Raw genomic sequence first — 115,343 nt, 5'->3', positions numbered from 1 at the left:
CGAGCGTGTTGACCGAAAGCTGAAACGCGTTACCCTGCGGCACGGGAGGCTGCCCCACGATGCCCGCGGCTACCTCTATGTTCTGCTCGCGGAGCGACTGTATGACGTCGTTCACCGTGAGCCCCAGCGAATAGAGCTTCTCCGGGTCGAGCCATATCCTCATCGAGTATTCCCTGGCGCCGAATACGGTGACGCTGCCGACGCCCTGGATACGCGTGAGAACGTCGTACACGTTTATGAGTGCATAGTTACTGACGTAGAGCTGGTCGTAAGTGTCGTCCGGCGAAACGAGGTGAACGACGAGCAGCATGTCGGGCGAGCTCTTCCTCACCGTGACGCCTATACGCCTCACCTCTTCGGGAAGCCTGGGCTCCGCAACCGACACCCTGTTCTCGACGAGGACCTGCGCCTTGTCGATGTCCGTTCCGAGAGCGAATGTGATGGTGAGCTGCATCGCGCCGTCGCTGGTAGACTGCGACGACATGTAGAGCATGTCCTCGACGCCGTTTATCTCCTGCTCGAGCGGCGTCGCGACCGTCTCGGCGATAGTCTCCGGGTTGGCCCCGGGGTATGACGCGCGCACGACCACCGTCGGCGGCGTGACCTCCGGATACTGGCTTACGGGGAGTGTGAAATACGCGATCAGACCGACGATTACGATAAGTATGGATAGGACCGTCGCGAAGATCGGCCTGTCTACAAAAAACCGGGAGAACATTAATTACCCTCCAGTGCTTCCTTTGGGGCTGCCGGACGCGATACCGGGCGTGAGAAAATTATCGTTCTTGACCACGAGGGCTTGCTCGACAGGGCTTACGACCGCCCCCGGGGCGACCCTCTGTAAGCCCTTTACGATGATCTTGTCTTCGGGCTTCACCCCGCTCCTTATAACCCTGAAGCCGTTGATCTTGGGCCCGAGCTCGACCTGCCTGTATTCGACGGTATTCTCGGGGTTGACCACGAGGACGAACTTCTGCGACTGGTCGCTGCCTATGGCCTCGTCGGGGAGGAGAATAGTCTCGTAAGGAGCGCTTCCGACTATCTTTATCTTCGCGAAGAGCCCCGGCGTCAGAATATCGCCCGGGTTCTCGAACACGCCTCTCCCCCTGATGGTGCCCGTCTGGGTGTCGATCCTGTTATCGAGAAAATCGACGTAGCCCTTGTGCGGGAACCCGGTCTCGTCCGCGAGCTCCAGGTAGGCCGGGCTCTCGCTCTGGCGCGATTCGGGGCGAAGCCCCTCTTTTTCGAGACGGTTGTACCTGAGGAACGACTGCTCGTCGGCCTCGAAGTAGCAATAAATCGGGTCGAGCGAGACAATCGTCGTAAGGAGCGTGCCGCCCGTCCCGCCGTTAATGAGGTTCCCCTCGGTTACGTATTTTCTGCTTATGAGTCCTGTTATCGGCGCCCTTACCTGCGTGAACTCGACGTTCAGCTTCGCGGCGTCGACGGCGGCCTCGGCCTGCTGCACCGTGGCCTCGGCGACCTTCTCGTCAGACGCCCTCGTATCGGCCTCTTCGACGGAGATGGCCTTTGCGCTGAGAAGGTTCTTCGCACGCGCGAGATCGTTCTGTGCCAAAGAGAGCCTCGCCTTGGCCAGCTTGAGCTCCGCCTCGGCCCTGTCGAGCTCGGCCTGGTACGGCCTCGGGTCGATGACGAAGAGGAGGTCCCCCTCCTTCACGATCTGGCCGTCCTTGAAGTGAATCGACTGCAGGTAGCCGCTCACGCGGGCCCTCACGTCGACCGAATCGACCGCTTCGAGACGCCCCGTGTACTCGTCCCACTCCATGACCTCCCTGACAAGGGGCTTGCTCACCGTGACCTCCGGAGGAGGCGGCGCGGCAGGTTTCTGGCCCTTGCAGGCCGCGAGCAAAACACCCGTGGCGGCGAGAGCTATTATGAATACAGCTGTCCTTTGAAATGTACTCATTTTATCTGGCTATCCTCGCATCGTGATTTGACGCAGACACTTATCGACTGTCTTTCAGCATTTCCGGGCAACCCTGGCGGCATGAAAGTAAGTGCTTACTTACACGTTACCCGCCGGGCCTGATGGTGTCAATGCGGACATATTTTTTTATCTCCCGGCGGCCCGCGGGCTCGATCGATGAGGCCGGGTGCGCCCCGTCGCCGGCTTCCGCTCCTTTAATTTTTACCCTATTCAATGCAGACATACAAAGTTCGATGCGAAGTTTCAAAAAAAGATTCGCATTTGCTCACAAAATGCGAAATTCCTGAAATGAATGGGAAACTTTCCGGACAGCGCACCACCCGCGGCGGGCCACGCCCGCTGGAATTCGAAGTGGCAGCGCTCGGCTAGGACCACCCGACGCGCTTCCGGTGGTCTTGGCAACTATCGCGCTATGCCGAAAAAGACACTACGTGTCCCCGGCCCGGCGGCTCGCAGCCGCACGCAATCGAAGTAGCGGCGCATTTCTATTACCACCTTTCGCACTTCAGTTGCAAAAATCCATGAAGGTACTTCGTCGTAAATCACACTTCGTGTGTACTACTTTTCATCAAGGAAAAGTAGAGAACCCCTTCTCCATACCTACCAGCCACCACCGTACGTCCCCCGCAAGGCCGCCAACCCCGCACAGCCTCCACCAGCTTTTGTAGTTGCAGTTAGTCCCTTGCTTTTGCCTTTAAAGGGTTCGTAAAAGCAGTGAACTCGAATTTGATTGAAGAGCACCACTATACCCTCATCCCAATCCATAATATTGCAAGCTGCATAAGCAGCGCAGCAATACCCCTCCGGACCATGGGCACAAAAAAAGGGAAGACCTTTCGGCCTTCCCCCGAAGAATATAATTATTACTCTATTCCAAATGTCGTAACAATCCGGGTACCGCTACTGCCCCTTCCCGTTACGGCGCAATTATCTCGCACTCACCCGAGAAGTCTATAAACTCGAGATCGCCTACGATAAGGTTGTTCAGGTCGAGCCTCCGGCCGCTGTTGTGCCTTACCGCTTCGCCCGAAGCGTCCACGGTAACGATTTCGTCGTCCACTTCCGTATCGGCCTCGAACACCTCTGCCCGGTTATCGCCCACTACGTCGGCCACGAGAAGAAATCCGTCGGCCGGATCGTCGATGTCCGAAATATCTATAAGCGCCGTCACTCCGTCCGATGTGACAGACATTACAATGCCGTCGTCCTCGTCGACGAAGTCGTAGAATTCACCGCCGAAATCCCTGGTGAGACGCGGCATCTCGCAAGCCCCCGGCGGAAGATTGTTGTTGTTATCGCTACAGCCCCCGATGCTTCCCACTACAACGAACAAAAACAAAACCGGCAAAGCTATAAGTCTGGTTAAATTCATCGAACGCCTCCTTTAAAAAAGTTTTTTGTATAACCCGCCCCGGACAATTGTTGCCGACACCCCAATTATAGTGCATCGGATATCTCGATGTAAACATTAATTTTATTAATCTGTAGTTTTTATAACTACACCCACGGCGTCATAACCGCCTGGAAGCCGTACGCGGATGTATTCCGTCCGCCCCCGATCCGAAGATGAGCTAAGTCTTTTTCCCCATATATATCCCCTGCCTAATACCCCGGTATTGGAAATCATTTCAACCTTCGTCCAATAGAGCCGCCTCCGAAAGAGATATACGATTCCTGCATATACAAAAGACCTCCCGGAGGACGGCCTCCGGAAGGTTCCCAAAGGGGCGCAACCGGCACGTAAATCCGCGCTCCGTTTTCCTCTGATAGTACATCACGGCCCCGGCCGCAGCGGACGCAGATGAAGCGCGTCCGCAAACGCGGGGACTCCGGGTTATCGAGGCATCTAAGGGGGACCGCTACGGGTGCGTCCGCAAGGGAGAAAACGGGAGAAGCAATTGAAAACGAAACATTTTAACGGCGCCGGCTCGGCCCGGCTTTATTTACTGGTCATCGCTGCCCTGGCATGTCTCATACTGCTTTTGATCGCCTCCTGCGGAGGAGGAGGAAGCGAGAGCGAGACCGGCACCAGGGGCGGTCAGGCCGCGGCCTCGATTACGCCGCTCGGCATTGAATTCCGTCACATGGACTACTACACGCCCGACGAGCTGACGGACGCCGTCCGCACCGTCGACGACTATTACGGGCTCGTAGTCAACTGCGTCATCGAGAACCATCCCGACCTCGAGGAAGAGGTGCTTTCGCTCGAACCCTCGGACATCAGCGTAGTCGTCGTCACGCCGACGCTTTACGACCAGCAAAAGGGCAAGGAAGGGTTTCCGTGCAAGTACCACGAAACCGGCTGCAGCGGGAGCTACAACCTCGGCGGCTCGATAAACGTCACCCCTGCGCTCGACGCCCTGGGGCAGGAAATGGCTCACTGGATGAACTACATGCTCCTCGGCGATACGAGCGACGACGACCCCGGCGATTTCTCGGTCCTCTGCAACATCAAATCCATCTGCCACCTCTACTCCGAGACGAGAAATCTCAGGGCGTGCAGGACGGAAGAGTAGCAGCGATAACGCGTTCACCACGGCAACCGGAAGCCGTCTGATCCCCCCTCTCCCCTCAAATAAGGGGAGAGGGGCAGGGGTGCATTCAGCCCGTCACTTCCATGGCGCGCAACAATCGCGACAATCTTCTTTTAATCCGTCATTCCGAGCGAGCGAGGAATCACCACACTACTGTCATTTCTGTGAGCAGATTAAAAGACTGGATTCCCTATACAAGCATTAGGGAATGACAAGAAGTGAGCTTTGCTCTCTTCATAATATTGCAAGCTGCTCAAAAGCAGCGCAGCAATACCCCTCCGGGCCGGCGGGCCACGCCCGCAGGATATCGAAGTGGCAGCGCTCTGCCCTTGACACCTGCCGCGCTTCAGGTGATCTCGGCACCTCCCGCGCTATGCCGAAAACGACACTACGTGTCCACGCCTCGCGTGTCGGAATCCGACGTAGCCGACTTGGAAATTCATAGCACCGCCCGGTCGTCTGTTCCAATTAATCACCAGCCTTGCCCCGCCGAAGACATCGAGTGGATGAGCGTTAAAAATCCGACTCCCATATTCTCCCCTCTCCCCTTGGGGAACGAATGCGAGCAAGCGAGCATTCGGACGCCCCCGGCCGACTGCACGAAAGTTTGTCTATTGCAGCTCGAAAGTATCCGAAATCAAAATAGGGATTAAGGGTGAGGGGGTACCTTACAAATTAATCAGAGAAACAGGATTTTGCGAAGGAACGATGATTTTGCACGCCACGCGTGCAGGATATCGAAGTAGCAGCGCATGGCTATTACCATCCGACGCACTTCAGGTGGTTTCGGCATCATCAGCGCTATGCCGAAAAAAGACACTACGTGTCCGGCCCGGCGGACTGTGTCCGCTGACATTCGAAGTAGCAGCGTCGTTGCCATTATCATCAGACGCGCTTCACGTGGTTTCAGCAACTTCGGTGCTACGTCGAGAAACACACTACGTGTGCCCCTCCTCTTCCCTCCACCTGCTCCCCAGCGCATACATAAGCCCGATCAAAAATGCGAAGTAAACCGCGTTCGAAGGTATGTGGAGGTTAAAGTCGGCGATACTGTGAACGAGTATCGAAAATACTCCCGCCGCCGCGCCGAGGAATATGAAGAACCTTCCGTAGTCCCCGCCCTCCGAAAGCCCGACGAGCGTCCGGAGCGACCACAGCGCGAACAGCGCGAGCGCCGTCATTATCGCGGCGAACCCGGCAATCCCCGTCTCGGCCAGTATCTGGAGATAATCGTTGTGCGAATGCAGGTACACGAGCGGCGCGTCCGCGGCGTGCTTGTAGAGCGGGAACGCATACCCGAACGTCCCGAGCCCTGTCCCAAAGACGGGGAAATCCCTGACCATGCCGAGAACGTCCCACCACAGGAGCGTCCTCGACGGAAGGCTTTCTTCGAGGCGCGCATACCTCTCCGCCACAGGGTAAAGCCCAGCGAACAGAGCGAATACGAGCGCCACCGCCAGCACGGCGTAGAGCGCCCACTTCACGTTGAGTCCCTTTCCCGCGAGCCTCGCCGAGGCCGCCGAGAAGAACGCCAGCGCCGCCACCGCGCACAGTATCCCCATACGGGAGCGCGAAAAAAGGACGGCGAGGAAGATTACGCCCAGCACGAATAAAAGAAGCGCCTGCTTCTGGAAGCTCCCCGACGAAACGAGCCTTTTAACGAGGCCGCCCCGGACGGAAACCCTGCCCCCGCCTATAGCGAGCACGCACCCGAGCGCGAGCGGAAAAGTCATTTCGAGATATCCCGCAAAGTGATTCCTGTTCACGAAAGTCCCGCTCGCGTCCTCCCTTCCCGCAGAGGCGAGGTATTGATATATCCCGAGCGAGGCTTCGAAGAATAAAAGCGCAAAGAGAGGCACGAGCACGAACGTGAGCCGCCTCTTCGTGACGACGGTCCTCGACACCGCTATCCCGAACACGAGACACGCGAGCAGAAAAAGTATCCTCTTCACCGTCGCCCAGGGGTAGAGGCTAAGTGTGTGGAAGTCCCCTCCCCCCGCGAATCCGAACCCCGCGAGCGTCTCACCGGCCCTGTCCCAGACGGCCGCCGCCGCGGGCGACAAAACGCCGAGCAGCCATTCCGGGAGCGGGATAACCTGAAAAATGCATACGCCGACGAAAACGAGGAACGGAATATAGGGCCTTGCGTCCGCGAAAGGCGCTTCGGATTCGAATCCGTATTTAATAAGGAGGGCCAGGAACGTCGAAAAGGAAAGGAGCTCTATGGCCATCACCGGCAAGGGCCGGACGCTCCCTATCGGCAGCGGCGAAAGTACGAGCACGGCCGCCACGACGGTCAGGATAAAAATATCGGCGGCCCCCGAAAGGGAGACCGCCCTCGCCCCCTCGCCGCTTCTCCGGGCCCCCGCGACGCTCAAGACGCGCGGCCCCCGGCTGTAAAAATTGCCCTGTAAACAGTGGTAGAAACGAGCATTTCAGCGCTATCCTCCGCGCCCCTTCTCTATTCTGCAATTATAACGGCTATTAAATATTTTCATACCTGAAACTTCCCCGCGCGCGCGATGCCGCATTTCCGAGCCGAAAAAATTTCGCTTGACTCGGATTCCATTTCGATTACCATTGAAATAAAACTACACCTAAGACGAAAGGGTGAAACATCCGAAAGGGTGCGGATCAAAGCCGGAGACCTAAAAGTCTGATGCTCATGGTCGAAAGCTGCCGAAGTTAGGTTAGTCAAGCTTGATTATCCGGCATTGCTTACGGGGAGAGGGGGCGCCTACTCGTCTCAGGCTCGCATGGAGGTGTTTCATGAGGAGTCGAAGCTTAAGAGTATCTGCCTGTATATACTTCGCTATAGTCCTGTGCGTTTTCACTGCCGGGCCCGTTTCGGCGGACACCCTGCTCGGAAACGTCACGATCGTCGGCGCAAGCGGCAAGAAGGAAGTATTTCCGGTCGTATCCGGGGATAAAATCTCCTACCCGGATAGAGCTCTCATAAGAATCACCGGCGGCACCTTCGTCGCCGAGAAAGGCTCGAAGCTGAGCGTCGCCGAAGATGGACAGCTCCTTAATCTCAGAATCGACAGCGGCACCGTCCACTTCAGGATTCAGCCCGAAAAGGCCGTCATATCCTTCGTAACCAGGGACGGCACCCTGTCCACGCCCGAGGTGCTGAAAGCCTCGCAGTCCTTCATCGAAGGCACCGTCATGGTGACGCCCGACGGCACGGTTGTCGAGCTCTCGGACGGCCAGCTGGCTCTCGCGACGGCCGAAGGGCCCGTGACCGTCGAGCCCGGCGAAAGGGTTCGCGTGGTCGCACAGTCGGTAGTGGACGATAACGCCCTGGCCCAGTCCGATCCGCAGGCTCCACCGCCGCCTCCGGCCTCCGACGTGGAATATTCCACCGAAGGCTACGAGTCCGAAGCCGAGACCCCGCCGGTAGAGGGTTCTTCCTCGATGGCAGGGCCTGTCATATTCGGTACTGTTGCTGCGGGCGCGATAGCGGGCGCCGCGATAGCTGCCTCCACGAGTGACGATGGCGGTGGCGGCGGCGGCGACGGCGTCGGCAGCCCATTTGAATAAGTAGGGGCTAAAGCGAATCAAAGAGTACAGAGTCAAAGTTTATTTGAACCGGGTACCCGGCCGGTAACGGCCGGGTACCGCAAAAAGAGGCCAGTCTTCTCTCAAGGGATGCATGGGGGATCTTGAAAAAGTTGCAAGGGGATATCGGAATAGTAATCGTCGCTCACGTGCTGTTGCTCGAAAGGTATGGAGACAGGTATGCCGAAGTATGCTGCTATAACGATCCTTCTCGTCTTCGCCGTCTCTTGCGGAATGAGGCAAACCCCCGAGGCCGGAATATACGGCTCGGCGCGTCAGGCTGACGGCGGCGCGTCCGGAAACCTGAACAAAAAGCTGTTCAGCGAAGCCGCGTCGAAGGATGCCTCCGCTTCCGGGAGCGTAGACCACTCCAACTACACCATAGGCCCGTCCGACCTTCTCGAAATCAAGGCGATGGAGTCGGAGAAATTCGGGACCACCGAAAGGGTGGACGCCGAGGGGAATATCAAGCTGCCGCTCCTCAACGAAGTCGCCGTCGGCGGCCTCACGCCCGTCGAGGCCGAGGTCAGGATAGAAACCCTCCTCAAGGAAAAGGGCTACATAAGAGACCCGCACGTCAACGTCTACATAACCGAGCATCAGAGCAAAAGGGTCTCCGTCCTCGGTTTCGTGAACGAGCCGGGCAACTACGAAATAATAGGCGAGATGACGCTCCTCGACGCGCTTGCGATGGCAAAGGGGCTCGCCCCCGACGCCGGCACGCTCGTATACGTCACGCGTAAAAACGCCGGCAGGGAAGATAACGTGATCGTCGATCTGGACGACATGCTTAAACGCAAGGGAACCACCGGCGAGATCAACTTCGCCCTCACCCCGGGCGACAAGGTCTACGTCCCCGAGGCGTCTAACGTCTACGTCGACGGCGCGGTCCAAACCCCCGGCTCCTATCCCATAAACGAAGGCGAGACGACGGTAAGCCAGGCCATAATCATGGCCGGCGGCCTCGTGAGCTACGCCAACTCGGGCGACATCAGCCTCGTCCGCGACCTCGGCGACGGCAGGAAAGAGGTCGTCAAGCTCGACATGGACGACATAAACCAGGGCAATGCGGAAGATCCGATACTCGGCGAAAAGGACGCTATAGTGGTTGGCGCGAGCGGCATAAAGAGCTTTTTCTACGGGCTCAACTTCAACGTATTCGGATTCGGCGGCGTGGGCTATAACCCGCCGGCCAGATAAACGGCGGAACGAAAAAGGTGCTGAATGGAAGACGATAGATATAACGAGCTGCCGAACGGAAAGGGCAGAGAGCTCAAGGAAAGGCCCGAGCCGGGGCTTCCCGCCGAGCCGCAGACGACGATCTACACACATATGCGGCCCGACGACGAGATGGGCATACACGAATACCTCGACGTCATACTCAGGCGCAAGTGGATCGTCATATCGTCCCTCGTCGTAGCGGTGGTGACGGTCCTCGTCGCGTCGCTCGTAATGACCCCGATGTATCAGGCCGACATCACGCTCGAAATAGCCCCGGACAACCCGCGCATCACGACGTTCGAGGAAGTGGTCGAGCTCGACGCGCCTCAGGCGGAATTCTACGAAACGCAGTACAAGCTCATAAAGAGCAAATCCCTCGCCGAGGAAGTGATAAAAAAACTGAGCCTCTCCGAGAACCCCGAGTTCTCCCCGGAAAAGAGCGAGAAACAGTCTCTCATATCGCGCGCTTTCAGCGGCATGTTCGAAAAACGCGGGAAAAAGAGCCCTGCCAGGGCCGCCGCCGAAAAGAAAAAAGAGCACCAGAAGCTAATAGACGAATTCCTCTCCCGCGTGAACATAAACCCCGACAGGAAATCCCGGCTGGTCAAGGTGAGCTTCACGAGCCGCGATCCCGAATTCGCGGCAACGGTTGCAAACACCCTGGGCGATCAGTACATAGAATGGCTCCTCGACAGGAGGCTCGACGCGACGAAGTCGGCGAGGAAGTTCCTCGAAAAGCAGCTCTCCCAGGTCAAGGCCAGGCTCGAAAGGGCCGAGGAAGACCTCAACGAATTCGCGAAGAAGGAAGACATCATCTCGCTCGACGCGAATATGAACCTGACGTATAAACAGCTTTCCGAGCTCAACGGCGCCCTCACCGCGGCCGAGAACGAAAGGCTCGCCAAGCAGGCGTTTTACGAAGACGTGATAGAGGGCAAATACGAATACCTGCCCCAGGTCCTGAACGACCCCTCGATACAGGAGCTGAGCGAAGAGTACACGAGGGTCAAGGCCGAATACGACAACATGAGCGTCGTCTACGGCCCCAACTATCCCGACCTGAAACAGCTCGGCGCCCAGGTCGCCAGCATGAAGAAAGAGATAGACAAGCGCATAACGGGCATCGCCGAGAGCATAAAGAAGGACTATCTCGCCGCGGTCCGGAAAGAGGACATCATGAAGGAAAGGACGTCCGAGCAGAACGCGCGCGCCTCGGCGCTCAACGAAAAGGCGATCCAGTACAAGATACTCGACCGCGAGGTCGAAACGAACAAAACCATATACCAGAACCTCCTCCAGAGGGTGAAAGAGACGGAGGTCACGTCCGGGATAAAGGCGACCAACATCCAGATAGTCGACTACGCCGCCGCGCCGCTCCTGCCTTCCAGCCCGAACATACCGCTCAACCTCGCCCTCGCCGTAATCGCGGGGCTTTTGGGAGGAGTGTTCCTAGCATTCGTAACGGACCACTTCGACAGCACGATAAAGGACGAGGAAGAGCTCAAGCACCGCTTCCCGATCCCGTTCCTGGGCGCCATTCCGGTGGTATCCGGCTCGGAGGCGTCGGGGCTCGAAAAGGTGGTCCACACGAACCCGCTTTCCATAGTGTCGGAAGCTTTCAGGGTCATTCGTACGTCTGTCCTCTTCTCGTCGCCCGACCACCAGCCGCGCTCGCTCCTCCTTACGAGCAGCCAGCCGCTCGAAGGCAAGACGACCTGCTCGTCGAACCTCGCAATAGCCTTCACGCAGTCGGGATACAAGGTCGTCCTCGTCGACGCCGACATGCGCCGCCCGCGCCTGACGCGCGTCTGGAGAACGGCGGCGTCCAACGGCGCGGGACTCAGCACGTATCTCATAGGTAAATATTCGCTCGACGACTCCATCATGCCGACGGAAGTCGACGGCCTCAACATCATATACTCGGGGCCCATTCCCCCAAATCCTTCCGAGCTTCTCGGCTCGAACAAAATGCGCGAGCTCGTAGACACGCTCATGGAGCGCTTCGACATAGTCCTCGTCGACGGCCCTCCCGTGCTCGGTTTCGCCGATTCGCTGCTCGCGGCGCGCGCCGTGGATGGCGTCCTCGTCGTCGCCGGGATGGGCATCACGCAGCGTAAAACGCTCCAGATGACGCTCGAGGAGCTCGGGAAGGTGCACGGCAAGATCACCGGCGCGATAGTGAACAGGCTCGAAACGGCGTCGAGCAGATACAGGTACAACTACCAGTACCACGCGGAGAAAAATGCGAAAACGCTTAAGATATCTAAGCCAGACAGCGATGCTCTCGGTGCTTAGCGCCGGGGCCTGCGTCCTCGCAGTCGTAACGGGAGTATCCGCCATGTACTCGTTTTCGGAAAACCCGGAGCTGCTCGAAAGGAGCGTCGAGATCGACGGCCGGAACTCGGACGCCGTGTACAGGCTGGCCCGCCTCCGCCATCTCGAAATGACGGAGGGCGAAGACAAAACCGAAGCGCTCTACTTCGAATCGCTCTCGGGGAATCCGCTCATGGCCGTCTCGTGGCTCGGCCTCTCGGAGCTCTACATCGACTCCGGCAGGGAAGCCGACTCCGAAAAGGCGCTCCGCATGGCGCAGGGGATGATGCCGTCCTCGCCCGGCCTTCTCTGGGAATCCTCCATGCTCGCTTTCAGGCTCGGCGACAACGACCTCGCGCTCGACAACCTCCGCGTGGTGGCCGAGGCCGACCCCACCAAAAGAAAGCGCGTCTTCGACATAAGCTGGCGGGTAGTGAAGGACCATGAGACGATTCTCGAAAGGGCCGTCTCGGACGAAGTCCTTCCCTCCTACCTCGGCTATCTCATACAGACGGACAGGCAGGGCGCGACATATCCCGTGTGGGAGAGGCTGGGCCGAAACGGCGGCGCGGGCGACGAAACGGCCCTCGCCTACGCGGACTACCTGCTCGTCAAGGGCGACACGCAAACGGCGCGCGAGGTATGGGCCGGGCTCTATCCCGGGGAGGACGTCTCGGCGCTCGTATGGAACGGCGGGTTCGAGTACGACACGGTGGGCCGGGGATTCGACTGGAAGATAAACCGGTCGGACGGCGTCGACGCCGATTACGACTACAGGAAAAAGACCGAGGGGCAAAGGTCCCTCCACGTAAAATTCTCGGGCGAGAAGAACGTCGACTGGAAGGGCGTCTCCCAGACGGTCGCCGTAAAGCCCGGCTCGCGCTACGCCCTCACGTGGGAGGCGGCGTCCTCGGACATAACGACGCGCAGCGGCGTCACGGTAGAGGTCTACTGCCGGGGCTTTAAAGCAGAGTCGGAGCCTTACACGGGCTCTGCCGACTGGGAAAGGCAGGGGCTCGAATTCGACGCCCCCGCGGATTGCCCCACGGTAACGATAGGCCTCAGGCGCGAGAAGAGCAGGCGCCTCGACAACCTCATCTCCGGCGAGTTCTGGCTCGACGACGTCCGGATGACCAAAACCGGGAACGGGAGGCCGACCGATGCCTGAGAACACGATACAGAACGCGGCTCCAGGAGAGAACGGGGGAAACAGCGCGGCGGCGTCTGAAGAAAGAAACTGGTACGCCGTCCACACGCGATCGAGGCACGAAAAGAGAGCGGCGTGGGACCTCGACGAAAGAAACGTCGAGGCGTTCCTGCCATTGAGAGAAACCCTCTGCAAATGGAAAGACCGGAAGAAGCGGATACAGATGCCGCTCTTTCCGGGCTATCTTTTCGTCCGCATCGATCCGCGCGACAGCCTCGACGTGCTGGGCGCGAAGGGGGTTGTGCGCATACTCGGGAGCAGCGGCGTGCCCGTGCCCGTGCCCGAGGAAGAAATAGACGCCGCCCGGAAGCTCGTAAGGTCGGGTATTCCGTGCGCGCCCTTCCCCTACGATTTCGAGGGAAGGGAGGCGGTCATAACCGGGGGCCCTCTCGAAGGTCTCAGGGGAAGGATCGAGTCGCAAAGGGGCGGCTTCAGGCTGATATTGTCGGTCCATCTCATAAGGAGCGCGGTATCCGTCGAAGTAGGCGCCGGAGACGTCGAGCTGCTCTAGCGGCCCCGGCGTCCCGACATCGAAAGCCGTCGTTTCGCCCCTTATGTAAGTGAGAGGGCGAAGCTGTATATCCGGTATATACGTTATATTAATTAAACAATCTTTTACCCGCCGCGCCGGGGGCGTTCCGCTCCCCGCCGGCTTCCACTTCAAATCCGCAGTACGAATCCACAGCAAACAACCACAGGAGGTAATGCATCATGCGCGTATTCATTGCAGGAGTGGACGGCTATCTCGGATGGCCGCTCGCGATGTATCTCACGAAAAGGGGCCACACCGTGGCCGGCGCCGACAACTACATGCGAAGGGACTGGGTACAGGAAATGAGCTCGCAGTCGGCCTCGCCGATATCCCGCATGACCGACAGGCTCGAGGCCTTCAGGGACAGCTTCGACCAGAACCTGCGCTTCTTCAAGGGCGACCTCACGAACTACAACTTCGTCGAGAACGCCTTTAGGAGCTTCAAGCCCGACGCCGTGGTCCACCTGGGCGAAATGCCCTCGGCGCCCTACAGCATGATAGACGTCGAGCACACGACGTGGACGCAGATAAACAACATCGTCGGCACGCTCAACATCCTCTACGCCATGCGCGACATCTGCCCCGAGTCCCACCTCGTGAAGCTCGGCACCATGGGCGAGTACGGCACGCCCAACGTAGACATCCCCGAGGGCTTTTTCGAGATCGAGTACAGGGGCCGCAAGGACAGGCTCCCCTTCCCCCGCCAGGCCGGGAGCTGGTACCACCAGTCGAAGGTCCACGATTCGAACAACGTCATGTTCGCGTGCAGGATATGGGGGCTCCGCTCGACGGACATCATGCAGGGCGTGGTGTTCGGAACGCGTATAGACGAGATGGGCGACGACCAGCGCCTGCTCACACGCTTCGACTTCGACCAGTGCTTCGGAACGGCGATAAACCGCTTCTGCTGCCAGGCCGTCATAGGCGAGCCGATAACGCCCTTCGGAAAGGGCGGTCAGCGGAGAGGATTCCTCCCGCTCCGGGACTCCATGCAGTGCCTGACGATCGCGGTCGAAAACCCGCCGGAAAAAGGCGAGTACAGGGTCTTCAACCAGTTCCAGGAGGTCTACGGCATAACGGAGCTCGCCGAAATGGTGCACAGGGTCGCGGACTCCCTCGGGATAAAATCCGAGATCCGGCCCGTCGAGAACCCCAGGAAGGAAATGGAAGAGCATTACTACAACCCCGACCACCAGCACCTGTTCGACCTCGGGTACAAACCCGCGACGGACGTCGAATCCGAAATCGCCGTGATGCTGAACGATCTCAGGAGCTGGCACGACCGCATCGAGGCGCGCCGCGAGGTGCTCATACCCGACGTCAGATGGGACGGCCGGAGGGAAAAGGTCTCCTATATCGACGCTGCCGACAAACGTGGAAAGATACGGGCCGTCTGACATGCCCACCACGCAGCAAGATAAAAAGAGTGTCCTCGTCACGGGGGGCTGCGGCTTCATAGGCGTAAACCTCGCCGCACGCCTCCTCGGAACGGGGCGCTTCGCCGTAACCGTCCTCGACAACATGTCTACGGGGAGCGCCGCAGATCTCGAAGCGGCGCTGTTGGAGCATGGCCTCGACAACCCGGAAGTAACGGTCGTCGAAGGCGACGTTAGAGACCTGGCCCGGTGCGAGGAAGCGTGCCGGGGCATGAATGCAGTCGTCCACCTCGCCGCACAGGCGGGCGTCCCGCAATCGATAGACGACCCGTTCGGCGACGCCGGCGTGAACGTCCTGGGCACGCTCAACATGCTCGAAGCCGCCCGCAGGGCCGGAGCCGGAATGTTCGTATTCGCATCGTCGAACGCCCCGCTCGGTGCGGCACCTCCCCCGTCGAGGGAAGACACCGCGCCGCGCCCGCTATCGCCCTACGGCGCCGCCAAGCTCGCGGGCGAGGGCTACTGCTCGGCGTACCACGCATCGTACGGTCTTCAGACGGTGGTCCTCAGGTTCTCGAACGCCTACGGGCCGTGGAGCCTTCACAAATCCAGCGTCGTCGCGCGCTTCATAAAGGACGGCCTCTCGACCGGGCGTTTGACGGTCTACGGCGACGGCAGCCAGACGCGTGACCTCGTCCACGCGGACGATATCACGCGCGCGATAGAGCTCACGCTGGATTCGGGCCCCGAAGAAACGGCCGGAGGAATATTCCAGCTCGGCACGGGCGTCGAAACGGTGGTGCTCCAGGTCGCGGCCATAGTGGCAGACCTCGTCGGGAAAGGCATAAGGATCGACTTCGCCCCCGCCCGTCCGGGCGAGGCGTCACGGAGCTTCTCGTATATCGGCAAGGCGCGGGCGCTCCTCGGATACGCCCCTGCCGTCACGCTCCGGGAAGGCATATCCGAAACGCTCGAATGGTTCAGGGCACACGGTGGCCCGGCCCTCGCACGAAGGCCGCCCGCCACGGTAATAGTGCGCGACGGAAAACGGCGCGGCCGGCCCAGGAAGCAGGGCTGAGGAACACACATACATGAGGGACACGCATACATGAAGCTCTTTTCACTCACACTGCCATACATTCTGCTCGTGACGTTTTACACAGCGCCGCTTAACGATTTCGGGACACGCAGGCTCGGAGCCCTCGACGGCTCCCCGTACGACGGCGTCGCGGTTCCCCTCGTCAGGGCCTACGACACGAAGCGGTATAAGTACGAGGATTTCAAAGGGGCCGTGGCGAAGCTCAAGGGCGCCGACGGAACGGCCGTATGGCCCTGGGTCTTTTTCAACAGGTTCGTGGGCTACGAAGAGGGAGGCAGGGCGGGCTCGCCGGAATCGAAACACGTCTATTTCAGCTCGATCAGGGGCATGGACCTCTACGACGAATGGGGGGCGCTCGGGGACTTCTACGACATGTGGAAGACTTCGCTGAGAATAGCCAGGGACCTGGGCTCTCCGGGTATCGTCGCCGACCCCGAAACCTATAACAACTACGACGCGTACAAGGTGTCGTACGTCGCCGAAAAAACTGGAAAAACGAAAGAGGAAGTGAAGGAGAGGCTAAGGGAGATAGGGCGTGAGCTCGGCAGGATAGCCGACGAAACCTATCCGGGCGCCACTATATGGTTCCTCTTCACCGGTCTCGGCAATCCCATGAAAACGCTCAACCCGTTCGACGAAGACGATTACAGGACCGTCACTTACATAATAGAGGGGATGCTCTCCCACGCCGCGAAGAACGGGTCCGCGCTCACAGTGGTGAGCGGCGGGGAGGTCTCGCTCGGCTATTGCAGCAGGTCGCTCGAGGCCCTGAAATCGAAGGTCGCATCCAGGCGCAAGAGCTTCGGGAAATCCCTGGCCGCGTATCCCAACCTGAAGCTCGGCGGCACTATAGCTCCCTGGAACGATTCCGGGGCCAGGACCGGATGGATGAGGACGGGGGATTGCGGGAAATCGGAGCTCAGGACGGCGGTGGATTTCAAGCCTTTAATCAAACAGCTTGCCGCCAGCTACGGCTACGTATGGATATACGCGGCTAAAGCCGCGGGCTACAACCCCTACCGGGACGGTGAGGCCGGGGCCTGGAACAGAGAAGTGGCGGGAACGGACAAATGACCACGCTCGGGCTCAAACAGACCGCGGGCGACGGATACGCGAAAACCGTAACCCGCAGGCTCGCGTCCAACTTCGGATGGTCCGTCGTAAGCGAGGCCGTCGGAAGGGGCGCGTTCTTCATATCCAACATTTACCTGGCGAGGACCCTCGGGGTTTCCGATTTCGGCCTGTTTACGCTCGCGCAAACCATAACGCTGTATTTCTGGCTCGCGGTCGATCTCGGCACGAATATGTACGGCATAAGGGAGATCGCGAAGCGCAAGGACGCGGCCGAAGGAATAATAAACCCCCTCCTGACGCTCAGGATAACGGCGGGCCTTACGGTATTCGCCGTATACACAGCATCTCTCCTGTTTATAGACATGCCGGCCTCGAACAGGGTCATCTTCGGGGCCGCGGGCCTCTACCTCATAAGCTACTCCTTTTACACCGACTGGGTGCTGAAGGGGTTGGAAAAATTCAGGTTCATCGTCTGGGGCAACCTGATTTCCTCGTTAATGTTTCTGGCCTTCGTATTCCTTTTCGTCCGCGGCCCGGGGGGCACGGTCACGGCGGCTCTCGTCTGGGCGCTCTCGTACCTGGCGGGCGGGGCCGCGCTTCTCTTTATCTTGTTCTCGAAGCTCGGCATCAGGTACAGGCCCGACTTCGACCTCGGGGTGTGGGCGTCTCACATCAGGGAATCCATACACTTCACGTTCTCGGGAACCCTCATGGCGCTCTACCAGTACCTGCCCATACTGCTCATAAGCCTGTATTTCGGCAGCTACGAGGTGGGGCTGTTCTCGGCGCCCTACAGGATAGTGATAACCGCCTGCAGCGCCGGGTTCCTGATACCCATGTCGTTCTACCCCGTCTTTTCCGAGCTCTTCCACCGCGACCGGGCGCAGTTTCACAGCACGCATTCGAAGCTCCAGCTCATAATGCTCTCGCTCGGCATCCCGGCGGCCGTAATCGGGGCGCTCTTCCCGGCCGAGATAACGGGGCTTCTGCTCGGCAGCGCCTATTCCGGAAGCGCGGGGATATTCAAGGTCATCGTCTGGCTCGTCCCCCTTTATTTCCTCAGGTTCACATACGGGACGCTCCTGCTCGCCACCGGGTACCAGCGGCACCACAACCTGGCGTCGCTCATAGGCGTCGTATTCATGCTCGGTCTCGGCATCGTCCTCATCCCGCGCGGGCAGGCCATGGGGGGGTCCTGGGCGCTCGTAGCCGCCGAGGCCGCGATGGTGGGGACGATGATGCTCGTATCGCGGTACACGTTTAAAAAGAGATGAAATTCATTTTGCACGAGGTAAAGGAGCCGTAAAAGATGTACGCACGAACCGCCCTGTCGGGCGAGAAATCCTTATCGGTGATAATGCCCGTAACCGTCTGCACGATGCTGGCGTTATCCGTAGTCATAGTATTCGCCCCCGATATTGCGATCATGACCGTGTGGTTCCTGCTCTGGGCCGGGGCCCTGTGCGTATTCATGGCGGGGCTGCCCGCGGCGGAGAGGCGCTTTCTGACCGTCTACGTCATGGCGGGCCTCGCGGTCCGCATCATGGCCGCCGTAGCGTTCAGGCTCTCGAACGCCGACACGGGCGGCCTTATAACGCCCGACGAGTTCTATTATTACGATTACTCCAAAGAGATAGCCGACTTCTGGAAGTCGGGCGTCTTTCTGAGCCTGAACGAAATCCACGGTTTAACCTCCACAAGGAACTACGGCTTTCACCTCTACGACGCACTCCACTTCCTCCTTCTCGAAGACAAGCTCGTTCCCGTAATCTCGAACATATTCCTGGACATATTCACCTCGCTCCTGATTTTCAGGTTCGCGCTCAACAACTTCGGCAGGAAGCTGGCGAATGTTTCCTTTTTTATACTCATCTTCAACCCGTACCTGATTTACTGGTCCACGTTCAACCTGAAGGACACGCTTCTCACCTTTCTGACGGCTCTTCTCGTCTACACGGTCGGCAAGGCCAGAAAAAGCATGCTTTCGATGGCACTGCTCGTAGCAATCCTCGTATTGTTCGCGACCATACGGTTCTATATGACGTTCATGTTCGTAATCCTGCTGGGCGGATTCGTCCTTCTGAACAGCGAATACAAGATTAAATACAAGCTCTTTATCGGGGCCACGGCAGTCGCTTCGATCCTCATACTCTACCTCTACACCCCGCTCGACAACACGTTCGATGAGCTGATGTCGGACGGAGTGGGAGAGACGGTGCACGCATATTCCACTAGGTCGTTCGACATAGCCCAGGACCTCGATTATTCCACACAGCACATCAAGGGCTACGGGCCGAAATCACTCCTCATCTCCACCTTCCACGCGCTTTTAGCCCCGAGCCCGTTTAACTGGGAAGGCGGCGGGAAATACCTGTTCCCCGGGACGATATTCTGGTACCTGCTCCTGCCCTACTACTTCGTGGGGACACTCATATTCATCAAGTCCCGCTACATGAGGTTCAAATACCTGCTGCTGTGGCTGTTTCCGATGTTCATGATCACGGTAATGATTTTTATGCCGGCCATCAACGAGCCCAGGCACAGGCTGGTGATCTTCCCCTACGCCGCGGTACTGGCGAGCGTGGGGATATTCCACAAATACCGTTACAAAAAAGCGATTGTCCTGACCACCTATCTCGTTATCGTTTGCGTGCTCATCGGAAGAGAGCTCATGACCTGAGCGCTCCGGCCGGCGGGACCGGCCGCGAAATAAAAACGCCGAAATAAAAATGTACGGAAGGTTTATCCAATGGAAAAAATGAAACTGCTGGTCGTCAACGACGCGAAGATCTACAAACACGGGGGGGAGTATTTCGCAAACGACACTTTCCCGATTTTCATGAAAGAGCTTTCCGGGCATTGCCGCACTGTCACGATGTGCTCGCCCGTCGTGGAAGCGTCTTCGGAGGATGCCGGGAAATTCAGGAAATTCCTGTCCGACGGGGATCCGGCCATGGAGTGCGCGGCTTCGTTCCCGCACGACTCCTTCGTAGACTACTTCAGGAAGCTCCACAAGGCGGTGTTCATGATCCCCGAATTCGCGGGGCTCGTAAAAAGAAGCGACGCTGCGCTCCTTCGTACGAACGGCCTGAACATTTTCTTCATAGCGGCCATATGCAGGTATTACAGGAAGCCGGTATTTACCTACGTCGTCGGATACCCCGAGCACATACTCAAAACAGGGTCGAAATACAGGAACCGCCTGTATCCGCTGATGTCGTTTCTGGGCCGGATGCATACGTTGTGCCTCAAACGGCTGATCGGAAGGGCCAGCGCGAATTTTTTCGTGAGCGAATACCTCATGAGCGAGCTCGGTGACGGGAAAGACAACGGGCACGTGATTTATACGAACCTTATCAGGCGCGGCGACATAACCTTCGTAAATAAAGAGCCGGCGGGAGAAACGACCCGGATCGTCTACGTAGGCAGGCTGGTCCACGAAAAGGGGCTCGATCATCTCATTCGCGCGATACGGCTCCTCATCGACGCCGGCATGGCCGCCGAGCTGCACGTAGTCGGGGCCGGGCCCGAGAAAGCGAGGCTGGAAAAGCTCTCCGGTGAATTGGGCATAGAGCCCCATTGCCGGTTCCTGGGGCAGGTCTCCTACGGAGACGAGCTGAACGGCATTTATCAGGGCGGCGACATCTTCGTGCTCCCTTCCCTGTCCGAGGGAATGGGAAAGGTCCTGCTCGAAGCGATGGCGAACGGCCTGCCCGTGGTGGCGTCCGACGTGGGAGGGATACCCTACCTGATCGAGAACATGAAAAACGGCGTGCTCGTCCCCCCCGGAAACCCCGAAGCCATAGCCCGCGCCGTAAGGACGATCGCCGAAAACGACGACCTGAGAAAAGACCTCGTCCGGAACGGATACACCTTCGTCGAAAACCATACGGCCGAGAAGGAAACCGAAAAATTAGCCGGCCTCATGCGCAGGTACGCCCGCGGGACGGGCACGGTCCGCACGGGCGGCGTAAGAGACAAGCTTCTAAAGCAATGAGCCGGGCCGTCGTTATGGCCCGGGTCTTTCGGGATAAACATACGATATGACAACCCTATACATGTTCAACCAGTACGCCTCGTACCCCGGAGTGCCCGGGAGCACCAGGCACTACAACCTCGCCCGCGAGCTCGTGAGGCAGGGCATCGGCGTCTACATCTTCTCGTCCAACTTCAGCCACATGCTGAAGAGCCGGATAAGGGACGTTGACGGGCCGTACACGATCGAAACGGTGGACGGCGTGAATTACGTCCGCATGAACACTTTCGGATACTTTCACAACGACTGGCGGCGCGTCCTCAACATGGCCGACTACGCCCGGAAGAGCTACGCCATAGCGCGCGGCCTCTCGCGGAAGGGAATCGTCCCCGACGTCGTCATGGGCACCGTCGCGCACCCCTTCTCCGTCGGCTCGGCATACGCCACCGCCAGGAGGCTCGGCGCGCGATTCTTCATCGACATCGGCGACCTCTGGCCCGAGGTGTTCGTAACGTCCGGCAAGATGACCGAGCGGCATCCCGTCTACATCACGGTCGGAAAAACGATGACCTGGTTTTACGGCAAGGCCGAGAAGATAATTTGCCTCACGGACGAAGCGCGGAACTATTTCAAAAGCCGCGGATACGAAGACAAAACCATCCTCCTGCCACCCGGAATCAGGCTCGACGGCACTCCGCCGTCCATGCCTGCCCCCGCCTCCGGGGGAACGTTCCGGGTGGTTTACGCGGGGTCGTTCCAGCCCATTTATCCCCTCGACACCGTCATAAAGGCCGCGCGGATACTGAAAGACAGGGGCCGGGACGACGTCAGGTTCACGCTCGTCGGCGGCGGCGTCCGGACTGACAGCCTGAAGTCCCTCGCGGGCGACATCGGCGCCGACAACGTCGAATTCATACCGCCCATGCCCAAGGGCGAGCTCCTGGAATTCCTGAAAACCGCATCCGCATTCGTGCTCATAGAAAAGAAGGCGAGCTACGGCTTTCCGAACAAGATAATCGACTACCTCTCCTCCGGCGCGCCGATAATCTACGCCTCGCCCGTACGCCACGCGATACTCGAAAGCGGCTCGTGCGTCGAGGCCCCCCACGACGATCCCGAAGGGATGGCGGACGCAATCTCACGCGTGGCCTCGATGAGCTGCGAAGAACGAAACGAAATGGTCGCGTGCGGCACGCGGTTCCTCAAAGAAAATCACGACATAGAGCTCCTCGCCGGAAGGCTCGTCGAGCACATCCGGCGGCCGGCTCGGGCGGACGCGATACAAACATCAGCCGCGCTCCGCCGGGAGGTTCCAAAATGATCAGGAAAGCGTTACCCGACGATCTGGGCGACATCGTCACGATACACATGAGCGGCTTCGACGGCTTTTTCCTGAGCTCGCTCGGACCATCCTTTTTAAGGACGTTCTACACGGATTTCCTCACGGACGAGAACGGGTGCTGCCTCGTCGACGTCGAGGACGGGAGGACGGTCGGATTCGCCGTCGGCGTCATCGACCCGTCCTCCTACTTCAGGCGGACGTTCAGGAAAAGATGGCCGCGGCTGGTCCTCGGCTCGCTCGGCCGCGTTGTGAAGAACCCCGCCGTGCTCGCGAAGCTCGCGAGGCGCGCGCTTACGTACCCCTCGTCCTCTTCCCACGGCGGCAGCGATTCGGCGCTGCTTTCGTCGATCGCGGTACTGCCGGAATTCCACAACAGGAAGATCGGCGAGCAGCTCCTGGACGCCTTTCTCGAAGAATCCGCGAGGATGGGAGCGGGCGAAGTCGTCCTCACGACCGACAGGCACAGGAACGAGAAGGTAATTAACTTTTACAAGAAAATGGGGTTCGGCGTAAAGCGCGTCTTCACGTCCTACGAGGGGCGCTACATGTACGAGCTCGCGCTCGACCTCGGCAGGCGCGCCGTCCAGTAACCACCGCAGGCCGCGTTTTAAACCGACCGAAAATTCAGCTTACCGAAGGAGGAGCCGCGTTCATGAGCAGGGCTCAAACGAAGCATAAAACGATGGAAATACCGTTCCACCGCCCGTACATCACCGAGGACGAGATATCCGAGGTCCTCGACACCGTGAGATCGGGCTGGCTCACCATGGGCCCCCGGACTGTGAGATTCGAAAACGAATTCTCGGCCTACACCGGGGCGTCGCACTCGGTCGCCGTAAGCTCCGGCACGGCGGCGCTCCACCTGGCGCTGAGAGCCGCCGGGCTCGAGGCAGGCGACGAAGTTATAGTCCCGGCGATGACCTTCACCGCCACGGCCGAGGTCGTCTGCTACTTCGGTGGTCGGCCCGTGCTGGTAGACGTCGAAAGGGAAACGGGCAACATGAGCGTCGAGGCCGCCGAGCGCGCCCTGACGCCCAGGACCCGTGCGATAATCCCTGTCCACTACGGCGGCCAGCCGTGCGACATGGACGGCGTCATGAGCCTCGCGCAGAGCCGTAACCTCCGCGTCATAGAAGACGCCGCCCACTCCCTCCCAGCCTCGTTCGGCGGGAAGCAGGTCGGCGCCATAGGCGACATGACGTGCTTCAGCTTCTACGCGACTAAGCCGCTCGCCGCCGGCGAGGGAGGCATGGTCACGACCGAAAACGAAGAGTGGGCAGACAGGATACGCGTCCTCCGGCTCCACGGCATTTCGAAGGACGCGTGGAAGAGATACTCCCGCGGCGGCTCCTGGTTCTATGAAGTGATAGAGCCCGGATACAAGTACAACATGACGGACATCCAGGCCGCCCTTGCGCTGGCGCAGCTCGCAAAGCTGGACGCCATGACCCGGCGGAGGAAGGAAATATGCGAGAGGTATTCGGACGCTGTTTCAGGCTCCCCAGGCCTCTCGACGACCACGCTCGTCCCCGGCCGCGAAACGTCGTATCACCTCTTCCCCCTCCTCGTCGACCCCGACGCCCACACGATAGACCGCGCGCGTTTCATAGAGGAGCTCTCCGCCAGGGGAATCGGTACGAGCGTTCACTTCATACCGCTTCACATGCACCCGTTCTACAGGAACGAATTCGGATACTCCCCGGGCGACTTCCCCGGGGCCGAATGGCTCTACGAGCGCATCGTCTCGCTCCCCGTCTATCCCGGGATGAGCGACGAGGAAGTCGACTACGTTTCGGAGTGCGTAACGGATGTCTCGAGAAAGTTCAGCAAATAACGGGCGGAGATTCTACGCCGGGTACGGCAAAAGGGCGCTCGACCTCGCGGTATCGGTCCCTGCGCTCCTTGCCCTCTCGCCTCTCCTCTTTATCGTAGCGGCGCTCGTCAAGGCCGGAAGCCCGGGCCCCGTCTTCTACGCGCAGGAGCGCGTCGGAAGGCGCGGGAGGCCCTTTAAGCTCTACAAGTTCAGGACTATGGTGACGGGGGCGGACAAGTCCGGCCCGGCCGTCACGTCCTCGGGCGACGCCCGCATAACGCCCCTCGGGCGGACGCTCCGGAAGTGGAAGCTCGACGAGCTCCCACAGTTATGGAACGTCGTCAGGGGCGACATGAGCCTCGTAGGCCCGCGCCCCGAGGTCAGGAAATACACCGACATATTCAGGGACGACTACTCCGCGATCCTCGAAATCAGCCCCGGCATAACGGACTACGCCGCGCTCGAATTCAGGAACGAGGAAGAAGTGCTCGCGCGCTACCCCGACGCCGAGGAAGCGTACACGAGCGTCGTCCTTCCCGAAAAGATAGCACTCTACCGGCAATACCTGAGAGATATGGGTTTCAGGTCCGACATGAAGATCATTTTCAGAACCATACGGGAGGTAATCAGATGCTAAGGGACATGCTCCTCGGATACGCCGAAAAATACTACAGACACAAAGCCATCATATCGTCCGTCGTCGAGCTCCCGCTCTTCGCGGCGATATTCCTGGCGTCCTACTGGATACGCCTGGGAGGCCTGGACGGCTCCTACCTCCGCCAGGCGCTCATCCTGGCCGCCCTCTACGTCCCCGCCAAGTTCATAGTCTTCTGGGGATACAAGCTTTACAAAATCTCGTTCAGATTCTTCTCGGTCTACGATACGATAGTAGTGCTCAAGGCGTCGCTCGTCTCGGCGTCGCTCCTCGCGCTCGTCGGCCTCGTCGCGAGAGACCTCGCGTTCATGCAGGGCTACCCGAGGTCCGTCGTGTTCATCGACTTTCTCTTGACGGTCTTCGCATCGACCGGGCTCAGGTTCGGCTACCGCATGTTCTACTCGTCCGGCATGTCCGAGCCCTCGGGCATGAAGGTCCTCATAGCCGGCGCGGGCAACGCCGGCGTTCGGCTGCTGAAGGAGCTCAAGACGGCCAACGGCGCTACGCCCTACATCCCCGTCGCTTTCATAGACGACGACCCCGGAAAGCTCGGCAGCATCATACGCGGCACACGTGTCGTGGGCTCGTCCGCCGACATGCCGCATCTGGTGAAGGAGCTCGGCATAGAGGGGCTGATTATCTCCATCCCCTCGGCGACGTCGTCCCAGGTTACGGCCATAGTCGAGCACGCGAGGAAGGCGGGCATCCCTCACATAAAAATCATGCCCGGCATATCGGACGTCCTCTCGGGCAAGGTGACGCTCGGGGACTTCAAGGAGGTAACGTCCGAGGACTTCCTCGGCCGCGAATCCGTAAGCGGCGAAATCGAGAGCATCGCGTCGTACGTTAAAGGCAAGCGCGTCATGGTGACGGGAGCGGGCGGGTCGATAGGATCCGAGCTCTGCCGCCAGGTCTCGAGCTTCGAGCCCGCGCTCCTCATAATGGTCGACGTCGGCGACACGGAGCTCTTCTTCATAAACCAGGAGATGAACGAGAAGCTCCACAAGGTAAAGACCGTCTCCCTGATCGCCGACGTGAAGGACCGCGTCGCGATGGAGGCGATATTCGACGCCCACTTGCCCGACGTCGTCTTCCACGCCGCCGCCTACAAGCACGTGCCGCTCCTCGAAAGCACGCCGCGCGAGGCGGTGCTCAACAACATCGAAGGGACGAAGGTGACGGCGCTCCTGTCAGTCAGGTACGGCGTCCGGAAATTCATCTTCATCTCCACCGACAAGGCCGTGAACCCGACGAGCGTCATGGGGGCGACGAAGCGCGTGTCCGAGAACATGCTCCGCGAGGTAAGGGGACGGACGGAGTTCGTCTCCGTCAGGTTCGGAAACGTCCTCGATTCGCGCGGGAGCGTGATTCCTATATTCCGCGACCAGGTAAGGCGCGGCGGCCCGGTTACCGTGACGCACCCCGATATGACCCGCTACTTCATGAGCATAAGCGAGGCCGTATATCTCGTCCTCCAGGCGGGCGCCCTCGGAAAGGGCGGCGAGGTGTTCGTCCTCGACATGGGCGAGCCCGTGAAGATCGTGGACCTCGCACGGAGCATCATACACTTCTTCGGTCTCGAGCCCGACAAGGACGTCCCCATAGTGTTCACGGGGCTCCGCCCGGGCGAAAAGCTCTACGAGGAGATACTGACGGCCGAGGAAGGGACGACCATGACGACCCGGAAGAAGATATTCATAGCCAACGATGGGAATCACTTCGGGAGGGAATACGTCGAGGACGTGAAGAACCTCATACGCCTTGCCGAATCCGGCGCGCCCAACGAAACGATCCTCCGCATGCTCAAGCACCTGGTCCCGTCATACAAACTGAAGCTCCCCGAGCCGCCGAGGGTAAGGCACCTCAAATCCACCTCGGCCGGATCATAGCATCCGCATTTCTTCTTTCCTCCCCCTTATGAAAGGGAGAGGACTAAGGTGAGGGCTACCTTAATATTGTCTTCCCAACGATAATATTGTCTTCCCAACGATTCCGAGCACGCGAGGAATCACCTCATTTTCGTCATCCTGAACTCGTTTCAGGATCTCGTTTTTAGTCTTTTATGATTTGTCATTCCAGAGTGCTTGTATCGGGAATCCAGCCTTTGCTTTCCATCCCCCCTTAGAAAAAGGCGGACCGTGTCCGCCGACACCCGACGTAGCGGCCTCGCCGCATTAACCATGAACCGTGCGAACCGTACAATGAATCTCCGGTCTTGCTGCGTCGGAAACCACCCTCACCCCTTCCTCCCCGGCGGCTGCCTCCTGAAGCTTATAGCGATCCTGTTCCAAAAATTCATGTTGGCCGCTACGAGCGTCAAATCGACGAGCTCCTTCTCGCTGAAGTGCTCGCTCACACGCTCGTATACATTATCCGGCACGCGCGTAGCCTCGACGCGTGTAACGGCCTCGGCCCATTCCAGGGCCGCCCTCTCCCTGCCGGTGTAAAACGTCACCTCATCCCAAACCGGGAGGCAGTCGATCCTCTGCTCCGTCTCCCCCTCTTTCCGGAGCTGCTTCGAGTGAAGGTCCACACAGTACGCGCATCCGTTTATCTGCGACACCCTGAGCTCCACCATATACCGCAGCTTGCGCTCTATAGACGAAGTACCCAGATACTTCGGCCCGCCGCCGAAAGCCTCCATCGCTTCCGGAGCGACGGTTATGTAAGAAATACGGTCTATCATTTTAGCGACTCCTCGATCTGAATTTTTCTCCGGCGCTCCCCCCCGGGCGCCGGTCTCCCTCCTCCGCCGCCCCAACCCTCCCCCGCGGCGGCGTTCTGTACTATTAGAGGCCCCTCGCACCCATATCGATTCCTCCTGCGCACGCTCATCACTAAAGTCCTCTATTCCCCCTTTCTTAAATCCGCGCCACCTACTAAAATAGTACACAGGTCCATGCACACGACGCCATGAAAGAACTCGACGACTCTCCGAACGCCCCCGGGGGAAGACGCCTCGCGGCATACATACTCCTCCTCGCCCTCGCCTTCAAGCTCGCCTTCATCCTCTACTCCGGCGAGCGCGTCTACTACGACGTAAACCTCCCCCTCACACACGGAAAAGCATTCTTCGAAAAGCCGGGCAGTCAGGTTAAGCTCATCCTCCCCGGTGTAAAGACCTACGTCGGATCGATCGCATGGTACAGGCTCTACGAGATATTCGGCGTCTACGGCCTCAAGGCCTTTAACCTCGCCGCCTTCGCCCTGCTCTTCGGCCTCCAGTACGCTATCGGCCGGAAGTGCTTCCCTCCCCGCGTCACGGCGGCGGCGCTGTTCATATTCGCCTTCTATGCCGGGACGAACCTCAACGTCGCCGCCGGCGAGCAGGACGACATGACGGCCGCCATCTTCTTCACGCTGGGCGTAGTCCTCTACGTATACGGCAGGGGAGCGTTCCTCGCCGCCCTCGTCATGAGCGCCGGGCTTCTGTTCAAATACACAGCCGGCATTTATGCCATAGGCTTTATTATATATCTTATATATACCCGCGATATAAGGAAACTGTTTCTCGCGCTCGCAGGTCTCACTCTCCCCTTCCTCTGCCTCAACCTGGTTACGGGGTTTTCGAGCATGGAGGCGCTGCTGAGAATGTCGAACCTGAAAAGGCATTTCTTCTTCTCTCCCCCGGGACTGGTGCTCTATAAATTCTTCAGCACCGGCATGTCCCTCTTCCTCCCGCTTTCGGCGTGGGCCGCCCTCCGCGACAGGAGCCGCACGAATGCGCTCCTCTTCTGCCTCTCGTCCGTCTACATCGTCTTCGCCGTCGCCACGCTCAACGCCTACAGCTCGGGCTTCCACATGATGCAGTCCGTCCTCTTCTCCTCGTTTCTCGTGGCCGAGGTCCTTCTCGCGGACACGTACCCGGGCGGCGTCAGGCCGGGGCGGCTCTTCCGCGTCTCCATTCTCGTGCTTTATCTGCTCGTAACCACATCCATAACGCTCCGGAACCTGTCGCGCGACACCATACCCGTCAACCCCTATCAACTGCATTACAAAAAGCTCCCGCACAACCCCTTCATAAGCCCCGGAGATTCTATAAAACAGCGCCCTATGCCGTAACAGCCCTGCGCCTCAACGAACAAAGACAGGTGGTATCCAGAATTAGAGTCCGACAGAGAGTTAATGCGGTCGTCGGACTTTACCGCGTCGGACCCACTCCGAGCGCCGCGACTCTGGCACAGGTATTCCAATCGGACATACCCGACGACTCGATGCTCTTCCGGATTATAGACAATAGGTTCCAGCGCCCCGAAAACTCGAGCGCCGCGTTATTCACGACGAGGCTCATGAATGCCGACAGAACCTGCTCCTGCTCCGGCTTCGGGATATTCTTTACCGAGTGATTGGTGATCAATAAATCGCGTATGAGCGTAATAACATCACACAAATTCAGACGCATAAGAAAATCCATCCGAATATTGAGCCTTAAATTAAAACCCATACCTACCTCCTGTAATCTTTACAGGAGGTTTTAAGCTTTTTAGTGTTTTACCGGTTTTTAGAAAAAAACGCTGTTATACAATGAAATAGGGCGAACGTCAATATATTTAACGAGGATTTTATGAAAGAATTCCGGCACTTACAAAAATTTTGACAAATTTCCCTATATAAGATTAACATCTTGACTCTATTGCGGCATACGATATATTAATATCATATTATTAATCTTATGTGAGCAACAATGAAATCCGTCGAAAGAGAACAACTGATCGAAAGAATAAATGTCGAGAATCCATGGTGGAAATCAAAAGATTCACTGCCCCTTTTCCTTAAGAACCTGAAACCTAGAGAATACCTCGATCTTTTTTACCCACTCGCCGAAAACCGCACCGTCAGAAGGGCTGTCATACTCATGGGCCCCCGACGCGTGGGGAAGACTGTAATGATTCATCATACGATAGAAAGACTCATACAAGAGGGATTTCCCTCCGGTCAAATCGTCTATTTTCCAGTAGACCATCCCGTATACAACGGCCTTAGTCTCGAGGAGTTCATAAAGTTATTTTCCGAGACAAGCGCCGTCGATGTCAATGCAACGCCCGTTTACGTTTTCTTCGATGAAATCCAGTACCTAAAGAACTGGGAAATACACCTCAAGAAGATCGTAGATGATTATCCGTACATAAAGGCTGTGGCTTCCGGCTCGGCTGCGGCGGCCTTAAAACTCAAAAGCAACGAATCCGGAGCCGGTCGATTCACTGATTTCCTTCTGCCCCCGCTGACGTTCTATGAATACCTTTTACTATCGGGAGAAACCCGGCTCGTAAACATGGAAGAGCGTTCTGTGCGCCACTATCAGTCTTCAGACATAAACTCATTCAACAGAAAATTTGTAGATTACATCAATTACGGAGGCTACCCCGAGGTCGTGCTGTCGGGCGAGATCAAAGAGAACCCCACCCGCTTCATCAAGAGTGACATCATAGACAAAGTGCTTCTCAGGGATCTTCCGAGCCTCTACGGTATTCAGGACATACAGGAACTCTACTATCTATTTACAACCCTTGCCCTGAATACTGCGAACGAAATCTCCCTCGAAGAGCTCTCGAGAAAATCCGGCGTCGCTAAAAATACCATCAAAAAATATCTCGAATACCTGGAGGCGGCTTTTCTCATACGCATAATCCACAGGGTGGACCGCTCCGGGAAAAAATTCAAACGGGCGAATTATTTCAAGGTATATCTTACCAACCCCTCTATAAGAGCCGCTCTCTTTTCTCCCATAAAGGACGATGATCGGGCTATGGGGCCGCTCGTGGAGACGGCTGTATTCTCTCAGTGGTTTCAGGACCAGTCAGACGGTCCATTGTATTATGCGAGGTGGGACAAGGGCGAGGTCGATCTTGTGTCCTTGGGACCGGATAGAAAATTCTTGTGGGCGGTTGAAGTCAAGTGGTCTGACTACTACCCTGACCACATCCCGGAGCTGCCATATATAGTTACCTTCTGCCATGCGAACAACCTGCCCAAAATCAGAATAACCACGAAAACGATCAGGAAAACCGTAGAATACAAGAATATCTCGTTCGACTTCGTACCTGCAAGCGAATACTGTTTCACAGTCGGATTCAACAGAATCAAAAGCAGGAAAATCTCGTAAGGAGACGGTCCGCAGCCACCCGCCTCCCTAGAACAAATCCCTCTGCGCGTCTTCGAGGAGCACCTTCTTCAAAAGGCCCTTTGCGTGAAGGACTGCCTTGTCCTTTATGTCCTCGACGTCCCCCGAATCGTTCGCGAGCGGAAACGACAGCGATATAAAAACGGGGTCCGACTCGTAATCCTCGAGCTCTATGGTCAAATCTATGAGGAACGACTTTTCGTCGTCGGTGAGGGTGATATTTTCTACTTTATACTGAATCATCGGCGCTTTCGGCAGGCTCCCCATTGCCGCTCTCCCGCCATCGGGCGGCCCGGATTCCCGCCGGAAAAATCCGCGGGTATGCCGCCGTGAATAGTGATTATATAGGCTGCCGCACCGGAATTCAATCTTTCGGCGCACATGCGGCTCATTTACAGGCGCTCACTCGGCCTCGGGCCCCGGCGTCGGGCGGGCGGACTTCTCACTGCTCTTTTCCAATATGACCGGCAGGACGTAAAAATCTATGCTGTCGTACATCGCCGCCAGCCTGCACTTTCCCTCGTATCCGTCGAGCGTAAGGTTAATCGCGGTCCTCTCGTTGGCCCATCCGGCGATATATCTCATCTTGCCATCGCAAGTCGCCTCGCCGAACTTTTCCGGATCCGTCACGTCCTGAACGCCGCTCGTCCACAGCATGCGGTCGGTCGAAGGCATCCCGAGCCTGACCCCCATATCCTTCTTGGCCTTCTCGAACGCGGCCACGTAGTCCCCGGGCGGAATCCGCTCGTCGTCCACGAGATACCCGGCCCTTACGAGCTGCCCCTCTTTGTTGAAGACGTACCCTATTATCGCGGGCTCGCCGCCCAGCTCGCTGACGTACGTGACGGCCTCCGGCAATTCGTCCGAAAGCGGAAGCTTCTCCGAGGCCTTCACCTCGTCCTTCGTCATTCCCCACTTCGTATTCCGGAAGTCGCCGCTCCCGCCCCCGGTGTCTCCCGACTTCTTGCAGGCCGAAACGCCCGCCCCCAGAGCCACCGCCGCCAGTATAAGTAACACCGTCCTCATATTCATTTCTCCGTTTAAACGATTTCCCTCGCCGCCGTGGGTCCCGCCGGCTTTCTTCCCGCGCCCTGCGCGCGTCCTCGTGTCGTGTAATCGTGGAACGTTATCAGAATAACATTCGCCCGGCTCCGGGCGAAGCGTTGATTTCGCGGGCGGCGCGATCGCACCCGGCTATCCCACCTTTCCGAATTCGCGGAGAACGTCGTTTATCACCTCGTCCGACGTCGAGCTCAAAAGCTCCTTGTACCGCTCGTCGAGATCTTCCCTGCTTAGAATTCCCCTGGCTACGATTACGTCTTCGAGCGCCGTAATCTTCATCCGGTCGGCCACGATGGCCCTCACGAGATCGAAAATGAGCCTCCCCTGTGTATCGCTCCCGAAGAGCTCCGCAAGCGGCTTCGAATCCCCGTTGTCCAAAGTCTGCCCTCCTTGAATACCGGCTGATCGCGGCAGGACGGCTAACCCGCTGTAACTTTCACGGTAACCCGGCTGCCCCCCGTTTCAGCGCGGAGTAGTCTCCGGCCAAAGCGATAATTATATATACTTTCCCATTTATGCGAAAGCCCGTCCCCGGCCGCGCGCAACTCTCCCCCCGCCGCCGGTGAGGAAACCGTACGGCGACCGCCCCGGGCAAATCGATTTTTATGCTGTATACGGGATCAATATCTCCAGGCCGCGAGCCCCTGGCACACGACCGTGTACCAGTTCTCGGGGTATTCGCGCCTCAGTGTCCACGTCGCGTTCAGGACGGAATTCCCGCCGACGAGCGCCGCCTGGTCCTTGAGCGCGTTCATGCACTGGCCGACGTACGTATCCTCGTTGTAGAGGAGCGTCCACGCCTGCCTGTAGTGCCTCTCGCTCTTCCCGGTTATGTATTCTACTGAATCGTAGTCTTCGATTTCGTTCTCGACGCCGGCCGGCTCGATGTATATGAGATTCCTAACGCTCTCCCACGCCCCGGCCGTCACGGACGCCGCCGCGAGTATAATCGCCGCGAATAGTATGGTCTTCATCGCATCCTCCGGCGAGCCTTCCCGGCCCGCTCGTATAATTATGCACACGCGCTCCACGTGCGCCGCGCCTTCACCCTCATTATATACCCCCTCCGCCCGATAGAAAATAGCGCGGGAAACGAACTATGTCACCCTTATGGTTGCACATGCATGCTGCACGTTCTCTTATGAACAACTTGCGGATTCCAGCTCGAATAACCGGTCATATTGAGCCGGACGGACCGAGGCTGCGTGTAACTTTCTGTCAATGCTATGAATATTTCGCCACTTCTCGTGATGCGATCTCTAACGTATTCTTTAATTACACGGGAGAATCTTGGCCTTATCACCGTATCCGATATAGGTGCAATCGTCTTGACAGTGCAAGTACGAATGTGGTAGAAGTGAGGTATATTTAACCATAGCGGCGGATAATACAACTGGTAACTCAAAGGGGGCAGTCATGTGTGATCATATGACCGTATTCGTTGTGAGGGTAACAACTCGCAAGGATACGAATGATAGTTATTATGCTTTTTGTCCGGGACTTCCAGGTATACATGTCTCGGGAAGCACGAAGAAAGAAGCAATAAATGAAGCTCTGGAATCCGTAATTGATATGATTACAATGTACAAAGACCGCGGCGAACAAATTCCCGAGAATGACTTGTTCTACATTCTTAAGGAACCAAAGAGCGTGAAAGAATTGGCCAAGGACGACGTGATAATTCCAATACCTGCTCATCTGGCTTCACACTTACTCGACTGTGACAGAGGCATATAAGAAACAACAAATTTGGTCACAGCTACGGGGAAAAAATTCCATTGACCTCAAAAGGGCTTTGGATAATGATCCCAATTGGGAGCTCATTAAAAAGTTCCGGTTCAAGGCATTATTACAGAAACTCGTCCCGTTCGAAAGGGCGAGATATCGTAGAGATCCCCGTTCATCAATCTAACCGGGGAGGATATGGAGAGAATCTATTAAAGGGAATACTCGGCTCAATCGGATGGACCGAACAAGAAATGATTGACTTACGGTTAATCAAAGGGCGACGTACTAAAAAATAGTCTGATATACAAACAACCTACCTGTTCATAAGATCGACATATCGCCCTAGCCCATACTTAAGTTGTGGCAGAGCGCTTTGTATAAAACTGCCCCTGGTCGCTATGCATCCAGGGATATTCGGTCACTAAGCACTATAATTATCTCCATCCACACCCGCCTCATTTGCACACATCCTCGCCCCGCCTGTATAATAAATTTCCGGCTCAGGGAGGCCCTGCGAGGCCCCGGAGCCGCGCGACGCCGTAAAATCAGGCCCGGGGAACCATACGTGTCATCGCCTAGAATCGAATTCAGCAGCCGGTTTATTAACTTCCTCGATGACCCGGGAATCAGGATCGGCCGTCCCGGCGGCGGCGCGGTCACGCTCCCCGAGATCTTCGTCTACCCCGGGCTCGCCCCCTTCGGAAGCGGCGCGGGAACGATAAGCTCGCCGTCGCTGCTGGACCACGCGCATGCGTGGGCCCCGGTCGTCGTGACGGGCCCCGAGGATTCCGGCAAGACGTCGCTCCTGAAATCGCTGGCGGTGAAGGCGCTCGGCGAAGGATTCTTCCCCGTCTACATCGACGGCAGGGAAGCTCTCGTAGAGAATCCCGGCGACGTATCCGAAGCCGCCCGCGCCGCAGCCGAGGCGCAGTACACCGCCGAAAGCTCGGCGATAGTTAACGGCCCCGGAGCGAAGAATCGTGTGATCCTCTTCGACAATTTCGACCTCGCCCCGGCGGGTGAGCTCAATCCCGATGCCCTTGCCCGGGCATTACACGAAGAATTCGCGCTCGCGATACTCACGGCTTCACACCCATACCCGTCCTGCGAGAATTCGTTCTCGATTGCCGAGATGGGCCGCGAGGCCAGGGACGAGCTCATACGCAAATGGGTAGCCCTACGGACGGGCGACCCTGACGAAGCGGCGTCGCTCGGCGAAAAGGCGCGGGGCGTGGTGGACGCCGTCCTCGGGAAGAACCTCGTCCCGTCATACCCGGTCTTCGTACTCACCATACTCGAAAGCTCCGTCCCGGCGGATACGGGCGGACAGGCGGGGAGCTCCTACGGGCACTACTACGAATATGCAGTCACAAAGCCGCTCAGGGAGGGGAGCACCGGCGCAGAGTTCGCCCTCTACAGTGCAGTATTGTCGGCGCTGGCATATTCGAGGCTCACAGGCGGCGGACGCGCGGTGGATAAGGAAGAGCTCGCCGGGCTCATTCGGCCGCACGCGCCGGAAGCCGCGCCCGAAGATATAATCGACGCTTTCCTGAAGTCAAAAACCCTCCGCGAAAGCGGCGCGGCGTACGAATTCGCGAGCGCCCACGCGTATCATTACTTCGCGGCGCTCTACCTCTCGCGGAATATCGGTGATGCCGAAGTCCGCGCTAAAGTCGCCGCCGTTTTTTCACAGCTCGGCGACGGGGACAACGCCGGCGTCGCGCTCTTCCTCGCATACCTTTCGTCCGACCCGTTCGTCACCGAGCAGATAGGCATGGGCGTCGGGCGCGCCACCGGCGAGGACACCAGGCGCACGGACGAGGAAAGGGAAGCCTTCATCGACGAGCTCATAGCCGGCCTCGAGCGCGACAAGCCCGGCGAGCTCCACGAAATGCTCGCCGATTACGAGGTCCGTCAGGTCCGCGTGGACATCCATCCGCTTTCAGTGGGCCCCGCCCGGGGCGCGTCCGGCACGCTCCGCGAGGCCGAAGCGCTTCTCCGTACCCTCACCGAGTCCCGCAAGGCAGGCCGCGCGGGCGGCGAAGCCGGATCGGCTTACACCCTCTGGACGGCGCATCTATCGGAACGGCTCGCCGGGATAGACGCGCTCAGGCGCGGGAAGCGCGTGAAAACAATGGACCGCGAAGAGAAGCTCCGCCTTCTCCTCCTCTACGAGGGCGCGTACGCCGAAGCGCTCCGCCTGCTCTCACTCCTCACGGCCTCGGGACTGTCTACCCCGGATGGGCCGTACGCCCTGGCCTCGGGACTTTTGAGGCCCGACCCGGACGTCTCGCGCGCGACCCGTTTCGCGGAAGAAAACCCCGGGAGAAAACTCGCCCTCTCGCTCCTTAAAATAGCGGCCGCGGAATCGCTCCGGCTATTCCGTCACAAGCCCGAGATCGAAAAGGAATTGAAAAATATATCGAAAGGATATTTCAGCGGTAATATCTATTAGGTATATATCTTATATGGATTGAGAACCCGCCCCGCCCTACCCTATCCTCTGCTTGAAATCGTAATCGAGATAATGCGGTATCGAATCGTCGGCTATCATGCGCCTTAGCTCCTCGGGGCACCCGCGCGGGAGCCCGTCGTCCTCCTCGACGCCGAGCCATCCCCAGCTGTTGACGAACCCCCTCGCCTTTGTCGAATTCCCCTCGGCGAAGAGCTGCACCAGCGACACGGTAAACTCCTCCACCACCTGCCCGAACCTCTCCACGTCCACGAGGAATTTCCCCTCCCACGGCTCGGGCCTTATGGCCCCCGTGTCCCTCATGTGCCTGTAGGCCAGGTAGGCCGACCCGGTGTCGGGATGCTGTACGCACCCGCCGCGCCTTATATACCTCAGCATCTCGGCGACGGCCGCGAGGTAAACCGTCTTCAGGTTTTCTTCGGGGAAGATAACGCCCGCAAGGCGCTTCAGGTTATAGAGCGCGATCATGTCGGACTTGAGCTCGTGGAGGATCATGTAGTCCCTGTCCTGCTCCGACATCGACTTCGAGAGCCTGTCGGCCCCGACGAAATGCCCTATGTCGTGCCCGCGGAGCCAGAGCAGAAGCAGCCGCGCGGCCTCGTCCTCCGTGAGCGATTCGAGCGCGCCCGCCCCGGTGATGTACTTCGAGGCTAGCCTCTCGGTCATCGCCTTCCACCTCGCCGCATAGAGGTTTATGAACACCGTCATGTGCGAAAGCGACGACACGTTCTCCTTGCTGCCGCCGGAATAAAAGACGCATATCGGCTTGTGTGTAAGATTAAGCGCACCCGACAGAAGGAACACGTCGAGACACCTCATTTCGGGGAACGACTTCGGCAGCGAGAACACCTTGTACCCGCACGATTTAAGGAGCTCCTCCGCGAGCGTGCGTGCGTGCCCGTCGTACTCCGCTATCATCGGCCCGTAAGACCAGTTTGCGACGCCGGCCGCCCCGGCGTAGCTCGTCTCCTCCTGCCCCACCGGCGCGAACACCTTGCCGAGCACGAGCTCGACCTCGTCCCTCCCGTCCCGTGCGCACAGCGGATAAAGATCGTATATGCCCTTCGCAAGCTCCTGCACCCCTACCCGGTACGTCCCCTTCGCCCCGTCGTCGAGCAGCCACGCCTCGCCCTGGACGAGGCCCCCCGTAATCTCCTGCCATTTGCTCTTTTCGAGGCTGAGCGTCATGTTCCCCGTGCGCTGCGCCTCGTACATCTCCTCCAGCACGCGGAGCGCCTCTGTGTACAGCTCGGCCACTCCCGAAAGGGCTTCGGGGATAACGACGGGTATTTCGAGCGAAGAAGATTTATCCGGATCGGGCATACGGGAATTTTAACCAATATCTATATTCGAGTGAATAAGGAAAGGAATTTTCGGCGAAGTTACCCGGGCTCGCCGGGCTCGACTTCCACCACTGCCAGGTAATCCGCGAGGCTGACCAGCGCGTCCTCTATGGCGGCCGCGTCTTCGTCCCTGGCGGCGAACTCGATGCGCTTCCCGATGGAGCTTATCTCGCCGAAGCCGTAGCCCGCGCCCGCCCCCTTCATGCCGTGCCCGAGCCTCTGCGCCTCCTTGAAATCCCCATTCAGGAGACAGTCCCTTATCCTGCCGACTTCCGAGCGCCTGCTTTGGAGAAACCCCGGCACGAGATCCATGTAGTCGGGGTCTACGTAAACGACTTCCTTTTCGTAACGTTTCGTGGGCATTCGGCGCCTCCGTCCGAAGGATTCCCGCCGCGGGTGATGCCCTAATAATATACCCATTACGTTTCCGTGCATAGCCCGGCCGAATCTAGCCCGGCTGGTGCTCGGGACGAAGGAGATCGAACACGGTCTTGACGGGATTAAACGTCGCGCCCGGCACCTCTATGAACACCGTGTGCCAGAACGCCATCCCACCGTTCCAGAGGCCCGGCAGCTCGAGCGCCTTGAGCTCCCTCCCGTCCTTCGACTTGACGGATATGAACGCCGCCTCGGGATCGACGAAGCGCGAAAGGTCATAAGGCTTTCCGCTCTCGTCCGTAAGCGCGCACACCATGTCCACGGGATTAAAGTGCGTCGAAGACTCCCACACGGCCCTCTCCTCGGGGACGGTCATGTCCACCTGTGCGGATTCGACGATCTGCGGCGCGATCTTACCGTCCGGCCTCCGGACGAGGAACGGCCCCCCGCCGGGCTCGCCCGTATTCCTCACGACGCCCGCCACCCTTATGGGCCTCCGGAGGGCCCGGACGATAGCCTTCGTGCCCGCCCCTTCCGGGACGTCCACGCGGAGCCCCATATCCGAAAGACGCCTGAGCCCGCCCTCTATCACCTTCCCCTTGCCGCCCTGCTTGGCCGCCTCTATCGTCGAGAACAGGATTTCCCTCAGCTTGAGGAGATACCCTCCGAGCGCGCGCTTGTAGAGGACGGTCCCGGGCTTGAGCCTGTCGGGGACGACGTTGTCTATGTTCTTCACGAACGCCACGTCCGCGCCAAGCGCGCCGAGGTTCCCTATGAGCGCGCCGTGCCCGCCCGGCCTGAACACGGGCTTCCCCGCGTCGTCGATGAACGGCCCGCCGTCCATGGCTGCCGCTATCGTATCCGTCGAAGGGCTCTGCACCGAGTAGCTTATCTCGATCTCCGCCGTCCCGCCCTCGTACTGCCCCTTCACCCCGGCAAGGTACGCGCTCACGGTATCGACGTGCTCCGGCGAAAGGGTGAAGTGGACGTGCGCCTTCCCGTCCTCGCCGTGCGCGTAGAGCACGGACTCCACCAGGTGCTCCTCGAAGGCGGTCCTCGGCCCGTCCGGGTACGAGTGAAACTTTATAACCCCCTTCGGAAGGCTCGCGTAGTTAAGCCCCCTCGCGTCCAAGGTATAGACGATGAACGGCCCGAAGCCCCCCGCTTCGAGGAGAGCGTCCGGGTCGAGCCCGTCCCTTTTGAGGGCCGCCGCGAGCTCGTCGTAAAAGGCGAACTTCTTCACCTTCTCGACGAAAGCCAGCGCCGCGGACGCGTCGCCGTCGCCGGCGGCGGCCGCCTTTTCGAGGTCCTTCCTGTCGGCCGGCGAGCATGTCGTCACCGCCGAGGCAAGCTCCTTGAACATCCTCGTCGCCGCCCCCGAGGCTGGTACGAACTTCACCACGTCCAGCCCCGGCGAAGCCTGCTCGTAGAACGCCGCATACTCCTCGGCCCTCCCCTCGATCGACACTATCCCGTCCCCGACGGTGCAGGGCCTTACGAGGTCCTCCGACGGCACGCCCCTTTTCAGCATGTCGAGCTGGGCGTAAACCTTCTCGGGCGTGATCCCCCTCTTTTCGATCTCCGCAAGAATTTCGGGTGCGAGGACAGACTCTCCACCACTCATAAGCACGTCTCTCCTGAATTTAGCTGGTATTTACTACGGAACAATTTTAAACGGAAATTCCCGGGGGCCCAAGGGCAAAGCCGGTGCACAGTCCTACGCCCAGAGGTCCGCCCCCGGCGAGCCGCCCGATTCACCGGCCCCGGCCGTCAGCCACTTCCTCACCATGTCGAGTAGGAGCTGCTTTCTGAGAGGCTTAGTGATGTAGTCGTCCATGTCGGCCTCGATACACTTCTCCCTGTACCCCATGAGCGCGTGCGCCGTAACTGCTATTATCGGCGTCCGCGTACGGCCGGATTCCTTCTCGTACTCCCTTATCATCGCCGTCGCCTGAAAGCCGTCCACCTCCGGCATCTGGATGTCCATGAGCACGAGGTCGTACCTGCCTTCGCGGTATAGCTCGACGCTCTCGGCGCCCCCGGAGGCGAGCTCGACGGAGTAGCCGCCTATCTCCAGAATCCTCTTCGCCAGGTTCTGGTTGTCGGGCGTATCGTCCACGACGAGTATGCGCGGCTTTCCGCTCCCCGCTCCGGGGGCGGGCGGCATCCCCTCCCCGCCGGGTCTCCCGGCCAGATACTCGTCCATCTTCACCAGCCTCGTCACGGCCTCGTACAGCTTCCCGCTCTTTACGGGTTTTACCAGAAGCTCGTCAACCCCCCTGTCCTTCATGTCTCCGAGCCCGAGCCCGCCCCACGCCGTCATCAGGATGATCTTCGTCCCCGGCCCCGCCGCCTCCCTCACCTTCCCGGCAATCTCCGTCCCGTCTATGCCGGGCATCTGCTTGTCGATTATTGCGAGGAGCGGCTTTCGCTCCATCCCCTGGAGGAGCGTCAGCGCGGCCTTCGCCCCCGCCGCCTCGACGACGTCGAAGCCCCACAGCGTGAGCGTCTTCCCGAGTATAAACCTGCTCATCTTGTTGTCGTCGATGACGAGCACGGGCGCGCCCCTGAAATTCGGCAGCACCCTGGCAGCCCGCCCGTCCTTCTCCCAGTCGAGCCTGAACGGCAGGCTGAAGTAAAACGTCGAGCCCTTGCCCGGCTCGCTGTCGAACCATATCTTCCCGCCCATGAGCTCGACGAGCGACTTCGATATGCTGAGCCCGAGCCCCGTCCCGCCGTAAGCGCGTGTGATCGAGTTATCCACCTGCGAGAACTTCTCGAATATCCTGTCCTTGTGCCCGGGAGGTATGCCTATGCCGGTGTCCGAGACCTTGAACACGACGTCCACGGCGTCCCCAGAAACGGGGCCCGAATTCTCGGCCTTTATCAGCACCTCGCCGCTGTCCGTGAACTTTATCGCGTTCACCGCCAGGTTCACGAGCACCTGCCTTATGCGGGCCGCGTCGCCCTTTAACCTGTCGGGCACGTCGTGGCTCACGTAACACAGGAGCTCGAGCCCCTTCTCGAAGGCCTTGACGGAAAGCGTCTCGGCAACCCCCTCGACGAGCTCCCTCACGCTGAACGACGAGGCCTCTATCTCCATCTGCCCGGCCTCTATGCGCGAGAAATCCAGTATGTCGTTTATAAGGCTGAGGAGTGTCTCGGAAGACGACTGTATAACGCGGAGCGTATCCCTTTGATCGTCCGCAAGCTCCGTGTCGAGCGTAAGCTCCGTCATGCCAACGATTGCGTTGAGCGGCGTCCTTATCTCGTGGCTCACGTTCGCCAGGAACTCCGACTTCGCATGGCTGGCCGCCTCGGCCGCTTCCTTCGCCTTCTTGAGCTCGACCTCGGTCTTCTTCCGCTCGGATATGTCCATGAAGCTCCCGAGCACCGCCTGCCGCCCGCGGTACCGTATCGAGGTCGTGGTCTCCATCACCCATATATACCCGCCGTCCTTGAGCGAAATCCTGTACTCGTAGGGCGTCCGGCTCTCGCCCCGGAGCATCCCGAGGCTCTTTTGCCTGACGTCGTCCCTGTCGCCGGGGAATACAAGCCGCTCCGGGTCCGTCCCCATGAGCTCTTCGGTCGAATACCCGGTGAACTTCTCGAAGTGCGGGTTTACGTACCTGAGCTCCCCGTCCTGCACGATAAACACACCTATAGGCGTGCCTGTCGAAAGCGTCTCGAAAAGCTCCTCGGCCTGCTTCTTCTCAGAGATGTCCATCATCGTCCCGAGGACGGCGTCCTTCCCCATGTACTGTATCGACCGGACGACCTCCATCGCCCACATGACGCTTCCGTCCTGCCTTACGAACCTGTACTCGTACGGCGCGTTGACGCCGCCCTTCAGCATCCCGACGGCGCTCGCCCTGACGGACTCCCTGTCTTCCCCGAAGACGAACGAGAGCGACTCCCTGCCTACGAGCTCGTCCTCCGAAAATCCCGTGTACTCGCTTATCTGCGGGTTTACGAACTTGAACTCCCCGTCCTGCACGATGTAGATGCCGATAGGCGAGCTCGTCGAAAGCGTCCTCAGCATCACCTCCACGCGCCGCCTCTCGGTTATGTCCGCGACGCTCCCGAGAACGGCCGGCCTGTCGCCGTACCTTATCTCCGTCACGGTCTCGGTAAGCCACCTGACCTCGCCGTCCTTCGCGAGTATCCTGTACTCGTAGGGCTCCTTCCGCGAGCCCGCGAGCATCTCGCGCGAGCCCTGCTTCGCGATGTCCCTGTCGAGATAGAGCACCATCCTCTCGGCCCCCGCGCCTACGAGCTCGTCCTCGGTAAAGCCCGTGTACTCGCAGTACTTCCCGTTCACGTACTTCACCTCGCCGTCCTGCACTATGTAGATGCCGACGGGCGAGCTCGTCGAGAGCGTCCTCAGCATCTCTTCCGTATGCTTGGTTGCGGTAACGTCCGTAAACGTCCGGAGGACGGCGTCGTTTCCGGCGTACGAAATGCGCCGCGCCTCCTCCGATATCCATACCGTCTCTTTCTTCGACTTGTATATCCTGTACACGGCCTGCACGGCCTCGCCATCGGGAACGCCGGCCAGGGACTTTTTCCTCTCTTCGACGTCCGCCGGGACGACCATGCCCTCGAGGCCCGAAACCCTGAGCGCCTCTTCCGAAAGCCCCGTTATCTCCGAAAGCCTCTTGTTGACGTAGACGCGCGCGCCGCTCTTATCCGTGACCATGACGCCGGCCGGCGAGCCGTCCGAAACCGTCTCGTACATCTCGACGGCGGCCCTGAGGCCGCTCACCCTCTCGTCGAGCCTGGCCGAAGCGTACCTGCCGCGGTCCGTTTCCTCCGCGAGTTTTATCTCCGTTTCCCTGAGCCTCCTTTCGGCGAGGCTCCTGGCGCCGTAGTTCCTGACGTAATCGGCGGCCAGCCCCAGTATCGGGACGAAGAACGCGAGCGCCTTCAGGAAATATGTGTATATCGAATGCTCCTCCGGGTAGATAGGGGCCGTCACGGCGACGAACACCTCCCCGGCGAACAGCGGCACGAGCGTAAGGAGAAAGAAGTACGACATGAGCGTCCGGCCCCGCCTGAAGTAAAACTCCGCGACCAGGGCGGCCGCGATTACGACGACCAGCGGCGTCAGCTCCCAGGCCTGGGTAAAGTACGCCTCGCGCGCCGTCCCCGGGGCGGAAGGCCCCGATTCGGCCATCATGTAAACGAGTGCGAGGACGACGCCTGTGAGCGCCGTGGCCGCTACGAGGAAGCGCCCCGTTTTTCTTTCGAGGTCGTTTCCGCTGTCCCGGCGGAAAAGCGCGACGATCCCGGCGAGCATCAGCCCGGCGGGAAGCAGGCTTACGGCCGTCGTCGATTCCGTTATGAAAAACACCCTGTGCGCCCCTTCCCTGAAGAGGTACGAAGCGAAGAGCTGAAAGCCGAGCGCGGCGGCCGCGCCCATGAAAGAGAGGCCGATTATCAGTGAAACGCGCGCCTTTTCGACTCTGTAATGGAGAAGGCAGAGAATGCCCGTGAAGACCGCGAGCGAAATGTTAACGATGGACGCGATCTTGTAAGCGCCGATGAATTCGAGATAGCTCATCCTGACGTTCGCGCCCAAAAGCGACAGGGCGAACGGAAGGAGGCTGAGGGCGGTAATAACGCCTATGAATCCCCTGGGAAAGTACTCGTCTCCGGATGTTGAAGTTTCAATTTCCGATGTCATTAAACCTTCCGGCGGGAGTAGTAAGTTGGCGCAACCCTCCTATCTATTATCTTCGCAATAAGTATGCCATAACCCTGCATCCTAATAAACGGTAATTATTGGATATATTTTCCGGAAAGCGCCTGCCGACGGGCATCGGCGACATTTTTTGTCAAAATATGCGCGGAAAGGGGAAGGCTCTATGTCGAATTTTAAGCCCGGTTCCCGGCCGTTTGACCGGCGGATGACGCTTTATGGCCTCCGAGCCACAATCGGTGCCAGCCGGTCCTCTTTACTGTAACGCCGGCCTGTCAAACCGGAGGTCGCGCCTTTTCCGGCATTGACGCATCCTCCCCATTCAATCACACCCTCCCCCCGGAGATCAAGCATCAATGCATCTGCAAGCGTTCCCCGCAGCCCCGCTCATTGATTCATTTTCCTCGATTAATTATAATTTCGGGAAAATCCGAGAAAGGGGATGCGGATGAAAAAGCTGTCAATCGCATACACGCCCGACAGTGACGACGTCTTTAACTACTACGCCTGGGAAAAGGGGCACATATCCACCGGCCCTTCGGATTACGGCCCCTCGTTTCACAGGAATCACATCATCGACCTCAACCGCGACGCCCTCGAAGGGCGCTTCGACGTCGTGGCCGTCTCCTCCGTTTTCTACCCGCAGGTGGCGGACAAGTACTGGGTCCTCTGCGTCGGGAACAGCGTCGGGCGGGACTTCGGCCCTGCGCTCGTCTCGAAGAATTACAAAACCCCGGCCGAGCTCGCCGGGAAGCGGGTCGCCGTCGGGGGCCATCCCACGACGGGCAGCGGGCTCGCGCTCATGTTCTGCCCGGGTATCGAGCTCGTCGAGCTCCCGTTCGACGCGATAGTAGACGCGTTACTTAACGACGAAATCGACGCCGGCGTCATGATACACGAAGAGCTTTTATATTACGAAGAGAAAGGGCTCAACCTCGTCCTCGACCTCGGCGTCGCGTGGAACGAAGACACGGGGCTCCCTCTTCCCGTCGGCCTCAACCTGGTTTCGAAACGCCTCGGGATGGAAACGGCGCGCGACGTCGCCACGGCATGCCAGGATTCCCTCCTCTGGGGCGTCGCCCACCAGGACGAAGTCTACGCCTATGCAAACGGATTCGGCAGGGGACGCGCGAGGGACCACGTCGAGATGTTCAGGATGGAAGATTTCCTCCGCCTCCCCGACGACGTAAGGAAAGCGATGCGCATAATGTTCGACCGCGTCGCCGCCATGGGCCTCGGCCCCGAAGTAAAGTCATTCGAGATAATCGAGGGGAGGCTCGCTCCCGAGCGTCTCCGGGTCGCCTGAAAAACTGATCGCATGGGTATATACAGGATATATAAAGGCGGAGACGACGCCTCCCGCATCGAGCCGCTGCCCCAGGACTCGCCCTTCTGGGCGTCGGTGAAAACGGCGGGGACAATGTTCTTAAAGGAATTCCCCACCGGCACGTTCCTCGACTGGCACCCCGCGCCGCGAAGGCAGGTCGTCATAATAATCTCCGGCGCGCTTGAGCACGGGTTCGAGGACGGGAGCAAGCACACCTTCGGCCCCGGCGACGTCCGCGTCCTCGTAGACACCGAAGGCCGCGGGCACACGACGCGCGTCGTCGGCGACGACCCTCTTCTCGTCGCGGTCGTCCCGCTCGCCTGACGGCGCACAGGCGCGAACGAATACGCCTTAATTCTTGCCGAGAGAAACCTTCATGCTCGAACAGCTTAAAATGTTCGCAGGTTACGCGCGAGGACTCAACTCCTTCCTCACGAGCCCTATGACCCCCTCCGAGTGCCGGAGCCTTCTCGAATCCCAGCTCGCCTCGCGGGCCGAGAACTTCCTCGCCATCATGCAAAAGGCCGTTTACGAGAACCCGAAGAGCCCCTACCTCCCTCTTCTCCGGCTCGCGGGCGTAGAGTACGGCGACCTCTCGCGCATGGTTTCCGAGGACGGCGTCGAGGGCGCGCTCGACAGACTGTACGAGAGCGGCGTCTACATCACGCTCGACGAGTTCAAGCGCCGCGTCCCGATAAAACGGCCGGGCCTCGAAATCGAAACGGGCCCGCACGACTTCGACAACCCGTTTTTGAGCAGGCACTACCAGTCGCGCACCAGCGGCTCCAGGGGAGCCGGAACGCGCGTCATAATGGACCTCGACCTCCTCCACCACGACGCCGCCTGCAACTATTTCATGTTCGAGGGGTTCGGCCTCACGGACAGGCCCGCCGCGCTCTGGCGCGAGGTGCCGCCGGTTACTACGGGCGTCAACGTCCTCCTCCGCTACGCAAAGCTCGGCAAGAGGGCCGAGAAGTGGTTCTCTTCGAGCAGGCTGAGCACTGCGCCGAAGTCCCTCCAGTTCCTCGTCTTCACGTATTACACGGTCCTCGCGGCGAGGCTCCTCGGCATGCCCCTCCCCCTCCCCGAGCACGTCCCGCTGGAGGACGCGGCCACGGTCGCGAAATGGCTCGTCGGAAGATGCGCCGCCGGAACCCCCGCCTTCCTCGACACTCAGGTCAGCACCTGCGTAAGGACGTGCGCCGCCGCCGTGGAAAACGGCCTCGACATCTCCGGCACGACGTTCATAATCGGCGGCGAGCCGTACACGAAAGCCAAGGCTGATGTCATACGCTCCTCGGGCGCGAACGCCGCGGCGAGATACTCCATGGCCGAGCTCGGGAACCTCGGCTTCCCCTGCGCCGACCCGTCCTCGTTCGACGACATACACCTCATGACGGACAAGGTTGTTGTGATTCAGCGCGAGAAACGCCTCGGCGCGGGCGAGCTCTCGGTCAACGGCTTCGTCTACACGACCATCCTCCCCCACTGCCCGAAAATAATGCTCAACGTCGAGAGCGACGACTACGCCGACGCCCGGGAACGGGACTGCGGCTGCCCCTTCGGCGAGCTCGGGTTCAGGACCCACCTCACCGGCATCAGGAGCTACGAGAAGCTCACGAGCGGCGGCGTCACGTTCCTCGGCACAGAGCTCTTGAGGCTCATCGAAGAAGTCCTTCCGAAAGCCTTCGGCGGGCGCCCGACCGACTACCAGCTATCCGAGGAGGAAGAAGGCGGATTCACGAAAGTCAGCATACTCATAAGCCCACGCGTAGGCGAGGTAGACGAGCGAGCCGTGATACGGGAAACCGTCTCGTTCCTGGGCCGCTTCCCCGGCGGCGACATCATGTCCGACCAGTGGGTCCAGGGCGGGACGCTCCGAGTCCTCCGGCGCGAGCCCTACACGACCGCCTCGGCGAAAATACTCCCCCTTCACATCCACAAGGGCTGAAGCCCGCCGCCGTTTGCAATTGTCCATCGTCTGCCTGATACTAAACCCGAGGGGATTCATGACCGGCTTCATACCCGTGCTCACATTCCACAGCCTCGACGACGGACGCGCGCCGACTTCGTTCGGCCCGGCCCTGTTCGCACGCGGCATGGAGACGCTCGCCCTCGGCGGGTACCGCACCATAAGCCTCGCCGGGGCCGCCTCGCTCGCGGCTTCGAAACGCCCCTTCCCCGAAAAATCGTTCGTGATAACTTTCGACGACGGATACAGAAACATCTACGAAAAAGCGTTCCCCGTGCTCGCCGAATACTCCTTTACGGCGACCGTATTCCTCACGACGGGGGGCGGCGGGCGGACAGGTGACGGCGACCGCCTGCCGGAGCTCTTCGGCGGCGAGATGCTGAGCTGGGGCGAAATAAGAATCATGAACGACGCCGGCATCGATTTCGGCGCACACACGCTGACGCACCCCGACCTCACGCGGCTCTCGCCGGAAGACGCCGCCCGCGAGATGACGTCCTCCCGCAGCGTTATCGAGAACGCCCTCGGCGCGCCCGTGGCGGCGTTCGCCTACCCGTACGGCAAATACGACGCCCGGAGCCTCGAAATTGCCGCGGAGGAATTTTCGTGCGCGTGCTCGGACGAGCTCGGCCTTTTCACGGCGTCGAGCGATCTCCGCGCCATACCGCGCGTCGATGCGTTCTACCTCCGGGGCGAAAGGCTCTTCGCCCTCGTCGGCAGCCCCAACCTGCCGCTCTACATCCTGCTGCGAGGTATCCCGCGCACACTCAGGCGGAGGCTCGCAGGAATATGAGCGCCGGAGACGAGAAGCTCAGGTTCTGCATGATAACGACGTTCTACCCGCCGTACAATTTCGGCGGCGACGGGCTTTACGTCTGGCTCCTTTCGAACGAGCTCGCCCGGCGCGGGCACTCGGTAACGGTGATCCACTGCCTCGATTCCTATGCCGCCCTCTCCGACGGCAGCCCTCTCGCGCGGTACGAGAATCATCCCAACGTCGAGGTGCGCGGGCTGAAGAGCGGCGCGGGCATGCTCTCGCCGCTCGCGACACAGCAGACCGGGCGGCCGGTTTTCAAGTCGGGGAAATTAAAGGAGATACTCGCCCCCGGGTTCGACGTCACCCACTTCCACAACATCTCCCTCATCGGCGGCCCGGCGATCCTCTCTTACGGGAGCGGCGTCAAGCTCTACTCCATACACGAATACTGGCTCGTCTGCCCGACGCACGTCCTCATGCGCTTCGGCAAGGCCCCCTGCGAAAAGCCCTACTGCACCGCGTGCCAGATCGCGCACGGCCGCCCGCCCCAGCTCTGGCGCTACACCGGCCTCCTCGAACGCTCGCTCCCCAGCCTCGACGCGATAATAAGCCCGAGCAGGTTCACGAAGAAAATCCACGAGGACATGGGCGTCAAGATCCCGATCGTCCACATACCGCACTTCGCCGTTCCCTACAACGGCCCCCTGGCCGAAAACGGCGTACCCGGCGGTTTCGCCCCGGCCGGACGGCCCTACTTCCTCTACGTCGGGCGCGTCGAAAGACTGAAGGGCGTGCATACCCTAATCCCGGTCTTCAAAAACTATCCCCGCGCCGACCTCGTCATAGTCGGCAAGGGCGACGACGAAGCGTATATAAAGAAGCTCGCGGCGGGGGCCGGCAATATCCGCATACTCGGCCACATACACCACGGCCGCCTCCGCGGTCTTTACGAAAACGCCGCCGCTCTCATCGTGCCGTCTATAGCGTACGAGATTTCGACGCTCGTCGTCTTCGAAGCACTCAGGGAAAAGACGCCCGTCATCGTCAACGACATCGGCGGCCTCCCGGAGCTCGTCGAGGAAAGCGGCGGCGGATTCATCTACCGTACGCCCGAAGAGCTCCGCCGCTCGATGGACGCGATACTCGACGACACCGCGCTCAGGGACAGGCTCGGCGCGCTGGGCCACGAAGCGTACCTCCGCAAATGGAACCCCGACGCCCACATCGAGTCCTACCTTTCCCTCATAAACCGGGTTCGGCGACAACCGACGTAGCCGTGAAAGCTCTTTCATCAACTATCGTGCAGACGGTGAACACTGGATAGTATGTTATTATGAGAAAGTCCCGCGCAAAATCTTGCCCATGCCCGGAGGAGCCGTCATGAAATCGTCCGACACATTCGCCACACGCGCATCGTCGGTCATCGTCCTCGTCTCGTCGCTCGTCATAATATCGCTCATGGCCTATGGCGGTTGCGGAGGAGGAGGCAGCTCGTTGACTCCCGCCCCGACTGCGTCTCCCTGGACGTCAGCCTCGGATGCCCCGCCGTAAGCCTCGAAGGGTCCGGGTGCAGAAACCACGATTGCAAGGTAATCGACGACAGCGGGGCGGAGCCTGTTTTAGTCACGAGCTTCCTCATACCGTTCGGCCACAAGTGCACGGCGTTCGACTGCTTCACACTCGAATGCGAAGACACGTCCCCGGCAATAGGCGATTCGGTCATCGTTATCGAATCGGTCAGCGGAATCCCGGTAAGCGAAGGGGCCGAAACCGTGGAGCGCAACGGGAAACCCGGGGGGACCATTTTCTTCGGCGACTCCGAATATAGAATCGAATGCTCTTTCGTCGGCAGCGACATGATTCCTTAACACACGAGGTGACCGAAGAGTCATTGACTATTAACTATTTTTAAATTATGGTTTGATGTTGGAACACAGGCTTTTCGTTCGAACGAAAACCGTTTCCGCGACAAAGGGATGGTCGTGGTGATATTGGTGTGATATCATGGGTAATGCACTTTTCCGTATCCCACGGATGCATTGGCCGAATCTCACCCCTTAAACCGCAGTTATCAGCTGAGCATAAGCGCCGGCCATTCCCGGCGGCACAGACGATACAATGAACGATTCTTCGGAAACGTCCGGGAAAACCCCTCCTGTACCGGCCGGGAAGGCCGGTAGAGGGCACAAACAGCAGCAGCCCGGACGCAAAAACAATAAATCGACAAAAACGGCGGCCGTAAAAACCGCATACGGAGGCGACTATGCCTCGACGGCGATCCTCGACTCGCGCGGCGTCATAATCTCAACCAACAGCGCGTGGAAGAGCTTCACCGAATCGAACATTCTGAAATCCGCGGCTTCCGGCCACGGCGAAAACTACATCGAAGCCTGCGAGAAGGCCTCGGGAGAAGAACCCGAAGCCGTCGGTGAAATAGCATCCGGCATACGCTCGGTCCTGGGCGGCCTGCATTCCGAATTCTCGCTCGAATACTCGGTCGGCTCCCCCGGCGGCGATATATGGTTCCGCACGATCGTCACGTCACTCTCGCAGGACCAGGCGGCGCGCATACTCGTGATCCACCTCGACGTCACCGACAAAAAAATGGCGAAGAAAGAGGCGAAGGATCTCGCTCAAAGGCTCCTCGGCACGATCGAAAGCATCACCGACGGGTTCTTCACGCTCGATAAAGGCTGGCGCTTCACGTATCTCAACGCCGAGGCCGAGCGCATATTCGGCCGCAAGCGTGACAGGCTCGTGGGCCGTTCCATATGGGAGGAATTCCCGGCCGCCGTCGGCACCCGGCTCGAAAAGGAATGCCGCCGCACGCTCCATGACGGCAGGACGGCGTCGTTCGAAGAATTCTACCCCGCCCTCGGCCTCCTCCTCGAAGTCAAAATATATCCCTCGGCCGAAGGGCTCACGATCTATTTCCGCGACGCGACCGAAAAACACATGAACCGCGAAGCGCTCAGGGAAAGCGAAGAGCGCTTCCGCTTTCTCGCCAAGGCCACGACCGACGCCATATGGGACTGGGACCTCAAATCGAACTCTCTCTGGTGGAACGACGGCCTCGAAACCCTCTTCGGCTTCGACACGAAAGAGATCGAGCCCGGCATCGAATCGTGGTACAACAGGATTCATCCCGAGGACAGGGATCGCGTCACCAAGGGCATACACGACGCGATAGATTCCGGCGAAAAGGAATGGTGGGACGAGTACCGCTTCTTCAGGAAGGACGGCTCCTCGGCCTACGTGCTCGACCGCGGCTACATCATCCACGACGACGAGGGCAACCCCGTCCGCATGATAGGCGGCATGACGGACCAGTCCGAAAGGAAAAGGAGCGAAGACAAGCTCCGCGAGCAGGCCGCCCTTCTCGACAAGGCGCAGGACGCGATTATAGTCCGCGGCCTCGGCCACGACATACTCTACTGGAACCGGAGCGCCGAAAGGCTCTATGGATGGTCGAGCGGTGAAGCCGTCGGTCAATCCGAAAAAGAGCTCATACACAAGAACACGAACGACTACCATACGGCGATGGAAACCACTCTCGCCAGGGGCGAATGGACGGGCGAGATGGAGCACAGGACCCGCGACAATTGGGAGCTCGTCGTCGAGAGCAGGTGGACGCTCGTACGCAACGAAAAAGGCGAGCCGGATTCGATACTCACTATAAACACCGACATCACCACCCGGAAAAAGCTGGAGCAGCAGTTCCTCCGCGCCCAGCGCCTCGAAAGCATCGGGACCCTCGCCGGCGGAATAGCGCACGACCTCAACAACGTCCTCGCCCCGATAATGATGTCCATAGGCATACTCAAGCTGAACGAAACCGACGAGAAACGGCTCAGGCTCCTTTCCAGCATCGAATCGAGCGCACAGCGCGGGGCCGACATGGTAAACCAGGTGCTGTCCTTCGCACGCGGCGTCGAGGGCTGCCGCGTCGCCATGAACCCGATGTACGTCGTGAGAGACATCCAGAAGATAATCAACGACACCTTCCCGAAGAATATAGAGTTCGACCTCTCGGCGCCCGAGAATCTCTGGATGGTCAACGCCGACCCGACACAGCTCCAGCAGGTGCTCATGAACCTCTGCGTAAACGCGCGCGACGCCATGGAAGACGGCGGCGTGCTGACGCTGACCCTCGAAAACACCGTCCTCGACGAAATCTATTCTGGCATGAACCCCGATTCCAATCCCGGGCCGTACGTCGTCGTCACGGTAGAGGACACGGGCACAGGAATCCCCCGCGAGCTCCGCGAGCGCATATTCGACCCCTTCTTCACGACGAAAGAAGTCGGCAAGGGAACGGGGCTCGGGCTGGCGACCGGGCTTCTCATCGTAAAGGCCCACGGCGGGTTCATAAACCTCTACAGCGAGGTCGGCAAGGGCACGCGGTTCAAGGTATACCTGCCCGCGAGCGCCACGCCCGAATCCGCCGAGAAGGTCGCCCGCGAGCAAACCCAGCTCCCCCAGGGCAACGACGAGCTCATTCTCATCGCCGACGACGAGGAAGGCATACGGATCGTCACCGAGAAAACCCTGGAGCGCTTCGGCTACAGGGTCCTCGTGGCCAAAAACGGGGCCGAGGCAGTGGCGCTGTACGCGAAACACGGGAACGAAATCGCCGCCGTGCTTCTCGACATGGCCATGCCGGTCATGGACGGCCCGGCGACTATAATCGCGCTCAAGGCCATGAACCCCGACGTCCTCATAATCGGCTCCAGCGGCCAGGCGTCTAACGGCGGCGTCGCCAAGGCCATCGGCGCGGGCGTGAACCACTTCGTCCCGAAGCCCTACACGGCCGAGACTTTGCTCAAAACCCTTCGTGAGCTCCTCGACCCGCCGGACGAGAGCTGACCGCCGGGAGAAGCAACCCCACCCTTCGTCATCTTTATAGTCTGTTATCTTTTTAGCCGTCATTCTTCTATCTTAAAAAGCGATAAGGAATTGGTCTAAAATATAAGAATCATAATACGGGAGCGGAGTGATACTCGTGTCATACTGAACCATGTCCTGGACTTGATCCGGGATCAATTCAGAATCTCGTTTTATCCTTCGCTTTGATCTTTCATCCCCCTTAGAAAAAGGGGGGCAGGGGGGATTTAGTTTTGAATTGTCATTCCCAACGATTCCGAGCGAGCGAGGAATCGGACGCCCCGGCCCTGAAGCGCAAACGTTATCCGGCACAGCCCGCAACTTACTTTCTTTAGCGACAAGCCTGTACCTGCCGCGGCGAAGCTTTCTTGTCCGACGTAGCTTTTTTATCGGTCGAAGCTTAAGCGGAATCCGAAGCGAAGCCGCGTCGGGAATCCGGCACGCCGCGCGTGCATGAATCAAGCGTCGCAGCAATACATTCCCGGACCGTGTCCGCGGACGATCGAAGCGGCTGCGTGTTACCATTACCACCGCCGCACGAATCGTGCTACCTTGTGACGCACACCGCCACGGAGGAAACTATAACGTCCTTCAGGAGCGAATCCTCCTTGCACCTGTAGTCGCACGATACCGTGTTCTCTACGTAAGATATCTCCGGGAATGCATCCGTAAGCGCATCCTTACCGACGAGAAAATTGCATCCCCCGGCCACAACGAAAGACCCTTCAGGACACTGCACGATGTCGGCAACCCTTCCCTGGCAGCGCCCTCCCGCGCCGAACTCCTGCACGGTAAAAATCTTGCCCTCAAACCCCGTAAAGCCCATGCTGAGGCCGATGAGCGCCGTTATAAACACCGAAAACGCAAGCTTCCTTATATCGAGTATATTCATCATTCTTCTCCGGATATCGTTGGTATTCGAGACGTGCAGCCCGTTACTTGACCGTCGCGCATACCGCGAACGAATTCACATATACGACGTCCTCCCCCCGCCCGGGGTTGCATGTATATGTGCAGGAGGCGCTATTTTCGAGAAACGAAATGTCGGGCACGGCCGTGGCGATGGCGTCTTTCCCCTGCGAGAACTCGCAGCCGCCGCTCACGATTACCGTCCCGCTCGGACATCTCGCCAGAGGTCTCGCCACCAGGGAGCACTCCGTGCCGAGCGAGCCGGGGCTGACCACGACCAGGTCCCCCTGCTGCGACGGGCCGGTAAATCCCATGCTAAGGCCGGCCGGTATGATTACCAATATCGCTAACGCAAGATTTTTCAGTTTCATTTTCTATCTCCCTTTCTTGATTTGTCACGCGATACCCGCCCAAAGCCGTACTACTGCGTAAGCTCGAGCGAGCCTTCCATCACTCCCGAGGAAGTGCCGAAGAAGCCGGATTCGTCCGACACGAGATAAGCCCCCGTGCCCGTGATGCTCACGGTCCCGGATGCGCCGGCGTACGCGCCCGTTCCCCCGGTGATGATCCCCTGCCCTTCGTAGCTGAAACCCGGGTCGGCGGCCGCGTCGTCCGGCACGCACTGGCCGAGCGCAGTCAGGCTCACGTATATCTGGTCGGGCCCGTCGGCCGTGATGACCTGCGCGCCGGCGACGAGAAAGGCGATAGTCCCCCCTCCCCCGCCTGGTGTGATACACGACTCGACGGGATCCACCGGCGACATCTCGAGCTTCGAGCTTATGGCGTTAAGCCCGAACACCTTGCTCTGGCCGAACTCCGTCACGACGGCGCTTGCGAAACCGTCGTCGTTCGTATCCACGGTGCCGTTTACGAATGAGCCGGCGAAATTGTTGGTGAACGGGATGGTGGTAGTCTGCGCGCGGCTCGAATTATCGCACCCCGCCGCGAGCAAGGGTAAAAAAAGCATGCCGAGAAGGAACAGAATTCTGGATTTCCCCATTTTCAACCTCCTTTAGATTGTGTTTTATAATATTAAGAATATAACATCGTTTCTACCGGACGTCGGTTATTGTCCCAAACGGCCGTTGATTTTCACCGGAAGCGGCTCTAGAATTTCTATCGTATGAACATGAAAAACCGCCGAGTGTTAACCTTCGCATTTCTGACAGCGCTGGCTTCCGCCGGCTGCACCATGCAGCCCAGGGCGGGAAAGGTCTACGACCCGGGCGAGGTCGCCGCCACCTGCGCCGGGCAGATGGATATAGACGCCGAGACGGCCATGTCGCTGACAATAGCGTTCAGCGAAGCCGACGGCTACGTCACCGACGAATTCAGGGAAAAGGCCGCAAAGTACATATCCATGTCCGAGGACATTCCTGCCGGCGCAAGGGACCAGACCCTCGCCGACTATATCTCCTGCCTCGAAAAAAACGCCGCGCAGTAGCCCCCACACGGCCGCACGGCGACGACGATCCTCCCCCGGAAATAATTGCATTTACATGCTCTTTCTGCTAAGGTCATAATTGATTGCGTATATTCTTTAACGTCTCACTAAGAGGATGGATATGAGAACGGTTGAAGATTCATTCATACGGCGCGCGTCCGCAACAATAGTAATAATCTCCTCTATCGTAATTATTTCTTTGATGCTGACGGGCGGATGCGACGGCACTGCGACCAGTAACCAGATACCGACCCCGACTCCGACCTGGGCCCCGAGCACGGGCTTCCCGCCCGCATGCGACGGCACGTTCGATGTAAGCCTGGGCTGCCCGGCGACGAGCCTCGCGGGCTCAGTGTGTCAGCCTTACTGGTGTGATATTATAGACGACAGCATTGAGCCCGGAGCGATAGTAGACGAGATCGCGGTAGTCTTCGGAGACGCATGCACCGACGTCGACTGCTTCACGCTCGAATGTCAGGGCATTCGTTCCCGGATTACAGAGACGTCCATCGGCCAGGCGACGATCATAATAGAAACCGTTAACGACATTCCCGTCGGCGAAGACGTGGAAGGTGACGAATTCTCCGGTCTCCCGGACGGTAGGATACTAATTGATGGTGAAAATTTCCTGCTCGATTACAACAGCATTATAGTCCCGTGAACTAGGGAATGATGATGGCCACAGAAGACTCATTCATCCGGCGCGCAGCCGCTACGATGGCCGTAATAGGATTTATCGTAACCGGGTCTCTCATGCTGTCCGGCGGGTGCGGCAGTGATGGGCCCGGAAGCTGCAGGAGGCAGGAAATCCGCCTCTTCTGTCCCGCGCCGGGCTATGCCGGTGAACCGTGCATCGGCTATATATTCGACATAGTAGACGATTCCGTCGAGCCGCCCGTCACTCTGGATTCCTTCGGTATTAACTTCAATCGTAAGTGCGAAGATATCGACTGCTTTACACTGTCCTGCCAGGACATCACGACAGATTCCGATACGGTGATCCCCGAAGCGGACATCATAATCGAAACCGTGGACGGAATCCCGGTCGGCGAAGGCACGGGAACCATAAAGAGCGGCAAGCCTGCCGGAAGAATAATAATCGACGGCGAGAATTTCCGCCTCGAACCCGCCGGGACTATAGTTCCCTGAACGCTGCGCCCGGCCCCTACTGCGGGTCCGGCGGCGAAACCTTCTCAAGCACTATCGATCCCGTAAGGCAGATGTACTGGTACTGTATCTGCCATCCCGGCCATAGCCACGGGATCGGCAGCTCGGCAAGCGCGGTCGGCATGCTCGTCATCTCCGTCAGCACCTGCCTTACAACCTTCGCCCCGGGCCCTCCCGGGCCGCTGTAGTCGCCCGCGAACTGCCTGTCGAGCTCGGCGAGCGCGTCCCTGGCCGCGTTATAGGCCGAAACCGCTATCTCGGGATTCGCGTGTACGCCCGATTTGACGGGCCCCTTGTAGTCGATGGTCTTTATGAGCGCGCGGGCCGAATTCCTCGCCTCGGTGGCGAACTTCTTGTTCTGCGCTTCGTCGCCTCCCGCGGATTGGTATATCTCGAAGCTGAGGCCGTACACCTGCTCGCCCGACCTCCCGAGCGACGAACGGAGAAGCGAACCGTCGCCGGGAATGACCCACGTGGCGTCCACGTTCTCGTTCGAGTTGAATGCGCCGCTTATGCCGTCGTAATACACCTTGAACACGGCCCCGAGCCTGGCGGCGTCCCCAGTCAGCCCCTCGGCCGAGAACTTGCCGACGTTTATAAACCTCTCGTCCTTTACGAGCCTGTCCCTCCAGAGTCCGCTGGCGGCGTTGGTGCCGGGGGGCGGGTTCCAGTTCGAGTATTCGTAAATCTGGTAGAGTAGAACCTGGAACCTGAGGTTCATCCCCTTGACGGCCTTCAGCTCCGCGTCCGTTTGGGCCGAAGCCACGCCCGCATAAAATATGGCGAGTAAAAACAGGATAGCTGCGGTTCTCATTTCGAATATCCCCCTTTTCTTTCGGATGCCACAGAATTACACTGGTTAATTAAAACAAAATAATACAGGATAGTCCAGAAGATTATTCAGGAGCGTATGTCCCCTTGTAGTTAAAAACCCGGGCCCTTCCGCCCCTGACGCCGCTCAACAACCAGAAGCCGGACGGAGGCGTAATACCATACGCCTTTTGTATATTACCGGCCAGCAAACCTCCGGGAGATTATCCGGACCGCGAGCTCGTTGAGAAAATCCTTGTTTGGCGCGACGGGCAGGTCTGCTATCATGTAGAGCCTCTCGCTACATTCCCTGAACATGTTCGCGGCTTCACGCTCGACATACTCGAATTTGTATTTACCGGTCTTGATGTCTCTCAGGTTCTGAAAGTCCTTATCCCTGCATACGTTCAGCTCGCGCGTTTCGATGAATTCCCTGCACATTCTCAAAAGCCTTATAAGGTGGCTCGCATATTTCGTATCGTATCCATACTCCTCGACGAGCTTTTTCCGTTTCGCCCCCATGTACCCTTTATATGCCGGATTCAGTTTCAGCGATTTATCCACCCTTCTCAGCTGGTCGTTAGCGTATCCAAGACGAGGTTCTGCGTCAGGAAGCGGCTCCTTTCCCTGACGAGCATCTCTCCCTCGTGGGTGACGAGCAGATAAAATTCGGGCTTGAGAAACAACGTCCCTATGACATTCGGATTACCCTTCGCCGGAAGGCCGATAAACTTTCTCGCCTCGTAAAGCACGATATCGAACCGCCCCTCTTTTATCTCCATCGTGTCCCTGCTGCCGAATTTTTCGAAGCCGAAATAATAGTCCGGGGAGGGAACAGCCGCACCCATTACGTCTATGTTGTCTATGCTTTCCGGATCGGGGTTGTGCGTTCCGTGCGAGATGCTTCCCATGTTGCAGAGAAGAATTATCTGTTTGAGCAGCGGCCCTTCCAGGACCTCCTCGTAAAGAGACTGCAATGCCTTATTCTCCTCTACCGCCGATCTCATCACTTCTTCTTAGCCATTTAAATCAGAATAATACCATCCCATTCGTCTCGCCATCAAATCCGCATCCGGCATTTCCTTTCCAGTCCGGCCAGACGCGGGCGTCTCCGAAACAGCACACCCATGGTCCTCCTGTGCGGACGCAAAAACCTGTACCCGGACAGAACTCCCAGGTTTTCACGCGCCCATAATACGTCTGGGTTTCCCGGTTGTATTATCGGGACGAGTCGCCCTGCCTTTGTATATAGAAAGCTTCCATCTATATCCACAGGGACAAGAAATTCTGAATTACGGAGCCGTAAAGACTTGTATCTGCATATAAGGATTGACATCGGGATTTGACTTATGCTATAAGTTGATTAAATACGTTATTGTTAACCAAATATTGTTAACAGGGGGGTAGGCATATGAATAGTACTGTTGGCAAAACCATATTGGCTGTAGTGCTTTGCGCAAGCTTTATTTCCCTGTCTGTCACGCGGGCGGAGCAAGAAAAGGAAATGGATTCGCAGGGGAGTCAGGCCAAGATGATAACGGTAGTTCCAGCCGATATCGTCTGGGGGAACGTTCCGCCGGCACTGCCGCCGGGGGCCATGATCGCCGTGCTGGAAGGAGACCCGTTCAAGCCCGGGCCATACTCGCTCCGGCTCAAGCTTCCCGCGGACTACGGAATTCCCGCGCACTGGCACACAATGGCGGAGCGCGTTACCGTTATTTCGGGTACTATGAACGCAGGAATGGGAGACAAGCTCGATAAAGAGCAATCAAAGGCATTCCCGGCCGGAAGCTACGTTTCCATACCAGCAAAAATGCACCATTTCGCCTGGGCCGACGGGGAAACAATCGTACAGATCAATGGAGACGGCCCGTTCGATATTAATTACATAGACCCTGCGAACGACCCAAGAAAAAATGCGACGGACCAGAAACCATAGCCCACGGTTCGAATCGGAATCTCCGATCCCTCTTGAATCTCCCGCCGGATTTAAGCTGGCACCGCAGCAGATGTGCATATAGCGCAGATTGTATAATCCAGCTTGATCGAATGTATGCTAAGAGACATTCGCAGGATATCTATGCCCTATCGACGCAACAACTGACTACCGAACAGATACAGTTGAGCATTGTGGAAGGAAGTGGCGGAGCCGGCGGAGCTTGAACCCGCGCCCCCCGGACGGGTCGGCAACTCTCGCCAACGGCGATTACGAAAAAGCCGGGAATCAGGAATCTAACGGCGGGAAGCAGGTTTAAATATCTGTGTAGAAACCAGCACCTGGTCCCCGTCGTCCGGGCGCTTCGCCCCCTCTCCGGCCACCGGGACTCTCATAGTGTGTTTTCCGATCTGAATCACGGCGACGTGCGAGGTCCCGTCAGTTTCCACGGAAATGATATTTCCCGTCATGGTAAGGCTGCCCGCCGCATATTCCTCGTCAAAAACCTTGCTAACCTGCCCGGACTTCACGACCTCGCCGTCTTTCATCACAAATACCCGGTGTGACAATTTGAAAACTTCACCGACATCGTGACTTACAAAGACTACCGGGATTTCAAACCGCTGGTAAAGGGAGATAAACTCATCCTGGAGCTTAATTCGCAGGTCCAGGTCCAGCGCGGAAAAAGGCTCGTCCAGAAGAAAAAGTTTCGGCTTATTCAACAAAGCGCGCAAAAGCGCCACGCGCTGTTTCTGGCCCCCGGACAGAGTATGCGGCTTATGATTCCCGAGCTCCGTAAGATGCGTCATATCCAGGAAACTGTCGATGAGATGCATATCCTTTTTATCCTTAAGCGCGTATCGCAGGTTTTCCCGCACCGTCATGTTGGGAAAAAGATTGTAATCCTGGAAAACGAAACCGACCCGGCGCTCCTGAACGGGCTTGTGAACCCCCCGCGCGCTGTCAAACCAGACCTCTCCGTCAACCTCTATGAACCCTTCGTCCGGAGCCGTCAGCCCGGCTATCATTCGCAGTATGGTGGTTTTTCCCGCGCCCGAATGCCCGAACAGGGTAACGATTTCGTCCCTCGAAACTTCAAAATTCACGTCGAGCTCGAAGGGCCCGTGGCCGGCGGCGAGACGTTTTTTTAACCTGACTTTTATCATCGGTTCAGCCGATTACACCGGGACTTTTTTTATTGACGAGATTCAGGACGAATAAAATGATGAACGAGATAAGGAACAGCACCCCGGAATAGAGCGCGGCCTCCGAGTAATTGAGAGCTTCGACTTCGCTGAAAATCGCGATGGAAGCCGTTCGAGTCTCCCCCGGAATGTTGCCTCCCAGCATCAGCACCACGCCGAATTCACCGATCGTATGCGCAAAGGCCATAACGATTCCTGTCAGCAGAGCGGGCTTGCTGTTCGGGAGAATAACCCTGACAAGGGTTTGCCACCGGGATTTGCCCAGCACATACGACGCTTCTATCAGGGGCTTCGGAAAGCTCTCGAACCCGGCGCGTATGGGGTTCACCAGAAAGGGAAGGCTGAACAGCACGGAGCCGATCACGAGCCCTGAAAAACTGAAAATGAGGTTGAGGTGCAGAGTGTCGGACAAGAAACGGCCCAGGAACGAATTGGGGCTGAGAAGGACCAGGAGATAAAAGCCAAGAACCGTCGGCGGCAGAACCAGCGGCATACTTACCAGGGGCTCCACGAAATATTTCCATCTGCTCTTCGTGAACGCGCATCCATATGCAATCAGGACGCCTGTGGGAGCCAGTATCAGGGTGGTTGTCAGCGCGAGCTTGAATGTCAGAATAAGTGGAGTGAGGTCTATGCCGGAAAGAGCGGTCATGGCAGGTTGTAACCGTATTTCCTGAAAACCGTCTTCGCCTCATCCGAAAAGAGAAATTCGAAAAATTTCCGGGCTGCTTCGGGATTATGATCCTGTGCGTACTTGAGTATTACGACGCCCTGCGCGATCGGCTCGTAGGACTCCTTGTCTATCTCTATCCATTTGCCCTTATCCTTCATATTCGGCGCCAGCACGACAGACATCGCCGTTATCCCGAGATCGGCGGCTCTCGTCGAAATGAATTGATTTACCTGCGCGATGCTCTCTCCGTAAACGAGCTTGCCCAGAACTTCGTCGTACACCCCGTAGAACTTCAGCGCGTTGACGGCCTGACGGCCGTAAGGCGCGGTCTTGGGAGACGCAATGGCGATTTTTCGGAGGCCAGCATCCGTCAGCACATCGATCCCCCCGGACAAGTCGAGATCGTTCATCGTCCAGATAACGAGACGTCCGTAGCCGTACACCGCCGGGGCGTTATACGTCAATCCTTTCTTGTGGAGGGCTTCAGGATAATCCATGTCCGCCGATATAAGAATATCGAAGGGGGCGCCGTTCTCTATTTGCGCGGTGAGCTTACCCGACGAGCCGATAACGGGCTCGACGGTTATCCCCGTTTCCTTCTCGAAAATCGCCTCCAGCTCCTGAAACGGGTACTGAACGTTTGCGGCGACGGCGACAGTTAATTCCGCCGCGAAACCGCAGGTTGTAGAAACCAGTATTAGAGCCAAGGCGAATATAATAGAACGTTTTTTCATGAAGATTGTTTCCTGAACCGGAATTTACGACGCGGCTGGCGTATTAAACGGGCTCCCCGATCGTGAGCCCCGCATCAGGGCGGTCATGTATAGAAGACACCGCCGATCGTTATAGCCAAATGCATATCACGCTCCGTAGACAATTGCAAGCCGGGACAGAAGAACTGGAATCAGGAAGAAATCCCGAGAATAACGGCGGAGGCCTTGAACATGGCGGTAACCTTTTTGCCCGGCTTTAACCCGAGCAATTCACTGCTCGCGTTGGTGACGATCGCCGCGACAGCGCCCCCGTTGGGCAAGTCGATAACTACCTCGGTATTTACGGCCCCGGTTTCCACGCGCGAGACGACGCCGCTCAGCTGGTTGCGGGCGGAAAACTTCGCGCCTTTATTTCCCGTTACGAGGATGACGGACGATGCTTTTATCAGCGCGAAAACCTGCGATCCTACGACTAGTTTAAGCTCTTTGGTGCTTTCACGCGTTATGATAGCCACGATCTTGTGCTTTCCGGTTACCTCTACCGTAATTTCGTCGTTAACGGCTCCCTTTTTAATCGCGGTCACCTTTCCGAAAAACTGGTTTCGCGCGCTCGTTTTCATGCCCATCCTCCCGATCAGCAAATAGTCGTCCGTGATCCCGCCTGCCTGCCTGCCGAGATTGCTTATAAAATTCCGGTGCTCCTGCTCGATGACGTTAAAATTCGCCACGAGCTGCTCACCGCGCCGCGTCAGGCGAGTCCCGCCTCCTCCCTTGCCCCCCGTCAGCCTTTCCACCAGCGGTTCTCCGGCAAGGTTGTTCATCGTGTCGATTGTTCGCCATGCCGCCTTGTAGCTCATGCGTACGCTTTTTGCGGCCTGGGTGATCGAGCCGTATTGTGCGATCTTCGCAAGCAGGGCTACCAGGCCGGACCCGCCGAGTTTTTCTCCACCGACGGTCATCCATATAGAGCCCTGAAGTCCGAACCTGTTTTTTCTCATGGGACGTTAGTACAGTTTAACATGGAGTGTTATTCGGGAAAAAGTGGCGGAGCCGACGGGACTTGAACCCGCGACCTCTGGCTTGACAGGCCAGCGTTCTAACCGAACTGAACTACGGCTCCCTGGGTAAGATTTCAAGTGGTGGGCGGTAAAGGATTCGAACCTATGACATCCTGCTTGTAAGGCAGGCGCTCTCCCGGGCTGAGCTAACCGCCCACTCCACACCAAGCCACGAAGGGTAGCAACTGCATCCCTGCGTGAGGGGAAAATATATAACTGAAATTAATACGTTTGTCCAATCGCCGAAGGGGGAATTTCTAATCCGTCCTTCACATTGGAACATTTATATTCTACCCTGTTTCTCTCGCATCTCATAAGGCAGATGCAGCCCCCGCACAAGCGGACAACATTCTATCGTTAGCCATTATTCGCCGCATTCCTGTCCCCGAATTACTTAACATCTACAATTGCGAGGAAGCGGCTTAATGCGACCGCGGCAATCTCTTTCTTTGGGCCCTGTCTTCCTTGTACGCACAGTGCATTTCCAGCGAGTTTCCTGATGAAGCACCGCCCACACCCGCCCCGTTCCTCACGCGCGCCCGACATTCTCCACGCACCACCCCCGATTACGGCCTTATAATTACATCACGCCAATGGCCCCGGCCTTTTGGCACATTCAAAGACTCAAGGAGACAGCATAATGAGATTCGCAGCAGCAATTTTACTATCGTTACTCGTCGTCGTATCCTCCCTCCCCGCACCGTCGCGCGCTTGTACGGAGGTGAAGATCAAGGCAAAGGACGGCTCCGTCGTCGTCGGAAGGTCAATGGAATTCGCACAGAAATTAAACTCGAATGTCGTCCTCCAGCCGAAGGGGCAGACTAACGTCGCAAAGCTCCCCGGCGGAAAGGAAGGCATAAAGTGGACGTCCAAATACGGCGTCCTCTACCTCGACGGGTTCGGGCTCGACGTCGCGATCGACGGCATAAACGAGGCCGGGCTCGGCCTGGGCGCCCTCTTCTTTCCGGGCGAGGCGCAGTACCAGGAGATGAAATCCGACACCTCGCGCACGATCACGGTCAACGACCTCCCGCGCTATATACTCCAGAACTACGGCACGCTCGACGAAATCAGGAAAGACCTCCCGTCGCTGAACGTCGTCGGAATAAATACGCCCCAGATGGGCAACATCATAATCCCCGCCCACTTCTCGGTTCACGACAAGACCGGAAACGGCATAGTCATCGAATACACGAAGGGCGGCCTCGGCATTTACGACAGCATCGGAATCATGACGAACTCGCCCGCCTATCCGTGGCACGTCACCAACGTACAGAACTACGTCGGCCTCAGCGACGAAGGAGCCCAGCCGATCGTCATCGACGGCGTCAGCTTCGCGGCGACGGGGCAGGGCAGCGGCCTCATGGGCATCCCCGGCGACCCGACCCCGCCCTCCCGCTTCATAAGGGCGGGAGCGATGGCGTACCTCGCCGAAAAGCCGGCCGACTCCCCCGGCGCGCTTACGCTCGCGATGCACATAATGAACACGGTCGATATCCCCCTCGGGACGGTAAGGGACTTCGACGACAATAAGTCCTTCGGCGACCACACGCAGTGGGTAACAGGGCGCGACCTCACGAACGGGGTCCTTTATTTCAGGACGTACGACAACATGACCCTCCGCTCGGTAGACATGAAAAAGTTCGACCTGTCCCAGGGCGCGCCGAGAATGACTATAGCCGTAGACGGCGGCGAAGGCGCGGTCGTGGACGTAACGGCAGACCTCAAACCGGCGGCCAAATAGCGGACGGCACCTAACAGCATCGTCGGGAAGCATTCAAATTTCGCGACGCTCCCGGCCCACTCGGAAGAGACCGAATATAAATGCCGCACCCCTGAAAGTCCCCTCCCCCTTGAGGGGGGGGGAAGGCCGGGATGGGGGGCACATTAAAACTTAATCTGTCATCTCGAACAACAATTTCGAGCGAGCGAGGAATCGGATGCCGCCACCTTGAAGCGGAAGCGTTTATCTAGTACCGCTCGGGTCCTCCCTTCTTTAGCATCAAGCCTTTACCTGTCACGGCGCTTGTCGGGGCGACTTGTCCGATGAAGCCTTTTTATCGGTCGGAGCTTTAGTGGAATCTGAAGCAAAGTTGGAAGCGGGTCCGAGGCTAAGTCGGAAGCCTCAGCGTAGCCTGAAAGCCCGCGGGCGAAGCCGGATCGGGAATGACAAATTAAAAAGGCTAAAGATTAGATCCTGAATCAAGTTCAGGATGACTGATATAAAAACCGAATTTAAGATAAGAACTTATGCTAATCGAGAGCGCCTGCCTTACAAGCAGGATGTAATATGAGCCGATTCCCGCAAGCACTGTCCGCTTTCCGACGAAGCACTATTGGCAATTCAATTCAAGGGACGCGCGCCCGTTGAACAAAGCCTTGTGCTGCTGTCCTACGTCGGTCGCCCGCGGACGCTGTCCGCCACGTAGTACGCTTTTCGAGCGGAGCACTCTCTTACGAATTAGAGCTCCCGAAGCGCGTCGGGTGGTAATGGCATAACGCTGCTACTTCGAATGGCAGAGGTAGCAGAATCAGCAATTCAACACGACTTCCGCACAATCGGTGATAATAGCACCGCCCCCGCTACGTCGTATTCCTGTGGGCGCACACGTAGTGTGCTTTTCGACGTTGCACTTTGGATACTATATGAACCTTAAGCACGACAGGTAGTAATGGCAACACGCCGCTACTTCGATTTCCCGCGCACGTGGTGCGCCACAAAAAAAGGGCGGATGTTTAGTCCGCCCTTTTTCCAACTTCTTTTCAGAGTCTTATTGTTTTCAGTTTACGTTGGTGCCGAGCTCGTCCGTTATCGGCATGGCCGGGATAACGACGTTCTTCAGCACGGGCTCGTCCGACTCGATGGCCGCTTCGAGCACCTCGTCCATGTGGTGAACGAGCTTTATCTTGACGTCTTTCAGTATGTTATCGCGGATATCCCTCAGATCCTTCTCGTTCTCCTGCGGGATGATAACGGTCTTCACCTTGCCCCTGTGAGCGGCCAGGATCTTCTCCTTGAGCCCGCCTATCGGGAGCACCCTGCCCCTGAGCGTTATCTCGCCCGTCATTGCGACGTCGTGCTTTACCGGCTTCCTTATAAGAGCCGATACGATGGCCGTCGATATCGCGATACCGGCCGAAGGCCCGTCCTTGGGCGTCGCGCCCTCGGGAACGTGGATGTGGATATCGACCTTCTGGTGGAAGTTACGCTCGAGCCCAAGCCTCTCGGCCCTGGACCTTACGTAGCTCATCGCGGCCTGCGTCGATTCCTGCATAACCTCGCCGAGCTTACCGGTCACGGTGAAGTTGCCCTTTCCGGGTACGACGGACACTTCTATAGTAAGAAGCTCTCCGCCGACCTCCGTCCATGCGAGCCCGGTGGACATGCCGACCTGCGGCTTCTCTTCGATCTCGCCGTACTTGAACTTAGGTATGCCGAGATACTTCTGGCTCGTAACCATGTTCGGCGTGATCTTGACGACGTGGTCCGGCCCCTTCTTCACGATGTCCCTCGCGGACTTTCTGCAAAGGGTCGCTATCTCCCTTTCGAGGGTCCTGACTCCGGCCTCCCTCGTGTACCGCCTGATGACGGTCAGAAGGGCCTGGTCGGAAATCTTGACGTTGTCTTCCTTAAGGCCGTGCGCCTCTAGCTGCTTCGGCAGGAGGAACTTCTTGGCTATCTCGAGCTTTTCGTCCTCGGTATAGCCCGAGATGCGGATGATCTCCATCCTGTCCTGGAGCGCCCACGGAATCGTGTGCAGGATATTCGCCGTCGTTATGAACATCACGTTCGAAAGGTCGTAATCGACCTCTACGTAATGGTCGTTAAAGGCGGTATTCTGCTCGGGGTCCAGCGCTTCGAGCAGCGCCGAAGCCGGGTCGCCCCTGAAGTCCATCCCGAGCTTGTCTATTTCGTCCAGGAGGAACACGGGGTTATGCGTGCCCGCCTTTCTTATTCCCTGGATTATCTTTCCGGGCATGGCGCCGATGTATGTACGCCTGTGGCCCCTGATCTCGGCCTCGTCCCTGACGCCGCCGAGCGATACGCGGACGAACTTCCTTCCCATCGAGCGGGCTATGGACTTCGCGAGCGAAGTCTTGCCAACCCCGGGAGGCCCGACGAAGCAGAGTATCGGCCCCTTGATCTTCTTCGTAAGGGCCTGGACGGCGAGGTATTCGAGGATCCTCTCCTTCGGCTTTTCGAGCCCGAAGTGGTCCTCGTCTAATATCGCCTGCGCCTCGTCGATGTCTATCCTGTCTTCCGTCACCTCGTCGTTCCACGGGATCGAAAGCAGCCAGTCGATGTAGTTGCGAACGACTGTGGCCTCCGCCGACATGGGCGACATCTGTTTCAGCTTCTTTATCTCTTTTTTGACCTTCTGCTCGGCCTCTTCGGGCATGTTCTTTTTCTTGACCCTGTCCTCGAACTCCTGGATCTCGCTCTTGAGGTCGTCCTTTTCGCCGAGCTCCTTCTGTATAGCCCTCATCTGCTCGGTGAGGTAATACTCCTTCTGGGCCTTCTCCATCTGCTTTTTGACCCTGGAGCGTATCTTCTTTTCTATCTGGAGTATCTCCACCTCGGCCTGGATCTTCTCGTAAAGCTTTTCGAGCCTCTCCGCCGGGTCGAGCGTTTCCAGTATCTCCTGCTTGTCCTCGAGCTTAAAGCCCAGGTGCGAGGAGATAGTGTCCGAAAGCCTGCCCGCGTCCTCTATGGAAGATACGGTCACGATTACCTCGGACGGGATTTTCTTGTTCAGTTTCACATAGTTTTCAAAAGCCGTTACGAGCGTCCTCATGAGGGCTTCGGTTTCGACCCCCACGTCCTCGGACTCGGGAATCTGCTCCACCTCGACGAGGAAGTAGCTCTTGTTCGGCAGATAGTTCTGAACCCTGCCCCTTCTCTTGCCCTCGACGAGCACCTTAACAGTGCCGTCCGGGAGCCGGAGCATCTGGACTATCGTGCCTATGGTTCCTATTTCGTAGATATCCGCTTCCTGAGGGTCGTTCGTCTTGGCGTCCCTCTGGGCGACGAGGAAGATTTCCTTGGATTTCTTCATGGCCTCTTCGAGGGCGCGTATAGACTTCTCCCTGCCCACGAAAAGCGGAGCCACCATATAGGGGAAAATAACTACGTCTCTTAAAGGTAACAGCGGTAATGTTTCCATTTGCCCCTTTCCTTCCTCATTTTTGAAAAACATCGGCATGCTTGGTCTCCTTAACTACTGGATTCACATCCTACGTTCCCAGGCGTGCCTCCTCTTCGTATATAAAGAGCGGCTCGCCGGTTCCGTTTATCACATCCTCTGTAATGACGCAGCGCCGAAGCCCTTTAAGCGACGGAACCTCGTAGGATATATCGAGCATCACGGTTTCGATGATGGCTCTGAGCCCTCTCGCGCCGGTCCTTCTTGCTATGGCCTCGCGGGATATGGCTGCCAGCGCACCGTCCGTAACCTCGAGCTCGACACCTTCGAGCTCCATCAGTTTCTGGAACTGCTTTATAATTGCGTTTTTCGGTTTCGTAAGTATCTCTATGAACGATTCCTCGCTCAGCTCTTCGAGAGTCGCGACGACCGGTATCCTGCCTACGAATTCCGGTATGAGGCCGAACTGTATCTGGTCCTCGGGCTGAACTGCCTTCAATAGCGCGCCGAGGTCCTTTTCCGCCTCGCCGCCGAGCTTCGCTTCGAACCCGATCGACTTCTCTCCTATCCTCTGCCTCACTATATCCTCGAGCCCGCAGAACGCGCCCCCGCAGATGAAGAGGATGTTCGTCGTATCGACCTGCAGAAATTCCTGCTGCGGGTGCTTCCTCCCGCCCTTCGGCGGAACGTTGGCCTTGGTCCCCTCCATGATTTTGAGGAGAGCCTGCTGAACTCCCTCACCCGAAACGTCTCTCGTTATCGACGGGCTGTCGCCTGTCTTTCTCGCGAGCTTGTCTATCTCATCTATATATATAATACCCTTCGAAGCCCTTTCAAGGTCGTAATCTGCGGCCTGGAGAAGGCTGACTATCATGTTCTCCACGTCCTCTCCGACGTAGCCCGCCTCGGTATAGCACGTGGCGTCCACGATCGTAAACGGCACGTCGAGCAGCCTCGCCAGCGTCTGCGCGAGGAGGGTCTTCCCGCTCCCCGTCGGGCCTATCATGAGGATGTTGCTCTTCTGAACCTCTATCTCGGAGTTACGCTTCCCGCCGTTGTAGGCGTTCAGCTCAACCCTCTTGTAGTGGTTGTAAACGGCTACCGACAGAATCTTTTTCGCCCTTTCCTGCCCTATCACGTACTCGTCGAGGAACTTCTTTATCTGTGACGGCGTCGGCAGCGTCGAGTACCGCTTCTTGAGCACGCCTTCCTTGGCGTCCTCGTCGGCGATTATCTCGTTACAGAGCTCTATACACTCGTTACAAATATAGACCGTCGGTCCCGCGATGAGCTTCCTGACTTCCTTCTGGCTCTTTCCGCAGAAAGAGCAGTAGAGCTTCCCTTCTTTCGTATCTCGTCTCGAGGTCACTTCTGAGCCTCCTCTCTCTTAGTAATTATAGCATCTACGAGCCCGTACTCTAACGCGTCGTTCGGTCTCAGGAAAAAATCCCTGTCGGTATCCCTCGAAATCCTCTCGATGGGCTGGTTCGTATGCTTTGCGAGTATACGGTTGAGCTCCTCTCGCATCCTGAGGATTTCCTTCGCGTGTATCTCGACGTCGGTAGCCTGCCCCTCGAAGCCCCCGAGCACCTGGTGCAGCATCACCCTCGCGTGAGGGAGAGCGTACCTCTTGCCCTTCGCCCCGGCTGCCAGAAGAACGGCCGCCATGCTCGCGGCCTGCCCTATGCACATGGTTGCGACGTCGGGCTTGACGTACTGCATCGTGTCGTAAATCGCGAGCCCCGAGGTGACCACCCCGCCCGGTGAATTGACGTAGACGTAGATGTCCTTGTCGGGGTTTTCCGACTCGAGAAACAAAAGCTGAGCTATTACCGTGTCAGCTACTGCGTCGTTGATGGGTGATCCCAGGAAAACTATTCTGTCCCGCAACAAACGGGAAAAAATATCGTATGCCCTCTCGCCCCTGCTAGTCTGTTCAATTACGATGGGTACATAGCTGGACATTATCTTTGAGTATACTGATTCTCCTATTTATTGTCAACGTGATTCGGCTCCCCCTTAACCTCCTCGATCGCTGCATTTTCTATAATAAAATCAATGACTTTTTGCTCTACGAGGTTCGCGTGGAGGCCCTCCAGCATGTCGTTCTGGCGGTATACTTCGCGCACCTGTTCCAGGGTCACATTATACCCCGCGGCGACCTCCGAAAGACTCCTGTCGATGTCGTCTTCCGTCGCCGTTATCGACTCCTTCTTCGCTATCTCCGCGAGGAGTATGGAAGCCCTCACATTCTTGTCCGCGCGCTCATGGATGACGGCCCTGGCCTCTTCCCCGATAGCCGACGCCGGGATGCCCCTTTGCTGGAGCCCCTGCGCCGTGTTCCGGGTGAGACGGGTTACTTCCTCGCTAACCAGGCTCTGCGGCGCCTCGACCGCATTCTTCTCCACCAGCGCTTCGACGGCCGCCTGCCTGAGCTTGGTCTTCGTCTGCTGCTCGGCCTGCGCCTCGAGGTCCTTCTTCACCTGCGCCCTGAGCGCCTCGGCGCTCTCCTGCCCCACTTCCTTGGCCAGCTCGTCCGTGAGCTCGGGGACGATCCTCTCCTGAACGTCCGTCACCCTGAACCTGTAGCGGACGGTCTTCCCCGCCGCCTCTTTAATCTGGAAATCCTCTCCGTAAGGTACCTCGAACTCCTTCTCCTCGTCCTTCTTCATCCCGACCACGTTCTCCTCGAACTCGGGGATGACCCTGCCCTCGCCGACGACGAACCGGAGCCCCTCGCGCTTTAGGTCCTTCACCGGCTCGTCGCCGATGAATCCCTCGAAGTCCACGATCACGACGTCGCCCTTCTCCGCCGCGTGCTCGCCTTCGTAGGCCCTGGCCTCCGCCCTGTGCTCGAGGAAATGCCCGATAGTGTGCTCTACGTCGTGGTCCGTTATCCCCGAAACTTCCTTCTTGAGCGGGAGGCCCTTGTACTCGCCGAGCTCCACCTCGGGCAGCACGTCGAATATCGCGGAATACTCGAAGTCCTTGTCGAGCTCGAAAGGGTCCGGCGGGTTAATCTCCGGCCTGCTTATCGGGTGCGCCGACACTTCCTTGAGCGCCTCTTCGAGCGAGCTCGTCACGAGCCTCGTCGCCGTCTCGCCGAGTATCTCCTTTTTGAACATCGATTCCACGACACCGGCCGGGGCTTTGCCGGGGCGAAACCCCTTTATTTTCGCGGTCTTTCTTATCTCGCCGAACACCTCGGCGCGCTTTTCTTTCACCACCTCGGCCGGAATCACGACGTCCACTTTTTTCTGTGTCGCACTTAAATTTTCAAGGCTGACTTTCATCTGACTCTACCTCGCTCGTTCTCGGGGATAAATTTATACAATATTGATAAGCTCTTATATCATAATTAAAAGTTTGTAATTATACCCGGAATTTGAGGGTGTAAATAACCCGTCCCCATGAGCGTAATAGTTATGATGCGGGAGATCCATGGAGGCTTCAAGAATTTGCGGAGAACCTCTGATATTGCAAGCCGTGTAAACGGCGCGGCAATACCCCTTCGGGGCCAGCGGGCCACCAGGTGCCGCGGCCGCGACACCATCTATCCGTCATCCTTTCAATCCGTCATTCTGCTTGTCGCGGCGCAGCTTTCAGCGAAGCCGGGAACTTGTTTCAGTATCTATCTTTGTGCCTTTCTTGTGTAGTCATGCCGCCTGCCCGGTTACGGTGCGTTTTCTCTAAATACCTATCCCCCGAGCTCGATATATATAAGGTATCCCGCCAGCGCGAGCCCGAAAACGGCCGTCACGATAGCTATCAGGTCCACGATAAACCCGGCCGGCGCGAACTCGCCCTTTTCGAGCTGCCTGTAAGTGCTCCTGTAACGAATAAGCCCCGCCAGCGTCAGCAGCACCCCGCCTATTATCGCCACGGTCCCGAGCCACACCGTAAGCCCGGCGGTACGTTCGTCGCCGCCCATGAACTGGTGTATCGCGACGGCGAACCTCCCTATGGCGAACCCGAAGACTACGATGGCAATGCCGGTGCGCACCCATGCGAGGAACGTGCGCTCGTTGGCCAGGTGGTCGCGGGCGCGGTTGGGGTTCTCGCTCAGCGGACGTAGCGCGTCGTCTTTCCGGTCGGACATGACCCTGATTTTACTTCATAGAGAGGTAGACATAAAGGGCGCTTGGATATAGAGACCCGGCAGGATACTTTACGCCATCTCTGACATGCAATACATACCACTAAATTTCCCCTCCCCCTTTCCAAAGGGGGAGGGCTTGGGTGGGGGTTTACCTTTGCCAGTCATTGCGAGGGTGCAGAGTACCCGCGGCAATCTCACGGACCATGCCCGCCATCCGCGCTCCGAAGATGGAAGCTCCGCCCCCGGCTAAGCCATCCCGTCCGCGTCTGCCCTCCCCAGGGTCCGGAGCCAGTTGTAATGCGCCCTGAGCCCCGAGAAGAAGCTCCCGTAGGAGTTATACGTAATGCCGTACTCTTTGCACGTATCCTCCACGATGCGCGATAGGGCCGGATAGTTTACGTGGCATATCCTCGGGAACAGATGATGCTCCACCTGGAAATTGAGCCCGCCCAGATACCACGTAAGGAGCGTGTTGTTCCTGTCGAAGTCCGTCGTCGTGCTCAGCTGATGGACCATCCAGCTCGTCTCCATCTGCTCCGAGCCCGCGGGCTGGACGGGAAATCCCGCGTCCTCGTTACAGTGCGCGAGTTGAAAAACGACAGACATTATGAGCCCCTGGAGGAGCGTCACGAGAACATAAAACCCAATCACGTTAAGCACGGGATAGAAGAACGACGGGACGACGAACGCCAGCGTGAAGAAAACGAGCTTCCCGCCGAAGAATATCACTGCGTCCCACCCCTTCGGGCGCTCGATCTCGTGGCCGTTGATCTTCCCGGTGAAATAGACGTAAAAATCATCGAACACGTGCCACTTTATCGCCAGGAAACCGTAGAGGAACCATATATATATGTGCTGCCAGCGGTGAAAGAAGTAGCGCTTGTGATGCGGGCTCAGCCGCGCGAATATCCCCGCCTCTATGTCGTCGTCGTGCCCGGCGATGTTCGGATACGAATGGTGGAAGTAATTGTGCTTCCTGTACCACAGATACGAGCTCCCGCCGATGAGGTCGAGGAACGTGCCCATGCCCCTGTTGATCCACGTGCGCTCCGAATACGCCCCGTGGAGCGCGTCGTGCATCACGTTAAAGGAAAGAGCGTTCAGCGCCAGGCTCAGGGATACGACCGCTAGCAGGAGCCCCCACGCCGGAAGCCCGGCGAAGACCAGGAGCGCATACGACGCCGCGACCCACCCGACGGCGATAGCGCTCTTCAGATACATATGCGCGTTGTCCTTGCTGGAAAGGTCGTTTTCGCCGAAATACATCGAAACTCTTTTTCTGAGCTCCCTCTCGAACTCGGTGTTCGGGGAAAATCGTATCTTCGTGTTGGCGCGCGAAAGCCCGCCGGTCTCCGCCTGAATTGTGGTCATGTGCTCGCTCTTTTCGTCCGCGAAAGATAGAGGTCTTCCGTGGCGCGCGTATTTTTTGATTGTTACGAAGCCGGAGGCGGGTATGCCCTAAGCAAAACCTGAAGCCAGTTTGAAGCTCCGATAACGGTAATCAACCGGACCGTTTAATACCCCTTCTCTTCGCCGCTTCCGCCTTCGGCCGCGGCGCTCTGGAACACCAAAGGTCCGGAAGACCCGTTCCGGGGTAATTCGAATCGGGTGATAGTATAACGGTATGACTCGGGATTAACAATCACACTTATGGGCAGGCGAGAATACACACTTAACAATTGAACTAGGATGTGTGAGAAGTTATTAGTCCTAAGTTGATTAGTCGATAGGTCATAGCTTGTATACTTACTTTATATTGATCAGCTAGCTTATCTATATCTGCCTCATCAAACATTTCTTCTGATGCTAGTTCTCGGAAATCCTTCCGTAACATAAAATCTGGCATTAACAATTCAGCCGCAAAGGTATTGGATTCTATCTCATCTTCATCAATCGCAAGAGAAGAGACATCATCTCGCAACCTTACCAGAGAAGGCAAGATTTTATCGACATGCGGCCCTGAATGAGAATGAAGCAATAAGTGGCCAATCTCGTGTGCTATAGTAAATCTTTGACGTGTTTTAGGGTGAGCTGAATTAATTCCTATAATGACTTTATTTTTATCCTGAATTAGCACACCTGAAATTGCATCGTCTTCCTCAAATTTTTCTTCATGTATTTCTGCTTTTAATATTCGTGCGATTTTTTTGACGTTAACAGGTGGACGCTTGATGTCAGCTCTTAGAAGTAACTCCTTGACCTTATTTTGTATCTCCATTTTTCTTCTTATCTTCATAGCGTGTACCCTCCCTTGCTTGGTCTAAAAGATCCACTAGCCATTTTTGTACATTAGGCTTTAACCCGCTAGGTAATGTGTCCATGATATTCGTATCGCTTAATTCAATCTCGGGCAATAACGACTGGACGGGTATATTAAAAACTTGTGCAATAGAGTAAAGATCGTGTATTTGGATTTTTTGTGAACCGCTCTCTATATTCGTAATAGAAGTTCTTGTTAGCCCAACTTTCATAGCTAGTTCATTTTGAGTAAGTTTCTTCTTATTCCTTTGGACGCGGATGAGCTTACCAATTTTTGTGTATAACTGTTTTTCGCTATCCATAACACACCTCAAACATATAATTTTTACTATAACATAAAACAACTCCACGTCAACTACGCTGACCTTTAATAGTCAGTAACACTGACGCGTTGGCATTATAGTTTGCATGTTTGACATTACAAGAACTACCGCATATACTGATAGGCAGGTTAAAGATGCAGTAGGAGAATTAAATGGACGATGAAACTCAATTTCCAATCGAACACCGACTACATGACAAAAAAGATAGCTCAGAAAAGGCCAAAAAGCCTGGTAAAGAACGAAGGCCCAAAATTCATGCATCTGTACAACTGAAGCTCTGGGTTGCAGCTAGAGGGCGATGCGAGTTTTATGGTTGTAATGAATATCTTCTAAAAGATGGATTAACCCTTAAAGAAACTAATTATTCGAACATTGCGCATATTGTTTCATGGCAACCTACGGGCCCACGCGGAGATGATCCATTACCATTAAACCAGAGAAATAAATTTGAGAACCTAATGCTCGTTTGCACCAAACACCACATACTAATCGATAGCACTGACCATGTAAACGATTACCCCAAAGATTTACTACTATCCTTTAAAAAGATGCACGAAGAACGGATTGACATAATCTGTTCTGCTATTCCTGAGTGCATCACTACACTCGTACGCCTTAAGGCAAACATAGGAGGGGAGATCGTAAAGATATCCGACTCAGAAGTGATAGAAGCTATATTTCCAAATTATCTAAGTAACGGATGTGTAGAAATTGATCTGACAGGACTTCCCGGAGATGGTGAGACCCCTTACTGGGAAACAATGAAATTAGCAATAACAGAAAAAATCGATGCCTTCTACAGGCTGGGCTTTGGAAATAACTCAGTTGATCATCTTTCAGTTTTTGCAATTGGTCCCATACCTCTATTGATACATTTAGGCTTTTGTATAGGAAATAAAACTACAGTTCACCTATACCAAAGACATCGCGACACACAGTGTTGGAAATGGAAAGAGAAAGCGGACGAACTCATATATACAATTAATAAATTATCCGAGGGGGAAGATAGCCAAGAAGTTGCTTTAGTTTTATCACTCAGTGGCAAAATACATAAAGAGAACCTTCCTGAAGAAATAATAAAGAAACTCCCAATTTACGAAATCAGCCTCGATGCTCCCAAACCATATCCTGGATTTCTAAAAACTAAAGATGATTTAGAAAGATTTCGAGAAAAATATCAAGAAATTTTAGCAATGATAGTTGCCGAAAATAAAAATATAAAGAAGATCCATCTCTTTCCTGCTGTCCCAGCGCCGATAGCAGTATTGTGCGGTAGAGAATTATTACATAAGGCGCATCCTCCTCTCATCGTTTACGATTACAACAATGGTAAAGAAGGGTTTAATTTCACTCTGGAGGTAAATAGTGATAGCTAAAGAATATTTAGAGGCAGTTCTTGAAGACCAGAAGCTGTCAAAGGGTAGCGACGAGCTACAGAATCTGACAGCTAAGCGTGATGAAGTAGAAAATTTACTCCGAAATGAATTCGAAGAGAGTAACCCTACGATAAGATATGGTGGATCTAAAGCCAAAGGCACCATGATTAAGGACTCGTATGACCTTGATGTCATATGTTACTTTGAGAATGATGACGACAAAGCTGGTGAGACATTAAAGGATATCTACAATAATGTGCACAAAGTTTTACAAAAAGAATATTTAGTTGAACCCAAAACATCCTCGCTCCGATTGAAAAGTTCAGACCCATCAACACTTGGAGTTGACTGTAATATTGACGTAGTACCTGGGAGGTTTACTGATGACAAAAAAGAAGATGCTTTCTTGTATTATGCTAAAGCTGAGAAAGAACGACAGAAAACGAATCTGCAAAAACACATTGATCACGTAAAGAATAGTGGCTTAAAGGACATCATTAAGCTGATGAAATTATGGAAATTTAGGCGTGACATATCTGTTAGAACGTTTATCCTGGAATTATTAACAATAGAAATCTTAAACGACTTCGACGGTACAATTGATGAGAAATTAGTTCATCTCTGGCAAGAGATGAGAGACAATATTAACGATTATACTATTGAAGATCCTGCTAACTCAAACAACGACCTTTCTGACATGTTTGATGATTATATCAAGACTTCACTCGGTAACGCATCTAGGAGTACTTTATTCGACATCGATACATATGGATGGAAAACCGTTTTCGGAGAAGCAACAAGCAAATCTAAATCTGAACGTATCAAAGTCATAGAGAAAGTCGCGGCAGGTATAGCTAATCCAGTACGACCATGGGCAAGAAAAGATTAAAGAAGAAAACACTAACTATTAGCGAAATATGCAGCGAAATTGAACAAATCATCAAAATAAAGTATCGAAGCCTCAAACTAGTTTCAGATGATGATAAGCTGCGCCTAAAGGGTATCTTCCCGATCATCGACCCTGAAAATGGCAGCGAAATTGATAGATATAAAATAGAGATAGAATTCCACCCAGATTATCCTGTTAATATGCCGATACTGCGTGAGACACAGGGAAGAATACCAAGAACGATAGATCGTCACATTGTTGGAGATGACGGAAGGGCATGTTTATTCGTAAGAGAAGAAGGTTACAGACGTCTCTCGCAAAATCCATCGATCATATCTTTTATTGAGGGACCTGTATATCAATTCCTTTTAAGTCAATCATACTATGAGCTAACTGGGGATTGGCTATTTGGCGAATGGGCGCATGGACCTGCTGGCGTCTTCGAATTTTATTCTGAGATTTTGGAAACAGAGGATCCCAAAATAATTCTGACCTTTGTCAAATACCTGAGCAATAAAGAGATAAGAAACTACTGGCGTTGTTATTGCGGTAGCGGCAGAAAATTGAAGAAGTGCCATCTAACATTCATGTACAAGATACGGAACCAGATCCCATCTTTTATTGCTGATGATACATATAAATACATCTTATCACATCTCAAATCCAACAAAACTAACTAGTAAGACAAAAATCACCCCCTACGCCGCCCCCTCATGCTCGCGGCAGATTTTAAGGCTGTCTACGTCAGAAAGCGGCTCCAGTGTAAGGCCGCACTGGTGCGAGCGCGGAAGTGCGTTCTCCCTGAAGAACCTGCACGTCCGGCAGACGCCGAACGTCCGTCCGCCGTTTCGCCTTTGGAGCCCCGTGAGGATTTTCGAAAGGAGCCGCACGAGCGTCTCCTTCTCCCCGGGCTCCATCTCCGAAAGCGCTTCGGCGAACGCCTCCGGGACGTCGCCGCCTCCATTCATCTTCCGGCCCGTGGCCGTAAGGACGAGATGCACCACCCTCCCGTCCTCCTTGTCGGGGCGCTTCTTGACGAGGCCCTTCCTTTCGAGGACCCCTATGCTCTGGGACGTCGTCCCCTTCGTCGCGCCCAGGTAATCCGTGACGCCGGCCGGCGTGTCGGAATAGCGGTTACAAACGGACAGGTACCCGAGGATTTCCCTGTGCACGGGCTCGAGGCCGTCGCCCGAGGCGCGCGCCCCGGCCCGCATCAGGTTCCCGAGCCGCTCGACAAGGGACAGTATTTTAGCGTCGTCCTTCACGACTATAATTGTATCGTGTCGAAACCAGCTTGACAATCCCGCACGCACGAGAGATAATAGTATCGAATCGATACTATTATTCAGGAGGTTCAAACAGATGAGTAAAGCCGTTTTCTATCACGCGGGATGTCCCGTATGCGTAAGCGCGGAAAGGGGCGTCGCAGAGGCGCTCGACCCGAACAAGTACGAGGTCGAGGTCGTCCATCTCGGCGAACAGAAGGGGAGACTCGCCGAGGCCGAGGCCGCCGGGGTAAAGTCAGTCCCCGCGCTTGTGCTCGACGGGCAGACGTATCACATTAACTTCGGGGCGTCCCTGAGCGATCTGAAGTAAGCTGTATTCTCGCCATTTCCGGCAAGGGGCCGCCGGCTCGTCGGCGGCCCCTTGCAACTGGACCCGTCTCCCGGGGATTGACATGGATTCCACCGTATGATAATTCTATGATGAGCAGGATATTGGAAATTCATTTATACTCTACCTATCCCAGGAGGTTTGAATATGAGGCTGATTCTCGCGCTTATCGCTCTTTCGATGTTATCCGCCGCGGACGCGTTTGCAGGGATTGAAGCGATACCCGTAACAAGCGTACCCACACTCAGCGAGTGGGGGATGATCGTTGCGGCCGCGGCCCTGATGCTGGCAGGCGTTTTGTTCTCGATATACAGAAGGCGTGCGGCGAAAGCATAAGGCATAATACCGCAGCTCTCGCCCATAACGGGAACATCCGGATATAATACGGCGGCCCTTGACCGTATACGCAGCACATATTCTGAACGTCTAACGTTCTTCAGTTGTAACGTTCAGTCCCAGCCTGCGCTCGCCGCCGGGAGGGAGATGAACAATATCGTCGCCCGCATTAGCGGCTTCGACGCAGACAAAACGAAGATAGTCACCGTCTCCGAGGTCGCTCATGCTCCGCGCTTTTTCCTTCCACGGGTTCCAGACTACAGTCGAGCTGCTTCCTGATTTCCTGACACGTATATTCCTGTCGAATCCCGGATCCGAGATCACGCACTCTTTTTCCGTGTGCATATATATCCTGTCGGTCTCGTCCGATATTTGAATGGGGCCGTTTTGTTTTTTCACTTTGAAACCGTCCACTTTATCGATGTAGCCGGCATTCTCCAGACCGCTAATCGCTATATCCTGAATCGCGCTTATATTGTAGTAGCCGTGGAAAGCGCTCGTGATCGAGAACGGCTTGTCGCCCGTGTTTTTCATTGTGAGAACAAGATCGAGCGCGCTCCCTATCGAAATATCGAGATCAAGCTCAAAGGAATAATCCCAGAGATCCCGTGTCGCTCCGCTGTCCGCAAGTCCTAGCGTAATGCTTGTCTCCCCGCCGGATACGAGCCCGGCCTTATTTACCGTCCATTCCGTGATCCTTGCAAAACCGTGGGCAGGCTTCGATGCGTCGGTAGGATGGTCGGCAAACCACGGCCAGCTTACCGGCACCCCGCCCCTTATAGCTTTATTATCTTCATACCGGCTGAGGGCGCTTAGAAATAATAAAGGCTCGCTTCCCACCGGCGCGTAATCAGTCACCTGAGCGCCGTGCAGGAATACGCGGGCGGCTGCGGAGTCGTTATTCACTTCCGCATATATCAATCCTCCGGGAGCTTTCTTAAACGTTAAACAACCCGGAATCGAAAACCTTTCGTTCAAATCATCTAAAGTAGAATCGCTCACGGTGGGAATTATATCAGGAAATGGGTCAGGCCGTATTCGGAGAAATTGTGCGAGAGGGGTGAGGGAATGCGCCCGGCGAAGGCGCGAGCAGATACCCAATCCCGACCCGGCTTCAGTACCTGTAACCAGGGACTTATTGACCCTAGCCGAATATAGCGCGAAACGAGGTCGGGGACCCGTGCTTGCCCGGATATAAAAGGGAAGGTATTGTTCCGTCACCCTTCCCCCTTCGAGGTCCGGCGGCCATGCTCGACAAACGACTGGTAAAGATGCACTTCAGCGTAAGTGCGAAGAATTACGACCTGTACGCTCACGTTCAGAAAAAAATGGCTTCGCGTCTGATCGAACATGCCGACCCTGGACAGGAGCACTCCATCGATGCGATACTGGATATCGGCTCCGGGACCGGGTATCTCACAGACCTCCTGATAAGGCGCTTCCCCGGCGCGCGGGTCACGGCGGTGGACATCGCCCCCGGGATGATCGAGCTGGCCGAAAGCAAGCTCGGCAGGCACAATGTAAAATTCCTGTGCGCCGATGTCGAGGAAATGAATTTCGAAGAGAATTTCGACTTCATAGCCTCGAACGCCTCTTTCCAGTGGCTCAACGATACCCCTCTCACGCTCGAAAAGCTTTATTCGGCGCTGACGGATAACGGCGTACTGTGTTTTTCGACCTTCGGCTCCCTCACATTCTCCGAGCTCCACCAATCCTACAGGAAAGCGATGCGGAACCTCGGGCTGGAGAAGAGCGCTCCACCCGGGCAGTCGTTCTACACACTGGAGGAATTACGAGGAATATGCGCGCAAATCGTAGGGCCGGGCGGCGGGGTGAGATGCGAGGAATCGCTCGAGTATATGTACTTCGACTCCGTGAGAGATTTTTTCATGTCGGTGAGAAAGATAGGAGCCAACAACAGCAACAAGGGCTATACGCACAAGAACCCATCCCTCGTAAAAGAGCTGACCAGGGTCTACGAAACCGACTTCAGCGAAAATAACAGGATAAAAGTAACCTACCACTGCCTGTACTTCGTCCTCGGAAAATCGACGCGGGGCTGAAGGATCGACAAACCGTCCTCACCGTCACGGCGCCTCCGGCGGGGCGTCCGGCATAACGCCGGCCAAAACTCTCGCGGCTATATCGTCCATGGAAAACAGTCCCCCGATAAATTGCGGAGCGAACGGCAGGGCCTTAAACGGAAAGCTCGACGGGAATGCGTGTCGTCGAATTCGAACGGGCTTGGGTTTTGGTGCGAGAGGGGGGAGTCGAACCCCCACACCGGGTGGTACAGGATCCTAAATCCTGCGCGTCTGCCAGTTCCGCCACTCTCGCAAATGGTGGGCTGTGAGGGAGTCGAACCCACGGCCCGATGATTAAGAGTCATCTGCTCTACCAGCTGAGCTAACAGCCCACACCAATTGCAACGTTAAGTTTTAGAATACCTAAATTTTTAGCGGATTTGGAGCGAGTGGTCAAGCCACCCGTTCATCCCGGTTTCCGGAAGTGGTTTTATTATAACGATCATTCCGGCAAAATCAATGTTTTGCGGAGACTCTTTTTATTCGACGCGCAAAGGGGCACCGCCCGTGCAGATACATACGTAACTTTACACCCTCATACGGGGCTCAAACCGCGTTTCGCCGCGCGATTTCCCCACTGAACGCTCCGCACGCCCCCGCGCCCGACGCCCGCCCCGCTTCTTTGACATAACCGGCAAATCCGGTTTAATTAGTTTTGTTCTCGTTGCGGGCCCGGCAAATGCAAAACAGATTTTTAAAACGCACAGCCATAATCTCCCTGATCGCCGTTTTCACGGTGAGCTTCGTCTCGTATTCCATTCTGAGCTACATCCCGCCCGCAATCGCGCAGCACGAGCTCGCGTACTCGATCGAGCACTGCCCCACTCACAACGCAGAGCCGACAGTCCACGTCCTGACCGAGTTCTTCCAGGATTCGGGCAAAGAGGGACATGAAAAGCACTGCGTCTGCTACTCGTGCGATCTCAAGAGGCCGCACTTCACCAAAACCGAAAGATTCAGCTCCCCCGTAAGGGAAGAGCTTGTAATTTACATGCCCACGCTCGAAGAGCAGGCATACGTAAAAGACATAACCAGGAAGATCTCTACACGCGCCCCGCCTTTCTCCTCCGCAGTTTCCTGATTTTTTTCATTTTACATACATAAGACCACGGGTCCCGGTCCGCCCGGACGGGGGCTTATGGCGCGGGGATTGCCTCCTTTGTTTCCACAGCCCCCGCGACCGTCGAGGACTTGCAAGCTTCCCTCGATCCCGCATCCAACGCCCCGGCGCGCCGCGAACGGCCGCAACCGGCTCCGGCTCCCGTGAGCGCTACACATACCTTGGAGGAGAATCATGCGGACTTTTATACTTGCATTCCTCCTCTTCGTCCCGGCCGTGCTCCCGGCATTCGGGCAAGAGGAGAAGGAACAGGATATTCTTATCGCGGATCACACGGAGCAGCACACGATGGAAACGGTCGTCGTCGAAGACAAGCCCATCGACCTTTCGACCCCCGACAGAATGCTTTCCCCGGAGGAAGCCGAGATGATGATGATAGATTCGACGCCCGGGGGCGTCGGCTTCGTCGACGAGAAGCAAATCGAGGAGTCGAGGGCCAACACCTTAAAAGACATGCTCAATTATGTCCCCGGCGTAATAGTGAGAAACAGGTACGCCGACGATTCGCAGGTAATCATCCGCGGCTCGGGCCTCAGGAGCAACTTCCATCTCCGCGGCGTAACGGTTCTCATGGACGGCTACGTATACGGAAACGCCGACGGGTTCAGCGACCTGGAGACGATAGAACCGCTGACGCTGAAGTACATAGAGATTTTCAAAGGCGCGAATTCGCTCAGGTTCGGCGGCAACACACTCGGCGGCGCGATCAACTTCGTCACGAAGACGGGCTACGACGCCGGGCTCCTCGAAGCCAGGAGCCAGGTCGGCTCTTTCGGCTACTTCAAGAACTACCTCGGCACCGGGCAGGTCTACGGGCCCTTCGACTTCTACACGGGCCTCACCGATACCGAGCTCCTCGACCCATACCGCAAGCACGGAAAACAGGCGAGGAGAAGGGCCTACGGCAACTTCGGATACGAAGCAGACGACGGCACGTCCTACAGGCTCGACGTGACTTACGTACGCAACGAGGAGAATTACTCGGGGGCGCTCACATTTCAGGAATACAAGGACAACCCGAGACAGGCCAACCCCGAGAGCGTCCTCTACGACGAGGGCCGGTTCTACGACTACTACAGGATCGCGTTCGGCGTGAGGAAGCCCATAGGGACGAACCAGGCACTGGAGTTCCTGACCCAGGTCAATATCACCAACATGGACCACCCCCTCAGCTTCGCCGTCCTCGACATGGATACCTACAACATCGGCGGTGAGCTCAGGTATCTCTACAACACGAGCATAGGCGGCATGCTCAACAACCTCACCATGGGCGTCCAGTTTTACTACACCCTCCAGCAGGACCAGAACTGGGCCAACGACTTCGGAAAGCGGGGTGAGAAAACGAAGGACCAGGACAACAAATCCCTCCTCACCGCGTATTACATAGAGGACCAGCTCTTCCTCGCGCCCCAGTTCTCAATCCTGGGCGGAGCGCGCGTGCAGTACGCCCACAGGACCGTTAAAGACCACTTCCTCGTGGACGATGACGACGCCTCCGGCAAAACGGACTTCTTCTCCGTAACGCCGAAGGTCGGCTTCATCTGGCAGACGAACCCCGACGTCCAGTTCTTCGGCAACGTCTCGACGAACTACGAGCCGCCGATAATGGTCGAGCTCACCTCGCCTGGAAACCTCGGGGGACTCGGCTCGCTAAAGGCCCAGAAGGCACTCCAGTTCGAGCTGGGAACGCGCGGCATGCTCTGGGACAGGGTCAGGTGGGACGTCTCGGTCTACGACTACGAAATATGGGACGAGATACAGAACGTGAATGTCCAGCCGTTCCCGGACGCACCGTTCACGGTGCCGAAATACCAGAACATCGACAGGACGCGGCATTTCGGCGTCGAGGCCGGGGCCGACATACTGCTCCTCGAGAACCTTGCGTGGAGAAACCCGCTCGCCTCGGGCGACACGCTCAGGTCGATAACCTCGTACACCTATTCGCACTACGTCTTCGTCGACGACCCGGTCTTCGGCGACAACGATCTGCCGGGAGCCCCGCCTCACTACTTCGTCAGCGAGCTCAGGTACGACATGCCCGTCGGGGTATGGGTGGCGCCGAGCGTCGAGAGCGTCTTCGAGAGTTATTACGTCAACAGCGAGAACACCGCCAAAGCGGGCTCGTACACGATATTCAACCTCGAAGTCGGCTGGGAGTTCGCCGGGGTGATGTTCTTCGCCGAGCTCAGCAACGTCTTCGACAAGAACTACATATCCGGCGTGGTAGTCGACGACGCCAACGGAAGATATTTCTACCCGGGCGACGGCAGGGCGTTTTACGGCGGTATACAGTGGACGTGGCAAAAAGGCGCAACACCCGAGGGCGTCGCCATGAGCAACGCGCTCAACCAGAACAGCGTCACCAACGCATTCAGCCGGAACAACATGAGCTACGCGTTCAATCATGAAAGTATAAGATAATTATCAATCGGCCGGCGGCTGCTCCCGCCCGAAGGCGGGGGCGGTCGTCTCGCCCGGGAGAACGAAAATGAAAATAAAGAACCCCGTAATCCTGATCGCGGCGCTGGTAATCGTCCTCGGGGCGATGTTATACCTACACAGCTATTCGAAACGAGGCGGCGAGGCCGAAGCGCCGCAAGGCACGGCAAACGCCTTCACCCTCGGCGAGAGGATCGAGATACCGCACGCCGGATACGGTCACGAGGTGCACGTCTCCGGCCCTTCCGTCGCGGCGGACGGCGAGGGCGGCGTCTACGTCGCGTGGATCGCGGCGGGCCACGACTCGAACGACCTCTACGTCGTAAAGCCCGTAACGGGTGAGGAGAAACCCGTCCGCGTGAACCCCGGGGGGCTGTCGGTGGATTCCGTCCACCAGTCGCCCGGCATCGTAACCGGCCCCGGCGGCGAGGTGTACGTATCGTGGGCGTCGTCGAAGGACAAGCCCGAGGGAGTCGTCTTCGCGAACGACCTCAGGTTGTCCCGGTCCCTCGACGGAGGAAAATCGTTCGACGCGCCGATCATGATTAACGAGGACAGGCCGATATCCCACACGTTCGAGGGTATTGCAGCCACAGGTTCCGGGGACGTGATAGCCGCGTGGATAGACAGCAGGGGAGGATGGGACAAGCCGGCCACGTTCCTTACGACCGTATCCGGTAAGGGCGCGGCCGTGGGTAAAGAAGTGAAGTTCGGCGGCGAGACGTGCGTCTGCTGCAGGGTCAGCGTCGCGGCGGCGGACGGGAAGGAAGCCGCCCTCTGGAGAGGCGTCGCCGAGGGCAATGTCCGCAACATGGTGCTCGCGCTCGGCGAAGGCGGCGAGTTCGAGCAAGCCGTGGTTCACGACGACGGGTGGAAGCTCGAGTCGTGCCCGCACAGGGGCGGCGAGGTGGCGATAGGCGACGACGGCGAGGTCTACGTGATCTGGTATACGGAAGGCACGGCGGGAGTGCCGGAGATACTGTTCTCCAGGTCCGAGACTGCCGCGATGCCCGCGCCGCTGAAAATCGACTCGGCCGAGGGGTCCATCCCCGACCAGCCGGGAATAGCCGTAAACGACAAGGGCCGGGTCGCCGTCGTGTGGGAGGATTCGACGGCCGTGAGGCGCAGCATCAAGATGAGGTTCTCGGCCGACGGCGGAAAGACGTTCGGCGAGCCCGTCGTAATCTCGAAGGCGATAAAGTCGTTCATGCCCGACGTCGCCGCCGCGCCCGACGGCAGGTTCGTCGTCGTTTGGCACGAAGAGCACTTCCCGTCGATCAGGACGATAGTTCAGTTTGTCGAGCCGGGCGCGTAACGCACGATCACAACAGACGCGAAAAGGTATAGTAGCCGTAGAAGATTATGAGGAGGAACGCAGCGGCGTAGAGGAGCCGCACCCTGTTCTTTTCTTTTTCTCCCCTCCCCTCCTCCGCCTGCGCCGCGCCCATGGCGAGGAGGAGCCACCCGAACCCGTCCACGTTCGCGACGCCGTACGTCGTGACGCAGAATAATATAAGGAGATAATCCCTTAGCCCCGAGACCCGAATCCGCGCCGGCGCGAGGAACGATACGGCGACAGCGGCCTCTATGGCTACGGTCCAGTATGTGAGAAAGCGGGAGAGGGCCGCCAGCCTCGGGGGGATTTCGGAGATGCCGCTTCCGGCGTAATACGCCCCGCCGCCGAGCATGAAATCCCTGAGCGCATCGTAGCCCCCGGCCGAAAGCCCGCCCGCGACGCGGGCGAACCCCTCGAACCGGGGATCGACGAGCAAAGTCACGCCGAAGAAAGTCCCGTTCATGAAATCGGGCGACAGCACGAGCTTCCAGAGGACCGAGAACGCGAACACGAGCCCTATCATGAGCCGCGCGTTTATCGAAAGGAGCCTTTCCGGATCGCCGAGCGAGAGCGCAAGGGTTACGGCGAGGCACCAGTAGAAAAGGAGGTACGCATGGTTGTCCGGGAGAGGCCAGTCGAGGACGACCCGGAGGCCCGTGAGAGCCGTGAGCCCGAGCCACAGCACGGGGGCGCGGAGAAGCCCCGGCGCGAGGAGCCCGAGCGCCGCGAGCGCGAGAGTAAACGGGCGTACCGACCACCCGCCCACCGGGCGGAGTAGCAAATCCACGAGAGTGAGACGGAGCGCGAGGTCGAAGGCGCCCATGCCCGTTATCGAGGCGAGCCCCCGCCTGAGTCTCCCTTTCACCTGCGCCCCGGCGTCACTCAACCGCGGCCTCCAGCGACTTCACGATCCTCGGCGAAGGCGCGAGGGTCTCCGGGTCGTACTCCGCCTTCCAGACCTCTATCACCACGGCCCGGGGCGTCGCCGTCTCTGGCGTCTGCACACGGGCGATTCCGAGCGCGAGGGCGGTCAGCCTGGAATCGGTCGGCAAGGCCGCCGCCCGGAGCGCCGCGTCTTCAAGGTAATCCGGAATCTCTACCTCGCGCCTCACGCCGGGCGTGAGCACGAAGGCGCGGACAGTCCGGCTCCGGGGGGCGTCGGGCGTAGAGAACATCCCGAACCCTCCCCCTGCCCACGGGCTCAGCGACGCGGTTTTGACGAGGTATATCTGCGACAGCGCGAGCACCACGAGCAGTATCACCGGCAGGTAGCGGACGCAGGTATGGAATCCCGTTTTATATCTCACGTTTTCACGCTGCACTCTTGTTCAGCGCGTGGGGCGCAGTCACCGCCGCCCGATCAGTAGCCCGGCGGAGCCGCCACGGACATGTAGACCACGTCCCCGTTCTGATACGCCTGATTATACCAGTTGGGGCCGCACTGATAATACGTGACCGCCCCCACTGTTACGACGGTCGGCGTGCACGTGAGCGAGTTGAACGCCGACACGGTGAGCGCCGTCCCGAGGGCTATCACCGTGGCCGCTGCATAGGGGTACTCGACATTCTCGCCCCACTCCCAGTCGTCGTGATACTCGTAATAGTCGTGGTGCTCGTAATACTCCTGCCTGTCGTTCCGCGCGTTTCTCCCATACTGCTGCCAGTCCTCGCGGTTCTGGTCCTTCCAGTCCTGGCGGTCGTCCTGACGGTCACCGCGGTTGTCCTGGATCTTCTGCGCGGCATCCGGGTTATTCGCCTTGAAGTCCTGGGCCTTCTGGCGAGCCTGCTGATGACTCCCCTGGCCGAGCTGGCGCGAAGAACCCGACCGGCTCATCTGCTCCGAAGACCGCGAGCCGCGGTTGAAATTGCTCGACCTCATGGAGCCCGAGCGCGCGGGGCCGCTGCGGCTTATGTTCCTGTTGCCGCTCATCCTGTGGCCGCCGCCTCCGCCTCTGCCCCCTCCCCTTCCCCCGCGGGAATAGGCGTCGAGCGCCGCGCCGGCGACGAATACGAAGACCGCCGTGAATATGAAAAGCCTGAGCCATGTTCTATTGTGCGTCATTTTTCTTCCCCCCCTCTTTCTCCTCGGTCTTTATGCTCTTCCTGAGAACGGGCGCGAACTCGATCTTCTGCATCCCGTCGGCGGGCTTGAACACGAAGAGAGAATCCTCGACCTCCGGCTTGAAATTCCATTCCTTAAAATCCGCCCTGTACTGCGGCGACGACGGAAACGTCTTGTAATCCACGACGAGCCTAGTCTGTAAAGGATCGCCCTCGGACGCTATCCACGTCTGAAAGTCCAGGTTCTGCGTCCGGAACGCAAGGTGCTCCGAAAGGACGCCGTGTACCGTGTCCTGCTCGACGAACCCCCCGGCGTACACCTCTTTCTTCAGCATTTCGCCGACGTCGCTAGAAACCACCTGCCCTATGGGCAGCGGCATGTCGAGGTCCTCCGTAAAGTAATCGACTGCCTGGTTTATGTCCCCCGGCCTCGGGACGGTGGCGTAGACGTTCTCCGCGAGGTCGGCGTAATAAATATCCTTCCCGTCGAAGACGAATATCTTCCTGGTCCCGTCCCTGCTGACGACCTCGGAATAAAGCTTGTCCGGCCTTACGACGACGACCTTGTGAGCGCCGCCGAACTCGAGCTTCTGTCCGTTGCCCTGAAGAACGTCGTACTCGACGTCGGCCGTAAAGCTGAACCTCTCCGCCTTCGAAAGAAACCCCGTCATTTCCACGAGGTCGGCGAAAGCCTCGGGCTCTATCTTCGGCCCGGTCTTCGCCTCGACCCCCTCTTCCGTCTGCGCCCCGGCGGGCAGGCCCGCCGCGAGGAGCGAGACGGCCGCCAAAACCCACACTGCAAGGACTTTTCTCACAACACACCCCCTTTGTTTACTCACTGCGAAGACGGCCCGGACGGCGATATGCGTCTCCCCGGCCGGTGCGCTCCCGGGCTTCGCGGTCCGGCAAAACCTTGCGCCTCGAAAACGGACCCCGGCCACGGCATATCTTCGGAGAAGGCCGCGGCCCGGGTCCCGCAATAGGGGTAGGAGATAAACTCCCCGGGCCTCAGGGCTCGATCGAGGCCGCCGCCGGGAGGCGTTTCCTTTTGCTTCTCTCATAGCTGCGGCCAATAACGGCTATCGGCGCCGGGGCCCGGCGGACGAAATGCCACCGCTTCCGTTACCTGTCGTCCGGGTTGAGCGCATTAAAAACGAGGGCCGCTGCCGCCCCGCCGAGAAAATCCGCCACGAGGAAAATCCAGATGTTGGCCGCGGTCGATATGCCCATGACGGTTATGCCGAGCGCTATCGCCGGGTTAAAAGCCCCGCCGGAAATCGCCCCCGCAGCATAAACCGCTATGACGACCGTAAAACCTATGGCCAGGCCATAGTACGAATTCCCGGCCGTGTTTTTCGACGTCGCGGTATTCAGCACGACATATGCCAGTGCGAAGGTAAAAAGAAATTCCACGATGAATGCGTGGGCGACGTTGGGCGCCATGGCCGTGATAACCGGATTGCCCTTGAGGTAAAGCGTGAGAACCCCCGCCACGATCGCCGCCAGCCACTGCGCTATCATGTAAAAGGGCACGTCCGGCGCGGGGCATCTCCCCCTCATCCACACCGCGAGCGTCACGGCCGGGTTGTAGTGCCCGCCCGAAATGTGACCGCCCGCGTACACCATCACCATGAGCACGGAGCCGATGGCCAGCGGCGCGCCGACGCCGGCTCCCGGGTCCAGAACCGTAAGACCCACCGTGAGCACGAAAAAGAAAGTCCCTATGAACTCCACAGCATACTTTTTCATTTCCCATACCTCCAAAAAAGTGTTTTAAATCGAGCTGCGGCCCCCTTTCCACTGCCGCGGACTATGCTGCAGCACGACTTTCGAATCAACAAATGCCCTTGCATATCATGCGGCCGCCGGGCGCTCCCGGCCCGGGCGAGGCCCATGCAGCCGGTTATCCCTGCACGCCGCTCGTACGGCACGGATCTTATTTACTTATCATGTATCCCGTGAGAGCGCCCGCACCCGCGCCTATCGCACCGCCGACCCAGGGGTTGCCCCCGGCGATGGCCGTGATACCGGCTCCGGCCGCGCCGCCGATGACTCCGCCGCTCAGCGTGCCCTGCTGGGTCTTCGACATATTCGTGCACCCCGCAAAGGGCAGGGCTATCAGGACTATAAGGATCAGGTATGTGATTTTCTTCATTTCAAATCTCCTCTTTCGTTCTGCGGCCTTAATCGAGCGGCTGACCCGCTATGCCGGCCGCTATGTTGGGCTTCACCATCGTTTCCCATATCACGGCCATCACGGGCACATCCATCTTGTCGGGATTCTCGGCATAGAACTTGTCTATCGCGGCCGCTACCTGGGCCATCGTCGCCGGCGAAGCGTTGGACGCCTCGACGACCTTCGTCACGAACGTGTCCCTTTTCTGGTCCGGGTATTTCTCCATGAGGACCTCTTCTATAACCACGACGTGGCCCGCGCCCCATATGAACGCTATCTTCGCGTCCTCGTCCATGACCATCCACGTATCGCCCTTAAGAACGGGCATCTCGCTCTCGACAGCCTCGGCTACCGTTCCGCCCTCCGCGGGGGCCTGCTCGTCGGCCCGGGCGTACGCCTGAAGCAGCCCCAGGACGAGCAGCGTGTAGATAATAAGTCTCTTCATTTCACTTACCTCCTGTCACTTACTTGGTTCCGTCGTTACAGCCGCCGGGAAGCGGACCGCCCCCCATTGCTTCCCGAACGGCTAGTGTAAACCTATAACCTGCTCCAGGTACTCCATGCCCGACCTCTGCGAGATGACGCTTATGCTTATCTCCGGCGGCTCGTTCAGGATATCCATGAGCACGAGGAGCCTTCTGTAGTCGCCGCCCCGGAGGTGCCTGTCGAAGTCCTCCTTCGTCTCCCATTCCTCGACGAGTATGTACGTGCCCTCGTCCTCCGTGTCCACGTAGAGGTCGAAGCCGAGGCAGCCCGACTCGAGCCGGACAGGCTCCAGCATCCCCCTGAGAGAGCGAGCGAGCTCCTTCCTCCGCCGGGGACTCACGCTCATCTTTGTCGTCATGATAACCATGTCTCACCCATGGAACCCCCGGGTTTCATATCCGGCGAACGAATTATCGGATACGATTAACAGCCTGTAATTCCTCGATATTAAACGCCGGAGAGACGCGGTATCGGCGAAAAAGCCCCCGAAGAGCCTGCCCGGGGCGAAGCCCGGGAACCCGGCGGATCTTTTGTCTGCGAGGACAAAGCGTGATTCGGAGCCGGTTATGGAGAAACCGGCCGGGGCCGTAGGGGAAAAGGGGCCCGGACTCTCCCCGGGCCTGTCTTCGAGGAGACCGGAGAGAAAGCCCTGCGATATGGAAGCCCGTCTTCCACCCAAATATTCACTCACTGTCATCTCCTCCCACACCAGGCAAAGGATAGTCTTTATCTATGCTTTATATTTGTTAAGCTATAACCCCTTCATTTCTGATTCTAGCACATCGCGTATTTCGTGTCGATGAAAATGTTTTAAGAAACTACACATGTAGATACGTCGAACGAGCCTTCCCCCGGCGCCCCGCCGGCGGCGTCCGGAAGCCCGGGCGAACACACGCATTTTCATAGCCCGGGCCCTGCCCCGCGATGCAATATTGCAGTAGACCGGGTAGGCGGATTATAATTCAGGGACGGCTCACGCCGGCCGCGAACGCAACTGACCTTACACACGCGCGAGGAGAATTCATAGGAGGAGAATTCATAGATGGACAATACCGAGATCGAGCGGCTGATACAGGCGAAGGAAGGAAAAGCACCCTGGAAGAAATGGGGGCCCTACCTCAGCGAGAGGCAGTGGGGGACGGTGAGGGAGGATTACAGCGAGCACGGGACCGCGTGGGACTACTTCCCCCACGACCACGCCCGCTCGCGCGCGTACAGGTGGGGCGAGGACGGCCTAGCCGGCATATCCGACGAAAGGCAGGTCCTCTGCTTCGCGCTCGCCCTCTGGAACGGGAAGGACCCGATAATAAAGGAGCGGCTCTTCGGCCTCACGAACTCCGAGGGCAACCACGGCGAGGACGTAAAGGAATATTACTACTACCTCGACAACACCCCGACGCACTCCTACATGAAATACCTCTATAAATACCCGCAGTCCGGGTACCCCTATACAGGGCTCGTCGAGAGGAACAGGTACGCGTCGAGGGCCGATCTGGAGTACGAGCTCGTCGACACCGGCATATTCGACGGCGACGCCTACTTCGACGTCTTCGTCGAGTACGCGAAGGAAGGGCCGGAGGACATGCTCGTAAACATCACGGTCTGTAACCGAGGTCCGGAAGCGGCGGCCGTCCACGTCCTTCCGACGCTCTGGTTCAGGAACACCTGGTCCTGGGGAGACGGCGGCCCGAAGCCCGTCGTCAAGGCCGTAAGATCCCCGAAAGGCACGGCCGCCGTCGAGGCATCGAGCGACGCCTCGGGCCCCATGTACCTCTACTGCGAGGGAAAGCCCGGCCTGCTCTTCACCGAGAATGAAACCAACCGCGAGCGTATATTCGGAGCGCGTAACCCCTCCCCGTACGTAAAAGACGGAATAAACGACTACGTCATGAAAAACTCCGACGGCGCGGTAAACCCCGCCGGGACGGGCACGAAAACCTCGGCTCACTACATATTGAACGTCCCCGCAGGAGGCGAAGCGTCCGTAAGGCTCATACTCTCCCGCGGGAAGAGGCGCGGCACCGGGCAGGAGATTTTCGCCGGGTTCGGCGGCGTCCTCGCCGCGCGGAAAAAAGAGGCCGACGACTTCTACTCGTTCATCACGCCCGAGACTCTCGACGAGGATTCGAAGAGCATCATGAGACAGGCGCTCGCCGGGATGCTGTGGTCGAAGCAGTATTACTTTTTCGACCTCGACAAGTGGCTCCGCGAGCACGGGGCCGGCATAGCCATACAGCAGCCCAACGGCAACGTCCGTAACAAGGAATGGTTCCACATGATAAACGACGACATCATCTCGATGCCGGACAAGTGGGAATACCCGTGGTACGCCGCGTGGGACCTCGCCTTTCACACGATATCCCTCGACATGGTGGACCCCGACTTCTCGAAGCAGCAACTAGAGCTCATGCTGAAAGAGGTCTACCTCCACCCGAACGGACAGATACCGGCCTACGAATGGAACTTCAGCGACGTCAACCCCCCGGTGCACGCCTTCGCGAGCCTCTTCCTCTACAACACCCAGAAGCAGATAACCGGGAAGGGGGACATCGCTTTCCTGAAGCAGATATTCGACAAGCTGGTGCTCAACTTCACGTGGTGGGTCAACAGGAAAGACAGGAGCGGGAGGAACGTCTTCGAAGGCGGCTTTCTCGGCCTCGACAACATAGGCGTATTCGACAGGAGCTCGCCCCTCCCGACGGGGGGATACCTGGAGCAGGCCGACGGCACGGCGTGGATGGCGATGTTCTGCCAGAACATGCTCGAAATCGCGTTCGAGCTCGCCCACGACGACCCGACTTACGAGGACATGGCCGTCAAGTTCGCCGAGCATTTCCTCTGGATAGCCTCTGCGATGGACCACACGGGGAGCCGCCACGACGAGATGTGGGACGAGGAGGACGGCTTCTTCTACGACATCCTCAGGCTGCCCGACGGGCGTGCCACGAGGCTCAAGGTGCGCTCGCTGGTGGGGCTCCTGCCGCTCTGCGCCTCGACGGTATACGACGCCGGCGTGGCGGAAAAGTTCCCGACGTTCACCGAAAGAATGCGGCGGCGGCTCGGGAGGATGGAGGAGCTCCTCTCGACCATCCATCCCCCGGCCGAAAGGGGATACGCCGGGCGTTATCTTCTGTCCATATTGAACGAGGACAAGCTAAGGCGGGTCCTCGCGCGGATGCTCGACGAAAACGAATTCCTGAGCGATTACGGCATACGCTCTCTCTCCCGCTACCACAAGGACCATCCCTACATATTCAGGGTCAACGGCCAGGAATACAAAGTCGAGTACATGCCGGCCGAATCGATGTCCGGCCTCTTCGGCGGCAACTCCAACTGGCGCGGGCCCGTGTGGTTCCCGATAAACGGGCTCATTATACGCTCGCTTCTCCACCTCTATAAATTCTACGGGGGCGATTTCAAGGTCGAGTGCCCGACCGGCTCGGGGAACTTCCTCGACCTCTACGACGTGGCCATCGAAATCGCGAACCGTCTCATCAAAATTTTCAGGAAGGGTGAGGACGGCCGGAGGCCCGTATTCGGCGGGACGGAGAAGTTCCAGACCGACCCGCACTTCAGGGACCACATCCTCTTCTACGAATACTTCCACGGCGACAACGGAGCGGGCATAGGCGCCGGCCACCAGACGGGATGGACGGGCCTCGTCGCGAAGTTTATACAGGTGCTTGGCTACATGACCAAGGAGATGGTGCTCGAAGTCCCCCGCGGCGGCGCGGAGGTATATAAATCCAACAAGTAGGGCCGTTCGCAGGTGTCGTCATTCCGTCACCTTTATCCTCCCTTAGAAAAAGGCTTGTCGCGGCGTAGATTCAGCGAAGCCGGAGGGGAGCAAGGGTGATTTATTTCTTTACCCCGTCATTGCGAGGGAGCGCCCGCGCGACCGCGGCAATCTTCCTTTGATCCGCCACGATTCCGAGCGAGCGAGGAATCATCACATGTCTGTCATTCCTGCAACGAATGCAAGCAAGTGAGTATTCGGACGCCCCCGACCGACTGCAATTAAGCACCTCCAGTACAGCTCGAAAGCAGCTCAAATCAAAATAGCAGGAACCCATTCAGTTTTCCGCCAGCAATCCATCAAGAATTCCTTGACTATAATATTGCAAGCTGCATAAGCAGCACAGCAATACCCCTCCGGGCCGGCGCACCACGTGCGCAGGATATCGACGTAGCCGACTTGGAAATTCATAGCATCGCCCGGTCGTCTGTTCCATTTAACCACCCGACTTGCCCCGCCGAAGACATCGAGTGGATGAGCGTTAAAAATCCGACCTACCTTACTCTTCCCTCCCCCTCCCAGGGGGAGGGTCAGGGTGGGGGTATAGTATTTGGAGGATTTAGCGAAGGAACGATGATTTTTAGCAGAATTTTTCCCGGCCCGTGATTTTTGCTACTTTTCATCAAGGAAAAGTAGAGAACCCTTTCTCCATATCTACCAGCTACTACAGAACGTCCCCCGCAAGGCCGCCAACCCCGCAGCCTCTACCAGCTTTCGAAGTAGCAAGGCATTGCTATAATCTCCAGCCGCACTTCAGTTGCAAAAATCCATGAAGGTACTTCGTCGTAAATCACACTACGTGTGTGCTACTTTTGGTCAGTCAAAAGTAGAAAGCCTTATATCGACCTTACAAGTTAAGTATAAAACTTCCCCTTCAGTCACTGAAGACCCCATGGGATTTATGCCTAGCCTTTCCTGTTAATGCTTTTAAAAACGAGATTCTGAATCAAGTTCAGAATGACGGAAAATGCAAAGTCGGTGGATAAATCATCATATCGTGCACCGCCCGCTTGTCGCGGCCCCTGTCGGGGCGAAGCCTCGGCGTAGCCTGATAGCCATGCGAAGCCCGAAAGGCCCCGGCCGAAGCCGAACGCGGCGCAGCAATTCCCCCCCCGCGCTTGACGGGCGCGCTCCGAAACCATAATCTTTTTACTGCCCCCTGCGGCGGCCGTACGACATGGCGAGGGCACCAAGACAGGCCCCCGCCGCCAGAACCATAATGAGCGAATTCGAAAAACGTTACGAGAAATTAAACCCCCGGCAGAAAGATGCAGTCAATCACATAGACGGGCCGCTCCTCGTCGTCGCCGGCCCCGGCACGGGGAAAACCGAGATACTCGGCCTCAGAACCGCCAACATACTCCGGAAGGCGTTCGTATCACCCGGCAACATCCTCTGTCTTACGTTCACGAACGCCGCCGCCTACAACATGCGGAGACGCCTTTCGGAGCTCATAGGCCGCGACGCGTACAGGATAGCGATACACACGTTCCACAGCTTCGGGGTCGAAATTATAGGGAGCTATCCCGAATTCTTCCACAGGGGAACGAGGTTCTACCCGCTGGACGACGTCACCCGCATCGAGATACTCGAAGACATACTGGGCGCGCTGCCGTACGACAACCCGCTTTCTTCAAACCACCCGAGCGAAGGTTACGTATACCTGAAGAGCGCGGTGAAGGCGTTCGGCGATTTAAAAAAGGCGGGTCTTACACCGGAAGACTTCAGGAAAGTAGTCGAGCAGAACGAGAAATCATACGAATCTATAAACCCGCTCATAGAGAGCGTGTTCTCGGCGAGGGTATCGAGAGGCATGGCGTCCGGCATAAAAAGGATAGTCTCCGAGCTCGGCTCCGGCGTCGACGAAGCCCCCCCCGTCCCGGGCGTCCCACACATAGTCAGCACGCTCAAGGATTCCCTCCGCGAGCTCGCCGATTTCCTCCTGGTGGGCGAAACGACGCCCGTATCGGACTGGAAGCGGAAGAACACCGCCAGGACCGATGACGGCAGGCTCATCCTCAAGAGCGCCGGGAATACGGACAAGCTCAAGGCCCTGGCCGACATTTACGCCGAATACCAGCGGCGGCTCTACGATCTCACATACTACGACTACGACGACATGATTCTCTGGGTAATAGAGGCCATCGAGAAAAACCCGAGACTCGCACTGGACCTCCAGGACCGCTACGAGTACATACTCGTCGACGAGTTCCAGGATACGAACGGGGCGCAGATGAAGCTTCTCCGTCTCCTTGCCGGCAACGGGAAGGGAGGGAAATCCCCCAATGTCATGGCTGTAGGCGACGACGACCAGTCGATATACAAGTTCCAGGGCGCCGAGCTCGCCAACATACTCGGCTTCAGGAGCTCATACCCCGAGGCGAAGATAATCACGATAACCTCCAACTACCGCTCGGCCAAAGGCATCCTCGACGCGGCGGAATACGTTATCAGGGGGGCGAAAAACCGCCTCGTCAACTTCGTCAAGGATTTGAACAAGTCCATCGAGGCCGCTAACGGCAACATCCTCCCGGGCAAGATACTGTCACGCTCGTTCCCCTCGCCGCTCCACGAGAACACCTACGTCGCCGGGGAGATAAAACGCCTCATCGACAGCGGCAAGTCACCCGACGACATCGCCGTCATAGCCCGCCGCCACGACTGCCTCACGGGCGTCGCGGATGCCCTGAGCACGCTTGGCGTTCCGCTTACGTACGAGAGGTTCAACAACGTTCTCGACGAGCCTCACATAAGGCAGCTCATACGAATGGCGGAGTTCGTCTCGACGCTCGGGCGGAAGGGCAAATACGATGCGGACGAGCTTTTGCCCGAGATTCTGAGCTACCCGTTCTGGGGGCTCGAAAAGAAGAGGAAAACGGTCTGGGAGATTTCGAGGACCGCGGCGGGAATCGGCGGAAGAAAGGAGCGTTTCTGGCTCGACGTAATGGAAGATCACGAGGACCCTTACATACGCAACATCGCCGACTTCTTCATATACGTGGGAGAGGTCTCGATGCACGATACGCTGGAACGCGTGCTCGATCTCCTCATGGGGTCGGGCCCCGCCCAGACGCCGGCCGACGAGGACGACGACGCCGGGCCCGGGCCGCGCACGAAAAAGAGATTCGTATCGCCGTTCAAGGAATATTATTTCGGGGAAGAAAGGCTGAGAGAAAACAGGCTCGAATACACGAGGTTTCTCTCCTGCCTGAGGACATTCGTCGAATCCCTGAGGGATTATAAAAAAACCAAAGTGCTCGGCGTAGACGACATGGCCTCCTTCGTCCGTCTCCACAGGGAGAACTTTATCCCCGTCATCGACAACAGCGTTTTCATGAACGCGGAATGCGCCGTAAGCCTTCTCACGGCACACAACGCGAAGGGGCTCGAATTCGACACTGTATTCATAGTCGCCTGCCAGCACGATATATGGGCGGGGGGCGGAAGGGGATCGAATCTCCAGTTCCCGCCGAACCTCCCCATAACTCCCTCCGGGGAAGACGCCGACGACCACATGAGGCTCTTTTACGTGGCCATAACCCGTGCGAAGAGCAGCCTCTATATGACATCCTACGAAAGAAAGGAGAACGGCCGCGAGTCCTCGCGTCTCGGGTTCATCATGCCCCCGGCCGGCGAGGGAAATAAGGACGAGAGCATACTCCCGATGTTCATGTGTCCCGAGGTCGGCGAGGAAGAGCTGCCCGACAATACAGAGGTCCTCTCCGCGTCGTGGGAATCCTTTCACAAGCTCCCCCTAGTCCTCGACGAAAGAGCGGTCTTGGAGCCCGCTTTAAGGGAGTACAAGCTGAGCGTCACGCACCTGAACAACTTCCTCAACGTCGCCGAAGGCGGCCCCCAGCTCTTCTTCGAGCAGAACCTCCTCAGGTTCCCCCAGGCCAAGAGCGCCGCGGGATCGTACGGCACGGCAGTGCACAGGGTGATGCAGGAGGCGTATGTCCGGGTCAAGCGGGACGGCGGCGCACCGCCACGCCTGGAAGACCTCCTCGGCGCTTTCGACGAGGCGCTCAGGGCCGAAAGACTGGGCGAGAAGGACTACAGGAACTATTCGAAACGGGGCCGCGACATGCTCACGGTATTCTTCGGGAAGAAGATGAGCGGATTTCTCCCCGGGCACCTGTCGGAGGTCAATTTCAACAGCCAGGGGGTTGTCCTCTCGGGCGGCGCGCACCTCACGGGCAAAATAGACAAGATGGTCCCCGGGGGAAGCGGCGAGGCCGTCGTCCACGACTACAAAACCGGCAAGGCCAAGACCGGCTGGAAAGGGACCGGCCAGTACGAGCCGATACAGATGCACCAATACCGAAACCAGCTCATCTTCTACAAGATACTGGTCGAGAATTCGCGCGACTACGCGGACTACAAAGTAAACCGGGGAATACTCGAATTCGTCGAGCACAAGGATGGCGAGCTTATCGACCTGCCCCTCGAAATCACGGCCGAGGATTACGAGCGCATCACCATGCTCGCCTCTATCGTCTACGGGATGATCATGAACCTCTCTTTCCCGGACGTCAGCGGCTACTCCCCGGACCTCAAAGGCATCAAACAATTCGAAGACGATTTGTTAGAGGGGAAATTTGATTTGGGCTAATTCCAATCGCATATATTGAATTCCCTCCCCCTTTTCAAGGGGAACGAATGCGAACGAGCGAGCATTCGGACGCCCCGGACCGACTACACAGGAGCTCATCCAGTACCGCTCGGAAGTAGCAGACACCAAATCAAATTAAGGCGTGGATTATTCAGCTTCGGTCATTATCAAATATCCTTTGCTCGTCACGATCTCACCCACCGTCCGGCCTTATCTGCGGGCAATTCGTAACGTTCGCCGCCTCGTTCGTGGTCTTGGTCCCCGTGCAGTCCATCCTCCTCTCCCCGCGCATCTCCTGCTCCGTATCCCAGTCGTACTTCCCGGCGCACCCGGCGACGAATAAAACCATCAAAACCGCAATCACTATACGCTTCATGTTTCTGCTCGCTCCCGTTCTCACAATTCACGACATCAGACGGTGAATATATTACCCCGTGATTCCCGAATTCGCCTCACTCCCTGAAAATCTACCCGCATTCGCCGCCCCGTAGGGTATTCTGGTTTTAAGGGTTCCCGAAAATACGCAGGCGAGGGGGCAATAGACCATGCCGAAGAAAAGCAGGATACACATCGGGACCTCGGGCTGGAGTTACGACCACTGGGTCGGGCCCTTTTACCCGGACGGCCTTTCGGGAGACGAATTCCTCGGGCACTACGCAAAAACCTTCCGCACCGTCGAGATAAACAACTCCTTTTACCACATGCCGGAGAAGAAAACCCTCCGCCGCTGGGCCCGCACCGTTCCGGAGGATTTCACATTCTCCCTCAAGGCGAGCCGCTACATCACCCACATGAAAAAGCTGAAAGACTCGCGAAAGCCCGTATCGAGGCTCCTTAAGACCGCGGAGGCCCTCGGCGGCAAGCTCGGCCCCGTGCTGTTCCAGCTCCCGCCCAAATGGCGCGTCAACCGCGAGAGGCTCGAATCCTTCCTCGAATCCCTCCCCGGCGGCCATCGCTACGCGTTCGAGCTCAGGGACCCGAGCTGGTTCGACGACGGCGTGTACTCCATACTGGAGAAGCACGGCGCCGCGTTCTGCATTTTCGAGATCGGCGGCCTCCGCTCCCCCGAAGTCGTCACGTCCGGCATGGTCTACGTGCGGCTCCACGGGCCGGGCGCCGCCTACAAGGGCCAATATTCGGAGGACGCCCTCGCCGGATGGGCGCAGCGTATAAAGAAATGGCGGAGAAGGAAAAAAGAGGTCTTCTTCTACTTCGACAACGACGAGTCGGGCTACGCGCCCGAAGACGCGAAGATACTCAGCGGAATGCGCAAGAGCTGATGCCCCGTATCGGCGTCAGCCCTTCCCTTCGGTCTCCTCGACCTCCCCGCCGTTGAGCTTTATCTCGCGCCAGGACAGGTACATGAACACCGTAAGGATGATTATCGTGCAGAGCGGCGCGAGCCAGAAAGGGGCCTCTATGCCGAAGCTTTCGAGCGTCATGATCGTGCCGAGTATGCCTATCGAATACATTGCCCCGTTCTTGAGGTAGGCGTATTTCGATATCCAGTCGATCCCCTTGACTGTGACCTCCCGGACGACGAACGCCCCTATGCCGTTCCCGATGAGAATGAGCGGAATCGAAAGCGTGAACGCGAACGCCCCTATCACGCCGTCGATCGAAAAGGACGCGTCGAGCACCTCCAGGTAAAACACCTTGCTCCACCCGCTCATCGCAGGGTCGAGGAGCTCCTTCTCCTTGGCCTCGGCGTTCTTCTTGAAGCCGTCCGTGATGAAGAACGCCGTGGTCCCGACGGACGCGGCGAATGCCAGGAACGGGTCGAACCTGAGCGACACGTAAATGACCACCGTAAACAGGAGCGACGTCACCGCGTAAAACCACACCGAGTGCTTGTGTATGAAGGGCTCGACGGGGAACACGTACTTCTTTTCCTCCATGAATATCCACGCGAGGAAAACGAGGAAGAGATACATCCCGCCGCCCATGAGGAGATAATGCTTCGAATGCGCGAGCGATTCCTCGATGTCGCGGCTGCTCCCCGAAAAGGCCAGCGTCAGTAGCTGCATGAAGGAGAGGTCGGGATTGGCTATCCACAGGATGAGAAACGGAAGGACCCCCCGGAGGAGGAAGACCGCGATGAGCATCCCCCAGAGGAGAAAGAACCGCCTGAAGCGGTCCGTCATCGTCCTTAAAACGTGCGCGTTGACGACAGCATTATCGACGCTCGAGATTATCTCGAACACCGAAAGACCGATAATAACTATTACTGCTTCGAGCATGAGCGTAGGACTTCCTACTATTCTCCACGACGCTCACTCGATTGCAAGAGGGAATTCATCACGCGGAAAAGAATCCCCTCGCTTACGCATGCTGCCCGCGGTCCGCGGCCAACCCGCACCCGGCGCGGCACCTACGGCGTTATCGCCACCTTTATCACCCCGTCGCCCTGCGACATGAAGAGCTCGTACGCGTCGTCTATCTCGTCGAGCGTGAAGCGGTGCGTGATGAGCTGGCGGAGGTTCACGCGCTCGTTCCTGACGAGCTCGATGAGCCGGCGCATGCGCTCCTTCCCGCCCGGGCACAGGGTCGAGACTATATTCTTGTCGGCGATGCCGTACCCGAAGTCCTTGTTCGGGATGCCTATATTCGCCATCTCGGCCGCGTATACGCCGAGCGTCGATACCGTGCCGCCTACCCGCGTCGATTTCACAGCGTTCTCGAACGTCGCCTGGAGGCCTATCGCCTCTATGGCGACGTCCGCTCCCCTGCCCTTCGTTATGCTCATTATCTCCTTCACGGCGTCCGACTTCTTGAAGTCGATAACGATGTCGGCGCCCATCTGCTTCGCCATCTTCATACGCGACGGGACGGCGTCGACGCCGATTATAAGCGACGCCCCCTTAAGCTTCGCGCCCGCTGTAGCGCCTAGCCCTATGGGCCCCTGCCCGAATACGGCGACTATATCGCCCACCTTTATGTCGGCGCTCTCCGCCCCCGAAAGCCCGGTCGAAAATATATCCGTCGTAAGGAGGACGTCCTCGTCTGAGAGCTCGTCCGGTATCGGGGCGAGGTTGGCCATGGCCGCCGGTATCTTGACGTAGTCGGCCTGACAGCCGTCGATGGTGTTCCCCATCTTCCACCCGCCGAGGTAACCGCCGCACTGCGACCAGTCCGCCGAGAGGCAATAATAACAAACGCCGCACGGGGTGATCGCGTTCACGGCCACGCGCTGGCCGATCGTATATCCGGTGACGCCCTCCCCGAGCTCGTGCACCACGCCTATGGGCTCGTGCCCTATAGTAAGCCCCTCGGCCACCGGGAACTCGCCCCTGACGATATGAATGTCGGTGCCGCAGATGGTCGTGAGCGTGACTTTTATCACGGCCTCTCCCGGCCCGGCCTTCGGAATCGGCTTTTCCACGAGCTCATGCTTGTTCGCACTCCTGAAAACGTTGGCTCTCATCATGATCGGCTGCCTCCTGTAAATAATTCTAGCACCAATTCTAATACCGCATATTGCAAATCCCGTACCCGGACGTAACACGCCGCGGACATTTCATTAAACGTCGGGGGAGATGGCCGAAGCCGCCGTGACAGCGGGAAATTATTGTCTTGTTCCGAGGCATTTTACACCAGACAAGGCGCGGAGCTCGCGGCGATTCCCGGGGCGGCGAGGCCGCACCCCGCGGTTCTGCGCAGTGGTTTTAAGGATGAAAAAAACTTACAGAAAGAAATTTTCGGCTATACTATTAAGTGCAACGAGGAAACGGTCCGGGGGAAGAGAGACTCTCCATACCTCTTTTGATTCAAATCCTCCTTTAACGAGAAACAAGATTTGTAATCATTTCCCCCGGACTCTTTTTATTGAACCCCATTATACACCAATCCCGTTTTAAAATTCAAGGACGTCTATACTCGCGCGGGTTTTGCGTGCAGATACAAAAAGTGAATCCGTGGGAATATAGGGAGGCCGGTCGGCCTCCCCTTTCAAAGTCCGCCATAACCCGCCGAACGCATCCGGACGTGTTTCGGGCGCCGCGGCACGGGCTCAGCCCTGCCCGCCGTTCCCGTTACTGTCCGGCTTTACGATGACGAGAGTGTACTTGTCGAGGTCTATATATTTACGCGCCGCCTTAAGGACGTCTTCCTTCGTGACGGCGTAAATCTCTTCCGGGTATTTCTTGTACTCGTCCCATCCGAGCCCGTATAGCTCGTCGAACGTTATCTTCGCCGCCTGCGAGGAATTCTGCTGGAGCCCTATCTCGAAGCTCCCGACGAGGTAATTCTGCGCGCGCTCCAGCTCGTCGTCGGTGATGCCCTTTTCGAGCACCAGCCCGAGCTGCTCCTTTATGGCGCTCACTGCATCTGCTTCCTTCTGCGGAGCCGTGCCGATGTAGACGCCGAAGAACCCGGGCTCTATACCCGGGGTGTAGAAGGACGTCACGGTATAAGCGAGGCTCTTCTTGTCCCTGAGCTCCAGGAACAGCCGCCCGCCCTGGCCGGACAGAACCGAGTTCAGCACCTCGAATGCATAGGTATCCTTGTCCCCGAGCGAGGGGGCGAGGAAGCCCATGATGATGTGGGTCTGCGCCTTCTCGGGCTTCGTCTCGACGAGCTCAGTGATCTTCTCCGGAGCGGCGGGGGCCGGAACCACGGGCGCGGATTCCGCGCCCTTCTTCATCCCGCCGAACTTTTCCTTCACCACCGCGAGCGCCTCGTCCTCGTCTACGTCGCCCACAATCGTGATGACCAGGTTCTCCGGGGTCGCGTATTTTTTATAGAACGCCTGTATGTTCTTACCATTAAAGGATGTCACTGTGTCCACGGTTCCGAGCGGATTGAACTTGTACGGGTGCTCGCTGTAGAGCGTATTCAGGAAGAGGTTCACAGTCGTCTTGAGGAGGTTGTCCCCTTCCCTGTTTATCTCGGCCAGTATCTCCCTCCGCGCCCTCTCGACCTCCTGCCGGTCGAACGAAGGATGGAGCAGGACGTCAGAAAACAGGTCCATCGCCTGCGGGAAATTCTGGCTTAGCGATTCGACCGTGACGCCGAAGCTGTTCCGGCCCGAAAATCCTTCGAGGTCGCCCGCAATGGATTCTATCTCCTGCGCTATCTGCGCGGCGCTCCTCGCATCCGTGCCGCGCGTCAGCATGCGCGAGGCGAAATTCGACATGCCCTGCGTTTTAGCGTCCTCGTACCTGATCCCGCCCAGGAACGCGGCGCGCGCCGCGAAGAGCGGCACACCGGTGTTACGCTTTATAAGCACCCTGACGCCGTTGTCGAGGACGTGCTCCTTCACCCCCGACTCGGCCGCCGTATCCGGCCCTGCCGTCGGGGACGGAGTCGCCGAAGCCGAAGCCGGAGCCGCGCCGCTCCCGTGAACGGCGAATTCCTCTTCGGTGAGCACTTCCTCTCCGTCCGCAGTTTCAGTGTTTCCTTCTTCGTTTACGTTTTCGACCGCGGCCCGGCCGTCGGCCTCGCCCGCTATGGATTTTATTTCCTCTTCCGTTATCGTCACCTGCCCCGTCGGCAAGAGAAACCCGGCCGTCAGATTCGTGTTGTTCAGATACTTGTTCGCGGCAGCCATGACGTCCTCGGCCGTCACCTGCCTCACCTTGTCCAGGTACTCGTCCTCGTACCTGAAGTCCCCGGCCTCGACCTCGTAATAGCCGAGCTTCTGGGCCTGCCCCTGCATGGTTTCCTTCGTGTATATAGCGTCGCTTTCGATGTTCACCTTCGCCTTCGAGAGCTCGAGATCGCTCACGGGCTCGTGCTTCAGCCTCGCTACCTCGCCTATTATCTCCGAAAGGGCCTCTTTCGACTCGGCCGGGTCGAGCGTCCCGCCGACGGCGAATATGCCCTCACGCTTCGGGGTGAACGCGTAGGCGTATATGCTGTTCGCGAGCCCCTTTTCTTCCTTTATTTCCCTGTACAGGCGCGAGCTCTCGCCGCCCCCGAGTATGTTCGCCAGGACGTCGAGCGCCGGAACGTCCTCGCCCCTCGCGTTCGGGGCATGATACGCCAGCGAGAAATACCCCTCCTGTACGGGCTTGTCGAGAACGAACGCCCTCATCTCCTTCTGCCCGGGCTCGGGCGCGATGTCGCACTCCGGTATGTCCCGCCTTTTCAGCTTCCCGAACGTCTCCTCTATCCTGGGCTCTATGGCCTCGGGGTCGAAGTCGCCGACTATGACGAGCGCCATGTTCTGGGGCGAATACCACTTATGATAAAAATCCGTGATGCCCTTACGCGTAAAAGACCTTACGCTCTCCATGCTCCCGATCACCGGCCTCCCGTACGGATGCTCCAGGAACATGGTCGAGAACAGCTTCTCGCTGAGATTCCTGCCCGGGCTGTCCTGCCCTCGCCTTATCTCCTCGATGACCACTTCGAGCTCCTTGTCGAGCTCCTCCGGGTCGAACGTCGAGTTCTGCATCGCGTCCGAAAGGATGTCGAGCGCAGTGTCCTGGAACCTGCTCGCTATCACGACGTAATAGACCGTTTCGTCGAACGACGTGAACGCGTTGATGTCGCCGCCGCTGCCCTCTATGACCCGGGCTATCTCGCCGACGGCCCTCTTCTCGGTGCCCTTGAAGAGCATGTGCTCGTGCACGTGCGCCAGGCCGTACTCGCCCTCTTTTTCGCACGCGCTGCCCGTCTTCACCCACACGTTCACCGCCACGACCGGCGAGGAATGGTTCTCTTCGAGTATCACCGTAAGCCCGTTTTCGAGCTCGTATTTCGTCACGCCGTTCGCAGTCGTTTTCGTTTTAACCGCTTCGTTATCCATACTCTTCTCCTCTTTGCTGCACGAAACCGCCGCTGCCAGCACGGCTGCGGTCAGGATTACCGGCACAAGCCGCGCCGCGCCCCAAAAACCCCCTTCCGGAATTATATACAGTTTCAGTATTCGAACGAGATTCGGTATCATCGGCGGCCCGCCTTTTTATTTAGTAGCTGCATCTGGAATCTAGGGAACTTTTAAAGCTAATAAGATAACGGCATTTGCCCCCCGTTCAAGGAGGGGAGCCGGCGCGCATGGGAATAGCTATTGATTGAAAGGAGTTACGAAGACTAATAATCAGCCCTCTTCCCGTGCCCGGGGGTGGTCCTGCGCCCCACTTTTGCCGGTGAGGTACTTAAAAGCGTATATGACGAGCCCCGAGATAGCGTAGAGGTAAACGAGGAAGATGAACATGATTTCGGGGTTGGTGATGACGGCGGCGATTATTATGGCCGCGACGACGAGGGCGTTGAACGGCCCGCCGAGCTTGAAAGTCGGCTGCTTCGCGTACCTTACGTTGCTCACCATGAGTAGCCCCACTACCGGGGCCGCGAAGAGGTAAAACCATATCACCCGCTCGTCCGGCGTTATCCTGAGAGCCGAAAGCAGCATGAGCGGCGATACGACGAGCCCCGCGCCCATCGGGCTCGGGAGCCCCGTGAAGTTAAACCGCTCGACGTCCCCCGACTGCACGTTGAACCGCGCGAGCCTGAGAGCGGCGCATACGGTGTAGAAAATGACGACCATGAGGCCCAATTCGCCCTTTTCCATGAGCGTCGACACATAAAGGAGCACCGCCGGAGCCACACCGAAGGAAACGAGGTCCGACAGCGAATCGTAAGAGAGGCCGAAATTGCTCTCGTGCTTTATGAACCTCGCGAGCCTCCCGTCGAGCATGTCGAAGAAAAAGGATATGACGATGAAAGCGCCCGCCCACCATAGCCTCTTGAACTCCCACTCGGGCGAGCCGGCGGGCGCGCCGTGACCGGCCGCCACCTGTAAGGAAGTCATTATAGAAAGCAGTCCGAAAGAAAGATTCCCCGTTGTGAAGATGTTCGGAAGAACGGGCATCACCTTCTGCCGCCTCGACTTCTTCCGCCTTACGCCCTGCTCGCGTCTTGCCATGCTATCACGCTCTCCCCTGCTTTTACCCTGCGCCCTTCCCTCGTTTCTATTATATACCCTTCCGGCACGTATACGTCCACCCTCGACCCGAATTTTATCATTCCGAACCTCTGCCCCTTCTCGAACTTCGTATCGACGTCGGCGTAGGAAACTATGCGCCGGGCGAGGAATCCCGCTATCTGCGTCACGACGAACCTGTCGCCCCCGGGCGTCTCTACGAGCGTCGAAAGCCTCTCGTTGTCGTCGGATTTCCTCTTCATGCCTTCGGAGAAAAGCCAGCGGGGCATATTGGCTATGTGGAAGCTTCCGGGGGAGTATTTCGTACCGGTGACCCTGCCCTTCACGGGCATCCTGTTAATGTGGCAATCGTAAAGCGCGAGCGATATGGAGACCCTGGTAACGGGCTTTCCGAGGAAGTCCGTTTCGTAAACCTCGGCGACTTCCAGCACCTCGCCGTCCGCCGGCGAAACGACTGCCTCCGGGGCGCCGGGGACGTCCCTTTCAGGGTCCCTGAAGAAAAACAGGACCACGACGGCCGCCCCCGCGAATACGAAAGAAACGGTCGTGAACCCCGTTATCGCGGCCGCCCAGGCCAGGAACGCCAGAATGCCGAGATAGGTGAACCCCTCGGTGGCTATGGGTGGCCGCTTTCGCTCCATCAGTTCTTCGACTTGTCCACCAGCTTCTTCTTGAAGAGCGAGCTCATCATGCCCCTCAGCTGCCCGCCGATGTCCTCGATCGGGTGGGTCTCGCCCTTCTTCATGAGGGCGTTGTAAACGGGCCTGCCCGCCCTGTTCTCGAGTATCCACTCGCGGGCGAACTCGCCGTTCTGGATCTCGGTCAGGATCTTCTTCATCTCTTTCTTGGATTCCGCGTCTACCACCCTCGGCCCACGCGTGATGTCGCCGTATTTCGCCGTGTCGCTGATGGAATACCTCATGTTGGATATGCCGCCCTCGTAGATGAGATCGACGATGAGCTTAACCTCGTGACAGCACTCGAAGTACGCCATCTCCGGCGGATATCCAGCCTCGACGAGGGTCTCGAACCCGGCCATGATGAGCGACGTAAGCCCGCCGCAGAGAACGGCCTGCTCGCCGAAGAGGTCGGTCTCGGTCTCGTCCTTGAAGGTCGTCTCGATTATGCCGGCCCTTCCGCCGCCTATCGCTCCCGCGTAGGCGAGCGCTATCTCCTTCGCCTCGCCCGTCGCGTCCTGGTGGACGGCCACGAGCATCGGCACGCCGGCGCCCTCTTCGTACTGGCCGCGGACGGTGTGGCCCGGGGCCTTCGGCGCGACCATGAATATGTCCACGTTGGGCGGGGGGACGATTTGTCCGTAATGGATGTTGAGCCCGTGGCTGAAAGCGATGGCGTTACCGGCGTCGAGGTTGTCCGAAATCTCGTTCCTGTATATGTCTGCCTGGCTCGTATCCGGGGCGAGGATCATTACGATGTCCGCCCACTTGGCCGCGTCGTCCACGGACATCACCTTGAACCCGGCCTGCTTGGCCTTCTCCCAGCTCCCGCTGCCTTCCCTGAGCCCGATTGCGACTTCGACGCCGCTGTCCCGGAGGTTGAGCGCGTGGGCGTGGCCCTGGCTGCCATAGCCGACTATCGCGACTTTTCTTTTCTTTATCTTATTCTGGTTTATATCGCTGTCGTAATAAACCTTCATCTTTCTTCTCCTTTCCTTACGGCTTTGCTTTCGCGTTTCATCGCCACGGTCCCGGTGCGCGCTATTTCCTTTACGCCTAGCGGCTGAAGGAGCTCTATGAACGCGGTCACCTTGTCCTTGTCCCCCGTGAGCTCGAGGGTGTAGGACTTCGCCCCCACGTCTATGACCTTGGCCCTGAATATGTCGGCCGTCCGGAGTATCTCGGCCCGGGTGTCGGGCCTCGCGTCCACGCGGACGAGCACCATCTCCCTCTCGACCCTCACTTCGTCCGTGAGGTCGCTCACCTTTATCACGTTCACCATGTTGTTAAAGCGCTTGATTATCTGCTGGATTATGAAATCGTCGCCCGAGGTGACGAGCGTAATGCGCGAAGTATCCGGCTCGAGCGTCTCCGCGACGTTCAGGCTTTCTATGTTGAACCCCCTGGCGCTGAAGAGGCCGGCTATGCGCGAGAGAACGCCGGATTCGTTATCGACAAGAAGCGTTATCGTATGCCTCACAATATATATACCTCCATGTATACCTCCCGGTATACCCGAATGAACCGCTGATTATACAGGGGAAAAGATGAATGAGAACCCTCACTTATATAAAAAGCTCACTCATTATACCCAATCTTTCCCGTTAAGCCATATCGGCGACGTCTGCAAGGTTACTGAGCTGCGCGCCCGGCCCGAGGAGCATCTCGTTCATCGCGCCGCCCGGGGCGATCATCGGATACACGAGCTCCTCGTAATCGACCATGACTTCCATCAGCACGACGCCCGGAGTCGACAGCCCTTCCCTGAGCGTGGGTTCGAGGTCGTCGGGCCTCGACGCCCTCATGCCCACCGCGCCGAAGGATTCGGCCAGCTTCACGAAATCCGGCAGCACGCCGAACTTCGAGGCCGAATAGTTGCCCTCGAAGAACATCGTCTGCCACTGCCTGACCATGCCGTGGTGGCCGTTGTTGAGAAGAATGATCTTGAGGTCCATACGGTTCTCGACGGCCGTCGCGAGCTCCTGGAGGTTCATCTGGAAGCTGCCGTCCCCGCACACGCTGACGACCTGCTTGTCCGGACGGGCGAACTTGGCGCCCATGGCGGCCGGGAAGCCGAAGCCCATCGTGCCGAGCCCGCCCGACGTGATGTGAGTCCTCGGGTGCTTGAACTTGTACCACTGGGCGACCCACATCTGGTGCTGGCCGACGTCGGATACGATGACGGCCTCGCCGTCGGTGATCTTGCTCAGAGTGTCGATCGTGTAGGACGTGAGGATCTTCTCGTCGCCCTGGTTATAGGAATATGGATACTTTTTCTGCCAGCTCTTGATCTGGCCCGACCACTCCTTCCTGTCGTTCTTCACCTTGGCGGGAAGGAGCTCGAGCATCTGCTGGAGAACGAGCTTCGCGTCGCCGACTATCGGACAGTGAACGACTATGTTCTTGTCTATCGTCGACGGATCGATGTCTATGTGAATGATCTTTGCATTGGGCGCGAACTTCGCGAAGTTTCCGCCGGTCGCCCTGTCGTCGAACCGGGCGCCTATGGATATTACGAGGTCGCACTCGTGGACGGCCATGTTGGCCGCGTACGAGCCGTGCATGCCGAGCATGCTTATGTAGAGCGGGTCGTCCGCCGGATACGCGCCGAGCCCCATCAGCGTAAGCGTGACGGGGATCTGGAGCCTGTGAGCGAGCTCCTTTAACTCCTCGGTCGCGCCGGACCATATGAGCCCTCCGCCGCCGAATATGAGCGGCTTCTTCGCCGCGAGGAGCATATCGACCGCGCGCTTTACCTGGCCGTGGTGCCCCTTGGTTGGGGGTTTATAGCCCCGAAGGCCCACGGAATCCGGTATGACGAGCTCGTCTTCGCCGAGGAGAACGTCCTTCGGCATGTCTACGAGGACCGGGCTCGGCCTCCCCGTCCCCGCGATGTAAAACGCCTCCTTCATCGCGCGCGGGAGCTCTGACGTTTTCCTCACCAGGTAATTATGCTTCGTGCAGGGGCGGGTTATACCGATGTGGTCCGCCTCCTGGAATGCGTCGCTACCAAGGTACGGAAGAGGGACCTGTCCCGTAAAAACGACTATGGGAGAAGAGTCCATCTGCGCCGTGGCTATGCCGGTTACGGTATTCGTCGCGGCCGGACCGGAAGTACAGAGCACCACGCCAGGCTTGCCGGATGCCCTCGCGTAGCCGTCAGCCATGTGGGTTGCGCCCTGCTCGTGCCTGGCAAGAACGTGCCTTAACCGATCCTCATACTTGGACATTACGTCGTACACCTTGAGCACGTAGCCGCCCGGAATTCCGAACACCACGTCTATGCCCTCGTGTATGAGAGTCTCGAAAAACATCTCGGCTCCAATCATTCTTGCCATTCTAATACACCCCCGTAGGTTAGCCCGGGCGACGTATACACGTCCGCCGGGCGATTTGATAATCTATGTTCAGGCACTACTTTCAGGGTCTTCCGCCCTCAGGCTTCGACCCTGTGCTTCCACTCCGCTATCCTGGCCTCCATCCTGTCCTTGAGCGAAAGCTTTATCTTCTTGAGCCTCTTCACCTCGACCTCGTCGTCGAAGCTCAGGGACTCCTTGCTCTCGAGGCTGCTTACGACCTCGTCGAGTTCCCTGTGCTCGGCGTAGAGCTTCTGGAACTCCTCGTCCCCCTCGAGAAGCTTCTCGATTATCTCAGATTCTGTCATGGTCTCTCCCCTTTGCTGATAATTCTGCGTCTGGCTTTCTAAGGTACGCCGGCGATAGCAGCGCGGCATCCTCGGAAAGCCCTTCGCGCAATCTCCGGACACCCAGGCAAGCGAGCGACGAAGCCCTCGGATAGTTCAAATACGAGGGGCAGAACACACTCTCGCCGGGCTCGCTTTCACCATGATTATCTTCCAGAAAATCTTTATAAAGTAAAGCGCCTTCCCCTATAAATATCGTTTTTTCCTTTATTATACTCCCTAATTCCCGGAGCGTGCGCGGGGCGTCTTCGGCGGCCCTCGCGAGATTCCCGTCCCGGTGCCTGAAAAGGGCCGAGAACACCTCGCCCCTCCGGGCGTCTATTATCGGGCATATCTGGTATTTCGAAAACGGCGCATTCATCGCCAGAAGCTCCAGCGACGAAGCCGAAACGACGGGCAGATCGAGGGCGAACGCAAGCCCCTTAACGGTCGATATGCCGACACGCAGCGACGTGAACGACCCCGGCCCGGCGGTGACGGCCAGCCCCGAAAGCTCCCGCTTGTCGATTTCGAGCTCCGAAAGGAGCATGTCCACCTTCGGAATCAGCTTTTCGGAATGGGACGGCCCCATGCCCATGTAATACTCGCCCAGTATCCTGTCGCCGTCCGCGACGGCTATACTCCCGGAGTACGTGGACGTTTCGATGGCGAGTACTTTCATGGAGGCCATTAATATAGAGTATATCAAATTTTGATGCTGTCGCCCACGTATGAATTGACGGGGATACGGCGGATGGAACGCCGGGATGCGGGGGAGGCGGGGGCCGGTTGTCAGCGCGAGGTTTGGGTGCCGAAGGTTTCCTCGCGGACGAGCGACGACGAGCCCGAGGTTATGCCCTCTATCCTCATTGCCAGGTCGTTCCTGTTCGTCGCCTGTCTCATCGCCTCGTCGTACGTGATAAAGTTGCCCTTGTAAAGGTTGTACAGGCACTGGTCGAACGTCTGCATGCCGTAGTGGAGGCTCCCCTCCTGTATGGCCTGCCTTATTTCCCAGGTCTTCGCCGGGTCCGAAATGAGGTCCTTTATCCTTTCGGTGGCTATGAGCACCTCGACGGCAGGGACGCGCGCCTTGCCGTCGGCGGTGGGCACGAGCCTCTGGGAAATAATAGCCTTCAGCACCTGTGCGAGCTGATACCTCACCTGGTTGTGCTGGTGGGGCGGGAACACGGTCAGCATCCGGTTTATCGATTCCATGGCGTCGAGCGTGTGGAGTGTAGTCAGGACGAGGTGCCCCGTCTCGGCCGCCGAAAGGCAAATCTCCATCGTTTCCAGATCCCTGAGCTCGCCGACCAGTATGACGTCCGGGTCTTCCCTGAGGGCGGCCCTCATGGCGTTTGCAAACGCCATGGTATCGATGCCCACCTCCCTCTGGTTGATGTAGCTCATCTGGTCCTCGTGCATGTATTCGAGAGGGTCCTCCACGGTGATTATGTGCCGCGCCTTGTTCTTGTTAATGTAGTCCACCAGGGCGGCGAGCGTGGTGGACTTGCCGCTTCCCGTCGTCCCCGTGACGATTATAAGCCCCCTCTCCTCTCCGGCTATCTTCTCCATTACGGGAGGCAGGTGGAGCGACTGGAAGTTAAGGATGTTAAAGGGGATGGACCTTATCGCTATGGACAGCGTGCCCCTCTGCTGGAAGATGTTGACCCTGAACCTCGAAAGCCCGCTTATGCTGTAGGCGAGGTCCATCTCGTAGAGCTGCTCGAATCTCTCCCTCTGGGACGGGTTCATCATCGAATACGCCATCGACTTCACGTCGTCCGGCGTGAGCCTGGGGGCGTTCTTCACCGGCATGAGCTTACCCTCGACCCTCAATATAGGGTGCCGCCCGGTGCCTATGTGTATGTCCGATGCCCCCACCCTGACGGCCGCCTTCAGAATGTCGTCGATGTTTATGCCCATGTCCCGCTCCGGGCCGCTACTCCTCTTCGGCCTTTATATTTTTCGTCATGCCGGTCTTCGCGAATATCTCTCCCTTGAGCTTCTCCGCAAGGTCCGGATTCTCGGCGAGGAACGCCCTCGCGTTCTCCCTTCCCTGCCCGAGCCTCTCCCCGCCGTACGAGAACCACGTGCCGCTCTTCTCCACGATGTTGTGCTTGGTCCCGATGTCTATCATCTCGCCCGTCTGCGATATGCCGCTTCCGAACATGATGTCGAACTCGGCGTCCCTGAACGGCGGTGACACCTTGTTCTTCACGACCTTGGCGCGCACCCTGTTCCCCCTCACGTCGTCGCCGTCCTTGATGGACCCTATACGCCTCACGTCTATCCTGACGGACGAGTAGAACCTCAGCGCCGTGCCGCCGCTCGTCGTTTCGGGGTTCTGGTATGGGAGAGTGCCGATCTTCATACGCGTCTGGTTCACGAATATGACGAGCGTGTTCGAGCGGCCCACGGTGGCCGTTATCTTCCTTAGAGCCTGTGACATCAGCCTTGCCTGGAGCCCGACGTGCGCGTCGCCCATCTCGCCCTCTATCTCGGCGCGCGGCGTAAGCGCGGCCACCGAGTCGAGGACGATGACGTCCACCGCCCCGCTCCTTACGAGCGTATCGACGATTTCGAGCGCCTGCTCGCCGAAGTCGGGCTGCGATATAAGAAGCTCGTCCACCCTTACGCCGAGGTTATTTGCGTAATTAGGGTCGAGAGCGTGCTCGGCGTCGACGAAGGCCGCTATCCCGCCCTTCCTGTGCGCCTCGGCTATCACGTGAAGCGCGAGAGTCGTCTTGCCCGAAGCTTCCGGTCCGTATATCTCGATTATCCTTCCCCTGGGGAATCCCCCGACGCCTAGCGCTATGTCGAGCCCGAGCGAGCCCGAGGATACGACCGAGAGCTGCGGAATCGGCGCCCCCGACCCCAGCCTCATGATCGATCCCTTTCCGAACTGCTTCTCTATCGACGATATCGCGAGCTCTATCGTTTTTTCCCTTTCTGCGTTGCTGTCTTCAGCGAGTGGTTGTTTTGCCATAATAACTCCCGAATTATACGTTATTTAGTAAAATCTGCATAACAGTCATTATCGCCCGGGACGACGTCGCGAGCTTTATTTCCTCGCGCGTCCCGAAAAATAAAAACCGCTCCGACCTCGCCCCGTGCGAGGCCGAATCCGTTCCGATGTACACGGTTCCGACCGGTTTTTCCAACGTCCCCCCGCCGGGCCCCGCTATGCCCGAGATGGCGACTCCTACGTCGGCATTCGCCAGTTTTCTTACGCCCCTTGCCATCGCCTCGACGACGGGGCCGCTCACCGCACCGTGCTCAAGGAGAACCTCGTGCGGAACGCCCAGAATCTTCTCCTTGGCCTCGTTACTGTAAGATACGACCCCTTCGAGGAAATAAGCCGAGCTTCCCGGGACGTTCGTGATTCTATGCGATATCAGCCCCCCGGTGCAGGATTCAGCCGTCGCGAGGGTAAGGCCCCTCTCCCGGAGCAGCCCGCCAAGGACCTCCTCCATGGTCTCCCCGTTCGTGGAGAACACGTACCCTGCGAGCCGCGCCGTCACCTCGTCGGTATAATCGTCCAATAGAGCCGCCGCGCCGTCTTCGGTCCCGGCGTAGGCCGTCACCCTGAGATGCACCTCCGGGAAGTGCGCCCTGTATCCCAGCCTCACCCCTTCCCTCTCCAGGCCGGCGAGCCTTTCGGCGACGCCCGACTCCGGGAGCCCGAACGTCTTTACGAGCCGCGTCCTCGCAACCGGCCTTCCCGCAGCCGCCTTTTCGAGCTCCGGCAGCACGTACGCGTCCATCATTGCCCTAAACTCCTTCGGCACTCCGGGGAGGAAATAGAACACCGTCCCTTCCGATTCCGATCGCCATCCCGGCGCGGTGCCCCATTCGTTGATAAGAACGGTGCATCCTTTCGGCAGGCAGGCCTGCTTCCGGTTGATCCCGGTCATCACACGCCCGCGCTGCCTGTACCGTGCTTCTATGGACGCAAGCGCCTCGCGGTTAAGCTCCAGCCCGGTGCCGAGGAAGCGCCCCGCAGCCTCCGCCGTAAGGTCGTCCGCCGTAGGCCCGAGACCGCCCGAAACGATAACCGCGTCCGCCCTCGCGCGTGCGATTCCGAACGCCTCGACGATGCGGTCCGCGTAATCACCGACGGTGGTGTGATACGCGACTTCGAGCCCCCTCGACGCGAGAACATCCCCCGCCCTGAAGAAATTCCCGTCCGCCGTAAGGCCCGTCATAAGCTCGTCGCCCGTCGTGATTATTTCTATCGTGAAACTCATTCAGCCGGCACCTTCAGCCCTGGGAGAGTAATCCGAAAAGATTATACGCTCGACGCTTTACAAGCAAGGCGGCGGACCACGTCCGCTGGAAATCGACGTAGCAACGCATTGCCATTACCACCTGCCGCGCTTCCGATGGTTTTAGCAGCTTCGGCGCTACGTCGAGAATCCCTTAATATTGCAAGCTGCATAAGCAGCGCAGCAATACATTCCCGGGCCGGCGCACCACGTGCGCAGGATATCGAAGTAGCAGCAGTCTTGCCATTATCACCAGACGCGCTTCAGGCGGTCTCGGCGCCCCCTGTGCTATGTCGAAAGAGACACTATGTGTCCACGCCTCGCGTGCAGGATTCCGAAGTAGCAGCAGTCTTGCTATTACCACCTGAC

At 57.8% G+C, this 115,343-nt stretch carries 102 protein-coding genes and 4 tRNA genes (1 of these 106 running past the window's edge); 45 read left to right on the top strand and 61 right to left on the bottom strand.

What is annotated here, in order from left to right; all coding sequences use genetic code 11:
- The 3 genes from PKC29_12985 to PKC29_12975 form a co-directional block, all read right to left on the bottom strand.
- Positions 1 to 718: the 5' end (the start) of a multidrug efflux RND transporter permease subunit gene (locus PKC29_12985; GenBank protein ID HML96331.1), read on the bottom strand. The gene continues 2,609 nt to the left of window position 1, outside the view; the window shows 718 of its 3,327 coding nt (coding positions 1–718); its start codon is at positions 716 to 718; its stop codon lies off the left edge, out of view.
- Between the two features lie 3 nt (positions 719 to 721).
- Positions 722 to 1,927 carry an efflux RND transporter periplasmic adaptor subunit gene (locus PKC29_12980; protein ID HML96330.1) on the bottom strand — a complete coding sequence of 402 codons (1,206 nt, stop codon included), beginning with the start codon at positions 1,925 to 1,927 and terminating at the stop codon, positions 722 to 724.
- A 937-nt stretch (positions 1,928 to 2,864) separates the two neighbouring features.
- The gene (locus PKC29_12975) at positions 2,865 to 3,320 is read right to left on the bottom strand and encodes a hypothetical protein (protein HML96329.1); all 456 of its coding nucleotides are present in this window, start codon (positions 3,318 to 3,320) and stop codon (positions 2,865 to 2,867) included.
- Positions 3,321 to 3,846: 526 nt separating this feature from the next.
- On the opposite strand from PKC29_12975, the gene PKC29_12970 reads away from it, so the two are divergent.
- Positions 3,847 to 4,464: a hypothetical protein gene (locus PKC29_12970; protein ID HML96328.1), complete on the top strand. Its 618-nt coding sequence runs from the start codon at positions 3,847 to 3,849 to the stop codon at positions 4,462 to 4,464.
- Positions 4,465 to 5,420: 956 nt separating this feature from the next.
- Here the strand turns inward: PKC29_12970 and PKC29_12965 are convergent.
- On the bottom strand, positions 5,421 to 6,860 hold the full coding sequence (locus tag PKC29_12965) for an O-antigen ligase family protein (protein ID HML96327.1): 1,440 nt from the start codon (positions 6,858 to 6,860) through the stop codon (positions 5,421 to 5,423).
- Positions 6,861 to 7,251: 391 nt separating this feature from the next.
- Between PKC29_12965 and PKC29_12960 the strand changes: the two genes are divergently transcribed.
- The 16 genes from PKC29_12960 (at position 7,252) to PKC29_12885 (ending at position 26,540) form a co-directional block, all read left to right on the top strand.
- The gene (locus PKC29_12960; GenBank protein HML96326.1) at positions 7,252 to 8,025 is read left to right on the top strand and encodes a hypothetical protein; all 774 of its coding nucleotides are present in this window, start codon (positions 7,252 to 7,254) and stop codon (positions 8,023 to 8,025) included.
- Between the two features lie 198 nt (positions 8,026 to 8,223).
- Complete coding sequence (locus PKC29_12955) at positions 8,224 to 9,243, top strand: polysaccharide biosynthesis/export family protein (GenBank protein ID HML96325.1); 1,020 nt, start codon at positions 8,224 to 8,226, stop codon at positions 9,241 to 9,243.
- A 24-nt stretch (positions 9,244 to 9,267) separates the two neighbouring features.
- Positions 9,268 to 11,559, top strand: a complete 2,292-nt coding sequence (locus PKC29_12950) for a polysaccharide biosynthesis tyrosine autokinase (GenBank protein ID HML96324.1) — start codon at positions 9,268 to 9,270, stop codon at positions 11,557 to 11,559.
- Positions 11,507 to 12,745, top strand: a complete 1,239-nt coding sequence (locus PKC29_12945) for a hypothetical protein (GenBank protein HML96323.1) — start codon at positions 11,507 to 11,509, stop codon at positions 12,743 to 12,745. Before PKC29_12950 ends, PKC29_12945 begins: the two co-directional genes overlap by 53 nt.
- Positions 12,738 to 13,295: a UpxY family transcription antiterminator gene (locus PKC29_12940; GenBank protein ID HML96322.1), complete on the top strand. Its 558-nt coding sequence runs from the start codon at positions 12,738 to 12,740 to the stop codon at positions 13,293 to 13,295. Before PKC29_12945 ends, PKC29_12940 begins: the two co-directional genes overlap by 8 nt.
- 200 nt (positions 13,296 to 13,495) lie before the next feature.
- Positions 13,496 to 14,713, top strand: a complete 1,218-nt coding sequence (locus PKC29_12935; GenBank protein ID HML96321.1) for an NAD-dependent epimerase/dehydratase family protein — start codon at positions 13,496 to 13,498, stop codon at positions 14,711 to 14,713.
- Position 14,714: 1 nt separating this feature from the next.
- Positions 14,715 to 15,770 (top strand): GDP-mannose 4,6-dehydratase, encoded by a 1,056-nt coding sequence (locus PKC29_12930; protein HML96320.1) that lies wholly within the window; start codon positions 14,715 to 14,717, stop codon positions 15,768 to 15,770.
- Between the two features lie 30 nt (positions 15,771 to 15,800).
- Positions 15,801 to 16,865 carry a hypothetical protein gene (locus PKC29_12925; protein ID HML96319.1) on the top strand — a complete coding sequence of 355 codons (1,065 nt, stop codon included), beginning with the start codon at positions 15,801 to 15,803 and terminating at the stop codon, positions 16,863 to 16,865.
- On the top strand, positions 16,862 to 18,139 hold the full coding sequence (locus PKC29_12920) for a flippase (protein ID HML96318.1): 1,278 nt from the start codon (positions 16,862 to 16,864) through the stop codon (positions 18,137 to 18,139). Before PKC29_12925 ends, PKC29_12920 begins: the two co-directional genes overlap by 4 nt.
- 35 nt (positions 18,140 to 18,174) lie before the next feature.
- Entirely contained in the window at positions 18,175 to 19,545 is a 1,371-nt protein-coding gene (locus PKC29_12915; protein HML96317.1) for a hypothetical protein, read from the top strand.
- A 69-nt stretch (positions 19,546 to 19,614) separates the two neighbouring features.
- Positions 19,615 to 20,862, top strand: coding sequence for a glycosyltransferase family 4 protein (locus PKC29_12910; GenBank protein HML96316.1), 1,248 nt, complete (start codon positions 19,615 to 19,617; stop codon positions 20,860 to 20,862).
- A 46-nt stretch (positions 20,863 to 20,908) separates the two neighbouring features.
- On the top strand, positions 20,909 to 22,162 hold the full coding sequence (locus PKC29_12905; GenBank protein HML96315.1) for a glycosyltransferase family 4 protein: 1,254 nt from the start codon (positions 20,909 to 20,911) through the stop codon (positions 22,160 to 22,162).
- Positions 22,159 to 22,773 carry a GNAT family N-acetyltransferase gene (locus PKC29_12900; protein ID HML96314.1) on the top strand — a complete coding sequence of 205 codons (615 nt, stop codon included), beginning with the start codon at positions 22,159 to 22,161 and terminating at the stop codon, positions 22,771 to 22,773. Before PKC29_12905 ends, PKC29_12900 begins: the two co-directional genes overlap by 4 nt.
- A 62-nt stretch (positions 22,774 to 22,835) precedes the next feature.
- Positions 22,836 to 24,017, top strand: coding sequence for a DegT/DnrJ/EryC1/StrS aminotransferase family protein (locus PKC29_12895; GenBank protein HML96313.1), 1,182 nt, complete (start codon positions 22,836 to 22,838; stop codon positions 24,015 to 24,017).
- Entirely contained in the window at positions 23,992 to 24,633 is a 642-nt protein-coding gene (locus PKC29_12890) for a sugar transferase (GenBank protein HML96312.1), read from the top strand. Before PKC29_12895 ends, PKC29_12890 begins: the two co-directional genes overlap by 26 nt.
- Positions 24,627 to 26,540, top strand: a complete 1,914-nt coding sequence (locus PKC29_12885; GenBank protein HML96311.1) for a nucleoside-diphosphate sugar epimerase/dehydratase — start codon at positions 24,627 to 24,629, stop codon at positions 26,538 to 26,540. The genes PKC29_12890 and PKC29_12885 overlap by 7 nt, the downstream gene beginning before the upstream one ends.
- Before the next feature lie 347 nt (positions 26,541 to 26,887).
- On the opposite strand, the gene PKC29_12880 is transcribed toward PKC29_12885, so the two are convergent.
- Entirely contained in the window at positions 26,888 to 27,337 is a 450-nt protein-coding gene (locus tag PKC29_12880; GenBank protein HML96310.1) for a carboxymuconolactone decarboxylase family protein, read from the bottom strand.
- A gap of 227 nt (positions 27,338 to 27,564) precedes the next feature.
- Here PKC29_12880 and PKC29_12875 point away from each other — a divergent pair, with 227 nt between their 5' ends.
- A complete protein-coding gene (locus PKC29_12875) occupies positions 27,565 to 28,713 on the top strand; it encodes a hypothetical protein (protein ID HML96309.1) in 1,149 nt (382 codons plus the stop codon).
- A 79-nt stretch (positions 28,714 to 28,792) separates the two neighbouring features.
- Here the strand turns inward: PKC29_12875 and PKC29_12870 are convergent, their stop codons facing one another.
- A complete protein-coding gene (locus tag PKC29_12870) occupies positions 28,793 to 29,053 on the bottom strand; it encodes a hypothetical protein (protein ID HML96308.1) in 261 nt (86 codons plus the stop codon).
- A 282-nt stretch (positions 29,054 to 29,335) separates the two neighbouring features.
- On the opposite strand from PKC29_12870, the gene PKC29_12865 reads away from it, so the two are divergent.
- Positions 29,336 to 30,754: an ATP-binding protein gene (locus PKC29_12865; protein ID HML96307.1), complete on the top strand. Its 1,419-nt coding sequence runs from the start codon at positions 29,336 to 29,338 to the stop codon at positions 30,752 to 30,754.
- A 27-nt stretch (positions 30,755 to 30,781) separates the two neighbouring features.
- Here PKC29_12865 and PKC29_12860 read toward each other — a convergent pair whose 3' ends face one another.
- The 4 genes from PKC29_12860 to PKC29_12845 form a co-directional block, all read right to left on the bottom strand.
- The gene (locus PKC29_12860) at positions 30,782 to 31,039 is read right to left on the bottom strand and encodes a hypothetical protein (GenBank protein HML96306.1); all 258 of its coding nucleotides are present in this window, start codon (positions 31,037 to 31,039) and stop codon (positions 30,782 to 30,784) included.
- A gap of 135 nt (positions 31,040 to 31,174) precedes the next feature.
- A complete protein-coding gene (locus tag PKC29_12855; GenBank protein HML96305.1) occupies positions 31,175 to 31,798 on the bottom strand; it encodes a hypothetical protein in 624 nt (207 codons plus the stop codon).
- A gap of 168 nt (positions 31,799 to 31,966) precedes the next feature.
- Complete coding sequence (locus tag PKC29_12850) at positions 31,967 to 32,212, bottom strand: hypothetical protein (GenBank protein HML96304.1); 246 nt, start codon at positions 32,210 to 32,212, stop codon at positions 31,967 to 31,969.
- Between the two features lie 242 nt (positions 32,213 to 32,454).
- The gene (locus PKC29_12845; protein HML96303.1) at positions 32,455 to 32,808 is read right to left on the bottom strand and encodes a hypothetical protein; all 354 of its coding nucleotides are present in this window, start codon (positions 32,806 to 32,808) and stop codon (positions 32,455 to 32,457) included.
- Positions 32,809 to 33,262: 454 nt separating this feature from the next.
- Here PKC29_12845 and PKC29_12840 point away from each other — a divergent pair, with 454 nt between their 5' ends.
- Positions 33,263 to 33,571 carry a hypothetical protein gene (locus tag PKC29_12840; protein HML96302.1) on the top strand — a complete coding sequence of 103 codons (309 nt, stop codon included), beginning with the start codon at positions 33,263 to 33,265 and terminating at the stop codon, positions 33,569 to 33,571.
- Between the two features lie 556 nt (positions 33,572 to 34,127).
- Positions 34,128 to 36,017 (top strand): hypothetical protein, encoded by a 1,890-nt coding sequence (locus PKC29_12835; protein ID HML96301.1) that lies wholly within the window; start codon positions 34,128 to 34,130, stop codon positions 36,015 to 36,017.
- A gap of 36 nt (positions 36,018 to 36,053) precedes the next feature.
- On the opposite strand, the gene PKC29_12830 is transcribed toward PKC29_12835, so the two are convergent.
- The 4 genes from PKC29_12830 to PKC29_12815 form a co-directional block, all read right to left on the bottom strand.
- On the bottom strand, positions 36,054 to 37,358 hold the full coding sequence (locus PKC29_12830) for a hypothetical protein (protein HML96300.1): 1,305 nt from the start codon (positions 37,356 to 37,358) through the stop codon (positions 36,054 to 36,056).
- Between the two features lie 59 nt (positions 37,359 to 37,417).
- Positions 37,418 to 37,741 (bottom strand): Hpt domain-containing protein, encoded by a 324-nt coding sequence (locus PKC29_12825; GenBank protein HML96299.1) that lies wholly within the window; start codon positions 37,739 to 37,741, stop codon positions 37,418 to 37,420.
- Positions 37,742 to 37,826: 85 nt separating this feature from the next.
- Complete coding sequence (locus PKC29_12820; GenBank protein ID HML96298.1) at positions 37,827 to 39,380, bottom strand: DUF4301 family protein; 1,554 nt, start codon at positions 39,378 to 39,380, stop codon at positions 37,827 to 37,829.
- A 93-nt stretch (positions 39,381 to 39,473) separates the two neighbouring features.
- Positions 39,474 to 43,442 carry a PAS domain S-box protein gene (locus PKC29_12815; protein ID HML96297.1) on the bottom strand — a complete coding sequence of 1,323 codons (3,969 nt, stop codon included), beginning with the start codon at positions 43,440 to 43,442 and terminating at the stop codon, positions 39,474 to 39,476.
- Positions 43,443 to 43,905: 463 nt separating this feature from the next.
- On the opposite strand from PKC29_12815, the gene PKC29_12810 reads away from it, so the two are divergent.
- From PKC29_12810 to PKC29_12790, 5 genes are read left to right on the top strand one after another with little or no spacing between them, the layout of a single operon-like run.
- Positions 43,906 to 44,763, top strand: coding sequence for a hypothetical protein (locus PKC29_12810; protein HML96296.1), 858 nt, complete (start codon positions 43,906 to 43,908; stop codon positions 44,761 to 44,763).
- A gap of 12 nt (positions 44,764 to 44,775) precedes the next feature.
- Positions 44,776 to 45,108 carry a hypothetical protein gene (locus tag PKC29_12805; protein HML96295.1) on the top strand — a complete coding sequence of 111 codons (333 nt, stop codon included), beginning with the start codon at positions 44,776 to 44,778 and terminating at the stop codon, positions 45,106 to 45,108.
- Between the two features lie 52 nt (positions 45,109 to 45,160).
- The gene (locus PKC29_12800) at positions 45,161 to 46,735 is read left to right on the top strand and encodes a hypothetical protein (protein HML96294.1); all 1,575 of its coding nucleotides are present in this window, start codon (positions 45,161 to 45,163) and stop codon (positions 46,733 to 46,735) included.
- Between the two features lie 58 nt (positions 46,736 to 46,793).
- Positions 46,794 to 47,549, top strand: a complete 756-nt coding sequence (locus PKC29_12795) for a polysaccharide deacetylase family protein (GenBank protein HML96293.1) — start codon at positions 46,794 to 46,796, stop codon at positions 47,547 to 47,549.
- Complete coding sequence (locus PKC29_12790; protein ID HML96292.1) at positions 47,546 to 48,787, top strand: glycosyltransferase family 4 protein; 1,242 nt, start codon at positions 47,546 to 47,548, stop codon at positions 48,785 to 48,787. Before PKC29_12795 ends, PKC29_12790 begins: the two co-directional genes overlap by 4 nt.
- A gap of 57 nt (positions 48,788 to 48,844) precedes the next feature.
- Here the strand turns inward: PKC29_12790 and PKC29_12785 are convergent, their stop codons facing one another.
- Positions 48,845 to 48,973 carry a hypothetical protein gene (locus PKC29_12785; protein HML96291.1) on the bottom strand — a complete coding sequence of 43 codons (129 nt, stop codon included), beginning with the start codon at positions 48,971 to 48,973 and terminating at the stop codon, positions 48,845 to 48,847.
- A 12-nt stretch (positions 48,974 to 48,985) separates the two neighbouring features.
- Here PKC29_12785 and PKC29_12780 point away from each other — a divergent pair, with 12 nt between their 5' ends.
- Together PKC29_12780 and PKC29_12775 are read left to right on the top strand one after the other, a co-directional pair.
- Positions 48,986 to 49,381 (top strand): hypothetical protein, encoded by a 396-nt coding sequence (locus PKC29_12780; protein ID HML96290.1) that lies wholly within the window; start codon positions 48,986 to 48,988, stop codon positions 49,379 to 49,381.
- Between the two features lie 250 nt (positions 49,382 to 49,631).
- Complete coding sequence (locus PKC29_12775; GenBank protein ID HML96289.1) at positions 49,632 to 52,379, top strand: PAS domain S-box protein; 2,748 nt, start codon at positions 49,632 to 49,634, stop codon at positions 52,377 to 52,379.
- A 565-nt stretch (positions 52,380 to 52,944) separates the two neighbouring features.
- On the opposite strand, the gene PKC29_12770 is transcribed toward PKC29_12775, so the two are convergent.
- From PKC29_12770 to PKC29_12760, 3 genes are read right to left on the bottom strand one after another with little or no spacing between them, the layout of a single operon-like run.
- A complete protein-coding gene (locus PKC29_12770) occupies positions 52,945 to 53,289 on the bottom strand; it encodes a hypothetical protein (protein HML96288.1) in 345 nt (114 codons plus the stop codon).
- A 43-nt stretch (positions 53,290 to 53,332) separates the two neighbouring features.
- Positions 53,333 to 53,677 carry a hypothetical protein gene (locus tag PKC29_12765; GenBank protein ID HML96287.1) on the bottom strand — a complete coding sequence of 115 codons (345 nt, stop codon included), beginning with the start codon at positions 53,675 to 53,677 and terminating at the stop codon, positions 53,333 to 53,335.
- 50 nt (positions 53,678 to 53,727) lie between these two features.
- Entirely contained in the window at positions 53,728 to 54,306 is a 579-nt protein-coding gene (locus PKC29_12760) for a hypothetical protein (protein HML96286.1), read from the bottom strand.
- A gap of 192 nt (positions 54,307 to 54,498) precedes the next feature.
- Between PKC29_12760 and PKC29_12755 the strand changes: the two genes are divergently transcribed.
- From PKC29_12755 to PKC29_12745, 3 genes are all read left to right on the top strand, one after another.
- Positions 54,499 to 54,750, top strand: coding sequence for a hypothetical protein (locus tag PKC29_12755; protein ID HML96285.1), 252 nt, complete (start codon positions 54,499 to 54,501; stop codon positions 54,748 to 54,750).
- Positions 54,751 to 54,871: 121 nt separating this feature from the next.
- Positions 54,872 to 55,411 carry a hypothetical protein gene (locus PKC29_12750; protein ID HML96284.1) on the top strand — a complete coding sequence of 180 codons (540 nt, stop codon included), beginning with the start codon at positions 54,872 to 54,874 and terminating at the stop codon, positions 55,409 to 55,411.
- A 14-nt stretch (positions 55,412 to 55,425) separates the two neighbouring features.
- Positions 55,426 to 55,899, top strand: a complete 474-nt coding sequence (locus PKC29_12745) for a hypothetical protein (GenBank protein HML96283.1) — start codon at positions 55,426 to 55,428, stop codon at positions 55,897 to 55,899.
- 16 nt (positions 55,900 to 55,915) lie between these two features.
- Here PKC29_12745 and PKC29_12740 read toward each other — a convergent pair whose 3' ends face one another.
- The 3 genes from PKC29_12740 to PKC29_12730 form a co-directional block, all read right to left on the bottom strand.
- Entirely contained in the window at positions 55,916 to 56,731 is an 816-nt protein-coding gene (locus tag PKC29_12740; GenBank protein ID HML96282.1) for a hypothetical protein, read from the bottom strand.
- 194 nt (positions 56,732 to 56,925) lie between these two features.
- Positions 56,926 to 57,291, bottom strand: a complete 366-nt coding sequence (locus tag PKC29_12735) for a hypothetical protein (GenBank protein HML96281.1) — start codon at positions 57,289 to 57,291, stop codon at positions 56,926 to 56,928.
- Positions 57,292 to 57,296: 5 nt separating this feature from the next.
- Positions 57,297 to 57,734 (bottom strand): nucleotidyltransferase domain-containing protein, encoded by a 438-nt coding sequence (locus PKC29_12730; protein ID HML96280.1) that lies wholly within the window; start codon positions 57,732 to 57,734, stop codon positions 57,297 to 57,299.
- Positions 57,735 to 58,138: 404 nt separating this feature from the next.
- Between PKC29_12730 and PKC29_12725 the strand changes: the two genes are divergently transcribed.
- Complete coding sequence (locus PKC29_12725; GenBank protein HML96279.1) at positions 58,139 to 58,666, top strand: cupin domain-containing protein; 528 nt, start codon at positions 58,139 to 58,141, stop codon at positions 58,664 to 58,666.
- Positions 58,667 to 58,959: 293 nt separating this feature from the next.
- On the opposite strand, the gene PKC29_12720 is transcribed toward PKC29_12725, so the two are convergent.
- The 6 genes from PKC29_12720 to PKC29_12695 form a co-directional block, all read right to left on the bottom strand.
- Positions 58,960 to 59,829, bottom strand: coding sequence for an ATP-binding cassette domain-containing protein (locus PKC29_12720; protein HML96278.1), 870 nt, complete (start codon positions 59,827 to 59,829; stop codon positions 58,960 to 58,962).
- Between the two features lie 4 nt (positions 59,830 to 59,833).
- A complete protein-coding gene (gene modB, locus PKC29_12715) occupies positions 59,834 to 60,520 on the bottom strand; it encodes a molybdate ABC transporter permease subunit (GenBank protein ID HML96277.1) in 687 nt (228 codons plus the stop codon).
- Positions 60,517 to 61,275, bottom strand: a complete 759-nt coding sequence (gene modA, locus PKC29_12710; GenBank protein ID HML96276.1) for a molybdate ABC transporter substrate-binding protein — start codon at positions 61,273 to 61,275, stop codon at positions 60,517 to 60,519. Before modA ends, modB begins: the two co-directional genes overlap by 4 nt.
- A 170-nt stretch (positions 61,276 to 61,445) precedes the next feature.
- Positions 61,446 to 62,252, bottom strand: coding sequence for a TOBE domain-containing protein (locus PKC29_12705; protein ID HML96275.1), 807 nt, complete (start codon positions 62,250 to 62,252; stop codon positions 61,446 to 61,448).
- A gap of 44 nt (positions 62,253 to 62,296) precedes the next feature.
- Positions 62,297 to 62,374, bottom strand: a tRNA-Asp gene (locus PKC29_12700).
- A 17-nt stretch (positions 62,375 to 62,391) separates the two neighbouring features.
- Positions 62,392 to 62,468: transfer RNA gene (locus PKC29_12695), tRNA-Val, on the bottom strand.
- Positions 62,469 to 62,952: 484 nt separating this feature from the next.
- Between PKC29_12695 and PKC29_12690 the strand changes: the two genes are divergently transcribed.
- Positions 62,953 to 64,056, top strand: a complete 1,104-nt coding sequence (locus PKC29_12690; GenBank protein ID HML96274.1) for a choloylglycine hydrolase family protein — start codon at positions 62,953 to 62,955, stop codon at positions 64,054 to 64,056.
- Positions 64,057 to 65,092: 1,036 nt separating this feature from the next.
- On the opposite strand, the gene lon is transcribed toward PKC29_12690, so the two are convergent.
- From lon to PKC29_12650, 8 genes are all read right to left on the bottom strand, one after another.
- Positions 65,093 to 67,510, bottom strand: a complete 2,418-nt coding sequence (lon, locus tag PKC29_12685) for an endopeptidase La (protein HML96273.1) — start codon at positions 67,508 to 67,510, stop codon at positions 65,093 to 65,095.
- Between the two features lie 37 nt (positions 67,511 to 67,547).
- On the bottom strand, positions 67,548 to 68,825 hold the full coding sequence (clpX, locus tag PKC29_12680; GenBank protein ID HML96272.1) for an ATP-dependent Clp protease ATP-binding subunit ClpX: 1,278 nt from the start codon (positions 68,823 to 68,825) through the stop codon (positions 67,548 to 67,550).
- A complete protein-coding gene (gene clpP / locus PKC29_12675; protein HML96271.1) occupies positions 68,822 to 69,421 on the bottom strand; it encodes an ATP-dependent Clp endopeptidase proteolytic subunit ClpP in 600 nt (199 codons plus the stop codon). The genes clpX and clpP overlap by 4 nt, the downstream gene beginning before the upstream one ends.
- A 23-nt stretch (positions 69,422 to 69,444) precedes the next feature.
- Positions 69,445 to 70,749 carry a trigger factor gene (gene tig / locus PKC29_12670; protein HML96270.1) on the bottom strand — a complete coding sequence of 435 codons (1,305 nt, stop codon included), beginning with the start codon at positions 70,747 to 70,749 and terminating at the stop codon, positions 69,445 to 69,447.
- Between the two features lie 404 nt (positions 70,750 to 71,153).
- Entirely contained in the window at positions 71,154 to 71,555 is a 402-nt protein-coding gene (locus PKC29_12665; protein HML96269.1) for a DUF202 domain-containing protein, read from the bottom strand.
- Between the two features lie 246 nt (positions 71,556 to 71,801).
- Positions 71,802 to 72,926, bottom strand: coding sequence for an acyl-CoA desaturase (locus PKC29_12660; GenBank protein ID HML96268.1), 1,125 nt, complete (start codon positions 72,924 to 72,926; stop codon positions 71,802 to 71,804).
- Between the two features lie 313 nt (positions 72,927 to 73,239).
- On the bottom strand, positions 73,240 to 73,791 hold the full coding sequence (locus tag PKC29_12655; GenBank protein HML96267.1) for an ImmA/IrrE family metallo-endopeptidase: 552 nt from the start codon (positions 73,789 to 73,791) through the stop codon (positions 73,240 to 73,242).
- A complete protein-coding gene (locus tag PKC29_12650) occupies positions 73,757 to 74,116 on the bottom strand; it encodes a helix-turn-helix transcriptional regulator (GenBank protein HML96266.1) in 360 nt (119 codons plus the stop codon). Before PKC29_12650 ends, PKC29_12655 begins: the two co-directional genes overlap by 35 nt.
- Before the next feature lie 173 nt (positions 74,117 to 74,289).
- Here PKC29_12650 and PKC29_12645 point away from each other — a divergent pair, with 173 nt between their 5' ends.
- The 3 genes from PKC29_12645 to PKC29_12635 are packed head-to-tail and all read left to right on the top strand — an operon-like array spanning position 74,290 to position 77,082.
- Positions 74,290 to 75,513, top strand: a complete 1,224-nt coding sequence (locus tag PKC29_12645; protein ID HML96265.1) for an SAVED domain-containing protein — start codon at positions 74,290 to 74,292, stop codon at positions 75,511 to 75,513.
- Complete coding sequence (locus tag PKC29_12640) at positions 75,503 to 76,402, top strand: nucleotidyltransferase domain-containing protein (GenBank protein ID HML96264.1); 900 nt, start codon at positions 75,503 to 75,505, stop codon at positions 76,400 to 76,402. The genes PKC29_12645 and PKC29_12640 overlap by 11 nt, the downstream gene beginning before the upstream one ends.
- On the top strand, positions 76,384 to 77,082 hold the full coding sequence (locus PKC29_12635; GenBank protein ID HML96263.1) for an SEC-C domain-containing protein: 699 nt from the start codon (positions 76,384 to 76,386) through the stop codon (positions 77,080 to 77,082). Before PKC29_12640 ends, PKC29_12635 begins: the two co-directional genes overlap by 19 nt.
- A gap of 18 nt (positions 77,083 to 77,100) precedes the next feature.
- Here PKC29_12635 and PKC29_12630 read toward each other — a convergent pair whose 3' ends face one another.
- Positions 77,101 to 77,667, bottom strand: coding sequence for a MarR family winged helix-turn-helix transcriptional regulator (locus PKC29_12630; protein HML96262.1), 567 nt, complete (start codon positions 77,665 to 77,667; stop codon positions 77,101 to 77,103).
- A 97-nt stretch (positions 77,668 to 77,764) separates the two neighbouring features.
- Here PKC29_12630 and PKC29_12625 point away from each other — a divergent pair, with 97 nt between their 5' ends.
- Entirely contained in the window at positions 77,765 to 77,998 is a 234-nt protein-coding gene (locus PKC29_12625) for a thioredoxin family protein (protein ID HML96261.1), read from the top strand.
- Positions 77,999 to 78,163: 165 nt separating this feature from the next.
- Positions 78,164 to 78,352 carry an IPTL-CTERM sorting domain-containing protein gene (locus PKC29_12620; GenBank protein HML96260.1) on the top strand — a complete coding sequence of 63 codons (189 nt, stop codon included), beginning with the start codon at positions 78,164 to 78,166 and terminating at the stop codon, positions 78,350 to 78,352.
- A gap of 90 nt (positions 78,353 to 78,442) precedes the next feature.
- Here PKC29_12620 and PKC29_12615 read toward each other — a convergent pair whose 3' ends face one another.
- Positions 78,443 to 79,354, bottom strand: coding sequence for a D-hexose-6-phosphate mutarotase (locus tag PKC29_12615; protein HML96259.1), 912 nt, complete (start codon positions 79,352 to 79,354; stop codon positions 78,443 to 78,445).
- Positions 79,355 to 79,599: 245 nt separating this feature from the next.
- Between PKC29_12615 and bioC the strand changes: the two genes are divergently transcribed.
- The gene (gene bioC / locus PKC29_12610; GenBank protein ID HML96258.1) at positions 79,600 to 80,415 is read left to right on the top strand and encodes a malonyl-ACP O-methyltransferase BioC; all 816 of its coding nucleotides are present in this window, start codon (positions 79,600 to 79,602) and stop codon (positions 80,413 to 80,415) included.
- Positions 80,416 to 80,604: 189 nt separating this feature from the next.
- Here bioC and PKC29_12605 read toward each other — a convergent pair.
- Positions 80,605 to 80,689: transfer RNA gene (locus tag PKC29_12605), tRNA-Leu, on the bottom strand.
- A gap of 3 nt (positions 80,690 to 80,692) precedes the next feature.
- Positions 80,693 to 80,768, bottom strand: a tRNA-Lys gene (locus tag PKC29_12600).
- A 347-nt stretch (positions 80,769 to 81,115) separates the two neighbouring features.
- Between PKC29_12600 and PKC29_12595 the strand changes: the two genes are divergently transcribed.
- From PKC29_12595 to PKC29_12585, 3 genes are all read left to right on the top strand, one after another.
- Positions 81,116 to 81,517: a hypothetical protein gene (locus PKC29_12595; protein HML96257.1), complete on the top strand. Its 402-nt coding sequence runs from the start codon at positions 81,116 to 81,118 to the stop codon at positions 81,515 to 81,517.
- 213 nt (positions 81,518 to 81,730) lie between these two features.
- A complete protein-coding gene (locus PKC29_12590; protein ID HML96256.1) occupies positions 81,731 to 83,977 on the top strand; it encodes a TonB-dependent receptor in 2,247 nt (748 codons plus the stop codon).
- 67 nt (positions 83,978 to 84,044) lie between these two features.
- Positions 84,045 to 85,310, top strand: coding sequence for a sialidase family protein (locus tag PKC29_12585; protein HML96255.1), 1,266 nt, complete (start codon positions 84,045 to 84,047; stop codon positions 85,308 to 85,310).
- 7 nt (positions 85,311 to 85,317) lie between these two features.
- Here the strand turns inward: PKC29_12585 and PKC29_12580 are convergent, their stop codons facing one another.
- The 8 genes from PKC29_12580 to PKC29_12545 all read right to left on the bottom strand — a co-directional run bounded on the left by PKC29_12580 (position 85,318) and on the right by PKC29_12545 (position 90,412).
- A complete protein-coding gene (locus PKC29_12580; protein ID HML96254.1) occupies positions 85,318 to 86,217 on the bottom strand; it encodes a hypothetical protein in 900 nt (299 codons plus the stop codon).
- Entirely contained in the window at positions 86,210 to 86,638 is a 429-nt protein-coding gene (locus PKC29_12575; GenBank protein ID HML96253.1) for a hypothetical protein, read from the bottom strand. Before PKC29_12575 ends, PKC29_12580 begins: the two co-directional genes overlap by 8 nt.
- 53 nt (positions 86,639 to 86,691) lie before the next feature.
- On the bottom strand, positions 86,692 to 87,393 hold the full coding sequence (locus PKC29_12570; protein ID HML96252.1) for a hypothetical protein: 702 nt from the start codon (positions 87,391 to 87,393) through the stop codon (positions 86,692 to 86,694).
- Complete coding sequence (locus tag PKC29_12565) at positions 87,380 to 88,207, bottom strand: DUF2092 domain-containing protein (protein ID HML96251.1); 828 nt, start codon at positions 88,205 to 88,207, stop codon at positions 87,380 to 87,382. Before PKC29_12565 ends, PKC29_12570 begins: the two co-directional genes overlap by 14 nt.
- Positions 88,208 to 88,514: 307 nt before the next feature.
- A complete protein-coding gene (locus PKC29_12560) occupies positions 88,515 to 89,141 on the bottom strand; it encodes an aquaporin (GenBank protein ID HML96250.1) in 627 nt (208 codons plus the stop codon).
- 187 nt (positions 89,142 to 89,328) lie between these two features.
- Positions 89,329 to 89,547, bottom strand: a complete 219-nt coding sequence (locus PKC29_12555; protein ID HML96249.1) for a hypothetical protein — start codon at positions 89,545 to 89,547, stop codon at positions 89,329 to 89,331.
- 28 nt (positions 89,548 to 89,575) lie between these two features.
- Positions 89,576 to 90,013, bottom strand: coding sequence for a hypothetical protein (locus PKC29_12550; GenBank protein HML96248.1), 438 nt, complete (start codon positions 90,011 to 90,013; stop codon positions 89,576 to 89,578).
- An 81-nt stretch (positions 90,014 to 90,094) separates the two neighbouring features.
- The gene (locus PKC29_12545; protein HML96247.1) at positions 90,095 to 90,412 is read right to left on the bottom strand and encodes an antibiotic biosynthesis monooxygenase; all 318 of its coding nucleotides are present in this window, start codon (positions 90,410 to 90,412) and stop codon (positions 90,095 to 90,097) included.
- Between the two features lie 684 nt (positions 90,413 to 91,096).
- Between PKC29_12545 and PKC29_12540 the strand changes: the two genes are divergently transcribed.
- Together PKC29_12540 and PKC29_12535 are read left to right on the top strand one after the other, a co-directional pair.
- The gene (locus PKC29_12540) at positions 91,097 to 93,811 is read left to right on the top strand and encodes a glucosidase (GenBank protein ID HML96246.1); all 2,715 of its coding nucleotides are present in this window, start codon (positions 91,097 to 91,099) and stop codon (positions 93,809 to 93,811) included.
- A gap of 1,216 nt (positions 93,812 to 95,027) precedes the next feature.
- A complete protein-coding gene (locus PKC29_12535; protein ID HML96245.1) occupies positions 95,028 to 98,462 on the top strand; it encodes an ATP-dependent DNA helicase in 3,435 nt (1,144 codons plus the stop codon).
- Between the two features lie 193 nt (positions 98,463 to 98,655).
- Here PKC29_12535 and PKC29_12530 read toward each other — a convergent pair whose 3' ends face one another.
- Positions 98,656 to 98,838, bottom strand: a complete 183-nt coding sequence (locus PKC29_12530) for a hypothetical protein (protein ID HML96244.1) — start codon at positions 98,836 to 98,838, stop codon at positions 98,656 to 98,658.
- A gap of 169 nt (positions 98,839 to 99,007) precedes the next feature.
- Between PKC29_12530 and PKC29_12525 the strand changes: the two genes are divergently transcribed.
- Complete coding sequence (locus tag PKC29_12525) at positions 99,008 to 99,742, top strand: DUF72 domain-containing protein (protein HML96243.1); 735 nt, start codon at positions 99,008 to 99,010, stop codon at positions 99,740 to 99,742.
- Positions 99,743 to 99,757: 15 nt separating this feature from the next.
- Here PKC29_12525 and PKC29_12520 read toward each other — a convergent pair whose 3' ends face one another.
- The 13 genes from PKC29_12520 to PKC29_12460 form a co-directional block, all read right to left on the bottom strand.
- Complete coding sequence (locus PKC29_12520; protein HML96242.1) at positions 99,758 to 100,702, bottom strand: DUF475 domain-containing protein; 945 nt, start codon at positions 100,700 to 100,702, stop codon at positions 99,758 to 99,760.
- A 131-nt stretch (positions 100,703 to 100,833) separates the two neighbouring features.
- Positions 100,834 to 101,886, bottom strand: a complete 1,053-nt coding sequence (locus PKC29_12515; protein HML96241.1) for an alcohol dehydrogenase catalytic domain-containing protein — start codon at positions 101,884 to 101,886, stop codon at positions 100,834 to 100,836.
- 585 nt (positions 101,887 to 102,471) lie between these two features.
- Positions 102,472 to 105,213, bottom strand: coding sequence for a pitrilysin family protein (locus PKC29_12510; protein HML96240.1), 2,742 nt, complete (start codon positions 105,211 to 105,213; stop codon positions 102,472 to 102,474).
- 291 nt (positions 105,214 to 105,504) lie between these two features.
- Positions 105,505 to 106,332 (bottom strand): CDP-diacylglycerol--serine O-phosphatidyltransferase, encoded by an 828-nt coding sequence (gene pssA, locus PKC29_12505; GenBank protein ID HML96239.1) that lies wholly within the window; start codon positions 106,330 to 106,332, stop codon positions 105,505 to 105,507.
- Positions 106,308 to 106,991, bottom strand: a complete 684-nt coding sequence (locus PKC29_12500) for a phosphatidylserine decarboxylase (protein HML96238.1) — start codon at positions 106,989 to 106,991, stop codon at positions 106,308 to 106,310. The genes pssA and PKC29_12500 overlap by 25 nt, the downstream gene beginning before the upstream one ends.
- A complete protein-coding gene (ilvC, locus tag PKC29_12495) occupies positions 106,991 to 108,007 on the bottom strand; it encodes a ketol-acid reductoisomerase (GenBank protein HML96237.1) in 1,017 nt (338 codons plus the stop codon). Before ilvC ends, PKC29_12500 begins: the two co-directional genes overlap by 1 nt.
- Entirely contained in the window at positions 108,004 to 108,507 is a 504-nt protein-coding gene (gene ilvN, locus PKC29_12490; GenBank protein HML96236.1) for an acetolactate synthase small subunit, read from the bottom strand. The genes ilvC and ilvN overlap by 4 nt, the downstream gene beginning before the upstream one ends.
- Before the next feature lie 124 nt (positions 108,508 to 108,631).
- Positions 108,632 to 110,365, bottom strand: a complete 1,734-nt coding sequence (gene ilvB / locus PKC29_12485) for a biosynthetic-type acetolactate synthase large subunit (protein HML96235.1) — start codon at positions 110,363 to 110,365, stop codon at positions 108,632 to 108,634.
- Between the two features lie 98 nt (positions 110,366 to 110,463).
- A complete protein-coding gene (locus PKC29_12480) occupies positions 110,464 to 110,691 on the bottom strand; it encodes a YdcH family protein (protein ID HML96234.1) in 228 nt (75 codons plus the stop codon).
- On the bottom strand, positions 110,678 to 111,400 hold the full coding sequence (tsaB, locus tag PKC29_12475; GenBank protein HML96233.1) for a tRNA (adenosine(37)-N6)-threonylcarbamoyltransferase complex dimerization subunit type 1 TsaB: 723 nt from the start codon (positions 111,398 to 111,400) through the stop codon (positions 110,678 to 110,680). The genes PKC29_12480 and tsaB overlap by 14 nt, the downstream gene beginning before the upstream one ends.
- 101 nt (positions 111,401 to 111,501) lie before the next feature.
- Positions 111,502 to 112,632, bottom strand: a complete 1,131-nt coding sequence (locus tag PKC29_12470; GenBank protein HML96232.1) for a type IV pilus twitching motility protein PilT — start codon at positions 112,630 to 112,632, stop codon at positions 111,502 to 111,504.
- A 16-nt stretch (positions 112,633 to 112,648) separates the two neighbouring features.
- Positions 112,649 to 113,695, bottom strand: a complete 1,047-nt coding sequence (gene recA, locus PKC29_12465; GenBank protein HML96231.1) for a recombinase RecA — start codon at positions 113,693 to 113,695, stop codon at positions 112,649 to 112,651.
- Positions 113,696 to 113,708: 13 nt separating this feature from the next.
- Positions 113,709 to 114,956: a competence/damage-inducible protein A gene (locus PKC29_12460; protein ID HML96230.1), complete on the bottom strand. Its 1,248-nt coding sequence runs from the start codon at positions 114,954 to 114,956 to the stop codon at positions 113,709 to 113,711.
- Positions 114,957 to 115,343 lie beyond the last annotated feature (387 nt).

It is taken from the genome of Thermodesulfobacteriota bacterium, from assembly GCA_035325995.1.
In the GTDB taxonomy this organism is placed as follows: Bacteria; Desulfobacterota_D; UBA1144; order Nemesobacterales; family UBA2774; genus JADLGH01.
The sequence above is the reverse complement of the archived record's forward strand: the minus strand, read 5'-3'. Positions and strand labels throughout refer to the sequence as shown.

Excerpts from the sequence above, each read along its gene's own strand:
- PKC29_12980 (HML96330.1), bottom strand. The coding sequence starts at position 1,927 with ATGAGTACATTTCAAAGGACAGCTGTATTCATAATAGCTCTCGCCGCC.
- PKC29_12975 (HML96329.1), bottom strand. The coding sequence starts at position 3,320 with ATGAATTTAACCAGACTTATAGCTTTGCCGGTTTTGTTTTTGTTCGTT.
- PKC29_12960 (HML96326.1), top strand. The coding sequence starts at position 7,252 with ATGAGGAGTCGAAGCTTAAGAGTATCTGCCTGTATATACTTCGCTATA.
- PKC29_12955 (HML96325.1), top strand. The coding sequence starts at position 8,224 with ATGCCGAAGTATGCTGCTATAACGATCCTTCTCGTCTTCGCCGTCTCT.
- PKC29_12950 (HML96324.1), top strand. The coding sequence starts at position 9,268 with ATGGAAGACGATAGATATAACGAGCTGCCGAACGGAAAGGGCAGAGAG.
- PKC29_12945 (HML96323.1), top strand. The coding sequence starts at position 11,507 with ATGCGAAAACGCTTAAGATATCTAAGCCAGACAGCGATGCTCTCGGTG.
- PKC29_12940 (HML96322.1), top strand. The coding sequence starts at position 12,738 with ATGCCTGAGAACACGATACAGAACGCGGCTCCAGGAGAGAACGGGGGA.
- PKC29_12935 (HML96321.1), top strand. The coding sequence starts at position 13,496 with ATGCGCGTATTCATTGCAGGAGTGGACGGCTATCTCGGATGGCCGCTC.
- PKC29_12930 (HML96320.1), top strand. The coding sequence starts at position 14,715 with ATGCCCACCACGCAGCAAGATAAAAAGAGTGTCCTCGTCACGGGGGGC.
- PKC29_12925 (HML96319.1), top strand. The coding sequence starts at position 15,801 with ATGAAGCTCTTTTCACTCACACTGCCATACATTCTGCTCGTGACGTTT.
- PKC29_12920 (HML96318.1), top strand. The coding sequence starts at position 16,862 with ATGACCACGCTCGGGCTCAAACAGACCGCGGGCGACGGATACGCGAAA.
- PKC29_12915 (HML96317.1), top strand. The coding sequence starts at position 18,175 with ATGTACGCACGAACCGCCCTGTCGGGCGAGAAATCCTTATCGGTGATA.
- PKC29_12910 (HML96316.1), top strand. The coding sequence starts at position 19,615 with ATGGAAAAAATGAAACTGCTGGTCGTCAACGACGCGAAGATCTACAAA.
- PKC29_12905 (HML96315.1), top strand. The coding sequence starts at position 20,909 with ATGACAACCCTATACATGTTCAACCAGTACGCCTCGTACCCCGGAGTG.
- PKC29_12900 (HML96314.1), top strand. The coding sequence starts at position 22,159 with ATGATCAGGAAAGCGTTACCCGACGATCTGGGCGACATCGTCACGATA.
- PKC29_12895 (HML96313.1), top strand. The coding sequence starts at position 22,836 with ATGAGCAGGGCTCAAACGAAGCATAAAACGATGGAAATACCGTTCCAC.
- PKC29_12890 (HML96312.1), top strand. The coding sequence starts at position 23,992 with ATGTCTCGAGAAAGTTCAGCAAATAACGGGCGGAGATTCTACGCCGGG.
- PKC29_12885 (HML96311.1), top strand. The coding sequence starts at position 24,627 with ATGCTAAGGGACATGCTCCTCGGATACGCCGAAAAATACTACAGACAC.
- PKC29_12880 (HML96310.1), bottom strand. The coding sequence starts at position 27,337 with ATGATAGACCGTATTTCTTACATAACCGTCGCTCCGGAAGCGATGGAG.
- PKC29_12875 (HML96309.1), top strand. The coding sequence starts at position 27,565 with ATGAAAGAACTCGACGACTCTCCGAACGCCCCCGGGGGAAGACGCCTC.
- PKC29_12870 (HML96308.1), bottom strand. The coding sequence starts at position 29,053 with ATGCGTCTGAATTTGTGTGATGTTATTACGCTCATACGCGATTTATTG.
- PKC29_12865 (HML96307.1), top strand. The coding sequence starts at position 29,336 with ATGAAATCCGTCGAAAGAGAACAACTGATCGAAAGAATAAATGTCGAG.
- PKC29_12860 (HML96306.1), bottom strand. The coding sequence starts at position 31,039 with ATGGGGAGCCTGCCGAAAGCGCCGATGATTCAGTATAAAGTAGAAAAT.
- PKC29_12855 (HML96305.1), bottom strand. The coding sequence starts at position 31,798 with ATGAGGACGGTGTTACTTATACTGGCGGCGGTGGCTCTGGGGGCGGGC.
- PKC29_12845 (HML96303.1), bottom strand. The coding sequence starts at position 32,808 with ATGAAGACCATACTATTCGCGGCGATTATACTCGCGGCGGCGTCCGTG.
- PKC29_12840 (HML96302.1), top strand. The coding sequence starts at position 33,263 with ATGACCGTATTCGTTGTGAGGGTAACAACTCGCAAGGATACGAATGAT.
- PKC29_12830 (HML96300.1), bottom strand. The coding sequence starts at position 37,358 with ATGCCCGATCCGGATAAATCTTCTTCGCTCGAAATACCCGTCGTTATC.
- PKC29_12825 (HML96299.1), bottom strand. The coding sequence starts at position 37,741 with ATGCCCACGAAACGTTACGAAAAGGAAGTCGTTTACGTAGACCCCGAC.
- PKC29_12820 (HML96298.1), bottom strand. The coding sequence starts at position 39,380 with ATGAGTGGTGGAGAGTCTGTCCTCGCACCCGAAATTCTTGCGGAGATC.
- PKC29_12815 (HML96297.1), bottom strand. The coding sequence starts at position 43,442 with ATGACATCGGAAATTGAAACTTCAACATCCGGAGACGAGTACTTTCCC.
- PKC29_12810 (HML96296.1), top strand. The coding sequence starts at position 43,906 with ATGAAAAAGCTGTCAATCGCATACACGCCCGACAGTGACGACGTCTTT.
- PKC29_12805 (HML96295.1), top strand. The coding sequence starts at position 44,776 with ATGGGTATATACAGGATATATAAAGGCGGAGACGACGCCTCCCGCATC.
- PKC29_12800 (HML96294.1), top strand. The coding sequence starts at position 45,161 with ATGCTCGAACAGCTTAAAATGTTCGCAGGTTACGCGCGAGGACTCAAC.
- PKC29_12795 (HML96293.1), top strand. The coding sequence starts at position 46,794 with ATGACCGGCTTCATACCCGTGCTCACATTCCACAGCCTCGACGACGGA.
- PKC29_12790 (HML96292.1), top strand. The coding sequence starts at position 47,546 with ATGAGCGCCGGAGACGAGAAGCTCAGGTTCTGCATGATAACGACGTTC.
- PKC29_12785 (HML96291.1), bottom strand. The coding sequence starts at position 48,973 with ATGAGCGATATTATGACGAGCGACGAGACGAGGACGATGACCGACGAT.
- PKC29_12775 (HML96289.1), top strand. The coding sequence starts at position 49,632 with ATGAACGATTCTTCGGAAACGTCCGGGAAAACCCCTCCTGTACCGGCC.
- PKC29_12770 (HML96288.1), bottom strand. The coding sequence starts at position 53,289 with ATGAATATACTCGATATAAGGAAGCTTGCGTTTTCGGTGTTTATAACG.
- PKC29_12765 (HML96287.1), bottom strand. The coding sequence starts at position 53,677 with ATGAAACTGAAAAATCTTGCGTTAGCGATATTGGTAATCATACCGGCC.
- PKC29_12760 (HML96286.1), bottom strand. The coding sequence starts at position 54,306 with ATGGGGAAATCCAGAATTCTGTTCCTTCTCGGCATGCTTTTTTTACCC.
- PKC29_12755 (HML96285.1), top strand. The coding sequence starts at position 54,499 with ATGCAGCCCAGGGCGGGAAAGGTCTACGACCCGGGCGAGGTCGCCGCC.
- PKC29_12750 (HML96284.1), top strand. The coding sequence starts at position 54,872 with ATGAGAACGGTTGAAGATTCATTCATACGGCGCGCGTCCGCAACAATA.
- PKC29_12745 (HML96283.1), top strand. The coding sequence starts at position 55,426 with ATGGCCACAGAAGACTCATTCATCCGGCGCGCAGCCGCTACGATGGCC.
- PKC29_12740 (HML96282.1), bottom strand. The coding sequence starts at position 56,731 with ATGAGAACCGCAGCTATCCTGTTTTTACTCGCCATATTTTATGCGGGC.
- PKC29_12730 (HML96280.1), bottom strand. The coding sequence starts at position 57,734 with ATGAGATCGGCGGTAGAGGAGAATAAGGCATTGCAGTCTCTTTACGAG.
- PKC29_12725 (HML96279.1), top strand. The coding sequence starts at position 58,139 with ATGAATAGTACTGTTGGCAAAACCATATTGGCTGTAGTGCTTTGCGCA.
- PKC29_12720 (HML96278.1), bottom strand. The coding sequence starts at position 59,829 with ATGATAAAAGTCAGGTTAAAAAAACGTCTCGCCGCCGGCCACGGGCCC.
- modB (HML96277.1), bottom strand. The coding sequence starts at position 60,520 with ATGACCGCTCTTTCCGGCATAGACCTCACTCCACTTATTCTGACATTC.
- modA (HML96276.1), bottom strand. The coding sequence starts at position 61,275 with ATGAAAAAACGTTCTATTATATTCGCCTTGGCTCTAATACTGGTTTCT.
- PKC29_12705 (HML96275.1), bottom strand. The coding sequence starts at position 62,252 with ATGAGAAAAAACAGGTTCGGACTTCAGGGCTCTATATGGATGACCGTC.
- PKC29_12690 (HML96274.1), top strand. The coding sequence starts at position 62,953 with ATGAGATTCGCAGCAGCAATTTTACTATCGTTACTCGTCGTCGTATCC.
- lon (HML96273.1), bottom strand. The coding sequence starts at position 67,510 with ATGTTTTTCAAAAATGAGGAAGGAAAGGGGCAAATGGAAACATTACCG.
- clpP (HML96271.1), bottom strand. The coding sequence starts at position 69,421 with ATGTCCAGCTATGTACCCATCGTAATTGAACAGACTAGCAGGGGCGAG.
- tig (HML96270.1), bottom strand. The coding sequence starts at position 70,749 with ATGAAAGTCAGCCTTGAAAATTTAAGTGCGACACAGAAAAAAGTGGAC.
- PKC29_12665 (HML96269.1), bottom strand. The coding sequence starts at position 71,555 with ATGTCCGACCGGAAAGACGACGCGCTACGTCCGCTGAGCGAGAACCCC.
- PKC29_12660 (HML96268.1), bottom strand. The coding sequence starts at position 72,926 with ATGACCACAATTCAGGCGGAGACCGGCGGGCTTTCGCGCGCCAACACG.
- PKC29_12655 (HML96267.1), bottom strand. The coding sequence starts at position 73,791 with ATGAAGATAAGAAGAAAAATGGAGATACAAAATAAGGTCAAGGAGTTA.
- PKC29_12650 (HML96266.1), bottom strand. The coding sequence starts at position 74,116 with ATGGATAGCGAAAAACAGTTATACACAAAAATTGGTAAGCTCATCCGC.
- PKC29_12645 (HML96265.1), top strand. The coding sequence starts at position 74,290 with ATGGACGATGAAACTCAATTTCCAATCGAACACCGACTACATGACAAA.
- PKC29_12635 (HML96263.1), top strand. The coding sequence starts at position 76,384 with ATGGGCAAGAAAAGATTAAAGAAGAAAACACTAACTATTAGCGAAATA.
- PKC29_12625 (HML96261.1), top strand. The coding sequence starts at position 77,765 with ATGAGTAAAGCCGTTTTCTATCACGCGGGATGTCCCGTATGCGTAAGC.
- PKC29_12620 (HML96260.1), top strand. The coding sequence starts at position 78,164 with ATGAGGCTGATTCTCGCGCTTATCGCTCTTTCGATGTTATCCGCCGCG.
- bioC (HML96258.1), top strand. The coding sequence starts at position 79,600 with ATGCTCGACAAACGACTGGTAAAGATGCACTTCAGCGTAAGTGCGAAG.
- PKC29_12595 (HML96257.1), top strand. The coding sequence starts at position 81,116 with ATGCAAAACAGATTTTTAAAACGCACAGCCATAATCTCCCTGATCGCC.
- PKC29_12590 (HML96256.1), top strand. The coding sequence starts at position 81,731 with ATGCGGACTTTTATACTTGCATTCCTCCTCTTCGTCCCGGCCGTGCTC.
- PKC29_12585 (HML96255.1), top strand. The coding sequence starts at position 84,045 with ATGAAAATAAAGAACCCCGTAATCCTGATCGCGGCGCTGGTAATCGTC.
- PKC29_12570 (HML96252.1), bottom strand. The coding sequence starts at position 87,393 with ATGACGCACAATAGAACATGGCTCAGGCTTTTCATATTCACGGCGGTC.
- PKC29_12560 (HML96250.1), bottom strand. The coding sequence starts at position 89,141 with ATGAAAAAGTATGCTGTGGAGTTCATAGGGACTTTCTTTTTCGTGCTC.
- PKC29_12555 (HML96249.1), bottom strand. The coding sequence starts at position 89,547 with ATGAAGAAAATCACATACCTGATCCTTATAGTCCTGATAGCCCTGCCC.
- PKC29_12550 (HML96248.1), bottom strand. The coding sequence starts at position 90,013 with ATGAAGAGACTTATTATCTACACGCTGCTCGTCCTGGGGCTGCTTCAG.
- PKC29_12545 (HML96247.1), bottom strand. The coding sequence starts at position 90,412 with ATGACGACAAAGATGAGCGTGAGTCCCCGGCGGAGGAAGGAGCTCGCT.
- PKC29_12540 (HML96246.1), top strand. The coding sequence starts at position 91,097 with ATGGACAATACCGAGATCGAGCGGCTGATACAGGCGAAGGAAGGAAAA.
- PKC29_12535 (HML96245.1), top strand. The coding sequence starts at position 95,028 with ATGGCGAGGGCACCAAGACAGGCCCCCGCCGCCAGAACCATAATGAGC.
- PKC29_12530 (HML96244.1), bottom strand. The coding sequence starts at position 98,838 with ATGAAGCGTATAGTGATTGCGGTTTTGATGGTTTTATTCGTCGCCGGG.
- PKC29_12525 (HML96243.1), top strand. The coding sequence starts at position 99,008 with ATGCCGAAGAAAAGCAGGATACACATCGGGACCTCGGGCTGGAGTTAC.
- PKC29_12520 (HML96242.1), bottom strand. The coding sequence starts at position 100,702 with ATGCTCGAAGCAGTAATAGTTATTATCGGTCTTTCGGTGTTCGAGATA.
- PKC29_12515 (HML96241.1), bottom strand. The coding sequence starts at position 101,886 with ATGAGAGCCAACGTTTTCAGGAGTGCGAACAAGCATGAGCTCGTGGAA.
- PKC29_12510 (HML96240.1), bottom strand. The coding sequence starts at position 105,213 with ATGGATAACGAAGCGGTTAAAACGAAAACGACTGCGAACGGCGTGACG.
- pssA (HML96239.1), bottom strand. The coding sequence starts at position 106,332 with ATGGCAAGACGCGAGCAGGGCGTAAGGCGGAAGAAGTCGAGGCGGCAG.
- PKC29_12500 (HML96238.1), bottom strand. The coding sequence starts at position 106,991 with ATGGAGCGAAAGCGGCCACCCATAGCCACCGAGGGGTTCACCTATCTC.
- ilvC (HML96237.1), bottom strand. The coding sequence starts at position 108,007 with ATGAAGGTTTATTACGACAGCGATATAAACCAGAATAAGATAAAGAAA.
- ilvB (HML96235.1), bottom strand. The coding sequence starts at position 110,365 with ATGGCAAGAATGATTGGAGCCGAGATGTTTTTCGAGACTCTCATACAC.
- PKC29_12480 (HML96234.1), bottom strand. The coding sequence starts at position 110,691 with ATGACAGAATCTGAGATAATCGAGAAGCTTCTCGAGGGGGACGAGGAG.
- tsaB (HML96233.1), bottom strand. The coding sequence starts at position 111,400 with ATGGCCTCCATGAAAGTACTCGCCATCGAAACGTCCACGTACTCCGGG.
- PKC29_12470 (HML96232.1), bottom strand. The coding sequence starts at position 112,632 with ATGGGCATAAACATCGACGACATTCTGAAGGCGGCCGTCAGGGTGGGG.
- recA (HML96231.1), bottom strand. The coding sequence starts at position 113,695 with ATGGCAAAACAACCACTCGCTGAAGACAGCAACGCAGAAAGGGAAAAA.
- PKC29_12460 (HML96230.1), bottom strand. The coding sequence starts at position 114,956 with ATGAGTTTCACGATAGAAATAATCACGACGGGCGACGAGCTTATGACG.